Below are 115,343 nucleotides of genomic sequence, written 5' to 3'. Positions count from 1 at the left end.
TCGACCTGGGCCGAAACCGCCTTGGGCATACCCATGCCACCGAATTGCGGGTCACCGCCCACGCCCACCCAGCCGCCCTCGGCATAGGTGTTGTAGGCCTCGATAAAGCCGGCGGGCGTGCGCACTGCACCGTTGTCCCAGTGGCAGCCTTCTTCGTCGGCGGCGCGGCTGAGCGGGGCGATGCTCTTGCTGGTGACCTTGCCGGCTTCTTCCAGCACAGCCATGGCGGTGTCCGCGTCGACTGCCTCGGCCAGCGCGGGCAATTGTGCCCACTGCTCGGCCACGTTGAAGACTTCATTCAGTACGAAGCGCATGTCGCGCAGGGGCGCTTTATAGTCAGCCATGACAACCTCTCGCTGGTCGGGTCGGGTGGCCACACGGGCCGCGGCCGGGGCTCGTAAAAAAGGGACCCGGGGTTGATTCCAGTGTAACCGAACAACTTTTGCGAGACATAGGGTCATCACGCGACCAGTCAGTCTATTCTGGTCACGCCATCCGCACCGCTCCGCGCTGGGATTGTTGCCCATAGACCATGACGCAATTACGCCCGGCACCCTTGGCGCTGTAAAGCGCCTGGTCGGCGGACTTGAGCACTTCTTCCGGGTTGCGATGGTCGACCAGGCGCTCGGCCACACCGATGCTGATGGTCACCGACACTGTACCGCTGCCGTTACCACTGCGGCGCTGGCGCCCGGCGGAGTCGTCCTGCGGGCGGCTGTTCTGGTCACGCAGGTGCATGGTGTAGTTGGCGATCATCTCGCGCACCGCTTCGACGTGTGGCACGCACTCTTCGGCGGTCTTGCCCGCAAACACCAGGGCAAACTCCTCACCACCGTAGCGATAGGCGCGGCCACCGCCGGTGACCTTGGACAACCGGCTGGCGACCAGGCGCAGCACCTGGTCACCCACATCATGGCCGTGGGTGTCGTTGAATTTCTTGAAGTGGTCGACGTCGGTCATGGCGATCACGTAGTTGCGACCCAGGCGTTGCATGCGCTCGTTCAACGCGCGGCGCCCCGGCAGACCGGTGAGCTCGTCACGGAAGGCCATCTGGTAGGCCTCGTGCGATACCGCTGCGGCAATCATCAGCATCACCTGGCTGCACATGATGTTCAGGGTGAAAGGCAGGATGAACGTCTTGGGCAGCATCCAGAAAATGCCCACCAGGCCGATCAGCTGCGCCGCATGCAAAGGCCGGGGTTCGCGCAGGTACTGCACCACCAGCAGGGCGAACACCACGAAGAAAACCGGGTAGACCATCTGGATCAGGCTCATCCACTGGCCGTGCAGCGATGGCCAGCGGATCTCCGCCAGCCAGCCCAGCAGCGCCTCGGGGAAGCTCTGTTCCAGTGCCACCGCCACGCTGCCGACGGCAAACAGCACGGCGAAGCGGGCCAGCAGGTCCTGTGCCAGGTGCGTGCGTTCCTGCCATGCACCGAACAGGCCGTACAACGCGGGCAGCAACAGGCACACCAGGTGGAAGATCACCGCCGCGTCCTCGCGCACGCGGCCGTTGTCGCGATAGTAGTCGGTCTGTGTGTCGAGCAGAAAATAGGCGATATACACCGTGACCATCAGGAACAGCTCACGCTGGCGGCGATACACGGCGCAGTAGGCGCCGCCCAGCAGCAGCACCAGGGTGGGGAGCACGTTGAACAGTGACGTGAAGAAGACGCTGAGGTCTCTTACGTAAGCCGCCGCGAGCCCAGCCACCAACAGAAACAACGAAGGCAGGAAATGGCTCGCGCGAACAGCATTTAGACGAAACAAGGGCAATCTCCGACCCGGCAGATCAATAATAGCATTGTGCCTTCACTTCATCGGCAGCACACGTGAATAGATGAGGACACGGGTGGGTTAACGGCAGCGAGGGTGGCGGGCTTGAGCTTTTCTTGTATCAACAAGCCACGGCGATCGCTGTAGGAGCGGCCTTGTGTCGCGAAAGGGCCGCACAGCGGCCCCAACGATCCATGCATTGACGCTGAGACCGAGGGGCCGCTTTGCGGCCCTTTCGCGACACGAGGCCGCTCCTACAGGGAGATAGCGTTACAGGTCGTTGTTGAATGGCAGCAGCGGCCCCTGCGCGGTGGAGCGACCTGATGCACCCACAGCATTGAGCTGGAATTCGGCATCCAGCGCCTGTCGTGAGGTGCTGCCCGGCTTTTGCGTCACCGCGTTTTCATCGCCCTTCTCACCCTGCGGCAGTATCAACGACGGGTGATCGAACGGTGCCCGTTCCCAGGCGACGCGCGGGTCGGTCAGGCCGACCTCCATGAACTTGACCAGTGCATCCAGTTCATCCGGGGTCAGGTTCAGCGCGGTCATGTCCGGATCAAGGTTCGAGCCGTTGTGCTGGTTGACTGCCGGGTGTTCGAAGCCACTGGTATTGCTGGCGTCTTCACCCCGCCGGTCGCCGCCGCGGTTGTAGAACTCCATCACCTGTTGCAGCGTTGCCCGGCTGCCGTTGTGGAAGTACGGCCCGGTCAACGCGATGTTGCGCAGGGTCGGGGTCTTGAAGGCACCATCGACCGAATCGCGGAAGCCGACATCAGGCTTGAGTGTCGGGTCGCAGGGGACCGCTGCACTCAGCGGTGCCTCGAAGGTGCACACATCGACATCCAGTGAGTCAGGGATATTCCCGCCTTGCAGCTGGGTGTTGTACTGACGGGTGAACGACAGCGGGTTGCCCCAGGCGTCCGCGCCACCCAGCGCCAGGTCTTCGGAAGTCGGGCGCACACCGGTGTTGTAGAAACCGTTGTCATAGAGCGTGGTCAGGCCGTCGGCCATGACCATGCGCTCGATGCGCTCACGCGGCTCGAACAGCAGCCGGCTGCCGGCGTTGGTCAACTCCGCGCCACCATGACAGGCGACACACTTGCCCTTGCCCAGAAACAGCTCCATCCCTTGCACCTGCTGAGCGTTCATGGCGGTGTGATCGCCCAGCAGATAGGCGTCCAGGGGTGCCTGGTCGGAGATCAGCGTGGCTTCGTACATCTGGATCGCCAGCCCGAAGAACAGCGGGAAGTTGGCTTCCATCTGGGAATAGGGTTCACCCCCCAGCGAAACCTGTTGTGTGGCATTCCACAGGCGTGGCTGGAAGGCGTTTCTGATCAGCTCGCGATAGGTCGGCCGCCGGGCACTGGAGACTGGCCCGAGTACCGAATCGGTGGGCGAGATCTTCTGCCCCTTGAGCATCATGCTGTCGAGCATGCGCCGGCCGATGTCGGCGAAGGTACGCCCACCGCAGGACATTTCCACCGCGCTGCCGGGAGGCCCGACGGCTTGCGAGGCCGCCGAGGCATCCTTGAGGGCCAGGCGCACCTTGACCGCCACGCCACTGGCATCCTTGGTCACAAAGATCCCCGCGTCAGGGTCACGATTACCGAACGGCGAGAAGCCGTTGAATACATTGTTGGCCCGCCCATCCCAGAAGTTGCGTACGTTGAAAGCCGCGTTGATCACCGACGGCGCATTGCGCCCGGTGCTGCGGCGCACATTGATGCCGCCCACCTGGAAAACGCCGTCCGGTTGCTGGGTGCATTTGTCGAAGCGCGATTGGCGAGGCTTGACGAAGTTGGCATCGAACACGCCTTGCGAGCCGATCACGTCATCACTCGAATAGACAATGGCCGAGTTGCGGTCCAGAGGGTTGGCCAGCACATGGGTCGGGAAGTCGCCCTTTTTCAACGTGTAGTTCGGGCCGCCCTTGCCAGCGGAGCGCATCGCGTAGCTCGGCACGTCGCCGGGAATGTCTGCGGCCGTGAACGGTTTGTTGAAGATCGACGCGACGTTGGCATTGGTAGTGGCCTGGCCGGGGTTGATCTGGTTGGTGATGCGGTGGTCGACACCCGCGTGGTAGTGGCAGGAAGCGCAGGCAGTAGCGCCATCACTGCCGATCGCCATGTCCCAAAACAGGGCCTTGCCCAACAGCACCACAGCCCCGCGATTAATCACATAATCGGACATCAGGTCGACTTTGCGCCCCCCCTCGGTACCTGAGGGGTCCGGCGGCGTCATGCCACGCAGTGGCTGCAGGCTGGCCACTTCCGGCACGGGCGGATCTGTCTCGGCCGGGTCTGCGGCCCGTACGCTCGTCAAAGGCAGGGTGGCGGCAAGCGACATCGCTATCGCACACGCCAGGCGGGGAACTCGCAAAACTCTCGGATACTCGACCATGATGCACATCCCGACGGCTCAGGTTTATCAGGCTGATCGTTCACGCCACGAAGTGCGCTTAATGCCACCATAGCTGTAACAAACTATTTCAGCTTGAAGCATTCAATGATTTTTTATACCGCTTTACTTAGGCGGCCATATCAATAAATGCTGAAACACGAAGTGACTCAACTTCGGTGACCATTCGCCCCCACTAGTGGGTCGCATTCCCCATGATCGGTTCACGCAGGCGCCATGAAAAGCCCCGAAGCTGCTGGCGTGCGAGACATGGCAATGTATTTGCTAACTCACAATAAACGAGCAATCAACAATCAAAAAGTTTGAAAAACCGCTCAACCGGCACGCGCCAGAAAGTTGCGCAGCGGCAGCTATTGCAATTAAAAAACCCAAGCAAGAAAGTTTGCAATAAGAAATCCAAGTCAAAAAAAAGCCGCTCACTGGGAGCGGCTCTTATTTTGAATACTTCAGCAGGCCTTAGTAGCCCAGCGAGAAGTCTTCTTCCTTCATGTCCATCAGGTTGTTGGCACCCGAGAGCATGGTGGCCACGTGCGTGCGGGTACGTGGCAGGATGCGCTGGAAGTAGAAGCGCGCGGTCTGCAGCTTGGCGGTGTAGAAGGCTTCTTCGCTGGTGCCGGCAGCCAGTTTTTCCGCTGCCAGGCGTGCGATGTCGGCCCAGAAGTAGGCCAGGCACGCGTAACCGGAATACATCAGGTAATCCACCGACGCGGCACCGACTTCCTCGCGGTCCTTCATCGCGGCCATGCCGACCTTCATGGTCAGCTCGCCCCACTCCTTGTTCAGCGCACCCAGTGGTTCGACGAATTCCTTGAGCGCGTCGTTGCCTTCTTGCGCCTGGCAGAACTTGTGCACGATCTTGGTGAAGCCCTTGAGCGCTTCGCCTTGGGTCATCAGCACCTTGCGGCCGAGCAGGTCGAGTGCCTGGATGCCAGTGGTGCCTTCGTACAGCATGGAGATACGGCTGTCGCGCACGTTCTGCTCCATGCCCCACTCGGCAATGAAGCCGTGACCGCCGTAGATCTGCACGCCGTGGTTGGCGGCCTCGAAGCCGACTTCGGTCATGAAGGCCTTGGCGATCGGGGTCAGGAAGGCCAGCAGCGCGTCGGCTTTCTTGCGCTCTTCCTCGTCCTGGCTGTACTTGACGATGTCGACCTGCTTGGCGGTGAAGTACACCATCGCGCGGTTGCCTTCGGCGAAGGCCTTCATGGTCAGCAGCATGCGACGCACGTCCGGGTGGACGATGATCGGGTCAGCGGCTTTGTCCGGTTCCTTCGGGCCGGTCAGCGAACGCATCTGCAGGCGGTCACGGGCGTACTTCAGGCCACCCTGGAACGCCACTTCGGCGTGGGCCAGGCCTTGCAACGCGGTGCCCAGGCGTGCGGTGTTCATGAAGGTGAACATGCAGTTCAGGCCTTTGTTGGCCGGGCCGATCAGGTAACCGGTGGCAGCGTCGAAGTTCATCACGCAGGTGGCGTTGCCGTGGATGCCCATCTTGTGCTCGAGCGAGCCGCAGCTCACGCCGTTGCGCTCACCCACACCGCCTTCGGCGTTGGGCAGGAACTTCGGCACGATGAACAGCGAAATGCCTTTGGTACCCGCCGGAGCGTCCGGCAGACGAGCCAGCACGATGTGGACGATGTTGTCGGCCATGTCGTGTTCGCCGGCCGAGATGAAGATCTTGGTGCCGGACACCTTGTAGCTGCCGTCGGCCTGGGGCTCGGCCTTGGTGCGCAGCATGCCCAGGTCGGTACCGCAATGAGGCTCGGTCAGGCACATGGTGCCGGTCCACTCGCCGGACACCAGCTTGGTCAGGTAAGTGTGCTGCTGCTCGGCGGTACCGTGCGCGGAGATGGTGTTCATCGCGCCATGGGACAGACCCGGGTACATGCCCCACGACCAGTTCGAACCACCGACCATTTCGCTCAGGGCCAGGCCCAGCGACTCCGGCAGGCCCTGGCCGCCGTGCTCGACATCATGCGCCAGGCTCGGCCAGCCGCCTTCGACGAACTGCTCGTAGGCGGCTTTGAAACCGGTCGGAGTCTTCACCCCCGACTCGCTCCAGGTGCAGCCTTCCAGGTCACCGACACGGTTCAGCGGCGACAGCACCTGCTCACAGAACTTCGCGCCTTCTTCCAGGATCGCGTCGACCATGTCGGGAGTGGCGTCCTGGCAACCCGGCAGGCTCTGATAGTGCGCCTCGTAGCCGAGCAGCTCGTCGCGAACGAAACGAATATCACGCAAGGGGGCTTTGTAATCAGGCATTGCGATGAACCTCTGTGATGAGTTCGGTAGGGGACCGCTGATACCGACCAGCTCTTGTCGGCTTTCGGTCAAACAGTTGTTTGAAACTTACGTTTAGGACCGCCCGATGTCAAGAAGGGACTATAGTGCCATTTACGCCGCGAAAGATGGCATTTATGCCATTGCATGAAATCGAATGCATAAACGACTGTGGGAGCGGGTTTACCCGCGAAAGGGCCAGCCCAGACAACACAAATGTCTGGGCGAACGCATTCGCGGGTAAACCCGCTCCCACAGGGTTCGCCGGGGAGGCAGGATTCAGGCGTACGTGTCGATGAACCGCCCGAGCATTTCGTCGGAAGCCTTGGCCACCTTTGCACCGAGTTCGACCTCGGTCTTGCCCACGGCAAGTTGTACGGTGCTGGTTGCCAGGTCCATCTGCTGGCTGCGGTCGACCCCGCGCAGGCGCTCGGCCTGGAAGTCGCTGGATTGACTGGTGGCGGCGCGCTCGACCGAGGCGTTGGCGATCTGGCCGGCGGCCTGGTCGACACGGTCCTGGCCGTTGTAGATGGCGTTGAGGCCCGCGTAGTACGCGGTGCTGCCGGTGATTTCCATGTCAAAACTCCAATGACGCTGGATATGAACAGGGCCAATTAAAGCAGGCCAGGCACGAAAAGGCCCGTTTAAATCGCTAATGGCCCGGTGCTACTTGATAGCTCAAAGGCATATCTGCCAGCGTTCAATCCAGCAGGTCGAGTTGCAAATACTCGGCAACCACATCCGCAGTGGGCAACTTGAGCTTAGGCACCCGCCCCAGGCAGGGCGCTGGCAAACGCTCGGCCAGACTGGCCAGATTTTCCTCCAGCCGCGAGGTTTTCGGCTCGATGATGTTCGCCACCCAGCCGGCCAGCTGCAGCCCGTCCCGGGCAATCGCCTCGGCGCTGAGCAAGGCGTGGTTGATGCAACCCAGGCGAACCCCGACCACCAGAATCACCGGCAGCTTCAGGGCAATCGCCAGGTCCGACAGGTTGGCATGGTCGGACAAAGGTACGCGCCAGCCACCGGCACCTTCGATCAGGGTGAAATCCGCTGCCTGGTCCAGCACATGGCGCATGGCCCTCGCCAGCACGGGCACCTCCAGCGCGACCCCTGCCTCCCGTGCAGCCACATGCGGCGCAATTGCCGGCTCGAAGGCGAACGGATTGACCTCTTCATAGGCCAGCTTGAACGAGCTCTGGTCGATCAGCGCCTGCGCATCACTGTTGCGCAGGCCCTTGGTCGTCGTCGTGCAGCCCGACGCTACCGGTTTTGCCCCCAAGGTAGTCAGCCCTTGCAATTGGGCAGCACGCAGCAGCCCTGCCGCGATGGTGGTCTTGCCGACATCGGTATCGGTGCCGGCGATGAAATAGGCCTGGCTCATTTCGCTCCTCTCATGCCTGTGGCTTGCGCAACACACCATAGACCACCTGATAGGTGGCGGGCAGCCCCTGGGGTTGGCGGAACGCTTCATAAGCCTGCAGAAGGCCTTGCATGCGTGCACGCCCGGTCAGGCCAGAAGGCCTTCCAGGGTTGAGATTGTGGGCGCCCAGGGCTTTGAGTTCATGGGTCAGGCTGCGCACGTCCGGGTAGTGCAACACCTGGGCCTGGCGTTGCAGGCAGACCTGCTCCAGGCCGCTGGCCGCGCACAGGCGCTGGTAGTCCTCGAAACGACGGAAGCGGTTGACATGCACCATGCCATCCACGGCCTGCCAGCTGGTGCGCAGTTCATCGAGGGTGCCGACGCACAGGCTGCTGAACGCCAGCACACCGCCCGGGCGCAGCACGCGGCGGGCTTCGTCCAGCACACTGGCGAACTGGCCACACCACTGCACCGCCAGGCTGCTGAACACCAGGTCGACGCACGCCTCGCCCAGCGGCAGCCGTTCGGCATCGCCGGCAACGTGGTAGTGCGCCCCGCCACGCTCATCGCGGGCATGGCGCAGCATGCCTTCGGCGATATCCACCGCCACGCCGGTGGCCTGCACGAAACGCTCGCCCAGTACCCGGCTGAAATGCCCGGTGCCACTGCCCAGGTCCAGCCAGCGGCTCGGCGCCAGGCCATCCGGCAGCTGGTCGAGCAGGCTCACGCCCACTGCACGCTGCAGGGCCGCGACGCTGTCATAGCTGGCCGCCGCCCGGGAGAACGAGGCAGCCACCTGGCGCTTGTCCGGCAACGTGCTGGGCAGGGTTGGACGGGATAGGTCAGTCATCGCCACTCTCATGCAGGAAACTCTTGATGCCCGCCGCCAGCTCCTGCGGATATTCCAGCAGGAAGGCGTGGGAACTGTCTTCGACCAGCCCAACCTCCACGTCGGGCAGCAGCTCGCTCAGCGCTTTGGCCGCCTCGGCCGGCACCAGCGCATCGCTGCCGGCGAACAGGTGCAACTGCGGGCCGGCAAAGGCCTGCAGCGCCTCACGGGTATCGAGCTGCGCCAGCACTTCAAGGCCGGTGGCCAGGTACAGCGGGTCGGTGTCCGGCACGCCGATACCCAGTTGGCGCAGCAACGTTCGGGGTTGCTGGGCACCCTCGCTGCACAGCGTGCGGAAGCGCTTGAGGGTCACCGAGGTGTGGCTGCGGCAACCGTCAAGGAAGGTGCCGAAAGTGTCTTCGGCCATGGCTTGAGGCCAGTCGCCGCGCGCCACGAAACTGGGGTTGCTGCCCAGGGTCAGCAAGCCGCAGCAATGGTCGCCGCGTTTGCGCGCCAGCTCGCTGGCGAGCATGCCGCCGAGCGACCAGCCACCCAGCCAGGTATCGCCGGGCAATTTGCGGTCAAGGTAGTCCACCCACGCCTGCACATCGGCCTCAGGCAGTTCCGGCAGCGGCATCAGCTCGACCTGCAAGCGTGCATCCTGGGCCCGCAGGCTGGCGGCGAGGGGCTCGAGGGCGGCGGTGCCCAGCCCCCAGCCGGGAAGAAGGATCAAACGGTTACGCATCGGCGGCCTCCAGCTGTGGATAACACTCGGCCAATGCATTCAACAATAGCTGCACCTGCGCCTCGCTGTGCGCCGCGCTCAGGGTGACCCGCAGGCGGGCGCTGCCGGCAGGCACGGTCGGCGGGCGAATGGCGGTCACCAACAGGCCGCGGTCACGCAGCATGCGCGACAGCTTGAGTGCCTGGGCACTGTCGCCGATCAGGATCGGCTGGATCGGTGTCGGGCTGTCCATCAGCTGCAGGCCGATTTGCGAGGCGCCCTTGCGGAACTGGCGAATCAACGCCGCGAGGTGCTCGCGGCGCCAGGCTTCGCGGCGCAGCAGTTCCAGGCTCTTGAGCGTGGCGCAGGCCAGTGCCGGAGGCTGGCTGGTGGTGTAGATGTAGGGCCGGGCGAACTGCACCAGCGCTTCGATCAACTCTTCGCTGCCAGCAACAAAGGCACCCGCGGTGCCGCAGGCCTTGCCCAACGTGCCGATCAGCACCGGCACATCTTCGATGCCCAGGCCGAAGTGCTCGACGATGCCCCCACCTTGCGCACCCAAGGTGCCCAGGCCATGGGCATCGTCGACCATCAGCCAGGCGCCACGGGCACGGGCCACAGCGGCCAGAGCCGGCAGGTCGGCGAGGTCGCCGTCCATGCTGAACACGCCATCAGTGACCACCAACGTATTGCCAGTTGCCTTGTCCAGACGGCCGGCCAGACTGGCAGCGTCGTTGTGCAGGTAGCGGCTGAAACGGGCACCACTGAGCAGCCCGCCGTCGAGCAGCGATGCGTGGTTCAGGCGGTCCTGCAGCACAGTGTCGCCCTGCCCCACCAGCGCGGTGATGGCGCCAAGGTTGGCCATGTAGCCGGTGGAAAACAGCAGCGCGCGCGGGCGGCCGGTGAGTTCGGCCAGCGCCTCTTCGACGGCATGGTGCGGCGAACTGTGGCCGATCACCAGGTGCGAGGCGCCGCCACCGACACCCCAGCGCTCGGCGCCAGCCTGCCAGGCAGCAATCACTTCAGGGTGGTTGGCCAGGCCCAGGTAGTCATTGCTGCAGAAGGCCAGCAGGCGCTGGCCATCGACCACGACCTCCGGCCCCTGCGGGCTTTCCAGCAATGGACGCTGCCGATACAGGTCCGCGGCGCGCCGTTCGGCCAGGCGCGCCGCCAGGTCGAAGGCCATCTCAGGCCGACGCGGCGTTATAGAACAGCTCGCTGCTGCGTTGCTCGACCAGGGCCTGCTCGATGGCGGCCTGGTGCACTTCGTCGGCATGCTCTTCGCGTGCTTCGGGCTTGATGCCCAGGCGTGCGAACAGCTGCATGTCCTTGTCGGCCTGCGGGTTGGCGGTGGTCAGGAGTTTCTCGCCGTAGAAGATCGAATTGGCGCCAGCCATGAAAGCCAGCGCCTGCATCTGCTCGTTCATCTGCTCACGGCCGGCGGACAGGCGCACATGCGACCTGGGCATGAGGATACGGGCGACCGCCAGCATGCGGATGAAGTCGAACGGATCGACGTCTTCTTCCTCGGCCAGCGGGGTACCGGCAACCTTGACCAGCATGTTGATCGGCACCGACTCCGGGTGCTCGGGCAGGTTGGCCAGCTGGATCAGCAGGCCGGCGCGGTCGTCCAGCGACTCGCCCATGCCGAGAATGCCACCGGAGCAGATCTTCATCCCGGCATCGCGCACGTAGGCCAGGGTCTGCAGGCGCTCGCTGTAGGTACGGGTGGTGATGATACTGCCGTAGAACTCCGGCGAGGTATCGAGGTTGTGGTTGTAATAGTCCAGGCCGGCCTGGGCCAAGGCAGCAGTCTGCTCCTGGTCGAGCTTGCCGAGGGTCATGCAGGTTTCCAGGCCCATGGCCTTCACGCCTTTGACCATCTCCAGCACGTAGGGCATGTCCTTGGCCGAAGGGTGCTTCCAGGCAGCACCCATGCAGAAGCGGGTCGAGCCGATGGCTTTGGCGCGCGCGGCCTCCTCAAGCACCTTCTGCACTTCCATCAGCTTCTGTTTTTCCAGCCCGGTGTTGTAGTGGCCGGACTGTGGACAATATTTGCAATCTTCCGGACAGGCGCCGGTCTTGATCGACAGCAATGTCGAAACCTGCACGCGGTTAGGGTCGAAGTGCGCGCGGTGCATGGTCTGCGCCTGGAACAGCAGGTCATTGAACGGCTGCTGGAACAGTGCCTTGACCTCAGCCAAGGACCAGTCGTGACGTGTTGTTGCAGTTGTGCTGGCGCTCATCGGCGTTTCCTTGTTTAGGCTGTAGCTAGCGCCGAGGCAGGACTGCCCGCCAGCGCATCACGGATAGCTCGCATAGTCATGGAAGGCCTATGAACTGTCAACCTTGGTTAAAAACACTGGTTTACAAGTGTACAAATATTAACCATAGCTGTTTGCTGTGCAGCGAATCCGCCGAACAGCACTACCCGCTGTGTGTTGCCTGCGAGCAGGAACTGCCCTGGCTCGATGAGCAGTGCCTGCGGTGCGCCCTGCCCTTGCCGATGGACGGTCTGACTTGCGCCCAGTGCAGCCGCCGTCCACCGGCCTTCGATCAGGTTGTCGCGCCTTGGCACTATGGCTTCCCGCTGGACACGCTGATCAGTCGTTTCAAGCACAACAGCCAATGGCCGCTGGGCCGGCTGATGGCCGAAATGCTCGGCCAGAACCTGCACCATCGCTACCTGGAGGGCCTGACCAGGCCAGACCTGCTGTTGCCTGTGCCATTGGCCAGGCGTCGACTGCGCGAGCGTGGCTTCAACCAGGCCAGCATGCTCGCGCGTTGGCTGTCGAAGGCCTTGGCTATCCCGTGCGCTGAACGGCTGTTGCTGCGCACGCGCGATACCCCCGCACAACAGCATCTCGATGCCCGGGCACGCCGCCGCAATCTGCGCCACGCATTCGCGCTCGCTGGCGAGGCATCGCTCGAGGGCAGGCACGTCGCCGTGGTCGATGACGTACTGACCACCGGGGCCACTGCGCAAGCCGTCGCCCAACGGCTGCGCCAAGCCGGCGCACGCAGGGTCGATGTGTATTGCCTGGCACGCACGGCAAAACCGGGGCAAGCTTGACGGGTCAGTTCCAGATAGGCGCCACCATGTCCCTGCCCGCTCTCCTCACCCAGCACATCGCCCGCCGTCCGCAGCGCATCGCCTTGCTCCAGCACATTGCCGAGCAAGGCTCGATCACTCGCGCCGCCAAGGCTGCCGGCATCAGCTACAAGGCTGCCTGGGATGCGATCGACGAACTCAATAACCTGGCCAGCCAGCCCCTGGTCGAACGCAGCACGGGTGGGCGTGGCGGCGGTGGCGCCAGGCTTTCGGCAGAGGGTGAGCGGGTGCTGCGCCTGTATCAGAAGGTGCAGGCACTGCAGGCGCAGATTCTCGAAGCGGCGGAAGAGTCCAGCGACCTGGATCTGCTTGGCCGCCTGATGTTGCGTACCAGCGCACGCAACCAGCTGCAGGGCCAGGTCAGCGGGCTGCGCAGGGAGGGCCGGCATGATCGGGTCAGCCTGGCGTTGGGCGGCGGGCTGGAGATTGACGCGTTGATCACCCAGGACAGTACGGCGCGGCTGGAGCTGACACTAGGCACTACCGTGATGGCGCTGCTCAAGGCCGGGTGGGTGCAGTTGCTGGGTGCGCAGGATGAAGCCGAGGCAGGCAGCAATGTGCTGAACGCCACCGTGGAAGAGGTGCTGGCTGATGCACGGGGCGACAGCGAGGTGCGCTTGGCGCTTGGTAACGGGCAGACGTTGTGTGCATTTGCCGAGGCGGGTTGGCTGGTCGGGCAGTCGGTAGACGAAGGGAGCAAGATACGGGTGCAGTTTCATCCGTCCTTTGTATTGCTTGGGGTACCGGTTTAGCCTGCACCGGCCCTTTCGCGGGCAAGCCCGCTCCCAGGACTTGTACAAGGTTTGAACAGTGTGCAGTACCTGTGGGAGCGGGCTTGCCCGCGAAGAAGCAGACTCAGGATCAATGCTGGAATGGGGTAACATGCCATCACGCCGCCCACCCCCGGAGCCCCCATGTCCCACCCCTTCGACACCCTCACCCCCGACCTGGTCCTGGATGCCGTGGAAAGCCTGGGCTTTCTCAGCGATGCCCGGATCCTGGCGCTGAACAGCTACGAGAACCGCGTCTATCAGGTGGGCATCGAAGATTCGCAACCCTTGATTGCCAAGTTCTACCGCCCGGGCCGCTGGAGCGATGCGGCGATTCTGGAAGAGCACCAGTTCACCGCCGAACTGGCCGACTGCGAAGTACCCGTGGTCGCGCCGCTGCAACACGGCGGCCAGACCCTGTTCGAGCACAAGGGCTTCCGCTTCACACTGTTCCCGCGCCGTGGCGGCCATGCGCCAGAGCCGGGCAACCTCGACCAGCTCTACCGCCTGGGCCAACTGCTGGGCCGCCTGCATGCGGTTGCCGCAACCCGCCCGTTCGAACATCGCGAAGCATTGGCTGTGGACAACTTCGGCCACGCTTCGCTGCAAACCCTGCTGGAAGGCGATTTTGTCCCGCGAGAGTTGCTGCCTGCTTTCGAGTCCGTGGCCCGTGAGCTGCTGAAACGGGTCGAGGACATCTACGCACGTACCCCGCACCAGGTCATGCGTCTGCACGGCGACCTGCACCCCGGCAACCTGATGCATCGCGACGACGTCTATCACGTCGTCGACCTGGACGACTGCCGCATGGGCCCAGCCGTGCAGGACCTGTGGATGATGCTTGCCGGCAGCCGCGAAGAGCGCCTTGGCCAATTGGCCGAACTGATCGACGGTTACAACGAGTTCCACGACTTCGACCCACGCGAACTGCCATTGATCGAACCCCTGCGCGCCCTGCGCCAGCTGCACCACAGCGCCTGGCTGGCGCGGCGCTGGGATGACCCGGCGTTCCCGCGCAGCTTCCCCTGGTTTGGCCAGCCCCGTTACTGGGGCGACCAGATCCTTGCCCTGCGTGAGCAGACCGCAGCACTGGACGAACAACCGCTGAAATTGTTCTAGATAGCCACAAGCGTCTGTCTACAATAGGCGTCGCTGTATTTAGCTACCTAAGCAAGGATTCTGCATGCACGCCGCAAACCCGCGTCGCGGGTACATTCTGGGCCTGTCGGCCTACATCATCTGGGGTCTGTTCCCCCTGTATTTCAAAGCCATCCAAAGCGTCCCGGCTGTGGAGATCATCGTCCACCGGGTGCTTTGGTCCGCCTTGTTCGGCTCCCTGCTGCTGCTGGTGTGGAAACACCCAGGCTGGTGGCGCGAGCTGCGCGACAACCCCCGCCGCCTGGCGATCCTGGCCCTGAGCGGGACACTGATCGCGGCCAACTGGCTGACCTACGTGTGGTCGGTGAACAGCGGCCGCATGCTCGAAGCCAGCCTGGGGTACTACATCAACCCGCTGGTCAACGTGCTGCTGGGCATGCTCCTGCTTGGGGAACGCCTGCGCCGCCTGCAATGGCTGGCCGTGGGCATGGCCGCCGTGGGCGTGGCACAGCAGGTGTGGCAAGTGGGTAGCCTGCCGTGGGTGTCGCTGGTGCTGGCATTGACCTTCGGCTTTTATGGGTTGATCCGCAAAAAGGCCCCGGTGGCTGCACTTCCGGGGCTGGTAGTGGAAACCTGGATGCTGGTACCACTGGCGCTGGGCTGGCTGCTGCTGAACCCCACGGCGGTGAGCGCGCAGGGTGCGTTCTATACCAGCAGCGAAGCACTGTGGCTGATGGCAGCAGGCCCGGTGACGCTAGTGCCGTTGGTCTGCTTCAACGCCGCCGCCCGACACTTGCCCTACACCACCCTGGGCTTCCTGCAGTACCTGGCGCCAACGCTGGTGCTGCTGCAGGCAGTGCTGCTTTTCGATGAGCATCTGTCTTCAAGCAGCCTGGTGGCCTTCATCTGTATCTGGGCGGGCCTGGCGCTGTACAGCGTCGATGCCTGGCTGAATCTCCGCAAGCGTGCCTGATCAAAAAACGACCAAACCTGCACAGGCCACGTAATTCGTGGCCTGGAGCAACCTCTCCAGAGGTTATCCACACCCTCTTCCCCGTGGTTTGTGCACAAGCGACTGATTTCTGTATATTTTTTGCTCAAAACCCTGAAAGGTACGCCATTCTTGGCCTGGCGAGGTGCGCCCCCAGGTTATCCACAGGGCCGTCCCCGTGAAATCGGGATAACCGCGAAGCGGTCCAGGCAATCTGGGATCATTCCTCCGGCCGCAACTTCAACTCCACCATCAAGTCGTCCGCCAGGCTCTCCAGCTTCTGCTGCAGGTCATCCAGCGACAAGGTCAAGGGCAGCGCCAGCAACGCATCGGCATGGAACAGCGGCTCACTGCTCATGGGCGCCGGCCGCACTTCGGTGGTGAAGCGCTCCAGGTTCACCCCCTGATCTGCCAGCAAGCGCGTGATGTCGCGCACGATGCCCGGCCGGTCATTGCCCACCAGTTCCATGGCTATCGGTTTCCAGGTGCATGACGGCTCGATGCCACTCTCGGCGATGAGCACGCGAATGTCGTATTGCCCCAGCGCCTGCAGCGACTTCACCAGCTCGTCGTAGTTTTCCGCCGGCACCGCCACTCGCAGGATCCCGGCGAACTGCCCGGCCATGCGCGACATGCGGCTCTCCAGCCAGTTGCCGTTATGATCGGCGATGCACTGGGCAATGCGTTCGACCTGGCCGGCCTTGTCCGGGGCAATCACGGTCAATACAAGATGATCCACAGGCCCTTCCTCTGCGTCGGGCCGCTCAAGGCGGCGAAAATACGGGGGATCGAGTCAGTATAGGCAAGGCGCGGCAACCTGCCGCAGGGCAGTTTGCAGAACTAATCGTGTACTGTTTCAAGATTTATCTGGAACAATCCATTGGTTTTTTGCGAACATAGCCACTCCCAGCGTGACCCGACGCGACCGACCGGTCGCAGAGCGACGCTTTTAGTCTGATGTTTACGGGCCTGCTGCTTCATGTAGTATGCCTCGGCGCGGACTACAAAACGTCGTTACGATGTCTGCCAAGGCGCCTGTGAAAATACGCCAACCGCCCGCCAGCCAGCCTGGCGAGCCGCACCCAGCCGCTCTCGTGAGTGGCGAGAGCATGTACTGGTGCCGTGTTTAGAGAAGCGCTACAGGCTTAATACAGAAGAGCGAAAGCGAAATAGCTGAGCAGAGGTGAGGCAAGCAATGACTGGATACGTTCAAGTCGGTGGCCTTCAGGTCGCCAAGGCACTGTACGACTTCGTCAACGACGAAGCGATCCCTGGAACTGGCGTCGAAGCCACTGCGTTCTGGGCCGGTGCAGAAAAGATCATCAACGACCTCGCCCCAAAGAACAAAGCCCTGCTCGCCAAGCGCGACGAGCTGCAAGCCAAGATCGACGCCTGGCACCAGGCACATAAAGGCCAGGCACACGACGCCGTAGCCTACAAGGCATTCCTCCAGGAAATCGGCTACCTGCTGCCACAAGCCGACGATTTCCAGGCCACCACCCAGAACGTGGACGAAGAAATCGCCCACATGGCCGGCCCGCAGCTGGTCGTGCCGGTGATGAACGCCCGTTTCGCCCTGAACGCTGCCAACGCCCGCTGGGGTTCGCTGTACGACGCGCTGTACGGCACCGATGCCATCAGCGATGAAGGCGGCGCCGAAAAAGGCCAGGGTTACAACAAGCTGCGTGGCGACAAGGTCATTGCCTTCGCCCGCGCCTTCCTCGACCAGGCCGCGCCCCTGGCGGCCGGCTCGCACGTCGACTCCACCGGCTACCGCATCGAAGGCGGCAAGCTGGTCGTCGCCCTCAAAGGCGGCAGCAACAGCGGCCTGCGTGATGACGCCCAGCTGATCGGCTTCCATGGCGACGCCAAGGCACCGACCGCCGTACTGCTCAAGCACAACGGTCTGCACTTCGAGATCCAGGTCGACGCCAGCACGCCTGTCGGCAGCACCGATGCCGCCGGCGTCAAAGACATCCTGATGGAATCGGCACTGACCACCATCATGGACTGCGAAGACTCGGTCGCCGCCGTCGATGCCGATGACAAGGTCATCGTCTACCGCAACTGGCTGGGCCTGATGAAAGGCGACCTGGCCGAAAGCGTCAGCAAGGGTGGCAAGACCTTCACCCGGACCATGAACCCGGACCGCGAGTACGCCGCGCCCAATGGTGGCAGCGTAACCCTGCACGGCCGTTCGCTGCTGTTCGTGCGCAACGTCGGTCACCTGATGACCAACCCGGCGATTCTCGATGGCGCGGGCAACGAAATCCCGGAAGGTATCCAGGACGGCCTGTTCACCAACCTGATCGCCCTGCACAACCTCAACGGCAACACCAGCCGCAAGAACACCCGCAGCGGCAGCGTGTACATCGTCAAGCCGAAGATGCACGGCCCGGAAGAAGTCGCCTTCGCCGCCGAGATCTTCAGCCGCGTCGAAGATTTGCTGGGCATGAAACGCAACACCGTCAAGGTCGGCATCATGGACGAGGAGCGCCGGACCACGGTCAACCTCAAGTCCTGCATCAAGGCGGCCGCCGAGCGCGTGGTGTTCATCAACACCGGCTTCCTCGACCGCACTGGTGACGAAATCCACACCTCGATGGAAGCCGGCGCCGTGGTGCGCAAGGGCGCCATGAAGAACGAGAAGTGGATCGGTGCCTACGAGAACAACAACGTCGACGTCGGCCTTGCTACCGGCCTGCAAGGCCGCGCGCAGATCGGCAAGGGCATGTGGGCCATGCCTGACCTGATGGCCGCGATGCTCGAGCAGAAGATCGCTCACCCGCTGGCCGGCGCCAACACCGCCTGGGTACCGTCGCCGACCGCCGCCACCCTGCACGCCCTGCACTACCACAAGGTCGACGTGCAGGCGCGTCAGCGCGAGCTGGCTGCGCGCGCGCCGGCTTCGGTCGACGATATCCTGACCATCCCGCTGGCGGCCGATACCAACTGGTCTGCAGACGAGATCCGCAACGAGCTGGACAACAACGCCCAGGGCATCCTCGGCTATGTCGTGCGCTGGATCGACCAGGGCGTGGGTTGCTCGAAGGTGCCGGACATCAACGATGTCGGCCTGATGGAAGACCGCGCCACCCTGCGCATCTCGGCCCAGCTGCTGGCCAACTGGCTGCGCCATGGCGTGGTCAGCCAGGAGCAGGTACTGGAAAGCCTCAAGCGCATGGCTGCGGTTGTCGACAAGCAGAACGCCGGTGATGCCCTGTACCGCCCGATGGCGCCGGACTTCGACGACAACGTCGCGTTCCAGGCGGCGATCGAGCTGGTGATCGACGGTGCCAAGCAGCCGAACGGTTACACCGAGCCGGTGCTGCACCGCCGTCGCCGCGAGTTCAAGGCGCGTAACGGGTTGTAAACCGCAGGGGGCCGCTTTGCGGCCCTTTCGCGACACAAGGCCGCTCCCACAGGAAGTTCGCAATCCCCTGTAGGAGCGGCCTTGTGTCGCGAAAGGGCAGCAAAGCAGCCCCAATCCCGCCCTACTCGATCTTCAGCTCCTTCTTCACCAACCCCAGCAATTTCCCCAAATCCACCGGCTTCAGCAGAAAATCCACCACCCCCAGGTGCATCACGTCCACCGCCTCCTTCACATCGGTGTCGCCCGACACCACGATGATCGACAACGCCGCCCGCTCCGACTCTCGAATCTGCCGGATCAACTCCAGGCCATTGTCGGGCTGCATGCGCAGATCAGTGATCATCAAGGCAATGCGTGGTTCATAATGCAGCTTGAACATCGCCTCTCCTGCCCCATCGGCAGTCATGCACTCGATACCCCTGCTTTTCAGGTACAGCCTCAGCGCCTCGCTGTTCACCGAATTGTCATCGACAATCAGCACCACCGGGCTGGGTGCGACAGGCGCACTCACCCCGGCCAAAGCCTCGCGTTCGGCGTCAGTCAGGATGTCGTCATGCTCAGCCATGATCATCTCGTCAAAAAAATCCCGCTCGGTGGTTAGGACCGCAGAACCTACGCAACCCGGTTCGCCTTTCGTCGGGTCTTTGACAGCATGGCTCATAGACTTACGTCCAATGGGCACCACCCCGCTGCCAGCCGACCATGGGTGCCGAGAACAACAAGGCCGGCACCTATATATAGATATATATAGTTCGGCGTAGCGATACGGTCAGTGTCATGAGCAAAAAGGACGCCTACAGTCAGGCGGGAAGAACGGCAGTACTGCAGAACATCCAAGGCACCTTGCAGTTCCTGCAGCGCTTTCCGCCGTTCAACCAGATGGAGCAGAGCCACCTGGCCTTCCTGGTGGAACAATGCCAGCTGCGCTTCTATGCCAGTGGCGAAAGCATCATCAAACCCACGGACGGGCCCGTCGAGCACTTCTACATCGTCAAGCAGGGCCGGGTGGTCGGCGAGCGCCAGCACTTGGTCAAACCCGGCGTGGAAACCACCTTCGAGATCACCGGCGGCGAATGCTTCCCGCTGGCGGCGCTGCTGGGCGAGCGGGCAACGCGCACCGAACACCTGGCCGGCGAAGACACGTTCTGCCTGCAACTGAACAAGGTTGCATTCATCCGCGTCTTCTCGATGTCGGATGTGTTTCGAGATTTTGCACTGCGTGGGGTCAGCAGCCTGCTCGACCAGGTCAACCAGCAGGTGCGCCAACGGGCAGTGGAAACCCTCGGCACCCAGTACTCGCTCAATGCACCGCTCGGTGAGCTGGCCATGCGTCACCCAGTGGTCTGCACGCCGGATACGCCGCTGCGCGAGGCCGTGCGGCGGATGCATGAACAGCAGGTCGGCAGCATCGTGGTGATCGACCCGCAGCGCTATCCGGTGGGCATCTTCACCCTGCGCGACCTGCGCCAGGTGGTGGCCGCCGCCGACGCCGACCTCGGCGCACCGATCGAGCAGCACATGACCGCCAGGCCGTTCTACCTCAGCCCCAAGGCAAGCGCCTTCGATGCGGCCCTGGCGATGACCGAACGGCACATCGCCCACGTCTGCCTGGTGGACAACCGGCGCCTGTGTGGCGTGGTGTCCGAACGCGACCTATTTTCCCTGCAGCGGGTCGACCTGGTGCACCTGGCGCGGACCATCCGCCATGCGCCACGCCTCGATTCGCTGGTGCAACTGCGCGGCGAGATCGGCCAGCTGGTCGAGCGCATGCTCGCCCACGGCGCGTCCTCCACGCAGATCACCCAGATCATTACCCTGCTCAACGACCACACGGTGTGCCGGGTGATCGAGCTGGCCATTGCCGAACGGGGCGATCCAGGTGTGCCGTTCAGCTGGCTGTGCTTTGGCAGTGAAGGGCGCCGCGAGCAGACGCTGCACACCGACCAGGACAACGGCATCCTCTTCGAAGCCGCCGACGACGCCGAAGCCGAGGCCATTCGCGCGCGCCTGCTGCCCCTGGCGCAGTACATCAACCAGTGCCTGGCCCAGTGCGGTTTCACCTTGTGCACGGGCAACGTCATGGCCGGCAACCCCGAGCTGTGCCTGTCGCGTGCACAGTGGGCGCGGCGCTTTGCCGGTTTCGTGCGCGAAGCCAGCCCGCAGAACCTGCTGGGTTCGAGCATCTACTTCGACCTGCGCGTGGTCTGGGGCGCTGAGCACGGCTGTGAACAACTGCGCCGGCAGCTGCTGGAGCAGGTGGCGGACAACCGCATCTTCCAGCGCATGCTGGCCGAAAACGCCCTTCGCCAGCGCCCCCCGGTGGGCCGTCTGCGCGAATTCGTGCTGACCCGCCAGGGCAACGACAAGGCCGCCACCCTCGACCTCAAGGTCCAGGGCCTGACGCCCTTCGTCGATGGCGCCCGCCTGCTGGCCCTGGCCAATGGCATTGGCGCCTGCAATACACTCGAGCGCCTGCGCCAACTGGTCGACAAAGGGGTCATCGAAGCGCTGGACGGTGCCGCGTATGAAGAGGCCTACCACTTCATCCAGCAAACCCGCATGCAGCAGCACCAGCGCCAGACCCGCGACAACCTGCCCTACTCCAACCGCCTCGATCCGGACAGCCTCAACCATCTGGACCGGCGCATCCTGCGCGAATCGCTGCGCCAGGCCCAGCGCCTGCAGAGCAGCCTGGCCCTGCGGTATCAGCTATGAGCCTGTTCGCCTGGCTGCGCCCTGCTGCCCCGCTGCTGGACGATGCCTTGCGCCGGCGCCTGGCCCGGCTGCCCAAGGTAAAACCGCCGGGCGTGTGCTCATTGCGCGAGCAGCGCTGGGTGGTGCTCGACCTGGAAACCAGCGGCCTGAACCCCAACCGCGACCAGGTACTGTCGATCGGTGCTGTGGCCATCGAGGACGGGGCCATCGATTTCGCTCAACAGTTCGAACGCACCCTGCACCGCCCGGAACAGAAAACCAATGCCAGCGTACTGATCCACGGCCTGGGGCCGAGTGCCCTGGCCGCAGGCTGCGACCCGGCCGAGGCGTTGCTCGACCTGCTCGAATTCATCGGCGACAGCCCAGTGCTGGCGTTCCATGCACCGTTCGACCAGCGCATGCTGGCCCGGGCCTTGAAAGAGAGCCTGGGCCATCGCCTGCAAGTGCCCTGGCTCGACGTGGCTGAGCTGGCACCGATGCTCAACCCCGACACCGTCCTGCGCGAAGCCGGGCTGGATGACTGGGTGGCGCGCTTCGGCCTGCAGGTGGAGGAGCGCCACCATGCCAGCGCCGATGCGCAGGTCACGGCGGAGCTGGTGTTGATCCTGTTCAGCCAGGCCCGGCGCCAGCAGCTCGACAGCCCGTTGCAGCTGGAGCAGCGGCTGCGCGGTTGGCGGCGGCGCGCAGTGCATAACCACGGCCTGTAGATGAACATTGGCCTGTGCCGGCCTTTCGCGGGTAAACCCGCACACAAGGACTGCACAGGTCTGAAACTGGTGCGATCGCTGTGGGAGCGGGTTTACCCGCGAAAGGGCCGGTACAGACAACACAGCTTTGATGATGGCAATCCGATAAGCGTCCATTGCACGCCACCCCCGGCTCTGTAACAATCGCGAATAATTATCGTTAGTTAATGCATACGTTCGGGGGGACGCTGCATGTCTTCTGCCCACAGCCCACACGCCAACCTGGTCGGCTCGCTGTACCGCGACCATCGCGGCTGGCTGCTTGCCTGGTTGCAACGCAGCTTGGCCTGCCGCCAGCGCGCCGAAGACCTGAGCCAGGACACCTTCGTGCGCCTGCTCGGCCGTGAGCAGCTGGACACCCCGCGCGAACCGCGGGCCTTCCTCGCCGCCGTGGCCAAGGGCCTGATGTTCGACCACTTCCGCCGCGCCGCGCTGGAACAGGCCTACCTGGCCGAGCTGGCGTCGATCCCCGAAGCCGAACATCCCTCCCCGGAAACCCAGCACCTGATCCTCGAAGACCTCAAGGCCATCGACCGCTTGCTCGGCAAGCTGTCGAGCAAGGCCCGCGCGGCCTTCCTGCACAACCGCCTGGATGGCATGGGCCACGCCGAGATCGCCGAACGCCTGGGCGTTTCGGTGTCACGCGTGCGCCAGTACATCGCCCAGGGCATGCGACAGTGCTACGTGGCCCTGTACGGGGAACCGACGTGAACAGCGCACCGGTTTCGTCGCAGGTGCTGGAAGCCGCCATCGCCTGGAAATTGAGCCTGGACGATGGCAGCGGCACGCCTGACGAGCGCAACGAATTCATCCGCTGGCATGCCGCCAGCGAAGAGCATGCCCGTGCCTGGCACCAGCTCGGCGCCCTCGACCAGCGCGTCAGCGCCGCTGCCGGCCCGGGTCGCCAGGCCCTGCTGCAATCACGCGCCGGCCTGCGCCGGCGCATCGGCAAAGTCGGTGGCGGGCTGGCCGGCATGTTCCTGCTCGGTTCCCTGCTTTCCTGGGTCGGCGCCCCGTCGCTGGCACCCAGCTACTGGCTGGCCGATGAGCGCACCGCCACGGGCGAATTGCGCACCCTGCGCCTGGAAGACGGCACGCTGTTGAGCCTGAACACCCATACCGCCGTCGATATCGACTACCAGGGCGAGCAGCGCCTGATCGTGTTGCACCAGGGTGAAATCTCGGTCGAGACCGGCCATGACGACCCGCGCCCACTGCTGGTGCGCACCGACGATGGCCGCCTGCGGCCACTGGGCACGCGCTTCCTGGTGCGCCGTGAAGACCAGGGCACGCGCCTGGAAGTGCTGCAGTCGTCGGTTGCCGCCATGCCGCATGACAGCGGTGACGAACAGGTGCTGCGCGAGGGCCAGCAGGTGTTGATGAGCAGCAACGGCCTGGGCCGCATAGGCCCGGTGCAAGCCGGGGCCGACGCCTGGACCCGCGGCATGCTGGTGGTCGACAACGTGCGCCTGGCCGACCTGCTGAAACAGCTGGGCCATTACCGCAACGGCCACCTGGGCGTGGCTGATGAAGTGGCCGACCTGCGCGTGACCGGCAGCTTCCCGCTGACCGATACCGACCTGGCCCTGGCCTCGCTGGTGCCGGCGCTGCCGGTGAAGATCGAGCGGCATACGCCGTGGTGGGTGACCGTAATCCCCAAGTAAACCTGTTTCGACCTCTTCGCGGGCAAGCCCGCTCCCACAGGATTTCGCAGCCCTTGAGCACCGTGCACTACCTGTGGGAGCGGGTTTACCCGCGAAAGGGCCGGTGCAGGCAGAAGCCATTTTGAAATAATTCTTACTTTTTTTCCGATTCCCCCTGTCACTTCTGGAATCTCGCTCGGCAAGGAAGCAGTCAGTACCTATCCGTCGAGGAACCGCTGCATGTCCCGTGCCGTTGATCGTATCCTGCGTCCCAGCCTGATGGCCTTGGCCGTCGCCCTGGCCACACCATTGACCAGCCCCGCCCTGTTCGCCGCCGAGCAGTCTGCGCCGCGCGCGTACAACCTGCCCGCCGCACCACTGGCCACCACCCTGAACCAGATCGCCAGCCAGTCGGGCATCGCCCTGGCCATCGACCCGGCGCTGGTCAGCGGCCGCACCTCGGCCCCGGTCAACGGCCAGTACAGTGGCCTCGGTGCCTTGCAGGCAGCCCTGCAGGGCACCGGGCTGCAACTGCAGCAGAGCAGTGTCGGCAGCTACAGCCTGATTGCCGTGCCGGATGGCGCCCTGGCGTTGCCGGAAACCACGGTGAACGCCTCCAGTGCATCGGAAAGCGCCTGGGGCCCGGTAGACGGTTACCTGGCCAAGCGCACCGCTGCGGGCACCAAGACCGACACCGCGCTGGTCGAAGTACCGCGCTCGATCTCCGTGGCCACCCGCCAGCAGATGAGCGACCGCGGCGTGCACAGCCTCGACGACGCCGTGAAATACATGCCGGGCATCGTTTCCGCCAGCTTCGGCAGCGACACCCGCTACGACTGGATGCGCGTGCGTGGTTTCGAGCCGACCCAGTTCCTCGACGGCCTGCCGCTGCCACGCGGTGTGTACGCCAACCCGAAAGCCGAAACCTGGAACCTCGACCGCCTGGCGCTGCTGCGGGGCCCGGCTTCCTCGCTGTATGGCCAGACCCCGCCTGGCGGCCTGCTGGACATGGTCAGCCGCCGCCCCCAGGCCGAAAGCGCCCACGAGATCGAGCTGCAATACGGCAGTGACAACCACCGCCAGATCAACTTTGCCAGCACCGGCAAGATCGATGACCAGGGCCAGTTCCTGTACAGCGTCAGCGGCGTGATTCGCGATGGCGGCACGCAGATCGACCATATTGACGACAAGCGCTACAACATCGCGCCGAGCCTTACCTGGAACATCGACGACGATACCTCGCTGACCCTGCTTACCCAGTTCACCCGCGACGATACTGGCGCCACCAGCCAGTTCCGGCCGATCCAGGGCACCAAGATCGACATGCCGTTCGGCAAGATCAGCCACCACAAGAACCTGGGTGACCCGGACTACGAGTTCTACGACCGCACTTACTATGCGCTGGGTTATGCCTTCGAACACCGCATCAACGATGTCTGGCAGTTCCGTCAGAACTTGCGCTACACCAAGACGGACCTGGCGTTCCAGACCATCACGCCCGGCAGCTACAACGCGACCACACCGCCAGTGCAGGACGATGGCACCGTCAGCCGCATGTCCACCAACACCGATGAAGACATCAGCCAGTTCGCGCTGGACAACAACTTCCAGGCCGACTTCGCCACCGGCGACATCACCCACACCCTGCTGCTTGGCCTGGACCACCAGCGCGTCAACACCAACTACCTGTCGATCTTCGGCTTCAACGTGCCGAACAGCAACGTGATCAACCCGGTTTACGGCGTGCCCATCACCCGCCCGGACCGTTCCACGGCGTTCTACGACTACGACCAGAAAACCTACCAGACTGGCGTGTATGTCCAGGACCAGATGGCCCTCGGCAACTGGCGCCTGACCCTGGGTGGTCGCGAGGACTGGGTGCACACCAGCACCAAGTTCCTCAACCAGGGCGATGCCACCAATACCCAGCGCGACAAGAAGTTCAGCGGCAACGCGGCCATCAGCTACGTGTTTGACTCGGGCTTCGTACCGTACCTGTCGTATGCCGAGTCGTTCCAGCCATCCGCCAACGCCGCCGTGTCCGCCAGCGAATCGTTCAAGCCCACCGAAGGCAAACAGTGGGAACTGGGCGTCAAGTACCAGCCACCAGGCTCCAACACCCTGCTGTCGGCAGCCGTGTATGACCTGACGCAGAAAAACGTCTCGGTTACCAATAACGAGGGCGGCATCACCGTCACCAGCCAGACCGGCGAAGTGAAGGTCCACGGCCTGGAGCTGGAAGCGGTTTCCGACGTCACCGAAAACCTCAAGCTGACCGCGGCCTACACCCTGGCCAAATCGGAAGTTCAGGACGGCCAGTACAAAGGCAACCGCCTGCAGCTGATGCCCAACCAGCAAGCCTCGCTGTGGGCCGATTACACCTGGCACAGTGGCGTGCTCGACGGCTTCGGCATCGGCGCTGGCGCGCGTTACACCGGCAACACCTATGGCGACCAGGCCAACACTTACCTGGGCAAGGCCAACGCCTACACCGTGTACGACGCCTCGGTGCACTACGACCTCGGCCGCCTGAGCAACAGCCTCAAGGGCGCGTCGGTGGCGGTCAACGCGACCAACCTGTTCAACAAGGACTACATTTCGACCTGCGATTCGTTCTATTGCTACTACGGCGACGAGCGTAGCGTCGTGGCCAGTGCTTCCTACAAGTTCTGAGTGAGCTGGGGGCGCTTTGCGCCCCTTTCGCGACACAAGGCCGCTCCTACAAGGGATCGCATTCTCCTGTAGGAGCGGCCTTGTGTCGCGAAAGGGCTGCAACGCAGCCCCACGATTCAACAGACAAAAATCGGTACCGTGATGAAAAGCCCAACCATTCGCCGGTGGTCGGTGATCCACACGTGGAGCAGCCTGGTCTGCACCCTGTTCCTGCTGTTGCTGGCACTCACCGGCCTGCCGCTGATCTTCCACCATGAACTCGAACACCTGCTCGGCGACGCACCCGAACTGCGCGAAATGCCGGCAGGCACCCCGCACCTGGACCTTCAGCAACTCGTGCTCAAGGCCGAACAGCACCGCCCCGGCGAAGTCATGCAGTACTTCGGCTACGACAAGGACGAACCCAATGGCGTGGTGGCCATCACCGCAGCCACCGCCGGCACCGATCCGAATCTGTCCCACACCTTCATGCTCGACGCCCGCACCGGCGAAGCCGTGGCCATGCCCGCTGCCAACGGCGGTTTCATGATGCTCATGCTGCGCCTGCACGTGGACATGTTCGCAGGGCTCCCCGGCAAGCTGCTGCTGGCCTTCATGGGCGTGCTGTTCGTCGTCGCGATCGTCTCCGGCACAGTCCTTTATGCTCCGTTCATGCGCCGCCTGGACTTCGGCACCGTGCGCAACGACAAGTCCCGTCGCCTGCGCTGGCTCGACCTGCACAACCTGATCGGCGTGGTCACCCTGGCCTGGGCCCTGACCGTCGGTGTCACCGGCGTGATCAGCGCCCTCTCCGACCTGGTCATCGCCGCCTGGCGCAACGACAGCCTGGCAGCAATGGTCGCACCCTACCGGGATGCCCCGCCGCTCACCGAGCGTGCACCCGCTACCCGTTTGCTGACCATCGCCGAACAGGCCGCACCCGGCATGCGCCCCGACTTCATTGCCTTCCCCGGCACGCGGTTCTCCAGCGAGCACCACTATGCGGTGTTCATGAACGGCGCCACGCATCTGACCTCGCACCTGTTCACGCCGGTGCTGATCGATGCGCACACCCTCGAGGTGACCGCAGTCGGCGAACGGCCCTGGTACATGGACGCCCTGGGGCTGTCGCAACCTCTGCATTTCGGCGACTACGGCGGCCGCCCGATGCAGGTCCTGTGGGCGCTGCTGGATGTGCTGACCATCATCGTGCTCGGCAGCGGCGTGTACCTGTGGTGGGGCAAGCAACGCCGGACACGGGAGGGCAAAGCATGAACCATCGTTCGCGATCAACCGCCAGGGTGTTCGCCTGGCCGGCCGCCGTCGCCCTGGTTGGCGCCCTGGGGCTGTTCGCCGCCCTGCTCGGTGACGGGGCCTGGGACATGCTTGCCTGGCTCGGCCTTGGTATCCCCGCATGGCTTAGCCTGCGAGGCCTGTGCCGGTGAGGTAAGCGGATAGCGCCCGGGTACCACCCGCTCACCCCAGCATGCCCGCTCCCTGTCACGCGGAGCGGAACATGCTACCCCTACAACGTATCGAACGCCTGCAACAACAGATGCTGGCCATGCTCGAAGCGATGCCAGTCGCCAGCCTGCCACTGCCATCGCGCCAGCACCTGCACGGCGAACTGGCCGGTTACTGGGCCGCCGCCGACAGCCAAGGCCGCTCGCGAGCCCGCCAACTAGCTGACCTGCGCCGGGCAATGATGCATGCCGAAGCTGACCTGCGCCTGGCCGACCAGACCATGAGCGCGGACCTGGCCGCCATTATCGCCACCGTCCTCGATCTCCCCTATGCCTGGCAACGCCGGCATCTGCCACCTGCACAGCGCGCCCAGGCCTACCGCCCGGTGCTGCTGCGCAGCCGTCCGGCATGGCGGGCGGCACTGCCCGGGATGTTCGTGATCGCCACCGCAGGGGAGGAAGGACAAAACCTCGACCCCGACCACACAACTGGCCCGGTACTGCTATTGGGCCTGGCGCAGGGCATGGAGGCCTACGCCACGCTTGGCGAGCTGCATCAGGAGCTGTGCGAGCGCCTGGACGACCCGCTGCAGAGCATGCCGTTGCTACGCTTGCTGGTGAACGACAGGCAGATCGAAAACGCTCTCCAGGCCGATCGCCTGCGTTACGAATGGTACGCCGACGACCCCTTGCAGGCGCAGGCTGACTGCCTGCTGGAAGCCCAGCGCCTGCGCCTTAATCATGCCTGGCCGGCACTGCCGGCAAACGAGCCAGAGCGCGCAGCCGAAAAGTTGCGCCAGGCCATGGCACTGCGCGAGGAGGCCGGCAGCAAGGCACTGCTCGATACCCGCTATGCGGCATTGCTGGAAAGCAACCTGCCCGGCTGGCTGCGCTCGGCATCACCCCAAGCGCTTGCGCATATCATGCAAGGCATGCAGGAGCTGATTGCTACCGGCCAGCAGGTCGCCGCTCCCGGCATTCTCACGCTCAAGCAATTCCGCCAGCACGAAACGCTGCAGGATTGGGCCGGAAGCCGCGTGCGTGACCGCCTGCGCCATGACCTGGGCTTGACCGTGTCGGCTTCGGACATCCTGGTCAATGTCGTGTACACACGTCAGACCGGCCCTTGGCTCAACCCGTTGCAACCTTCGCCCCATGTGACCTGGCGGGGCTTCGAACGGGTGGGCGGTGCATTGGTCGAGGTTATCCATGCAAGCTACCCACTGGATGAGCTTGCCATCCGCAATCTGGCCTGGTTCGACTATGACTACTGGCTGACTGCCAGGGTGACCTCGCGCGATGGCAGCGCTCTGCCAAACAACCTGAATCCGAACTACATCAAGGCGCTGGTCAGAAGCCTCAATGTCGGTGGCAACTATGCCAGTTACTTGCGCACGCAGTTGATCGACTCATCGACCGCCAAGTGGCGGTTGTATGCACACAGCAAGCTCAACCGTGCTCGCATGCGCGCCGAAGCGGCCAAGGCACGCTATGCCGGCCACCTCTCCCGTGATTGGTCGGAGCGGCATTATCGCTGGGTGGAGCACGTGCTGGCGCAACCGCACAATGCCCTTCGTCCTCGTGTGGACGGGCACAGCGTGATTGCCCGCCAGCTGTTGATCCAAGGCAATACGGTACAGGGCGTGCTCTTGCTCGCCAGCAACTCCCGTAATACCCATGACTTCGTGCTCTACACACCGGACGCACCGGACCGGCGCACCTGGCGGTCATTCGCCGGCCCCCGCGCACTGCTGCGGTTGCTGCGCCAAAAGCCGGCGCTGCGCGCCTACCTCGCCCAGCGCCTGCCGCTCCTGCCAGCTATGCAGGTCGAGAAGCTGCTGCTCAAGGGGCGCCTTGGCAAGGTGTTGCGAACACCCGCCATCGACGACGACCTGTTCCTGGCCTGCTACATGGCCGAAGTCCGCGGCATGCTGGCAGCAGCAGACAACAACAGCCACAGCACCGCAGAAGTGAATGCCGAGCAGGCACTTAAACTGGGCTGGACCTTGCTGGACTTGATCAGCCTCTTCCTGCCGATCAAAGTCATGATTCCGCTGGCACTGGGGCGAATGGCACTGGAACTATGGAACGGCATCGAAGGCTACCGCCAGGAGGACCTCAATGGGGTACTCAACCATGCCTACAATGCCCTGAGCCACCTCAACGATGCTGGCACCAGCCTGGCCAGCACTGGGCTCATGCGCCGCATGCTGCGTGGGATGCCCAAGCAACCGCCGCTACCTCTGCCTCCTCGCTTCAGTGTCACCCCCGAAACCAGCAACCTGCGCTATCGCATCGACGGTGTGTACGGCGAGGAAGTCCATGAAAAAACCTCTGCCTTCGACGGCTTGTCCGAATACTTCATCCAGGATGCCCAGGGGCGTTACTTCAAGGTTTCGTTCGATGGCAGCCGCTGGCGGGCCATCGACCCTGACCGGCCGGATGCCTACCTCACGCAGCCGATCAAGCGCCTGGCAGACGGCAACTGGGTCATTGATTCGCCGCTGCTGTGGTACGACGGCCTGCCAGACCTGGCGCGGCTGTTCGACGATTGTCGCCTGCAATTACCGCTGGCCGGCGTATCGACCAACGGGGCCGAGGGCCTGTTCACGCATGATGAACAGCTTTACCTGCAGACACGCAGCGGCCAGCTGCCACTGCGTCGCCACTTGCTGGCCGAGCACTACCACTTGGAGATTCCCGAGGCCAGCAACGCGGGTGTCGTACCTTGGGCCATCCTGCGCTGGCAGGACGGCCAATGGCGCATTCGCGTGCGCCAGGCCGGGCGCAGCAGCGCCTGGCTGGCCCTGCCAGAGGCTTACTCGGTGAGCTTGGGCAACAGGCGATCGAGCCGCTGATGCAGGGCGCTGCCGGTCGGCCAGTTGCGCAGCAGTCGTGCCCGGTCACGGGCATAGGCCGGAGCGAAGCTGAGCTGGGTGGCGTGCTGGCACATGGCGTCGAGGTCGATAAGCGACCACTGGCCCTTGTCCCAGAACAGGTTGTGCCCTTTGAAGTCGCCATGGCTGATGCGCTCGCGTATCAGCCGTTGCATCACCTGCACCAGGGCATCGACCTGCTCCTCAGGGGCATCGCCGTTGTCCACGTAGGGGGCGAAGCACGCAGCAAGGTCCGGGCCGTCGACATATTCGGTGACCAGATAGGCACGACTGCGCAGGCCCATCACACGCTGTTCGAGCACCGCCAACGGGCGCGGCGTGGCGATATCCAGAAACTCCAGGCGATGCCCTTCGATCCAGGAATGCCAGGCGCGGCTCGGTCGCCAGAAACGCTTGAACCAGTGTGCGGTGTTCTTGATGTTGTAGCGTTTGAGCACCAGCTTGCGGCCGTTCACCTCGATGCGAGCCACGCTGGCCGCACCACCGGTCTTGTACAGGTGACCCTTGTCGATCAGCGCGTCGGCCTGCTCCAGAACCGGCAGCATGGCCTCCACCTCGCTGCGGCGGATCGCCCGCAGGCCTGAAAGGCTGCGCTCGACACTGAACAGGCTGCATTCGCGGCCGGCCTTTTCCAGGTAATCCTTCTGCCGCCAGTTGCGCACCTTGTCGACCTGCTTCTGCAGCGCTTCCAGCGGCAGCGCGTGCTCGGCGTTGGCCAGCAGGTAGTGCACCAGCAGCTCTTCGATGAACGGCTCCAGGCGCTTGGGCAACTGGGCGAAGAACACCCCGAGGTTCTCCAGCACGCGCGGGCGTGAGAGCTGCTGGCCGGGCGTCTCGGCCTTGATACCGGCACCGTCGATCAGGTACAGCTTGCCGCCGTGGCGCAGCAAGTTATCCAGGTGCAGGTCTTCCTGCCACAGGCCTTGTGCATGCATCTGTGCCACAGCCGTGAGGGCTTCGCCCAGCACCTGGTGCTGCTCGTCTGCCAGCACTGGCAGGTTTTCCACTGCGGCCCAGGCGTCGGCCAGGCTCTGGGCGCCATCGAGAAATTCGAACAACAGCCAGCCACCCTCGCCTTCGTCGAGGCCGTCAGCGAGCAGTTGCGGCGTGGTCAGGCCCTCTTTGGCGAGCAACTTCACGCCATCGAGTTCGCGCTGGAAATGCCGTGCGGCATTGCCGCCGACCAGCAACTTGGCCAGCACCGGCGTGCCACGCCAGATGCCGGCGCCAACGTAGCGCTGGCCAGGCAACACCCGCAGCAGGCTGAGCAGTTGCAGGTCAGCCGTGCCGGCGGCATCGGCCAGGGTAATGTTCAGCGGTAGCGACGGGCTGCGCCCGGCCGCCTTGAGTTCAGACAAACGCATCAGCGGGCCTCTTTTTCACGACGGCGTTGCGTCAGGCGTTGCAGCCAGGTACCGACCAGGGCGCTGTCGGCAGGCTGCTGCAGATAGGCGGCCAGCAACTGTCGCACGTCTGCCTCGCTCCAGGGGCGGGCGCGGCGCAGCAGCGGCTCCAGGTCCCGCAGGCGGTCGCGCATGCCGAACAGCAGCGGCCGGGTCTTTTCCAGGTCGATCAGTTGCGCTTCCCAGCCTTCGCGGCGTTGGCGAAGGAAGATGTGCTTGGGATAGAAGCAGCCGTGCACCTGGCCGGCACCGTGCAGGGTGCGCGCCAACTGGCCACAGGCCTTGAGGATGCCCGCCCGGGCCTCATCAGCCAGCTGCGGCCACTGCGCCAGCAGGCTCTCCAGGTCGCTCCACTCGTCCAGTGCACGGGTCATCAGGATCGCCCGATGCTGGCCGCTGTGCTTGCGCTCGCCGTAGAACACGGCCTGCAAGGCCGGGATGCGCAGCTTCTGGTAGCGGCTGATGTTGCGGAACTCGCGGGCGAAGGTCGGCTCGCCAAACGGCCGGTGCAAGGTGCGGGTCAGGTAGTCGCTCTGGCGCTTGAGGTAATAGCCTTTGCCTTCGAGCTCCAGGCGGTACACGCTGCTCCAGCCGCCGCGACCGGTGTTGGGTTCGTCCACGGCGTCGAGCTGCAGCGCCCACAGCGCTTCGAAGTCGTTCAAGCCATGGCGCTTGAGCAGCGCGAGGTCCGCGCTGGCCAGGTAATCGGTCATTCCCTTCCCTCGAAGAAACTCAGCACCTGGCGAATACGCTGCTTGTCGCGCACATTCAGGCGCTGGCGCCCACGGTACTGCAGGTAGAAGCGCAGGCGCTGGGTCGCCGACAGGTGATACTTGGCCACCTTGTCCAGGCAGGCCAGGTCTTTGATCATGCGGTGGCGCCACATGAAGCCACGCCAGAAGTCGCCGGTCGGGCAGTCGATGAAGAATAGCGTGCCCATATCATCGACCAGCAGGTTGCGCCACTTCAGGTCGTTGTGGGCGAAACGGTGCTCGTGCATCACCCGGGTGTGACGCGCCAGCTGGCGGCTCACCTTGTCGACCCAGACACGGTCGGCCAGGCGTGGGTCGTTGCGCTCGGCCAGGGCCGAAAGGTCTTCGGTACGCGGCAGTTCGCGGGTGATCATGGCACCACGGCCAAAGGCCAGGCCTTTGCGTTCCAGGCCCCAGGCCACCACTTCGGCAGTAGGGATTTCCCACTTGGCGAACTGCTTGAGGTTCTGCCATTCGGCCTTGATGCGCGGGCGGCCCAGGTAGCGGCGCATGTGCTTGCCGGCACCGGTGTAGCGTTTGACGTAGTAATTGACCCCGTCACGCTCGATGCGGATGACCTCGCTGAGCGGGTCGCGGGTGAGCCGTTCACCCTTCAGGGCAAACACCGCCTCGAGGCTGCCGAAGTCCGACGCCAGATGTGCGTAGCCTGGCGCCAGTGTCCAACCCGCCATCAGAGTGCATCCCCATAGCGTTGCTTGCGATCGTAAAGCTTCTGCGCCTTGCGTTCGAGCCAGGCGAGCAGCGCGGCCTCTTCAGCCAGTATCTGCCGCAGCGGCCGCTGGAAGTAACCGCGCAGGAAACGCAGCTTGTCGCGCCGGGTAAGGCCGATGTCCAGTGCCGAGAAATACAGGGCGGCCAGGTCCTTGTCGCGCCAGCGCCGGCTGATTTTCGCTCGGGTCTGCGCACGGTGCAGGTCGATCACCGACAGTTTGAAGCCTTCCGGCGTCACCGGCCGGTCCGTGTGCAGCAGGAAGTGACAGATGTAGCAGTCGCGGTGGTTGACCCCGGCGCGGTGCATGCCGCCGGTCATCTTCGCCACTTCAGCGATCAGCGCGCGCTTGAGCCGCGGCTCGGGCGGGTTCCTGACCCAGTCGATGCTGAAGTCTTCCAGGCTGATGGTTGGCGCCAGTTCTTCGGTGACGATGAACGAGTGCTGGCTGGCCGGGTTGCTGCCACGCTCGCCGTACGCCACGGCAGTCATGGTCGGCACGCCGACTTCATGCAGGCGCTGGATGGCCTGCCATTCCTGGCCGGCACCGAGCACCGGCAGCTTGGCGGTAAACAGGTTCTTGAAGATCTCGCCCCAGCCGATGCCGCGGTGGATCTTGACGAAGAAGCCTTCGCCATCGACCTCGGTGCGCAGCGTACGGCGGCCTTCCAGCTCGCGATAGACCTCGCCTTGCAGGGCTTCCACGGCATCGAAGGGGTCTCGCCCGGCCCACAGGTGCTTGAAAGGTTCGGCCACTATCAGCTTCATGCGGTCTCCTGCCCCAGGATCACATCGGCAGCATGCTGCGGCATGCTGTACAGGTCGGCGCTGTCGGCAAAGGCCAGGCCGTTGCGAGCCCAGTTGGCGCGGGCCTGACCGTCTTCCAGCATGCGCTGCAGATAGTCATTGAGCTGTTCCTGTTCGAACGGCTCGTCCAGTACCAGGCCGCTGTCGGCCTCGGCGATGTAGTGGGCGTAACCGCAGACCTTGGACACCAGCACCGGCAGGCCGGCCACCAGGGCTTCGAGCAGTACCGTGCCGGTGTTCTCGTTGTAGGCCGGGTGGATCAGCAGGTCGGCGCCCAGCAGGAAACGCGGGATGTCGCTGCGGCCCTTGAGGAACTGCACCTGCTCGCCAAGGCCCAGGGCAGCGCTCTGCAGCTGGAATACCTTGGGGTCGTCCTGGCCGATGACCATCAGCCTGGTCCGCTTGCGCAGCGCCGAGGGCAGCGCGGCCAGGGCCTTGAGGCTGCGGTCGACGCCCTTGGTCTTGAAGCCCGAGCCAATCTGTACCAGCAGCAGGTCATCATCGCCCAGGTTGAATTCCTTGCGGAATTCGGCGCGGATCTCGGCGGCATTGGCCGGCGCGCGGCGGTCCTGGGAGATGCCGGGTGGCAGCAGGTGAAAACGCTCCACCGGGGTGCCGTAGTGCTTGATGAACAGCGGCTGCTGCACTTCGGAAATCATCAGTACTTCGGTGCGCGCGGCCTTGTCGAACACCGCACGCTCGTACTCGGCGAAATGCCGGTAGCGGCCCCAGCGCCGGTACAGGCCGCCGCGCAAGGTCTGCGCCTTGTCTTCGAAGCAGCCGTCGGCAGCGTAGTAGACGTCCAGCCCCGGCATCTTGTTGAAGCCGATCAGGCGGTCGACCGGGCGCTTGGCCAGGTCCGCTTCCATCCAGGCGCTGAGCTTCTCGTTGCGCCGATGGTTGAAGATCGCCTTGACCGGCGCCACCAGCACCTCGAAACCTGGCGGGATGTCGCCTTCCCAGATCAGCGTGTACACGCGGATCTGGTGGCCCCGCTTCTGGCATTCCAGGGCAATGCGCATGAAGTCGCGCTGCAACCCACCGAAGGGGAAATATTTGTAAAGCACGAAAGCCAGTTGCATCAACGAACATCCTCAGCCAGCAGCAGCGCGCTCAGGCGGCTCGCTACATGCTCGGGATTCAGGCGAGTGAAGCACAGCGGCCACTCGCGTTTCAGATCGAACCGGCGCAGGTCATCGGCGCTCGGTTTGTAAGTGCATTTCTTCTGCAGGCACGGCGCACAAGGGAAATCGCTGGCCTGGTGAACCTGCACGCGGCCGTAGGCGCCGGTCAGCCCCGGGTTGGTCGGGCCGAACAGCGAAATGGTCGGCACATCCAGCGCTGCGGCCAGGTGGCCGAGGCCGGTATCCACCGCCACGCAGGCCTTGGCCGCCGCCAGCACACGGGCGACACCGGCAAGGTTCAATTTGGGGAGCACCTGGCAGTTGTTCAAGCCCTGAGCGATGCGCTCGGCGCGGGCCTTCTCGGCCGGGTTGCCCCACGGCAGGCGCACCTGCAGCTTGCGCCGGCCCAGGCGTTCGGCCAGTTCGCGCCAGTAGGCTTCTGGCCAGTGCTTGGTCGCCCAGGTAGTGCCATGCAGGAACACCACGTAGGGCGCCGCCGGTGGCAGCTGCAGGCGGTCGAGGTCGAGGCCGTAATTACCGATGCCTTCTGGCAGGTCGTAGGCCAGGGCCATGGCGAACAGCTGGCGCACCCGCTCCACGGCATGCTGGCCGACGGCAACCGACAACGGCCGGTCGTAGAAGCGGCTGGCCCAGCCTTCACGGGCCGAGAAGCGATCCAGGCCGGCGACCGGCGCCTTGACGTAGCGGGTCAGCCAGGCCGACTTGACCAAGCCCTGGGCATCGATCACCAGGTCATATTCGTGCTGGCGAATGCGCTGTTTGAACGCCTTCCACTCGCCACTCTTGATCGTCTGCCAGATGTTCTTGCGCCAGCGGCGGATCGCCACCGGGATGACCTGGTCGACTGCCGGGTGCCAGCTGGGGATCTCGGCGAAGCCTTCTTCCACCACCCAGTCGAAGCGGATACCCGGGATCGCCTGGGCCGCGTCGGTAAGCGCCGGCAGGGTGTGGATCACATCACCCAGCGACGAAGTCTTGATGATCAGTACCCGCACTTAGTCGACCTCGGCCACGGTATCGATCAGGTTCGGCCCACCCAGGCTGTAGAGGGCGGCGATGACCTGGCCAGGTTCCAGCAGGCGCAGGCAGTTGTAATGGCCGAAGCGGCAGGTGCGGTCGAAGCACGGGCTGCACTCGATGCCGGTGCGTACCACTTCCACCTTTTCCGCTAACGGCGGCGTGAAGCCTGGCGAGGTGGAGCCGTACACCGCGACCAGCGGGCGGTTCAACGCAGCAGCCACGTGCATCAGGCCGGAATCGTTGGAGACCACGGCATCGGCGCAGGACATCAGGTCGATGGCCTCGGCCAACGAGGTTTCACCCGCCAGGTTGTACGACTCTTCACGCAGGCCCGGGATCAGGCGATCGCGGATCTGCTCGCCGACCGGGTGGTCGTTCTTCGAGCCGAACAGCCACACCTGCCAGCCCTGGCGGACCATCGCGTCGGCCACGGCGGCGTAGTGCTCGGACGGCCAGCGCTTGGCCTCGCCGAACTCGGCGCCAGGGCACAGCGCCAGCACCGGGCGGTCAAGCGCCAGGCCGAACTTGGCCAGCGCCGCTTCGCGGCTCTGCGCTTCGATCCTCAGGCTTGGCCGCGGATATGGCTGCGGCAATTCGGCGCCGGGCGCGAAGGCCAGCGCCATGAAGCGCTCGATCATCAGCGGGTAGCGGGCCTTGTCCAGCTTGCGCACATCGTTGAGCAGGCCGAAACGCATTTCGCCACGCCAACCGGTGCGCTTGGGGATGCCGGCAAAGAACGGCACCAGCGCCGATTTCAGCGAGTTGGGCAGCAGGATGGCCTGGTCGTACTGGCCGGCCAGGGACTTGCCGATGCGCCGCCGCGTGGCCAGCTCCAGCGCGCCGTGGCCGAGCGGGAAGCTCAAGGCCTGGCGCACTTCGGGCATGCGTTCGAGGATCGGCCGGCTCCACTCGGGGGCCAGCACGTCGATCACGCAGTCGGGGTGCTGCATTTTCAGGCACTGGAACAGGGTCTGCGCCATCACCATGTCGCCGACCCAGCTGGGGCCAATGATCAGTATTCTCATGCTTAGTCCAGAAACGCTCGGGGAGGCTACAGGCTGCTTACAGCCTGGCCTCCCCTCTTTATATTCAGGCTATGTGGCGGACAGTGTACCACCGGGGCACCGCTGGGGCCGCTTCGCGGCCCTTTCGCGACACGAGGCCGCTCCTACAAGGGAATGCGACCTCCTGTAGGAGCGGCCTTGCGTCGCGAAAGGGCCGCAAAGCGGCCCCAACATTATCAAGTCAAGCCCAGTTCACCCCAGATCCGCCGCACTTCGCGGCGCTCATCGGCAAACTGCGCCGCATCGATCACCCCGGCCTGCTTCTGCAGGGCCTGGCGGTGCGATGCCGAGCGGAACGCCTTGTACACCTCACGCAACAGTACCGCGTCACTGGCCGGCATCAACCCGGCCTGCTCCAGCTCTTCCAGAATGCGGATGTTATCGGTCCATCGGAGTATCGCCGGGTGCTCGTGAGACCAGGCCAAAGCGGCGTATTGCACCATAAATTCGATATCGACGATACCGCCGGCATCCTGCTTGATATCGAACGCCACACCGGCATCGAAAGCATTGGCCGCAGTACCGGCAAGCGTGGCCTTGGTGCCGAGGTTGTCGCGCATCTTGGCGCGCATCTCGCTCACTTCGCCGCGCAACTTGCCCAGGTCGCGGGCCTGGCCCAGGACCTTGGCGCGCACGCCCTCGAACGCCGTCGCCACCTGTTTGCAGCCCACCAGCACACGGGCGCGCACCAGGGCCTGATGCTCCCAGGTCCAGGCCTCGTTCTGCTGATAACGCTCGAACGCCCCCAGCGAGCTGACCAGCAACCCCGCCGCGCCAGACGGGCGCAGGCGCATGTCGACGTCGTACAGCTGGCCAGAGTTGGTCTGGGTGGTCAGCAGGTGGATGATGCGCTGGCCCAGACGGGTGAAGAACTGCGCACTGTCGATCGGCTTGGCGCCGTCGGTTTCCGCTTGCGGGTCGCCGTCGTGGATGAACACCAGGTCCAGGTCCGAGCCATGGCCCAGCTCCAGGCCGCCGACCTTGCCATAACCAATGATGATGAAGCCCGGGTCGCACAGGCTGCCGTCGCTGCGCCTGGGCTGGCCATGGCGGGCGACGGTCTGGCGCCAGGCCAGGGCCAACACCTGGTCGAGAATGGCTTCGGCCAGCCAGGTCAGGTAATCGCTGACTTTCATCAGCGGCAGGTTGCCACTGATCTCGGACGCCGCCACACGCAGGCTGTGGGCCAGCTTGAAGTGGCGCAGCGCTTCCATCTGCTGCTCGAGGTCGTCCTCGGGGATGCGCGTCAGCCGCTCGCGCAGCTCGGCAGCCAGCTCCGGCGCCAGTGGTGGGCTGAACAGGCGGCCTTCATTGAGCAGTTCGTCGAGCAGCAACGGGTAGCGGGCGATCTGCTCGGCGATCCACGGGCTGGCCGCGCACAGGGTCAGCAAGCGCCGCAGGGCACCGGGGTTTTCGGTCAGCAGCACCAGGTAGGCCGAACGCCGTGCCACGGCTTCCACCAGCGGCAGCACGCGCTCCAGCACCAAATCCGGGTTGTCGTGTTCCACGGCCTGGGCCAGCAGGCGTGGGATGAAGGCATCCAGGCGCTCACGGCCGATGCGCTGCATCGACCTAAGCTGCGGGCTGGCACGCAAGCCGGCCAGGCGGCGCAGGGCTTCGGCCGGCTGCTTGAAACCGGCCTCTTCCAGCTGGCGGCAAGCCGCCTCTTCATCCTGGGCCTGTTCCCACAATGGCGACCACTCGCCACCCACCACCAGCTCGCCTTCGCCTTCGTCCTCATCCGGGTCGGCGATGACCTGACGGAAGTGCCAGTCGATTCGGCCGCGCCAGTGCATCAACTGGTCGTGGAAGCTCTGCCAGTCGGCAAAACCGAGAATATAGGCGACCCGCTCACGGTCCAGTTCGCTGTCCGGCAGCATCTGTGTCTGGCGGTCGGCGATGGCCTGAATCGCGTGCTCGGTGTAACGCAGGAATTCATACCCTTCGCGCAGCTCCGCCACCACTGCCGGGGGCAGGTAACCCTGGCCTTCCAGGGTGGCCAGCACCTTGAGCAGCGGCCGCTGCTGCAGGCTCAGGTCGCGCCCGCCGTGGATCAGCTGGAAGGCCTGGGCGATGAACTCGACTTCGCGAATCCCCCCCGCGCCAAGCTTGATGTTCTCGGCCATGCCCTTGCGCCGCACTTCCTGCTGAATCAGCTGCTTCATGGTGCGCAGTGCTTCGATCGCCGAGAAGTCCAGGTAACGCCGGTACACGAACGGCCGCAGCATTTCCTGCAGTTGCGCGCCCGCAGCCTGATCGCCGGCCACCACCCGCGCCTTGATCATCGCGTAGCGTTCCCAGTCCCGCCCCTGGTCCTGGTAGTACTGCTCCAGCGCATTGAAGCTGAGCACCAGCGCGCCAGCCGAGCCGTAAGGGCGCAGGCGCATGTCGACGCGGAACACGAAGCCGTCGACGGTGACCGGGTCGAGTGCCTTGATCAGGCGCTGGCCCAGGCGGGTGAAGAACTCCTGGTTCTCCAGCGAGCGCTTGACCCCTTGGGTTTCGCCTCCTTCGGGAAAACCGAAGATCAGGTCGATGTCCGATGACAGGTTCAGTTCCACCGCACCCAGCTTGCCCATGCCCAGCACTACCATGTGCTGCGGCTGGCCGCTGCGGTTGCCGATCGGCGTGCCGAACTGCTGGCAGTGGCGCGGGTACAGCCACTGATAGGCTTCGTCGATGGCCGCATCGGCGAGGTCGGACAGGTCGCGGCAGGTCTCGCCCAGCTCGGCCTGGCGGGTGATGTCGCGCCAGATGATCCGCAACTGCTGGCGGTTGCGCTCGCGGCGCAGGTTGCGCGCCAGTTCGTCTTCACTCTGCGCGGCCTGGGCAGCGGCGGCAATTTGCCCGCGCAGCTCGCCAGGGGCGTAACGGCGGCCCAGTTCACCGCTGGCGATCAGGGCGAACAACATGGCCGGTTCGCGCTGGGCCAGGCCGAGGACGAAGTCGCTGGCGGCGGCAACCTGATCGAACTGTTGGCGGTGCAGCGGGGTCCAGGACTGCAGGTCGAGTTCAGCGTGGCCGGCCACGGCATCGCTCAGAAACTGCTGGTTGCGAACGACCAGCGGTTGCAGGGAAGCAGGCAGTTCGAGCGGCAAAGGCAGGCGCATGGGCTATCCTTGATCGGCGTGAAATGGAGGGGTAAAAGCGGTCAAACGGAAGCCGGACCACGGTTGGACTGTCGTACAAAAGTTGGAAATAGCTGAAAAAAACGAATCATTGGCAAGAAACATCAAGATTCACCTGTTCGTGGCACACCGCCAACCAACATGAACGTTTTTCCTCACAAGCAGAGGTGCGACCAAACGTCGCATTTGTGTAGTTTTACTACTACCCATGGCGTGCAAAAGCATGAAATGCCAGAGCAAATGTAGTAAAACTACACGGCGCCGGGAGACACCCCGGTAATCCAAGAATTCACGACGTCTGCCCATAAGGCCAGTCGCAAACTCAGGCCCCCGATTCTGGTGGCCTTTCCGCCCTGGAGCAAGCCATGCAAGACCTCGATCCAATCGAAACCCAGGAATGGCTGGATGCCCTGGAGTCGGTCCTCGACAAAGAAGGCGAAGACCGCGCTCATTACCTGATGACCCGCATGGGCGAGCTGGCCACCCGCAGTGGCTCCCAGCTGCCGTACGCCATCACCACGCCATACCGCAACACCATCCCTGTCACCCACGAAGCACGCATGCCTGGCGACCTGTTCATGGAACGCCGCATTCGCTCGATGGTGCGTTGGAACGCGCTGGCCATGGTGATGCGCACCAACCTGAAGGATTCGGACCTGGGCGGCCACATCTCCAGCTTCGCCTCCAGTGCCACCCTGTACGACATCGGTTTCAACTACTTCTTCCAGGCCCCGACCGACGAACACGGCGGCGACCTGGTGTTCTTCCAGGGCCACGCCTCGCCAGGCGTCTACGCCCGTGCCTTCATGGAAGGCCGCATCAACGAAGAGCAGATGAACAACTTCCGTCAGGAAGTGGACGGCAACGGCCTGTCTTCGTACCCGCACCCATGGCTGATGCCTGACTTCTGGCAGTTCCCGACCGTTTCGATGGGTCTGGGCCCGATCCAGGCCATCTACCAGGCACGCTTCATGAAGTACCTGGAAGCGCGCGGCTTCATCCCGGCCGGCAAGCAGAAGGTCTGGTGCTTCATGGGCGACGGCGAGTGCGACGAGCCGGAATCCCTGGGCGCAATCGCCCTGGCCGGCCGCGAGAAGCTGGACAACCTGATCTTCGTCATCAACTGCAACCTGCAGCGCCTCGACGGCCCGGTTCGCGGCAACGGCAAGATCATCCAGGAACTCGAAGGCGTGTTCCGTGGCGGTGGCTGGAACGTCAACAAAGTCGTCTGGGGCCGCTTCTGGGACCCACTGCTGGCCAAGGACACCAACGGTGCCCTGCAGCGCCGCATGGACGAAGTCATCGACGGCGAGTACCAGAACTACAAAGCCAAAGACGGCGCGTACGTGCGTGAGAACTTCTTCAACACCCCAGAGCTCAAGGCCATGGTCGAAGACCTGTCCGACGACGAGATCTGGAAGCTCAACCGTGGCGGCCACGACCCGTACAAGGTCTACGCGGCGTATCACCAGGCTGTTAACCACAAAGAGCAGCCGACCGTCATCCTGGCCAAGACCATCAAGGGTTATGGCACCGGTGCTGGCGAAGCCAAGAACACCGCGCACAACACCAAGAAGGTCGACGTCGACAGCCTGCGTCACTTCCGTGACCGCTTCGACATCCCGGTCAAGGATGCCGACCTCGAGAACCTGCCGTTCTTCAAACCAGAAGAAGGTTCTGCCGAAGCCAAGTATCTGGCCGAGCGCCGTGCAGCCCTGGGCGGTTTCGTGCCACAGCGCCGCGCCAAGAGCTTCAGCGTGCCGACCCCGCCACTGGAGACGCTGAAAGCGATCCTCGACGGCTCGGGCGACCGCGAAATCTCCACCACCATGGCCTTCGTGCGTATCCTGGCGCAGCTGGTCAAGGACAAGGACATCGGCCAGCGCATCGTCCCGATCATCCCGGACGAAGCCCGTACCTTCGGTATGGAAGGCATGTTCCGCCAGCTGGGCATCTACTCGTCGGTCGGCCAGCTCTACGAGCCAGTCGATAAAGACCAGGTGATGTTCTACCGCGAAGACAAGAAGGGCCAGATCCTCGAGGAAGGCATCAACGAAGCCGGCGCCATGTCGTCGTTCATCGCTGCCGGTACCTCGTACAGCTGCCACAACCAGCCGATGCTGCCGTTCTACATCTTCTATTCGATGTTCGGCTTCCAGCGCATTGGCGACCTGGCCTGGGCCGCTGGCGACAGCCGCACCCGTGGCTTCCTGATCGGCGGTACCGCCGGCCGTACCACCCTCAACGGTGAAGGCCTGCAGCACGAAGACGGTCACAGCCACATGATGGCGGGCACCATCCCGAACTGCCGCACCTACGATCCGACCTACGGCTACGAGCTGGCGGTGATCATCCAGGACGGCATGAAGAAGATGACCGAAGAGCAACAGGACATCTTCTACTACATCACCGTGATGAACGAATCCTACCAGCAGCCAGCCATGCCGGCCGGTGTCGAGGACGGCATCATCAAGGGCATGTACCTGCTCGAGGAAGACACCCGCGAAGCCGCGCACCACGTACAGCTGATGGGCTCCGGCACCATCCTGCGCGAAGTCCGCGAAGCGGCGAAGATCCTGCGTGAAGAGTTCAACGTCGGTGCCGACGTGTGGAGCGTCACCAGCTTCAACGAACTGCGTCGCGACGGCCTGGCCGTGGAACGCGCCAACCGCCTGAAGCCTGGCCAGAAGCCACAGCAGACCTACGTCGAGCAGTGCCTGAACGGTCGCAAAGGTCCGGTCATCGCCTCCACCGACTACATGAAGCTGTTCGCCGAGCAGATTCGCCAGTGGGTACCGAGCAAAGAGTTCAAGGTCCTGGGTACCGACGGTTACGGTCGCAGCGACAGCCGCAAGAAGCTGCGTCACTTCTTCGAAGTCGACCGCCACTTCGTGGTGCTGGCTGCCCTGGAAGCCCTGGCTGACCGCGGCGAGATCGAACCCAAGGTTGTGGCTGACGCCATCGTCAAGTTCGGCATCGACCCGGACAAGCGCAACCCACTGGACTGCTGAGGAGTATTTTTAAGTGAGCGAACTCATTCGCGTACCTGACATCGGCAGCGGTGAAGGTGAAATCATCGAGCTGTTCGTCAAGGTCGGTGACCGTATCGAGGCTGACCAGAGCCTGCTGACCCTGGAGTCCGACAAGGCCTCCATGGAGATCCCGGCGCCAAAGGCCGGCGTGATCAAGGAACTGAAGGTCAAGCTGGGCGATCGTCTGAAAGAAGGCGACGAGCTGCTGGTGCTGGAAGCCGAGGGCGCCGCTGCTGCGGCCCCTGAGGCTCCGGCTGCAGCCGCAGCGCCTGCTGCTGCACCGGCTCCGGCCGCTGAAGCCGCCCCTGCTCCTGCTCCGGCCGCAGCCCCGGCTGCCGCCAGCGTGCAGGACATCCACGTGCCGGACATCGGCTCGTCGGGCAAGGCCAAGATCATCGAAGTGCTGGTCAAGGTCGGCGACACCGTCGAAGCCGACCAGTCGCTGATTACCCTGGAGTCCGACAAGGCCTCCATGGAAATCCCGTCGCCGGCTGCCGGCGTGGTCGAAGAAGTACTGTGCAAGCTGGAAGACGAAGTCGGCACTGGCGACCTGATCTTCAAGCTGAAAGTCGCGGGCGCTGCACCGGCTGCCGCTCCGGCACCTGCTGCCGCTGCTGCTCCGGCCAAGGCTGAGGCTGCACCTGCGGCCGCACCTGCCGCTGCCGCCCCGGCTGCTGCCCCTGCTCCGGTCGCTACCGCACCGGCTGCCGGCAGCAATGCCAAGGTTCACGCAGGCCCGGCGGTTCGCCAGCTGGCCCGCGAGTTCGGTGTCGACCTGGGCGCAGTTGCCGCCACTGGCCCGCACGGCCGCATTCTGAAAGAAGACGTGCAGGTTTACGTCAAGGCGATGATGCAGAAGGCGAAGGAAGCACCGGCTGCCGGCGCAACCGGTGGCGCCGGCATCCCGCCGATCCCTGCCGTGGACTTCAGCAAGTTCGGTGAAGTGGAAGAAGTCGCCCTGACCCGCCTGATGCAGGTCGGTGCTGCCAACCTGCACCGCAGCTGGCTGAACGTGCCGCACGTGACCCAGTTCGACTCCGCCGACATCACCGAGCTGGAAGCCTTCCGCGTTGCGCAGAAGGCCGTGGCCGAGAAGGCTGGCGTCAAGCTGACCGTGCTGCCCCTGCTGCTCAAGGCCTGCGCCTTCCTGCTCAAGGAACTGCCGGACTTCAACAGCTCGCTGGCGCCAAGCGGCAAGGCCGTCATCCGCAAGAAGTACGTGCACATCGGCTTCGCCGTGGACACCCCGGACGGCCTGCTGGTCCCTGTGATCAAGAACGTCGACCAGAAGAGCTTGCTGCAACTGGCTGCCGAAGCCGCTGCACTGGCCGAGAAGGCGCGCACCAAGAAGCTGTCGGCCGACGACATGCAAGGTGCCTGCTTCACCATCTCCAGCCTCGGCCACATTGGCGGCACCGGCTTCACGCCGATCGTCAACGCGCCGGAAGTGGCGATCCTGGGCGTCTCCAAGGCGACCATGCAGCCGGTCTGGGATGGCAAGGCCTTCCAGCCGAAGCTGATGCTGCCACTGTCGCTGTCCTACGATCACCGTGTGATCAACGGCGCTGCCGCCGCGCGCTTCACCAAGCGCCTGGGCGACGTGCTGGGCGACATCCGCACCATGCTGCTGTAAGGCGGCACACTGCCCCTCCTTGCGAGGGGCAGCACCCTTTTCGAGCTGCCACGCTCGTACCTCAACCCCGCCAGATGGCGGGGCTTTTTTTGCCTTGAGAATGCTGGGGAGGGCTTTGCCCTCCTTTCGCGACACAAGGCCGCTCCTACAAGGACCGCGATCCCCTGTAGGAGCGGCCTCGCGTCGCGAAAGGGCCGCAAAGCGGCCCCAAAATCTCAAGGCGAATTAAGGATTTCAGCCCAACGGCCGAAAACATGTACATGACAGCCCTCATGGCCGCTTGCCAGCCTCAGGGACATGATGCAACCTTGCCAGATGCGCCGCCGCCCAGGCCGTGTCCCCCTTCAAGCGAGTCTTCGATGAAAAGCCAACCCGATGCCGCCAGCCGTGTGGCGGCCGAGGTCGTCACGCAGCTTCCCGTGCCCTCGCGGCTCGGCATGCTGCGTTTCGAAAGGCTGAACGAAGCCAGCTGGGCGATGCTCTACCTGGACCCGGCCTGCGATCGCCAGTTCGGCCTGCCCGCTTCCGAGCTGTGTGCGCTCATCGATTCGCCCTATGCCAGCCTGATGGAACCCGAGGCACGCTACCGGCTGCACGATGAGATCCAGCTGCAACTGAGCAACCGTGGCTACTACCGCGTGCGCTACACCCTGCATACCCAGGCACGCGCGCTGCGCCTGCTGGAAGCCGGCGAAGCGTTCAAGCAGCACAACCGCCAGCTGCTGCGCGGCTTCCTCACGGTGCTCGACGACGAAGACGACAGCGACGACACCAACGACCTGGAATCGCGCAACAACCGCCTGCAACTGGCCCTGCAGATCAACCAGCGCGCTCAGCAAGAGCAACTTGAGCATCTGGAACGCGTGCGCGCCCAGCAGGACCTGATCCTGCGCCTCGCCCGCCAGCGCTACAGTGCAGAGAACTCGCTGCTCGAAGCCGCCCAGCTGATCACCCGTAGCGCCTGCGAAATCTACAAGGTGGACAGCGCCAGCATCTGGCACCTGGAAGAGCAGCGCCTGGAGCCGATCAGTGCCTGGCTGCGTCACGAACAGGTGCACCGCCTGCCCGAGCCGATCGACGCCAGCCGCTTCCCCGACTACCTGGAAGCCCTGCACGCCAGCCGAGCCATCGACGCGCACAATGCCAACCACGACCCGCGTACCCGTGAGCTGGCCGAAAGCCTGTATGCCGACAACAACGCCATGCTCGACGCCAGCATCCGCGTCGATGGCCAGGTGGTCGGCGTGCTGTGCCTGGAGCAGACCGGCCAGCCGCGCGCCTGGCAATCCGATGAAATCGCCTTTGCCGGTGAGCTGGCCGACCAGTTCGCCCAGGTCATCACCAACCACAACCGGCGCACCGCTGCCAGCGCCCTGCACCTGTTCCAGCGGGCCGTGGAACAGAGCGCCAGCGCGTTCCTGCTGGTCAACCGCGACGGCATCGTGGAGTACGTCAACCCAAGCTTCACGGCCATCACCCAGTACAGCACCGAGGAAGTCCAGGGCCGCCACCTGGCCGAGCTGCCCGCCCTGGAAAACTTAAGCGAGCTGTTGTTCGACTCACCGTCGAGCCTGGCCATGGGCAACAGTTGGCAGGGCGAGTTCAAGAGCCGGCGCAAGAGCCTCGAACCCTACTGGGGCCAGCTGTCGATTTCCAAGGTGTACGGTGACAACCGCGAGCTGACCCACTACATCGGCATCTACGAAGACGTCACCCAGACCAAGCTGGCCCAGCAACGCATCGAGCGCTTGGCCTACACCGACAACCTGACCAACCTCGGCAACCGCCCGGCGTTCATCCGCAAGCTCGACGAGCGCTTCGCCCGTGACAGCGAGAACCCGATCAGCCTGCTGCTGGTGGACATCGACAACTTCAAGCGGATCAACGACAGCCTCGGCCACCAGACCGGCGACAAGCTGCTGATCAGCCTGGCCCGGCGCCTGCGCAACAGCCTCAGCGCCAACGGCGTGCTGGCCCGCTTTGCCAGCAACGAGTTCGCCGTGCTGCTCGACGACACCAGCCTGGAAGACGGCCAGGGTGTTGCCTTGCAGCTGTTGCGCACCCTCGACAAGCCGATGTTCGTCGACAACCAGCTGATCAACGTCACCGCCTCCGTGGGCCTGGCGTGCGCGCCGTTGCACGGCAGCGACCCGACCACCCTGATGAAGAACGCAGGCCTGGCGCTGCACAAGGCCAAGGCCAACGGCAAGCACCAGGTGCAGGTGTTCACCGAAGTGCTGAACGCCGAAGCCAGCTACAAGCTGTTCGTCGAGAACAACCTGCGCCGCGCCCTGACCCAGAACGAGCTGGAGGTGTTCTACCAGCCCAAGCTGTGCCTGCGCAGTGGCCGCCTGCTGGGCCTGGAAGCGCTGCTGCGCTGGAACCACCCCGAGCGCGGCATGATCCGCCCGGACCAGTTCATCAGCGTGGCCGAAGAAACCGGCCTGATCATTCCCATCGGCAAGTGGGTGGTGCGCCAGTCGTGCCGCATGAGCCAGCAGTTGCAGCAAGCCGGCATGGGCTGCCTGCACGTGGCCATCAACCTGTCGCCCAAGCAGTTCTCCGACCCCGACCTGGTGGCCTCGATCGCCTCCATCCTCAAGGAAGAAGGCCTGCCTGCGCACCTGCTGGAGCTGGAGCTGACTGAAGGCCTGCTGCTGGAAGCCTCCGAAGACACCCACCGCCAGCTCGACGAGCTGAAGGCGCTGGGCCTGACCCTGGCCATGGACGACTTCGGCACCGGTTATTCGTCGTTGAGCTACCTGAAGAAGTTTCCGATCGACATCATCAAGATCGACCGCAGCTTCATCAACGAGATCCCCGACAACCAGGACGACATGGAAATCACCTCGGCGGTGGTGGCCATGGCCCACAACCTCAAGCTCAAGGTGGTGGCCGAGGGCATCGAGACGCCCGAGCAGCTGGCGTTCCTGCGTCGGCACCGCTGTGACGTCGGCCAGGGCTACCTGTTCGACCGGCCGATTCCGGGGCGGGAGCTTGAAGAAAAACTCAAGCGCTACCCTCGCGGTCCAATGGCCTGACAGCAGCGCCAAGCTCGGGCACACTAGATCCCATTCGGGCCCTTTCGCGGGCAAGCCCGCTCCTACAGTGACCGCGCAATACCTGTAGGAGCGGGCTTGCCCGCGAAGGCCCCAGCACCCATACAACAGACATACAGAGGAACGGCCATGGTCCTGCGTTCGGAAATCCTGGTGAACAAAAACGTCATGCCCACTGCGGAGCAGGCCTTGCCTGGCCGCGAAACGCCCATGCAGCTGCCCGAATTCCACTACGTGTTCGAGGGCACCCCGCTGCTCGGTCCGTTCTTCGAAGGTGCCATCGACTTCGCGATCTTCGCCCTGGGCTGCTTCTGGGGCGCCGAGCGCCGCTTCTGGCAGCGTGAAGGCGTGGTCAGCACCGTGGTCGGCTACGCCGGCGGCTTCACCCCCAACCCGACCTACGAAGAAGTCTGCTCGGGCCTGACCGGCCACACCGAAGTGGTGCTGGTGGTGTTCGACAAGGACAAGGTCAGCTATCAGGAGCTGCTGACGATGTTCTGGGAACTGCACAACCCCACCCAGGGCATGCGCCAGGGCAACGACGTCGGCACCCAGTACCGTTCGGCCATCTACTGCACCAGCCCGGAACAGCTGGAACAAGCCAAGGCCAGCCGCGACGCCTTCCAGGCCGAGCTGAACAAAGCCGGCTTCGGCGAAATCACCACCGAAATCGACCAGGCACCGACGGTGTACTTCGCCGAGGCCTACCACCAGCAGTACCTGGCCAAGAACCCGAACGGCTACTGCGGCATCGGCGGCACCGGCGTATGCCTGCCACCTAGCCTGCAGGGCAACTGAACCATGAGCACGATGACCCTGTTCCACTCGCCGCTGTCGCCCTTCGTGCGCAAGGTCATGGTGGTGCTGCACGAGACCGGCCAGCTGCAGCGTGTGAGCCTGCAGCCGGTGAACATCAGCCCGGTGAGCGGCGACGAGCAGCTCAACCAGGGCAACCCGATCGGCAAGATCCCGGCCCTGCGCCTGGATGACGGCACCGTGCTGCACGACAGCCGGGTGATCTGCGAGTACCTCGACCTGCAGCACGTCGGCCTGCCACTGCTGCCACGCGAGGGCTCGGCACGCTGGCGGCGCATGACCTTGGCGTCGCAGGCGGATGCGATCATGGATGCGGCGGTGTCGAGCCGCTACGAGAGCTTCCTGCGGCCTGAAGAGAAGCGCTGGGATGGCTGGCTCGAAGCGCAGGGCGAGAAAATTCGCCGCAGCCTGGCGAACCTTGAGCAGGAGCATCTGGCCGAGTTGATCTCGGGCTTCGATCTCGCAGCGATCGGCGTGGCCTGTGCGCTAGGCTATCTGGACTTGCGTCAGCCCGAGTTCGGCTGGCGGGAGCGCCAACCTGGGTTGGCAGCGTGGTACGCCGAGGTGGCCAAGCGGCCGTCGATGGTGGCGACTGCCCCGGTGGCCTGAAGGGCCTGTTCGCTTTTTGTGGGAGCGGCCTTGCGTCGCGAAAGGGCCGCGAAGCGGCCCCGGCAATTTCTGCTGCGAAGCTGAATAGCTGGGGCCGCTTCGCGCCCCTTTCGCGACACAAGGCCGCTCCCACAAAAAAACCAGGCCAGTCTGGTTTCGGGATCAGCAGTCAGGCTTGCCCGCCGTAAACTTCTTGGCCGGGTTAACCGCCGCCTTGAACTCGCGCAGCGCCTTGGAACCAATCAACAGCGGGTAGTTGAAGCTGCTGCGGTCAACCAGGTTGACCTCCACGGTCCGCTTCACATCACCCAGGCACAGCTCAAGGTCCACCACCGGCCGCTTGGAGATCTCCGGCGCATCGCCCTCCTCCTCTTCATCGGCCCTGCCCTTGATCTTGCTGATGCGCGAGACCTTGTGTTCATAGACCTTGCCGTCCGAATCCTTGGTCGCCAGGCGGAAGCGCACCCACTCATCGCCATCGCGGGTGAACAGTTCGATGTCCTTGGCCGACAACGACGCGGTGAAGGCACCGGTGTCCATCTTTGCTTTCAGGGTCTCGCCCAGTTCGGGCAACTGGATGTTCTCGTAGCGGCCATACAGCGTGGGTTCGGCAGCCATGACCGGCAGCGCCAACAGCGATAACAGGGCAAGCAGAGATTTCACAGGCAGGCTTCCTTGAAAAGGGTCAGTGCTTAGACTGCACTGGCAGGATAGGTTCGCTGTCACTAGCCTAACCAACATGTTGTGAAACATTTGTCCCCGTCATCGGGCATTGGACGTTTGGCGTAGGACCCGGCGCTGCTTATCATTGCGCCCTGCTAATTTCCCACAACAAGAGTTTCCTTATGCGTCGCCTGTTTACCGGCATTCTCACAACCACCCTGCTGCTGCTCAACACCGTGGTGATGATTTGCCCGCTGTTGATCTTTGCCCTGCTCAAGCTAGTGCTGCCGGGCCGTGGTCGTGACTACGCCTCTGCGGCGGTGATGTGGGTGGCCGAGGCCTGGTCGGAAATCGACAAGGCCATCTTCGCCCTGTGCATCCCGACCCAATGGGACATTCGCGGCGTCGAGAACCTGCGCAAGGACACCTCGTACCTGGCCGTCAGCAACCACCAGACCTGGGTCGACATCCCGGCGCTGATCGAAAGCCTCAACCGCCGCACGCCGTTCTTCAAGTTCTTCCTCAAGAAAGAGCTGATCTGGGTACCGCTGCTGGGCCTGGCCTGGTGGGGCCTGGACTACCCGTTCATGAAACGCTACAGCAAGGCGTTCCTGGAGAAGCACCCAGAGCTCAAGGGCAAGGATCTCGAGATCACCAAGGCCGCCTGCGAGCTGTTCAAGCGCCAGCCGGTGACCGTGGTCAACTACCTCGAAGGCACCCGTTTCACCGAAGCCAAACACCGCGAGCAGCAATCGCCCTATCGCTACCTGCTCAAGCCCAAGGCCGGCGGCGTGGCGTTCGTGCTGGCGGCACTGGGCGAGCAACTGGACGCATTGCTGGACGTGACCATCGTCTATCCCGGCAACCAGGCGCCAGGGTTCTGGGATTTGCTCAACGGCAGCATTAGTCGGGTGATTATCGACATCAAGGTACGGGAGCTGGACCCGGCGTTGTGGGATGGGGATTACGAGAATGACCCCGCCTTCCGTCAGACCGTGCAGGCCTGGGTGAACCAGCTGTGGCTGGAAAAGGACCAGCGGATCGAGCAGCTGCGCGCTGAAATGAACTGAGTTTAATGCCTGTACTGGCCTCTTCGCGGGTAAACCCGCTCCCACAGGTACTACGTACAGCTCAAGACCTGTGCAATCCCTGTGGGAGCGGGCTTGCCCGCGAAGAGGCCGGCACAGGAATGCGCACAACCCCGATTAAAACCCAAGCTAATAATCAGAATAAGGATTACTTTTTTGTCATCACCCACCTAAGTGGATAAAAATCGACCAAAGCACAACTACAAAAATGCCTGGATCGATCGATGGCCAACCCACCCAGCTCCAACTCCGCCCAACTGCGCCGTGTCCTCGGCCTCCCTGCCCTGGTGTTTTTCGGCCTGGTATACATGGTCCCGCTGACCATCTTCACCACCTATGGCATCGTCACCGAACTCACCGGTGGCCGCACCGCCAGCGCCTACATGGTTACCCTGGTGGCCATGCTGTTCACCGCCGCGTCCTACAGTTTCATGGTCAAGCGCTTCCCGGTCGCCGGGTCCGCGTACTCCTATACCAACATGGCCTTCGGCCCCAATGTCGGCTTCCTCGCTGGCTGGTCGCTGCTGCTCGATTACCTGTTCCTGCCGATGATCAACTACCTGCTGATCGGGTTGTTCCTCAACATCGCCTTCCCGGCCATCCCGGCGTGGTCCATCGCCCTGGCGTCGATCGTGCTGGTGACGCTGCTGAACGTGGTCGGCATTAACTCGGTGGCCAAGACCAGCAACCTGATCGTCGGCGCACAGATCGTATTCATCGTGGTGTTCGTCGCACTGTCGTGCCTATCGCTGGCCGGCCAGCCGCTGGACCTGCTGTCGCCGCTGATGGGCGATGGTTCCAAGCCAGGTTTCGGCGCGATCATGGCTGGCGCGGCGGTGCTGTGCCTGTCGTTTCTCGGTTTCGACGCCGTTTCGACCCTGGCCGAAGAATGCCGCGATGCCCGCCGTGACGTACCGCGGGCGATCATTCTCACGACCCTGTTTGCCGGTGTGCTGTTTACCGTGCTGGCCTATGTCAGCCAGCTGGTCATGCCAGGCACCACCTTCGCCAATGCCGACGCAGCGGCCAACGAGGTGATGTTCAAGGCAGGTGGGCAGTTCCTGGCGAACTTCTTCACTGCCGCGTATGTGGCTGGCAGCCTGGGCTCGGCGCTGGCCTCGCAGGCAGCGGTGTCGCGCATCCTGTTCACCATGGGGCGCGACAACGTGCTGCCGCGGCGCAGTTTCGGTTACCTGTCGCCACGCTTTGGTACGCCGGTATTCGCCATTGCGCTGGTGTCGGCGTTTTCGCTGCTGGCGTTGGTGATCGACCTGGCTACCCTCGCCTCGCTGATCAGCTTCGGTGCGTTGGTAGCGTTCTCGGCGGTGAACCTGGCGGTGGTGAAGACGCACCTGATGGGCGACGGTGCTCAGCGTAACCTCAAGGGGCTGCTGTGCTATGGCCTGGTGCCGCTGGTGGGGTTGGGGCTGACCTTGTGGTTGTGGACCAGCCTGTCGGCGCTGACTTTGGTGATAGGCCTGTGCTGGTTTGCCCTCGGCCTCGCCTATCTGGCAGTGCTGACCGCCGGCTTCCGCCGACCGGTGCGCTTGGTGGACTTCACCGAAGCTGCCTGACCAAACACAGTTCTGCTTTTCTTGTGGGAGCGGCCTTGTGTCGCGAAAGGGCCGCGCAGCGGCCCCGGCAATTTCTGCTGCGAAGCTGAAACCCCGGGGCCGCTTCGCGCCCCTTTCGCGACACAAGGCCGCTCCCACAGGTACAGCGTCAGCCTGCGGAATCTGTGACCCTGACGAACCTCAGACCGACGGCTGAGTCAACGGCGCCGGCGTAGTCCACAAACTCCCCAGATTCTGCAACAACGACCCGGCAATCCCCTGCTGCCCCAGGTACTGCAGGATCAACGGCGCAAACTGCCCGATCATCCCGGTATCCATCCCCAGCGCCTTGAACGCATTGTCCAGGTCGCCACGATTCTCCACGTCATTGCCCAGCGCCTTGCTCAGGGCCGACTGGCTGTCCTTGTTCTCGCCCAGCAACTCTCCCAATCCACTCAGCCCGCCCAGGGCATTGGCGCCTGACAACAGGTCCAAACCCGGGACGGCCTTGGTCAGCTGGCCATAGTCGTCGCTGCTCAGGTTGTTGCGCGCTAGGCCCAGCATGGCACCTGCCCCGCCTACGGCCTGTTCGGGGGTGATGTTCAACTGGCTGCCCAGGGTGTTGAGCAGGTTGGCCTGCGCTTCGGGGGCTTGCACCTGGCCTTGCTGCTGGTTCTGCATGGAGGAGACAGCGTTGGCGGCGTCGCTGAGGTTGAAGGCGAATACCGGGCTTGCAGCCAGGGTCATCAGGGTTGCCAGGGTGAGTGCTTTCATTGGGAGGGACCTCGTAGGCCGGAATGGCCTGGGAAACGAGTTATGAGACTGGTGGTCATTGGAATTGTTCCGAGCCGCCCGTCAACACGGTTTCAACATCAATTACAAAGAATAAACCTCGGCTTTCGCTGGCTGAGCATTGAAGCAGAAGCCATTGACCTATTATTTTTGCCAGTAGACGTTTATACACTCGGCATTAATACTCGATGAGACACGCCGCCCCATCATCTATTGCCATAACCGGAGATAACCCGATGAGTAATCGTGCCGACTCGCTCAACATATTTTACCAAGGTGACAGCGTCACTATTGTCCTGACCGAAGCAACCCATCGCCGAATTTTTCAGTCAGCGGATTTCGCACTTGCAGAACTTCAGGTTGAGCCCTATGCGACATATTTGTTAGGGGAAGATGCTTCGGGCTCTATCTACAGGGTCGTAGGCGACACAAAAACCGAAACGCACACCTACTCTGCGTACGGATTCGATCAGAAACTTCCCTCTGCGCACAGTTTACTCGGGTATAATAGCGAGCCAGCTATCCTTCACTCTGGCAGTTACCTATTGGGATCGTATCGGGCATACTCTTCAGTACTAATGCGTTTCGGTTCGCCTGACGATGCGAGCCCCTTTCGACGTGGCGGCATAAATGCCTACTGTTACGTAGCAGGCGACCCGATAAATTATACTGACCCGACGGGGCACTATTCATTTCAGGGTTTTTTCAAAAGCGCATCAAAAGGTTATAAAAATATATTTGGCAGAAGAGAGTTCAAGAAAACAACCATCCACACCTACTCTCAAAAAGTCCAGACCGCCAACAACATAAACAACGAAATAGCAAATCTCAAAAATCCTTTTATAGCAGAAAATAAACTTAGCAGATCCATTACTAGAGAAAACCAAAACGTACTTAGTCGTACACCTGTAACTTCCGCACCCGCCCCTTTGGCGCCATCAGACCGAAATTACGCTAAAAAGCACCGTATAAAGATAGAAACATTCAATTTTGCTAACTATGAGGCCGCATTAAACAATCAGACTCTATCGACAAAGGCTAATAACATTCTAGCCGCTGCAACAAAAGCTCAGGAAGTCCGGAAAACTGCCTCACCAGCCCCCGTTAAAACTGGGAATCCAATCGATAGTAGAAGGCACTTCTATGAATGGCATCCTAGTTCTAAATTTGACGACCTTCGCAACTGAGAGATGTCAATTGCTCCGCTGTTTCCAGTGAAAGAGGGGCAGATGGCGCTAGTCATGGAATTGCAAGACTCACCGCCTCTCGGCAGGGCGCTAGTACCACAGACTGCCTGACATGCAAAGAGCCTGTCATTCAATGGATCTCGTACTGCCATTCCTAACCCCGTGCAGCAGGACTGAAGTTATCGCCGAGGCATCGCCTGCACTAAGGGTTCGAGCCTCGTGTTGCCCGAGCCGCGATAGGGCTGGGCGTGGCTGTAGAGAAATTTCAGGGAGCTTGAAAGATGACCAGCGACGACACCAAGACCACCGTAGGCAAGCCCTTTTTCTACCAAGGCGAAGGCCACACCCACCCGCTGTTCTGCATTGCCCCAGGCATTCCCTGCCAGAGTGCGCGCGAGCAGGCTTCGGAACTGATGGGGTATGTGCGGGATTTGACCATTGATGGCCTGAAGGAGGACAAGCCGCAGTTGATCTGCGCTTCACATTATCTGAGCGCGCCGGCCAAGGCGCTGATGGATAATACTGAGTTGGGGATGACGGGCTAACCCCTATGTTGGCAGGGCCGGCCTCATCGTCGGCAAGCCGGATCTCGCCGAGTCAGTGGGCACTTCTCACACTGTTATTTCTGCCAGTATCAAAATCCTGGCGGTTGTTCAAAATGGTTTGACTTCCCGTAATAAGTTGAACTGGACATGGCCCCCCACTTGAGCGAAAACCATCCAGAAAGGCATAGCTATTCAGCCTACGGATACAATCCGAAATTGCCATCAGAAAAGACACTTTCTGGTTTCAACGGCGAACACTGGCAACCGGTCACCGCTAGCTACCATCTCGGCAGCGGATATCGGGCCTACAGCCCTGCATTGATACGATTTTGCTCACCTGACAGCTGGAGCCCTTTCGGACAGGGCGGGATTAATGCCTATACGTACTGCAGCGGCGACCCTGTGAATCGGAGTGATCCGAGCGGCCACATGATAAAGGCCGTGACCGTTCGTAATCAGCGATTCAAAATCACCAATAACTCCGCGGTTGCGATAGACCCCAAGCCGGTCATAAGGCACGGAATGGTCAATGGTTCTTCAGGAGCAGGGGCTGTCATCTCAACACGCCCGACCCTCGGAAAAAGTGTAGGCCAATTGGTCAGCCAGTTCGAACAGTCAGCGGATAAGGGCGGACTGCTTACGGCGGACAGAACGCAGCGGGCACCGATATCCAGAGCACAATCGGCACCGCCTCAGCTTGCATCACAGCCCACGAGAGCACCGATTACGCCCGTACAGTCTTCAGGCGAGAGTACCCCAACCTCACGCTCTCCATCGCCAGAGCCCTTAGCCACTGAGCCCTATCACGTCAGAACTGGACTTAGAAGAAGACAACTAGGTTTATCCAATATACCAATTGATAATAGGGATCATTATGAGTTTTATCCAAAGGCACCAAAGCCCAACCCACGGTGATTAAATCAGTCGATGGGTAAAGAAGACTCTCGTCCTGGTTTTTTTCTCGCCAGTCAAGCCGTACCACGTAGTGGGTTGCCAGGCTGACCACTGTGCGCTGTAAGCTCCACAGATCCGCAGAACTGTTATTTCTGCCAGTATCAAAATTCCAAGGGCTGTTGAGAATAGGACTTAGGCAGACCCCATTCATCCAGCACAGCAGGGACCTCAATCATGAGCAGGACACCGACCCGTTCACTTTTCTTTTACCAGGGCAACAAACTCATCACCGTGATGGGCGATGAGATTCGTGCAATTCTGCGCCATGCAGATATGCCACTGGCTGAGCTGAGCATAGGCGGTAGGCCGGGTGGCGGTTTGTTGGCCACTGATGACAAGGGATCGGTGCTTGTCGTTCAAAGCACTGGCGAAGAGCCTTGAATCAAACAACTAACAATAGCCCCTCAATAGAGGGGCTATTGTTACATCACACGATTACGCCGCGCCCCACATCTTGTGCGGGTCAATCACGAATTTCTTCGGCACACCCGCATCGAACTCGCCATACCCTTCCGGTGCCTGATCCAGGTTGATCACCTGCACACCTACCACTTCAGCAATGTTGATGCGGTCCCACATGATCGCCTGCATCAGCTGGCGGTTGTACTTCATGGTCGGGGTCTGACCGGTGTGGAAGCTGTGCGACTTGGCCCAGCCCAGGCCGAAGCGGATGCTCAACGCACCGATCTTGGCGGCGGCGTCGACCGCACCCGGGTCTTCGGTCACGTACAGGCCCGGAATACCGATGTTGCCGGCCACACGGGTGACCTGCATCAGCGAGTTCAGCACGGTGGCCGGAGCTTCATGCTTGGCACCTTCGTGGCCATGGCCACGGGCCTCGAAGCCGACGGCATCGACGGCGCAGTCCACTTCCGGCTCGCCGAGGATATCGACGATCTGCTCGTGCAGCGGGGTGTCCTTGGACAGGTCGACCACTTCGAAGCCCTGGGACTTGGCGTGGGCCAGGCGAGCAGGGTTCAGGTCACCAACGATCACGCAGGCGGCACCGAGTAGGCGCGCCGAGGCAGCGGCGGCCAGGCCGACAGGGCCGGCACCGGCGACGTAGACGGTACTGCCTGGGCCTACGCCGGCAGTGACGGCGCCGTGGTAGCCGGTCGGCAGGATGTCGGAAAGGCAGGTCAGGTCGCGGATCTTCTCCATGGCCTTGTCGCGATCCGGCAGTTTCAGCAGGTTGAAGTCGGCGTACGGCACCAGCACGTACTCGGCCTGGCCGCCGGTCCAGTCACCCATGTCGACGTAGCCGTAGGCACCGCCAGCGCGGGCCGGGTTGACGGTGAGGCAGACACCGGTGTGCATCTCTTTGCACGAGCGGCAGCGGCCGCACGCGACGTTGAACGGGACCGACACCAGATCGCCGATCTTCAGGCGCTCTACATCACGCCCCAGCTCGACGATTTCACCGGTGATTTCATGGCCCAGGACCAGGCCGACCTGGGCAGTGGTGCGGCCGCGGACCATGTGCTGGTCGGAGCCGCAGATGTTGGTGGAAACCACCTTGAGGATCACGCCGTGCTCGATCTTCTTGCCGCGTGGGTCTTGCATTTTCGGGTAGTCGATCTTCTGCACCTCGACCTTGCCCGCGCCGAGATACACCACTCCACGATTGCCAGACATGCTCTTACCTCGCTTGATTTTTATGTTTGCAGCGGTGGTGGAACGCGCCGCCATCCATGGGCGGCATGTGTTACTGGAATGCTGGAATTGTGGGCCTGATACGGCGGTCTGCACTGACTGGAAACGACAGGGAGATGCCTTTTAGCGGCAGGAGAAAAGCTGGGGCCGCTGTGCGGCCCTTTCGCGACACAAGGCCGCTCCTACAGGCGAATGCGATACCTGTAGGAGCGGCCTTGTGTCGCGAAAGGGCTGCAAAGCAGCCCCAAAAATGTTCAGAGAACGACAGTCCGGTTGGCGTTGAGGAACACCCGCCGTTCAATGTGGTAACCCACCGCCCGCGCCAGGGTCAGGCACTCGATGTCACGCCCCTTGGCAATCAAATCTTCCGGGTAATGGCTGTGATCCACCACCTCGACGCCCTGGGCAATGATCGGCCCTTCATCGAGGTCGTTGTTGATGTAGTGCGCCGTGGCACCGACCATCTTCACGCCTTTGTTGTATGCCTGGTGATAAGGCTTGGCACCCTTGAACCCCGGCAACAGCGAGTGGTGAATGTTGATCGCCCAGCCATCCAGGCGCCGGCACAGCTCCGGCGACAGCACCTGCATGTAGCGCGCAAGAATCACCAGCTCGGCACCGGTTTCCTCGATCACCTGCAGCACCTTGCGCTCTTGCCCGGGCTTGTCGTTGGGGTCGAGTGCAAAGTGGTAGTAAGGAATCTTGTGCCAGTGCGCCAGCGGCTCGAGGTCCGGGTGGTTGGACACCACCGCGACCACGTCCATGCCCAGCTGGCCGATGCGCTGGCGGTACAGCAGGTCGTTCAGGCAATGGTCGGCCTTGGACACCATGATCACCACCTTGGGGCGGTGATTGGGCGCGGTCAGTTCGAAGGCCATGCCGAACGCTTCACCGCGCTCGGCGAGGCCGGCCCTGAAGCCGACCTCGTAGAAATCATCCGGCTGGCGGAATTCGACGCGAATGAAAAAGCGCCCCGACTGCCGGTCATCGAAGGAGTGGTGCTCCGTCACGTAGCAGCGCTGCTCGAAGAGGAAACGCGTCACCACGTCGACGGTGCCGAGCATGCTCGGGCAGTCGGCGGTGAGAATCCAGGTATCCGGTGCCCGACTCATGTTCTGCTCCCCCTTATGCCTCGATGCTCAGGCCGTACTCGGCCGAAGCGTCCTGCAGCCACAGCCACCAGTAGTCGGAGAAGCTGCGGCGGATTACCAGCTCCCAGGTGTCTTCGGCGGTGCGGCGGATCACCAGTTGCGACTTGGCGAACACGGTGCCGACAGCCTTGCCCACCGGGAAGTTGTTTGGGTGAACATCATAGCTGGTGGATTTCATCAGCACTTCACGCACGTTCGGGCCGCGCAGTTCCAGCAGGCTCTGCCCGCCGCTGACGTTGACCACCTGAATGTGCTGGCCTTCGAGGGCCGCACGCAGCTTTTGCTCCACCTCCAGTTCCTGGCCGCCCGGGACGATCAGCAACCACTCGTCGGGACCGACCCATTGCAGCGAGGTATCACCACGGGCAACAACGGTCAGGGCCACGGGCAGTTCCAGGCCCAGGGCCTTGTGCACGCCTGCAGCGAACTCGGGGTTGTGGCCATCACCACGCAGGGTCAGGTGACCGAGGAATTTCTTCTCGCGCAGGGTGACGCCTGCGTTCTTGCGGCCTTTGCCAACCAGGCTGGCCAGGTCGGCATGGTGCAGTGGCGACTGGGCCTTGGCCTCGGCGCCGGGGTTTTGCTGGAAGACGTTGATAGCGCTCATTTCTTACCTGCCTTGAATTCTGTAGGTCGCATGCGGTGCTGCGGCTGGTGGTACACCCTGTGGGAGCGGGTTTACCCGCGAATGCGATGGTGGATTCACCGCCCTCTTCGCGGGTAAACCCGCTCCCACAGGAACCTCATTACCAGCCCGGCACCGTGTGCCATCCGGGGGCCTTAGAGGTTCTGCCGCTCACCCTTCGGATCGAAGAACACCGAAGACACGATTTCCGCTTCGATCACGCTGCCGTCAGCCTGTGGCGAGTAGACACGCTCACCCATGCGCTTGAGGCCGCCCTTGACCACACCCATGGCGAACGAATAGCCCAGGGAGTTGTGCGCGTAGCTGGAGGTGACGTGGCCAACCATGTCCATCGGGATCGGCTGCTTCGGGTCGAACACCAGTTGGGCGCCTTCCGGCAGCCACTTGGTCGGGTCGACCGGCTTCAGGCCCACCAGCTGCTTGCGGTTCTCGCGCACGCAGTCTTCGCGGTTCATGCCACGCAGGCCGATCCACGAATACGGCTTGTTGCGGCCCACGCACCAGCTCATGTTGAGGTCGTCCGGGTTCATCGAGCCGTCAGTGTCCTGACCGACGATGATGAAGCCCTTCTCGGCACGCAGTACGTGCATGGTCTCGGTGCCGTACGGAGTCAGGTTGTACTTCTTGCCTGCCTCGATGATCTGTTCCAGCACGCCCATGGCGTAGTTGGCTTGCACGTTGACTTCGTACGACAGCTCACCGGTGAACGAGATACGGAACACACGGGCCGGCACGCCGCCCACGTTGCCTTCCTTCCAGGTCATGAACGGGAAGGCTTCCTTGTCCATGTCGATGTCGGTCAGCTCGCTGAGCAGCTTGCGGCTGTTGGGGCCGGACAGGGTCATGGTGGCCCAGTGGTCGGTGACCGAGGTGAAGTACACCTTCAGCTCTGGCCATTCGGTCTGCAGGTACAGCTCCATCCATTGCAGTACGCGGGCCGCGCCGCCGGTGGTGGTGGTCATGATGAAGTGGTTGTCGCCGACGCAGGCGGTCACGCCGTCGTCGAAGACCATCCCGTCTTCCTTGCACATCAGGCCGTAGCGGGCCTTGCCCACATCGAGCTTGGTCCAGGCGTTGGTGTAGATGCGGTTGAGGAACTCGCGGGCATCCGGGCCCTGGATGTCGATCTTGCCCAGGGTCGAAGCGTCCAGCAGGCCCACGCTGTCGCGCACAGCCTTGCACTCGCGGGCAACGGCGGTGTTGATGTCTTCACCGGCTTTCGGGAAGTACCACGGGCGTTTCCACTGGCCAACGTCTTCGAACTCGGCGCCGTTCTTCACGTGCCAGGCATGCAGGGCAGTGAAGCGCACAGGTTCGAACAGGTGACCACAGTGACGACCGGCTACTGCACCGAACGTTACCGGCGTGTAGTTCGGGCGGAACATGGTGGTGCCCATTTCCGGGATGGTGATGCCGATCGAACGGGCGGCGATGGCCAGGCCGTTGATGTTGCCCAGCTTGCCCTGGTCGGTACCGAAGCCCAGTGCGGTGTAGCGTTTTACGTGCTCGACCGACTCGAAGCCCTCACGGGTAGCCAGTTCGATACCGGCAGCGGTCACGTCGTTCTGCTGGTCGACGAACTGCTTGGGCCCCTTGGTGCCCTTGTCGTGCGGCACCTGGAACAGCGCCACGGTGGCCTCTTCCTTGCGTGCAACGGTTTTTGGCAGGGTGCCAACGGTCGCCTTGAAACCTGCTTCGGTGGCCGCGCGGGCGCCGCCTTCGAAGCCATCGGCAATCACATCGCCCAGGGCGTAGACGCCGTTGATGCCGCCCACGCATTCGCGCTTCTGTGGGGCGTCGCCCGGCACGAAGCCGAGGATATCGTCACGCCACACCGGGCGACCGCCCAGGTGCGAGGCCAGGTGAACGATCGGGCTATAGCCGCCCGAAGTGGCGATCAGGTCGCACTCGAGGGTTTCGCCAGGGCTGGTGACCTTGTGCGCCTGCACATCGATGGCCGCCACGCGGGCGCCGGTAACGTGCTTGCTGCCCTTGGCCTCGATCACGGCGCTGGAGGTGAGGATGCGGATACCCTTGGCACGCGCTTCTTCAACCAGCGAGCCACGCGGGTTGTGGCGAGCGTCGGCGATGGCGACCACTTGCAGGCCAGCATCGTGCCAGTCCAGCGCGGCGCGGTAGGCGTGGTCGTTGTTGGTCGACAGCACCAGCTTGCGGCCCGGGGCCACGCCGTAACGGCGTACATAGGTGGAAACTGCGCCAGCCAGCATGTTGCCCGGCACGTCGTTGTTGCCGTACACCAGCGGACGCTCGTGAGCGCCAGCCGCCAGGACAACGCGCTTGGCGCGCACGCGGTGCACGCGGTGGCGAACCTGGCCGATCGGGGCGCGGTCGCCGAGGTGGTCGGTGAGGCGCTCGTGGATGGTCAGGAAGTTATGGTCGTGGTAGCCGTTGACCGTGGCACGTGGCAGCAGGGTCACTTCCGGCAGGCTTTGCAGCTCCTGGACCACAGCGTTGACCCAGTCGGCGGCAGGTTTGCCGTCGAGGGTTTCGCGGCTGTCAAGCAGGCTGCCGCCGAACTCTTCCTGCTCATCAGCCAGGATCACCCGGGCACCGCTGCGGGCAGCGGCCAGCGCGGCGGCCAGGCCGGCAGGGCCGGCGCCGACGATCAGCACGTCGCAGTGCTGGTTCATGTAGTCGTAGCTGTCCGGGTCGTTCTGCAACGGCGCGCGGCCAAGGCCGGCTGCCTTGCGGATGTACTTCTCGTAAGTCATCCAGAACGATTTCGGGTACATGAAGGTTTTGTAGTAGAAGCCCGGCGGCATCATGCTGCCGCCCACTTTGCCAAGGATGCCCATGACGTCATTGTTGACGTTCGGCCAGCCGTTGGTGCTGGTGGCTACAAGACCTGCGTAAAGCGCCTGCTGGGTGGCCCGCACGTTGGGGATCTGGGTGGCTTCGCTGGAGCCGATCTGCAGGATGGCGTTCGGCTCTTCGGTGCCGGCGGCGATGATGCCGCGTGGGCGCGAGTACTTGAAGCTGCGGCCAACGATGTCGACGCCGTTGGCCAGCAGTGCGGCGGCCAGGCTGTCACCGGCATAACCCTGGTAGGTCTTGCCGTTGAAGGTGAAGTTCAGGACCTTGCTGCGGTCGATACGGCCGCCGCTGGCGAGGCGATAGGTCTGGCTCATACTTTTTCCCCTTGGCCTTTGACGGCGGACGGTGCGATCGCAGCTTTGCCATCAGCAGTCACTTGCGGCTTCTGGCCAATCTTGTAGGTTTCCAGAATCTCGTACGTCACGGTGTTGCGGGTGACGTTGAAGTACTGGCGGCAGCCGGCAACGTGGTCCCACAGTTCGTGGTGAATACCGCGTGGGTTGTCACGGTAGAACATGTAGGTACCCCACTCCTCGTCGGAGCAGGCGGCAGGGTCCAGCGGGCGGGCAATGTGCGCCTGCCCAGAGGCGTGGAACTCTTCTTCGGAGCGCAGCTCGCCACAATGGGGACAGAAAATATGCAACATGACGGTGGCTCCGGTTAGTGGGCGACGGCGGCAGCGCCGTGTTCGTCGATCAGTGCGCCGTTGTAGAAGCGGTCCATGGAGAACGGCGCAGCCAGTGGGTGCATTTCGCCCTTGGCCAGGCTCGCGGCGAAGACGTTGCCCGAACCTGGGGTCGCCTTGAAGCCGCCAGTCCCCCAACCGCAGTTGAAGAACATGTTCTTGACCGGGGTCTTGGTGATGATCGGGCAGGCGTCTGGCGAGGTGTCGACGATGCCGCCCCACTGGCGGTTCATGCGAACGCGCGACAGGTTGGGGAACATCTCGACGATGGCCTGCAGGGTATGCTCGATCACCGGGTACGAACCGCGCTGGCCGTAGCCGACCCAGCCGTCGATACCGGCGCCGATCACCAGGTCGCCCTTGTCGGACTGGCTGATGTAGCCGTGTACGGCGTTGGACATGATCACGCTATCGATGATCGGCTTGATCGGCTCGGAGACCAACGCTTGCAGCGGGTGCGATTCCAGCGGCAGGCGGAAGCCGGCCAGCTTGGCCATGTGCCCGGAGTTACCGGCGGTGACCACGCCGACGCGCTTGGCGCCGATGAAGCCTTTGTTGGTTTCCACACCGATGACCGCGCCGTTTTCCTTGCGGAAGCCGATCACTTCGGTCTGCTGGATCAGGTCCACGCCCAAGGCGTCGGCAGCACGTGCGTAGCCCCAGGCCACGGCGTCGTGACGGGCCACGCCACCACGGCGCTGCACGGTTGCACCGAGGATCGGGTAGCGGGTGTTCTTCGAGCAGTCCAGGTACGGGATTTCGGCCGCGACCTGGGCGGTGTCGAGCAGCTCGCCATCGACGCCATTGAGGCGGTTGGCGCTGACGCGGCGCTCGGAGTCGCGAATGTCCTGCAGGGTGTGGCACAGGTTGTAGACGCCGCGCTGGGAGAACATCACGTTGTAGTTGATGTCCTGCGACAGGCCTTCCCACAGTTTCATGGCGTGCTCGTACAGCTGAGCCGACTCGTCCCACAGGTAGTTGGAACGCACAATGGTGGTGTTACGGGCGGTGTTGCCGCCGCCCAGGTAACCCTTCTCGATCACCGCGACGTTGGTGATGCCGTGTTCCTTGGCCAGGTAGTAGGCCGTGGCCAGGCCATGGCCGCCACCGCCGACGATGACCACGTCGTAGACCTTTTTAGGGGTCGGCGTGCGCCACATGCGCTGCCAGTTCTCGTGGTGGCTGAGGGAGTGTTTGAAAAGGCCGAAGCCCGAGTAGCGTTGCATGGTCGTTTACTCCACTCAGCGGTAAACAGGGAAGTCGGCGCACAGGGCCGCGACGTTCTTCGCCACATCGGCTTCGACGTCGGCGTCACCGAGGTTGTCGAGGATGTCGCAGATCCAGCCGGCCAGGGCCACGCACTGCGCGACCTTGAAGCCGCGGGTGGTGACGGCCGGGGTGCCGATGCGCAGGCCCGAGGTGACGAACGGCGACTGCGGGTCGTTCGGCACGGCGTTCTTGTTGACGGTGATGTGCGCGCGTCCCAGGGCGGCGTCGGCATCTTTGCCGGTCAGGCCCTGACGGATCAGGCTGACCAGGAACAGGTGGTTGTCGGTACCACCGGAAACCACGTCGTAGCCACGGTCGACGAACACCTGGGCCATGGCCTGGGCGTTTTCGATCACTTGCTTCTGGTAGCTCTTGAACTCAGGCTCCAGCGCCTCTTTGAAGCACACGGCCTTGGCGGCGATAACGTGCATCAGCGGGCCGCCCTGGGCACCCGGGAATACGGCAGCGTTGAGCTTCTTCTCGATCTCTTCGTTGGACTTGGCCAGGATCAGGCCGCCCCGTGGACCGCGCAGGGTCTTGTGGGTGGTGGTGGTGACCACATCGGCGAACGGGATCGGGTTCGGGTACAGACCAGCGGCAACCAGGCCGGCGACGTGGGCCATGTCGACGAACAGCAGCGCACCCACCTTGTCGGCGATGGCGCGGAAGCGTGGGAAGTCGAGGGTCTTGGAGTAGGCCGAGAAGCCGGCAACGATCATCTTCGGCTTGTGCTCGACGGCCAGGCGCTCGACTTCGTCGTAGTCGATCAGGCCAGTGTCGGTGTTGATGCCATATTGAACGGCGTTGTACAGCTTGCCCGAGGACGACACCTTGGCGCCGTGGGTCAGGTGGCCGCCGTGGGCCAGGCTCATGCCGAGGATGGTGTCACCGGCCTGCAGCAGGGCCAGGTAGACGGCGCCGTTGGCCGAGGAGCCGGAGTGCGGCTGGACGTTGGCATAGTCGGCGCCGAACAGCTGCTTGGCGCGTTCGATGGCCAGTGCCTCTACCTTGTCGACGTGCTCGCAGCCACCGTAATAGCGCTTGCCCGGGTAGCCTTCGGCGTACTTGTTGGTCAGGCCGCTGCCCTGGGCCTGCATGACGCGCTTGGAGGTGTAGTTTTCCGAAGCGATCAGTTCGATGTGGTCTTCCTGACGCTGTTCTTCGGCATTCATCGCCGCCAGCAGTGCATCGTCATAACCCTGGATCTGGTCTTGCTTGCTGAACATCGTGTATCTCCCGGCAGCGATCGTTTTTTGTCGTAGGGCACTGTGGCCCTTTGTGGCGATGTTATGACTGGCCGGGGCGGGTCAGATGCCTGCGCACGCCTTGCAATGGCGCGTTTACGACATTCGCTTTGTGTTGCTCATGCCGGCCTCTTCGCGGGCACGCCCGCTCCCACAGTGATTGGCGTGCGCAGGCCCCTTGTGGGAGCGGGCGCGCCCGCGAAGAGGCCAGTACAGACGACACAGCAAGAGCTTGTATAGGCAACCGCCGAATCGATGGTTTAGAGTGCTGTTCTGCGTCGTTCACAGGACAGTAGTGTCATGACAGACAAGAGCCAGCAATTCGCCAGCGACAACTATTCCGGTATCTGCCCCGAAGCCTGGGCGGCCATGGAAAAAGCCAACCACGGCCACGACCGCGCCTACGGCGACGACCAGTGGACCGAGCGTGCCTCGGAATACTTCCGCAAGCTGTTCGAAACCGACTGCGAAGTGTTCTTCGCCTTCAACGGCACTGCCGCCAACTCCCTGGCCCTGGCCTCGTTGTGCCAGAGCTACCACAGCGTGATCTGCTCCGAGACCGCCCACGTCGAAACCGACGAATGCGGCGCGCCTGAGTTTTTCTCCAACGGCTCAAAACTGCTGACCGCGCCCAGCGTCAACGGCAAGCTGACGCCTGAGTCGATCCGCGAAGTGGCGCTCAAGCGCCAGGACATCCACTACCCCAAACCACGGGTGGTCACCCTCACCCAGGCGACCGAGGTCGGCACCGTCTATCGCCCCGATGAGCTCAAGGCCATCAGCGCCACCTGCAAGGAGCTGGGCCTGAACCTGCACATGGACGGCGCGCGCTTCACCAATGCCTGCGCATTCCTTGGCTGCAGCCCCGCCGAACTGACCTGGAAGGCCGGTGTCGACGTGCTGTGCTTTGGCGGCACCAAGAACGGCATGGCGGTAGGCGAGGCGATTCTGTTCTTCAACCGCCAGCTGGCCGAAGACTTCGACTACCGCTGCAAGCAGGCCGGGCAGCTGGCGTCGAAGATGCGCTTCCTGTCTGCGCCGTGGGTCGGGTTGCTTGAAGATGGCGCCTGGCTGCGCCATGGCAACCACGCCAACCATTGCGCGCAATTGCTGGCGTCGCTGGTGAGTGATTTGCCGGGGGTTGAGCTGATGTTCCCGGTGGAGGCCAACGGGGTGTTCCTGCAGATGCCGGAGCACGCGATTGAAGCGCTGCGTGGCAGGGGGTGGCGCTTCTATACCTTTATTGGCAGCGGCGGTGCGCGGTTCATGTGCTCGTGGGATACCGAGGAAGAGCGGGTGCGTGAACTGGCGGCGGATATCCGCAGCATCATCGCCGCCTGACAGGACGCATTCGCGGGCACGCCCGCTCCCACAGTGTTACCGCCGCCTTCGAGCGCTGTGCAGTACCTGTGGGACCGGGCAAGCCCGCGAAGAAGCCAACACCGATCTAAAGCTTGAACCCACCCATCTGCCGCGCCAAATCATCGGCCAAGCCACGCAAGGCCTGGCATTCCTCGCGACACCCCTGCACCTCGGCCGCCGTCTCCCGCGCCAAATCGGAAATCCCCTGCACCGTGCGGTTGATCTCCTCGGTCACCGCCGACTGTTCCTCGGTCGCCGTAGCCACCTGGTGGTTCATGTCGCTGATGTGCTCGACCTGATCGGTAATTGCGCTCAACGACGCGCCAGTACGCTGGCTGGACTGCACACCACTGCCAGTCGCCTGCTGCCCCGCCTGCATCGAACTCACGGCGGAACCCGCCCCCTGCTTTAGGCGCTGGATCATCTGCTGCACTTCATCGGTGGACAGCTGAGTACGCCGGGCCAACGTACGCACTTCGTCGGCCACTACCGCAAAGCCACGGCCCATTTCCCCTGCCCTGGCCGCTTCGATGGCAGCATTCAGTGCCAGCAAGTTGGTCTGTTCGGAAATACTGCGGATCACAGCAAGAACCTCGTCGATCGAGGCAACTTCGTCAGCCAGCTGGCCGACCGCATCGGCCGCCTTGCCGATATCGTCCGACATGCCCTCAATACCTCGGATCGAACGCTGCACCACTTCGCGTGCCTGCAACGCCTCTTCCCGCGCCGACTGTGATGCCTGGGCCGCATCGCCGGCATTGCGTGCGATGTCCTGCACGGTCAGGCCCATTTCATGGACGGCCGTGGCAACCATTTCGGTCATTTCCTGCTGCCGCCCGGAACGCACGGCCGTGTTATCCACAACCTGCGTCACTTGCTCCACGGCCCGGAGCAGGCGCTCGCTGGTACGCAGCACCTCGCCGATCAAACCACGCTGGCTGTCGAGGAAGCGGTTGAAACCACGGGCCAGGTCGCCCAGTTCATCCTGGCGGGCATCATCCAGGCGGTGGCTGAGGTCGCCGCCACCACTGCCAATCTGCACCAGCGCGCTGGTAACGCGACGAATCGGCCGCACCAGGCCACGCGCCAGCAGGACTACCAGCAGCAGCGAAATCAACGCAACCGCGCCGCCGATCAGGCTGGTCAACCACACCGCCTGGCGCATCTGGGCGTAGATCTCCGACTCTGGCACCTCGGCCACCAAGGTCCAGTTGAGATCGCGCAGCGGCAACCCCAAGGCTACATAGGTTTCGCCATTGCGACTGAAGCGGCTGCTTTGCAACTTGCCCGCCGGGGTCAACACCGCCTTGGCAGCTTCGGCACCCACCTGCTCGGCAAGCTGGCGCTTGCCGCTGGAGGCGTTGTCCGGATGAACCTGGATCAGGCCATCGTTGCGCACGAGGAAGACTTTGCCGTGCTCGCCGAAGCTGAAGTCGTGGATCAGTTTCGACAGCTCGCTCATGCGCAGGCCCATGCCGGCTACACCCACAAGCTGGCCGGCCTTTTCCACGCGGTAGTCGATGAACAGCGCCAGCTCGCCGGTAGAGCCGTCGATATCGATATTGACCAGGCGCTCGGCCCCGCTGTCGATGTACCCGTAGAACCAGGCGTCCTTGGGATTGGAGCGGCTCAGGGTGCGGTCGAGGCCTTTCTCGTTGTAGTAATGGCCGCTACCGGTGGCGGCGAACATGGTGGTGAACGCGTGGTTGCGTAGCCGCGCGGCTTCCAGGTATTCGATGAAGCGAGGTGCCTCGGCGGGGTCTTCACCCGCCGCCAGCCAGTCGCGCAGCAGGGTATTGCCGGCGATGTCGGCTGCAGCCACCAAGGGCTGGCCAAGCATGCGCTCGATGTCGTTGCGGATGGCTTCGATGCTGGCCGGCAAAGCGGTATCGACCAGGTAACGTTCGGTCAGGCGGTTGAGCGCCACCGTGAAGATGACCACCACCACCAGGATGCTCGCCAGCAGGGCAGCGCCCATGCTCGCAATCAATTGCCACTGGATGCTTTTACGCCAGATACGCATGCCCCTGCTCCCCGCTAATTATTGTTTTGCGAGGAGTGTATACACTTGCGTATTCAGTTAATCCAGTGATCTGGAACAATGGGGCTGCTTCGCAGCCCCAGGGATCTATCAGGACTCAGCAATGGTCCGGACGATAGCGTCCACCGTGGCATCGATCTGCGCCTGGGTACGCTCGAGGGTCTGCTGGTGTTCTTTCTGCAGCTCGACCTGCTTGGAACACAAATTCAGCGCGGCCAGCACCAGCAGCTTGTCGCCGATCAGGGTCGGGTACTGGCGCTTGGTCTCGTTCAGCGCGGTATTGAGCATCCGCACTGCCTGGGCCAAGGTCTCTTCCTGGCCTTCGGGCGCCTTGATCGAATAGTCGATGCCGAGGATCGACACGACATTGATCGGCTGCGCTTGCAGTCTCATGCGCCAACGACGCCTGCGTTGGCGCGGTCAACCAGAGCCTGCAGGCGTGCAGCGGTACTGCCGTTCTTCTCCTCCTGCTCCATCAGCGACAGCTGCAGGGTCTCGTTTTCTTCCTTGGCCTGGGCCAGTTCCTGGCCCAGGGCGGAGTTCTGCTCGGTGAGTTGAGCGTTTTTCTGCATCAGGTCGCTGACCAGTTGCTCGATTTGATTCAGGGAGGCTTCCAGCATGGGGCTATCTCGGGTTGTTGCAAAGGGCGCACACGATAAAGAAAAGTCTGAGCCCCCGCCATTAAATATCGGATTCTTAAGGTTTCTACCCCGCAGATTGACAGGGTATCGCCCTCCTTGTTCCGACTTGAGTCAACCGTCGGTCAGGTAAATAGTTAGCTGGCTCACATTTTCTTCCAGTCAGGCTCAAGACTGCCAAGTCACGACCGATAGACAGGCAGGTCATATTTCGTCGCACGGACCGCGCCTCCATCCCCTGCCTGGACTCTTTCCCATGTCATTACGCAACATGAACATCGCCCCGCGCGCGTTGCTCGGGTTCGCCCTGATCGGCGTGCTCATGCTCGGCCTTGGTATTTTCTCGCTCATCCAGATGGGCAACATCCGACAGGCCGGTGTGGTCATCGAAAATGTCAGCGTGCCCAGCATCAAGACGCTGGACGAGCTGACGGCGCTCAACCTGCGCATGCGCACCCTGTCCTATCGCCTGCTGCTCAACCGCGACCCGGAGACCCAGCGCGATACCTTCAACCTGCTGGACCAGCGCAACGCCCAGATCGACCGCGCCCGCCAGGCCTACCTGCCGTTGATCGGTGCCGCCGACGAACAAGCCGCCTTCGACCAGTACACCCAGCTGCTCAACCAGTACCGCCAGCTCGAATCGCGCATGCGCAGCCTGAGCCAGGCCGACCGCCTGGACGATCTGCGCGACCTGCTCAACCGCGACCTGCTGGCCAACTCCGACCAGATCAACAAGGTCATGGATACCTTGGTGCAGATCAACACCGACCAGACCCGCGCCACCAATCAGACCGCCGCCAGCCAGTACGGCTCTGCCTTCGCTTTGGTGATCGGCCTGCTGATCGCCGCCACCGTACTGACCTTCCTCTGCGCCTTCCTGCTGACCCGCAGCATCGTCAAGCCGATCGAGGAAGCGCTGCAGGCTGCCGAGCAGGTAGCCGATGGTGACCTGACCAAGGTCATCCGCGCCGAGGGCACCGACGAAGCCGCCCGCCTGCAGCGTGCCATGGCCCGCATGCAGGACAAGCTGCGCGACACCTTGCAACTGATTGCCGGCTCCGCCACCCAGCTTGCGTCCGCAGCGGAAGAGCTGAACTGCGTCACCGACGAAAGCGCCCGCGGCCTGCAACAGCAGAACAACGAAATCGAACAGGCGGCTACCGCCGTCACCGAGATGACCAGCGCCGTGGAAGAAGTGGCGCGCAATGCGGTCAGCACGTCGGAGGCTTCAAGCGAAGCCAGCCGCTCTGCCGGCGACGGTCGTGACCTGGTCATAGAAACCGTCGGTGCCATCGAGCGCATGAGCGGTGACGTGCAGGCCACCGCCAAGCTGATCACTCACCTGGCCGAGCAATCGCGCGACATCGGCAAGGTGCTCGACGTGATCCGCGGCCTGGCTGACCAGACCAACCTGCTGGCGCTGAATGCGGCGATCGAAGCAGCACGTGCTGGTGAGGCCGGCCGTGGTTTTGCCGTAGTGGCGGATGAAGTGCGGGCACTGGCCCACCGTACCCAGCAGTCGACCAGCGAGATCGAGCGCATGATCGGCAGCATCCAGGGCGGCACCGAAGAGGCAGTGGAATCGATGCGTACCAGCACCGAGCGCGCCGAGTCGACGCTGAACATCGCCAAGGGAGCGGGCATGGCGCTGGACACCATTGCTGGGGCTGTGGCACAGATCAACGAGCGTAACCTGGTGATCGCCAGTGCGGCGGAGGAGCAGGCTCAGGTGGCGCGGGAGGTGGACCGCAACCTGGTGAACATCAATGATCTGTCGGTGCAGAGCGCTACAGGGGCGCATCAGACCAGCGCGGCGAGTGCCGAGCTGTCGCGCCTGGCAGTGGATTTGAACGGGTTGGTGGCGCGCTTCCGTACCTGACTTCAGAAAGCCGGGGCCGCTTTGCGGCCCTTTCGCGACACAAGGCCGCTCCTACAGGGGGTGCGTTCCCTTGTAGAAGCGGCCTTGTGTCGCGAAAGGGCTGCGAAGCAACCCCTGCAATTCCGAATCAATAATCGATCCGCACATCCCCTTTCGGCACACTGCAGCACGACAGGATGTAGCCCTCGGCTTCGTCCTCTTCGGTAATCCCGCCGTTGTGCTCCATTTCCACCTCGCCACCCAGCTTGAGCACCTTGCACGTCCCGCAAATACCCATGCCGCAGGCTTTCGGGATCATCAGCCCGACCTTCGCCGCCGCCGCATGCACGGTCTCGCCCGGGGCTACGCGGATGCTCTTCTCGCTGCCGATGAACTCCACCAGGTTAAGGTCGGAAACATCCAGCTCCGGCGCATCGGCGGCCTGTTCGGCATGCTCCACCGCATCGGCCTTGGCCTCTGCCGGCGTCGCCCCGAACGATTCCTCGTGGTAGTTCTTCATGTCGAAGCCGACCGCTTCGAGCATGCGCTTGACCGCCGTCATGTAGGGCGTCGGGCCGCAGCAGAACACCGTGCGCTCCATGTAGTCCGGCGCGATCAGCTCCATCAGGCGCTGGTTGAGGTAGCCGCGATAACCCGCCCATGGCTCACCCAGCCCGTGCTTCTCACAGATGATATGCAGGCTGAAGTTGGGGATGCGCGACGCCATCTGCTCCAGCTCGCGGTGGTAGATGATGTCTTTCGGCGAGCGGGCGCTGTGCACGAAGACCATGTCGACGTTGGCGTTGGTGTCGTAGAACCAGCGCGCCATCGACATCACCGGGGTGATGCCCACGCCACCGGACAGGTACAGCACCTTGCCCGCCGGGAAGTCGATGGCGTTGAACAACCCCACCGGCCCGTGCACCGGCAGCTCGGCGCCCTCATGCATGGTGTCGTGCAGGTAGTTGGACACATGCCCGCCCGGCACCCGCTTGACCGTGATCGAGAAGCTGTAAGGCACCGATGGCGAACTGGAGATGGTGTACGAGCGCATCACCGGCTTGCCGTCGATCTCCAGCTCCAGGGTGACGAACTGCCCGGGCTTGAAGAAGAACATGATCGGCTGGTCGGCCATGAAGCAGAAGGTGCGCACGTCCCAGGTCTCCTGGATGACCTTGACGCAGCGCACGATGTGGCGGCCGTTGGCCCAGGTCTGTGTGCTGACCGGATTGAGGAAGGTATCGGACATGTTCATCTCCAGCGGCCGACTATTGGCCTTTTTATGGCTTGGATAATGCGCAGTCTGAAGGCGACGTACATTCCTGCCAGCGACATCGGCGTGCTTATCGCGACCAGCCCCATGCTACAAGGGCTGGCGCGTCGTAATTCAAATCGGCCATGTCGCCCATGGATACGGTTCACGGCGTCTTCGGACGCACACTCCACGGCAAAACAACACGCTGCTTTGTCATGCAGCCCTGCGGCACCACAACAACGATTAGCCACCTTTTGCCGGCCGCGCACGGCCCCGAGGAATACACGATGGACGTCACCGCAACCCTGAGCCTGGGCGATCCACTGGAACCTGCACGCAAGGCAACCGCCGAGATGCTGCAGACCCGCGAGCGCACCTACTCGCTGCCCCAGCCTTTCTACACCGACGAGCGTCTGTTCCAGATCGACATGCAGGAAATCTTCCACAAGGAGTGGCTGATCGCCGGCATGACTTGCGAGATTCCGGCCAAGGGCAACTACATCACCCTGCAGATCGGCAAGAACCCGATCCTGGTGGTGCGTGGCGCCGAAGGCAAGGTGCATGCCTTCCACAACGTCTGCCGCCACCGCGGCTCGCGCCTGTGCGTCAGCGACAAAGGCAAGGTGGCCAAGCTGGTCTGCCACTACCACCAGTGGACCTACGAGCTGGACGGCCGCCTGCTGTTCGCCGGCACCGAAATGGGTGCCGACTTCGACATGAAAGAGTATGGCCTCAAGCCCGTGCACGTGAAGGTCGCTGGTGGCTACATCTTCATCAGCCTGGCGGAAAACCCGCCAGCCATCGACGAGTTCCTGGCCACGCTCGAGCATTACATGGAACCGTACGACATGGAGAACACCAAGGTGGCGGTGCAGACCACCTTGATGGAAAAGGCCAACTGGAAGCTGGTGCTGGAAAACAACCGCGAGTGCTACCACTGCTCCGGGTCGCACCCAGAACTGCTGCAAACCCTGCTGGAGTGGGACGACACCAACGACCCCCGCGCCGACCAGGCCTTCAAGGACCACGTGGCCGCCTCTGCCGCCGCCTGGGAAGCCGAAAAGATCCCGTACCTGCACAAGAGCCACGGCCTGCGTAACCGCATCGTGCGCATGCCGCTGCTCAAGGGCACCGTGTCGATGACCATGGACGGCAAGCAGGCCTGCCAGAAACTGATGGGCCGCATCAAGAACCCGGACCTCGGCTCGATGCGCATCCTGCATCTGCCGCACTCGTGGAACCACTGCATGGGCGACCACATCATCGTGTTCACCGTGTGGCCGATCAGCGCGCAGGAGACCATGGTCACGACCAAGTGGCTGGTGCACAAGGATGCCGTGGAAGGCGTGGACTACGACCCTGAGCGCATGCGCAAGGTGTGGGATGCCACCAACGACCAGGACCGTCGCCTGGCGGAAGAGAACCAGCGTGGGATCAACTCCACGGCGTACCAGCCAGGGCCGTATTCGAAGACTTACGAGTTTGGTGTGGTCAATTTCATCGACTGGTACAGCCAGCGGGTGTTGGAGAACCTGGGGGCGGAGCCAGCGCCGTATTTGAAGGAAGTGCTGGCGCAGTAAGCAATACCGGAGCTTAAAGCGAAACTGTGTAGGGTGCAGGGCGGGTAGACCTTATCCGCCTTGCAGCCCCCTCAAAACCCCTGCCTACTGCGGACAGCATCTCGTCCACCATCGTCAGATCCAATAGCGTTTCCCAGGCCACCGACGGAATTTCACCTGGATTGCCGCGCAAGTAAACGAACACTTCGTGCGCTGCAGCAAAACTCCCTGTCGAACCACCGCTCAGGTTGGTGACCGTATTACCTGCAGCAAACACATCCGTAAGCGTTTGCAGGTTTGGGCTCACCCCGTATGCCGCAGCCGTTACCTGCCCGGCTACGCCGAAAGCGCCCGTCATGGCGAACTGCTGATTTGAAACCCTTGCCAGATGGGACAATTCCTCATGAGAAGAGGGACTGGTGGTCGTTTCGATGCCGGTCGAGAGGGCACTCATGCTGGCCTGCGTAGCTGACCTGCGACCCACTATATTCTTCATCGTACGCACTGTTGCGCCGAACAACGTGGCGCTACTGGAAACCACGCCAACAGCTCTGAGCAAAACACTCAACCAGAAAGCGCCGCTTGGATCATGTCGATTTACCGGGTCAGCGCCACAATAAACGTACGCATTGATGCCTCCCTTGGAGAACGGGCTTAGCGAGTCAGGCGTCATGAAGCGCATCAAGGTTGGGCTGTAGAAACGTCGACCCTTTCCCAGCGGATAACTACCCGTCAACAAGTCGCGATACTGGCCACAGAAGGCCAGCCCTGGTGCAGGGGGAGCCCTTAGGGCACCAAAGGGCGAATAGGCACGTGGACCAAAAGACGTTCCACCCAGAACAGACTGTTGCCAATCAACCATAAACAAGAATGTCGCCATGACTTATCCACAAACGGAAAGACCTATGGATACGTTAACTGCAGCTTGAAAGCTTGAGTACTAGCAAAAATATCAGGCAAGCTTCTGATCATAATTTGATCAATCCTGCCAATGCAGCGTAGTTATTGAGCTACAGCGGACTTCTTACACCTTGTCCACAGAGACACCAACAGAGTTTGTGAGCAAATGAGCTACTATGGAAATCGTGCTGTGGATAAGCGACTCAACTCCCTGATTATTCGAGCTCCAAGAGCCTATTAATCAATTTGAGTACTTATTGATCAATTTGTCCGAGCCCTTTGTCTACGGGGCTTACAACCAATGCCAAACAGATTATCCACAGACCGGCTAACAGCGATTGTGGGCAAATTCAGTCCCTGACGCCACACGCCTTATTCAACTCACTCAAAAGAAGCTGATCATTTTTCGTCCATATCGCCGTAGGCCAAGCTAGCTAGGGCCTGCAGCTATGCACCAACACTTTATCCACACCTTGGCAAACAGATTCCGTGGGCAAAATCGCAAGGCACCTGGCATTTTTACCAGTATCGCCAGTTTGCCCTTTGTGCTTCAGTAGTGGCCACTACTTTGGCATTATTCAGGAGTGACTTATGCACAGGCGCCTGAGCGGGACCGTGAGATGGTTCGATGAAGGCCGCGGGATGGGGGTAATCAGCACCGAGAGACAAGGGTGGGATTACCTGGTTTTGCGCTGTGCAGCAAGGGATGGGGAACTGACGACGGGGGCGCGGGTGTCGTTTCAGCCAGTGACGGAAGGATTGGCGAACTGGGCATTCAACGTATCACCACTCTTTGTAGGAGCGGCCTTGTGTCGCGAAAGGGCTGCGAAGCAGCCCCAGGATATCAGCGCGGTTGCACATATTGCCGGGGCTGCTTTGCAGCCCATTCGCGACACAAGGCCGCTCCTACAAGAAAGCGCAGCCAGGCTCAGCGCAGTACGCCCTCCTCCACCAACAGCTTGAGGATGGCTTCGGCGCCTTCCTGTGGAGAAACATCCTTCAACACCTTGCCGCCGCCTCCGCTGGCCTTGGCCGTTGCGGCCTTCATCCGGTCGGCACCGCTCTTGGCCTTGATCACCTTGAGCCGCTTGGGCCGTGGCCGCGCCGGCTGCAGTTCGCCTTCAGCCAGCAATTGGTCCTCGACGATTGCCACATTGCGCGCCGCCAGCACACCTCGACGGGCTGGGCCGAAAGCGCTCTGGCGCGGCTTGGGCGCGGCGTTATCCACAGTCGCCAACAACGGCAGACGCACCTTCAGCCGACGCCGTTGGCCGCGTGGCAGCGCTTGCAGCACCAGGGCAGTACCGTTGTCGATCGACTCCACTTCGGCCAGCCCCACCACCAGCGGCCAACCGAGTTTCTCGGCGAGCAGGAACGGCAGCATCCCCGACCCTTCACCCGTCTCGGCCTGGCTGCCGGTCAGCACCAGCTGGGCGCCAGCATCGCGCAGATAATCACCCAGCACGCCCAGCACATCGGCGCCGGCCGGTTGTTCCAGCACATCGAGATGGTCCAGGCCCATGCCCAGGTAGCCGCGCAGTGCCTCTTCCCTGGGGTCGCCGGCATGCACCACCTGCAAGTTATCCCCAGCCAGTTGCAAACCCAGTTCCACGGCGCGGGCATCCTGCTCGGCGCGGCGGGCGCGGCCGGAGCTGGGGTGGGCACCGATGGAAACCAGGCTGATCACTTTCGTACTCATGCTCGTGCCCTTATGCCGCGTCGCGCTGGCCGCCGCTGCGGAAGTTGTCCACAGCCTCGATCAACGCCTGGAGGATTGCCGAACTGTCGCCAATCACTGACAGGTCGGCCCGTTTGATCATGTCGCAGCCCGGGTCCATGTTGATCGCCACCACCTTGTCGCAGGCGCCGATGCCTTGCAGGTGCTGGATCGCGCCGGAGATACCCACAGCCACGTAGACCCGTGCGGTCACCCAGGTGCCGGTAGCACCCACCTGGCGGTTGCGCGGCATGAAGCCGTCGTCCACCGCCACCCGCGAGGCGCCTTCGGTGGCGCCGAGGGCCGCAGTGGCCTTGTGGTACAGGTCCCAGTCCTTGACGCCGTTGCCGCCCGAAACGATGAACTCGGCCTCGGCCATGGCGATGGTCGCAGGATCCACAGCCACCGAGCCTAGATCCTCGATACGCGACAGGCTGCGCGCCACGTTTGTGGGCAACTCGACCGGCAGCGCTTCGTGACGGGTTTCGCTGACCGGCTCGGCACACTCCGCCGCGCCCAGGATCAGGCGGGGCACGGTGCGTTGCAGGTCTTGCAGGCCGGCACCGGCACGGCCGATGCACTGGCCGTCCTTGACCTGCCACACCCGCGTTGCCGGGCGCTCGCCCAATGCCGCGCCGAAACGCCGGCCCAGTTCGCCGCCACCGGTGCGGCTGTCTGGCAGCAGCCAGTGGCGCGGGGTGAACTGGTTATCCACAGCACGCAGGCCCTGCACCAGCTGCTCCGGTGCATAACCTTCGAATTCTTCGCCTTCGAGCACCAGCAGGCGGTCGACACCGGCTGTGGAAAAGTTGCTTTCCTTATGTTCGCCAAACACCACCGCAAGCACTGCGCCGTCGCTGCCAGCCAAACTATGGGCCAGGCCCAGAAGGTCGCGGTCGTGGCTGCTCAGCCGGCCGCCGACCATGTCTGGCACGACGGCGATGTAGAACGCCGGTGCCGGTACCTGATGCAGCGGCAGCTGCACCTCGGCGGCCGCCGTACGCCGCCCACCGACGCCCGTGCCCTGCTGGGCACCGGTTCGGTCGATACGCTTGATACCGGCCGGACCCACGAAACCTGCCGCGATGGCATGGGGGTTCTTGCGGATGATGCCGTTTGGCCCCATCCAGCTCGTCTGTTGCGTCTGCATCGCCGCATGCAGCGGATGCAGACGGTTACGGGCGATCCACTCGGCGCGAGGGTCGCGGCGGATGATGTCGCTCATCAATGCACCTCCGCAGGTTCACGTTTGACCGTTGGCGACTTTGGGGCCGCGGGAGTTTCCTCTTCGATCAGCACATCGGCTACCAGCTCGGCGAGGTCCTTGATCTGTGGGCGCGGTTCGACCACGCCTTCGAGCATTGCGGTGCACTGTGGGCACCCCACGGCCACAAGCTCCGCCTGGGTCTCGCGGATATCGTCCATGCGCATGTCCGGGATCCGCTGCTTGCCCGGGATGTCGGTGATCGGCGCACCACCGCCACCGCCACAGCAGCGGGAACGGAAGCCCGAACGCTCCATCTCGCGCACTTCGATCCCAAGCGCCTTGAGCACTTCACGCGGGGCTTCGTACTCGCCGTTGTAACGGCCCAGGTAGCACGGGTCGTGGTAGGTGACGCTGCCGCCCTTGTGCTGGCCGAGGTTGAGCTTCTTGGCCGCGATCAGTTCGGCGATGTAGGTGCTGTGGTGCTGCACCGCGTATTCGCCGCCCAACGCGCCGTACTCGTTCTTCAGCACATGGAAGCTGTGAGGGTCGCAGGTGACGATGCGCTTGAACTTGTACTTGGCCAGGGTCTGGATATTGCGTTTGGCCAGTTGCTGGAAGGTTGCCTCATCGCCCAGCCGGCGTGCCACATCACCGCTGTCGCGCTCTTCCAGGCCAAGCACGGCGAAGTCCACGCCTGAAGCCTTGAGCACCTTGACGAACGAACGCAGGGTGCGCTGGTTGCGCATGTCGAAGGCACCGTCGCCGACCCAGAACAGCACTTCGGTGGTTTTCACCTCCGACAGCAGTTGCAGGTTGAGGTCGGCCGCCCAGTTCATCCGCCCGCCCGGGGCGAAGCCACCAGGATTGTCGGTGGCGATGAGGTTTTCCAGCACCTCGGCACCCTTGTTCGGGGTCGCGCCCTTTTCCAGGGTGAGGTGGCGGCGCATGTCGACAATGGCATCGACGTGCTCGATCATCATCGGGCATTCCTCGACGCAGGCGCGGCAGGTGGTGCATGACCACAGCGTCTCGGCGTCGACCAGGCCGTTGACGATCGGCTGGTGCGGGTTGCCGCTGTGCTCGCCGATCGGCTTGCCCGGGTACGGGCTGCCGGCAAAGTTGGCATCGCTGCCACCGGCCAGGCCGATGACCATGTCCTGGATGAGTTTTTTCGGGTTCAGTGGCTGGCCGGCGGCGAATGCCGGGCACATGGCTTCACATTTGCCGCACTGCACGCAGGCATCGAAGCCGAGCAGCTGGTTCCAGGTGAAGTCCACCGGTTTTTCCACGCCCAAGGGTGAGTTTGGGTCTTCCAGGTCCAGCGGCTTCAGGCCGGTGGAGCGGCCGCCGCCGAAGCGTTCGGCGCGGCGGTGCCACGCCAGGTGCAGGGCACCGGCGAAGGCGTGCTTCATCGGGCCGCCCCAGGTCATGCCGAAGAACAGCTCCGACACGCCCCACAGTACGCCCAGGCCAAGGATGCCGACCATCACCCAGCCGCCGGTATTGGCCGGCAGGATGCCGGCGACGGGCAAGGTGGCGATGAAGAAGCTGGCCGCGAACACCAGCAGGCTTTTCGGCAAGCGCATCCACGGGCCCTTGGACAGGCGCGAAGGCGGGTTCAGGCGACGTTTGAAGACGAAGATGGCGCCCGTGAACATGATGACCGTGGCCACCAGCAACGCGTAGCCGAGGATCTTGCTCTGCAGGCCGAAGCCGTGTACCAGGATCGCCAGCGCGGCCGACAGCACGAAGCCGCCAGCGGTGGCCACGTGGGTTTTGGACATGTACTTGTCGCGCTCGACCACGTGGTGCAGATCGACCAGATAGCGCCGCGGCATGGCCAGCAGGCCGCCGATCAGGTTGACCTGGCTCGGCCGGCCACGCCGCCACATACGCACCCGGCGCAGGGCGCCGAGCACGGCCAGGCCCAGGGCCGCGAACAGCAGGATGGGTAGAAGGGTGTTCAACATGGGAGGCTCCCACAACAGCTGGATTCTTGCGCCACCTCAGGGGCGGCGCGGACCCCTGTAGGAGCGGCCTTGTGTCGCGAAAGGGTCGCGGAGCGGCCCCAGCATTCTCAGCGCTGATGAATAGCTGGGGCCGCTTCGCAGCCCTTTCGCGACACAAGGCCGCTCCTACAGGGGGGCCAGTCCCGCCTCTAGAGAGGCGGTGCGATCAGAAGTCCTTGCACAGGCGCAAGGCGTCGTAGATCGCCGCATGCACGTTGCGCTGGGCCACGCAGTCGCCGATGCGATACAACAGGTAACCCTCGCCCGGCTGGCTGAGGATCGGCTGTGGCTTGATGGCGAACAGCGCCTCCACGTCGATCTGGCCCTTGTTGCGCGAACCTTCCTTCAGCGCGTAATACAGCTGCTCGTCCGGACGCACGCCGTTTTCCACCACCACCTGATCGACCACGCGTTCTTCCTTGGCGCCGGTGTATTCGTTCTCGAGTACGGCCACCAGCTTGTCACCCTCGCGGTAGACCTTTTCCAGCATCATGTCGCCGGTCATGATCACTTCTTTGGGATACATGCTGCGGTAGTAGGTCGGGAAGGTGGTACCGCCCATGGCCACGCCCGGCTTGATGTCGTCGGTGACGATCTCGACCTGGCTGCCCTTGTCGGCGATGAAGTCGGCCACCGACATGCCAGTGAATTCGCAGATGGTGTCGTACACCAGCACGTTCTTGCCCGGCGCGACCTTGCCGTCGAGCACGTCCCAGCTGCTGACCACCAGCCCTTCAGCGGCGCCCCAGTGCTCGTTCTGCTCGAGGAACGAATGGCCACCTACCGCCAGCACGATCACGTCCGGGCGCAGGTCCTGAATGGTCGCCACGTCAGCGGCGGTACCCAGGCGCAGGTCGACCTTCAGGCGCGCCAGCTCCAGCTGGTACCAACGGGTGATACCGGCAATCTGGTCACGCTGGGGTGCCTTGGCAGCAATGGTGATCTGCCCGCCGATCTGGTCTTTCTTCTCGAACAGGGTCACATCATGGCCGCGTTCGGCAGCCACGCGGGCCGCTTCCATGCCGGCGGGGCCTGCACCAACCACCACCACCTTGCGCTTGACCCCGGTGGTCTTCTCGATGATGTGCGGCACGCCCAGGTATTCACGGGAGGTCGCGGCGTTCTGGATGCACAGCACATCCAGGCCCTGGTACTGGCGGTCGATGCAGTAGTTGGCACCGACGCACTGCTTGATCTGGTCGATCTGGCCCATCTTGATCTTGGCGATCAGGTGCGGGTCGGCCATGTGCGCACGGGTCATGCCGACCATGTCCACGTAACCGCCTTCCAGAATACGCGTGGCCTGGTTCGGGTCCTTGATGTTCTGCGCATGCAGCACCGGGACCTTGACCACTTCCTTGATGCCGGCCGCCAGGTGCAGGAACGGCTCCGGCGGGTAGCTCATGTTGGGGATGACGTTGGCCAGGGTGTTGTGGGTGTCGCAGCCCGAGCCGACGACGCCGATGAAGTCGAGCATGCCGGTGGCGTCGTAGTAGGCGGCGATCTGCTTCATGTCCTCATGGCTGAGGCCATCGGGGTGGAACTCGTCGCCGCAGATCCGCATGCCCACGCAGAAGTCGTCGCCGACTTCGGCACGCACGGCCTTGAGCACTTCCATGCCGAACTTCATGCGGCCTTCGAAGGTGCCGCCCCATTCGTCGGTACGCTTGTTGACCCGCGGGCTCCAGAACTGGTCGATCATGTGCTGATGCACGGCCGACAGTTCCACGCCGTCCAGGCCACCCTCTTTGGCACGCCGCGCAGCCTGCGCGTAGTTGCCGATCACCCGCCAGATCTCTTCCACCTCGATGGTCTTGCAGGTGGCGCGGTGCACGGGTTCACGGATGCCCGACGGCGACATCAGGGTCGGCCAGTTGAAGCCGTCCCAGCGCGAGCGGCGGCCCATGTGGGTAATCTGGATCATGATCTTGGCGCCATGCTTGTGCATGGCGTCAGCGAGGTTCTGGAAGTGCGGAATGATGCGGTCGGTCGACAGGTTGACCGAGGCCCACCACTCCTGCGGGCTGTCGATGGCGACCACCGACGAGCCGCCGCAGATCGCCAGGCCGATGCCGCCCTTGGCCTTCTCTTCGTAGTACTTCACATAGCGGTCGGTGGTCATCCCGCCGTCGGTGGCATACACCTCGGCGTGCGCGGTGCTGAGCACACGGTTGCGGATGGTCAGTTTGCCGATCTGGATCGGCTGGAACATTGCTTCGAAGGCCATGACGCTATCTCCGGCTTACAACGGCTTTGTAACGAACAGGCCATCTTCGTGGCCTTCTTCCGACCCGCCGTAGACCTGTTCGGCCACGGTGCGGATCTTGCTGCCGCGGGCAGCGAGAATCTGGTCCATGGCACCGGCGAACCAGCCGGTGAACATGTAGTCGACCTTGCGGCCGCATTTGCCATAGACGTACACGAATGCAGAGTGCTTGAGCTTGACGCTGCAGGTGCCTTTATCCAGGTCGATGTCCTGGATCTCGAACAGGCCCCAGCCACGCTGGCTCAGGCGCTTCATGTAGTGCTCGAACACCGCCACACCTTCCAGGCCATGGCATTCGGCTTCCTTTTCGCACCAGTGCCAGGCGGACTTGTAGCCGGCCTTGTAGAGGATCTCGGCGTAGGCGTCGGCGCCCAGCACTTCCTCGATGCCAATGTGGTTGTTGACGAAGAAATGACGTGGCACATACAGCATCGGCAGGGCGTCGCTGGTCCAGACACCGGTTTCGCTGTCGACTTCGATTGGCAATTGCGGGGCGATCTTGGCCATGGAAACTCAACTCCATAAAAATTTTGTTTGATCAAAAGCCGATCTGGCTTTTGCTTTTATAAACAGCCGCAGTGAGTGCTGTTGGGGCCGTAGCGAGCGCGTCGAGCGCAAGGAAGGGCCGAAGCGAAAAGCGAGACAGTGCCGAGGCACGGCGAGCTTTTCGTGAGGGCCTGACGCAGCGATCGGCGTGCGCAGTAGGCCCCAGCAGTGCTCACTCGCCCCAGACGTCCTTGAGGACATTCACCCAGTTCTCGCCCATGATCTTGCGTACCACGCGCTCGGAATGGCCGCGCTTGAGCAGGGTCTCGGTGAGGTTGGGGAATTCACCGACCGTGCGGATGCCCAGCGGGTTGATGATCTTGCCGAAGTTGGTCAGGCGACGGGCGTAGCCCTTGTCGTGGGTCAGGTACTCGAAGAAGTCCTGGCCGTGGCCCTGGGTGAAGTCGGTACCGATACCGATGGCGTCTTCACCGACGATGTTCATGGTGTACTCGATGGCTTCGGCGTAGTCGTCGATGGTCGAGTCGATGCCTTTGGCCAGGAACGGGGCGAACATGGTCACGCCGACGAAGCCGCCGTGGTCGGCGATGAACTTGAGCTCCGCGTCCGACTTGTTGCGCGGGTGTTCCTTCAGGCCAGAAGGCAGGCAGTGGGAGTAGCAGACCGGCTTCTTCGATTCGAGGATGACTTCCTCACTGGTCTTGGAGCCGACGTGGGACAGGTCGCACATGATGCCGACGCGGTTCATTTCGGCGACGATCTCGCGGCCGAAACCCGACAGGCCGCCGTCACGCTCGTAGCAGCCGGTGCCGACCAGGTTCTGGGTGTTGTAGCACATCTGCACGATGCCCACGCCCAGCTGCTTGAACACATCGACGTAGGCGATCTGGTCTTCGAACGCATGGGCGTTCTGGAAGCCGAAGAGGATGCCGGTCTTGCCCAGCTCCTTGGCCTTGCGGATGTCGGCGGTGGTACGCACCGGCATCACCAGGTCGCCGTTGTCGCGGATCAGCTTCTGGCTGGCGGCGATCTGGTCGACGGTCGCCTTGAAGCCTTCCCAGACCGACACCGTGCAATTGGCCGCAGTCAGCCCGCCTTTGCGCATGTCCTCGAACAGCTCGCGGTTCCATTTGGCAATGATCAGGCCGTCGATGACGATGCTGTCGGCGTGAAGTTCGGCTGGGCTCATCAGGCTGTCCCCTTTTGTTGATTTGGGCCGCGCCGAATCTTCTGCCGGCGCTTTGGGGCCAGCATATGCCTGTGCCCAAAGGCGCCCCGATGCAAAAACGACAGGGGGTTTGCCGAAAGCGTCAATGCGCGACATCGCGGCCTCTGGCACGGGGTCTGGCGATGAGAGACAGTCTCGATAGCGACATTTCCCGCCGTTTCATGAACATTTCGTCAGAGAGCTATCGTCTTCTCTGCGGCTGAGCGAGAATCCAGCCGATGGGTCAGCCGTGTTGAGGAGAAAACGGATGAAATCAATGGCATGGCTGGTACTGCTGGCTGTGGTGTCGGGCGCACAGGCCGGCGAAGAAGAAAGCACGCCGTGCGACAACGTCGAGAGCGACCAGCAGACCTTCGCCTGCGCTGCGTTCAACAAGCAGACCGCCGAGCGCGAGCTCAAATCGGCATACGATGACCTGATCCAGCGCATTCGCGACCAGTATGCCGATGAAGGCGACAAGGCCACGGCCTTGGCCGGGCGCATGGAGGCCGCCGAGAAGCTGTGGACGCAGCTGCGCGATGCCGACTGCAAGGTCGAGACCTATGCCGAGAAGCCCGGCAGCAAGGCGTTCCAGGCAGCCTGGGATACTTGCGTGGCGCAGCGCAGTGATGACCGATCGGAATATCTGCAGTCCATCGGCCAGCAGTAAACCTGCACCGTGGCGCCATTCTTTGTAGGAGCGGCCTTGTGTCGCGAAAGGGGTGCGAAGCGCCCCCAGGATTTTTGCTCAGGCAGATATTGATGGGGCCGCTTGGCGGCCCTTTCGCGACACAAGGCCGCTCCTACAAAAGCCCGTCATACAGCTCTGGCCAACCGGTCCTCCCGCGGACACCGCTCGAACCGCACCCGGTAGCAGCGGGTAAAGTATGAAGCCGACTCGAACCCGCACGCCACCGCCACCTCCAGCACGCTCATGTCGGTCTGGCGCAACAACTGCCGCGCCTTGTCCAGCCGCAAGCGCAGATAGAAGCCACTGGGCGTGTCGTCCAGATGCAAACGGAACAGCCGCTCCAGCTGCCGCCGCGTCACCTGCACCGCATCGGCCAGCACTTGGGTATTGAGCGGCTGCTCGATATTGCGCTCCATCTCGCCGATCACCTTCACCAGCTTCTTGTTGCTGATGCTGTAACGGCTGGCGATCTGCATGCGCTGGTGATCCTGGCGCGGCCGAATGCGCCCGAGCACGAACTGCTCGGACACCTGCACCGCCAGTTCGCTGCCATGGGCCTGGGCAATCAGGTCGAGCATCAGATCGATCGAAGCGGTACCGCCCGCGCAGGTGATGCGCCGCCGGTCGATCTCGAACAGCTCCTGGGTCACCTGCGAACGCGGGTAGCGTTCCTTGAACGCGTCCAGCGCCTCCCAGTGCAAGGTCGCCCGATAGCCATCGAGCAATCCGGCCTCGGCCAGCACCATGGGACCTGTGTCGATGCCACCGAGGATCACCCCTTGGTGATCGAGCCGGCGCAAAGCCTGCTGCAGCGGCGGGCCATAGCAGGCCAGCGGATCGAAGCCGGCAACGATCAGCAGGATCCCGCCCGGCTCGCCCTCCCCCAGCGCACCATCGGCGTTCACCGACATGCCATTGCTCGCCAGCACCGCCCCGCCGTCCAGGCTCAGCACCCGCCAGCGGTATGACGGCCCCTTGAAACGGTTTGCCACACGAAGGGGCTCCAGGGCGCTGATGAACCCCATGGCCGAGAACCCCGGCAGCAGCAGGAAGTGGATCAGTTGCGGCATTGCGTGCTCCACGGCAAAGGTAGTCGCCTCCGTGCAAATCTTGGTCGCCAGGGTGCGATTTTCCACCCTGGCGCCAGCGTAGCTTATTCACACGGTCCGCAGAGGCCGCCCTCAATAACAATATGCACTGCCGATGGAGAGCCACCATGCACAGCTTGATCCGCCGCAGCCTGTTGACCCTTGCCCTGAGCAGCATCGCTTCCACCCCGCTTTTCGCCGCCGAGCCCGCAGCCTGCAAGAACGTGCGCCTGGGCGTGGTGAACTGGACCGACGTCATCGCCACCAGCGCCATGGCCCAGGTGCTGCTCGATGGCCTGGGTTACCAGACCAAGCAGACCAGTGCTTCGCAGCAGATCATCTTCGCCGGTATCCGCGACAAGCGCCTGGACATGTTCCTGGGTTACTGGAACCCGATCATGACCCAGACCATCACCCCATTCGTCGACGCCAGCCAGGTCAAGGTCCTCGAAAAACCCAGCCTGGAAGATGCCCGCGCCACCCTCGCCGTGCCGAAGTATCTGTATGACAAAGGCCTGAAGACCTTCGCCGACATTCACAAATTCGAGAAGGAGCTGGGCGGCAAGATCTACGGCATCGAGCCGGGCTCCGGTGCCAACACCCAGATCAAGGCCATGATCACCAAGAACCAGTTCGACCTGGGCAAGTTCCAGCTCGTCGAGTCCAGCGAGGCTGGCATGCTCGCCGCCGTCGACCGCGCCGTGCGGCGCAAGGAAGCGGTGGTGTTCTTCGGCTGGGCGCCGCACCCGATGAACGTGAACATCGACATGGCCTACCTGGGCGACAGCCAGGATGCCCTGGGCCCGGACGAAGGCCGCGCCACGGTGTGGACGGTGACCGCGCCGGACTACGCCGAACGCTGCCCCAACGCCCACCGCCTGCTGGCCAACCTGAAGTTCAGCGCCGAAGACGAGAGCCGCATGATGCAGCCGCTGCTCGACCACAAGGATGCGCTGGCGTCGGCCCGCCAGTGGCTCAAGGACCACCCCGAGGACAAGGCCCGCTGGCTTGAAGGTGTGACCACCTTCGATGGCAAGCCTGCCGCCGACAACCTCAAGCTCACCGCCAACTGACAGGGCCCTTTCGCGGGCACGCCCGCTCCCACAGGTTACGCACATGTCAGGGGCACAACGGCCCCTGTGGGAGCGGGCATGCCCGCGAAAAGGCCAACACCGACACCACAAGGAACCGCCATGAACCACGACGTCATCATCACCTGCGCCCTCACTGGCGCTGGCGACACGGTCGCCAAAAGCCACCTGGTCCCGGTCACCCCGAAACAGATCGCCGAAGCCGCCGTGGAAGCCGCCAAGGCCGGCGCCACCGTGGTCCACTGCCATGTCCGCGACCCGCAGACCGGTCGCTTCAGCCGCGACGTGAACCTCTACCGCGAGGTCATGGAGCGCATCCGCGAGGCCGACGTGGACGTCATCGTCAACCTCACTGCCGGCATGGGCGGCGACCTGGAAATCGGCCCGGGCGAATCGCCGATGGAATTCGGCCCCGGCACCGACCTGATCGGCCCGCTGGAACGCCTGGCCCATGTCGAAGCGCTGCTGCCGGAAATCTGCACGCTCGACTGCGGCACCCTCAACTTCGGCGACGGCAACGCCATCTACGTCTCCACCCCCGCGCAACTGCGCGCCGGTGCCAAGCGCATTACTGAACTGGGTGTGAAAGCCGAGCTGGAAATCTTCGACACCGGCCACCTGTGGTTCGCCAAACAGATGATGAAAGAAGGCCTGCTCGAAGACCCGCTGTTCCAGCTGTGCCTGGGCATCCCATGGGGCGCGCCGGCCGACACCACCACCATGAAAGCGATGGTCGACAACCTGCCGGCCAACGTCACCTGGGCCGGTTTCGGCATCGGCCGCATGCAGATGCCGATGGCAGCGCAAGCCGTGCTGCTCGGCGGCAACGTGCGGGTCGGCCTGGAAGACAACCTGTACCTGGACAAAGGCGTGCTGGCCAGCAACGGCCAGCTGGTGGAACGCGCCGCAGAAATCATCACCCGCATGGGTGGCCGCGTGCTCAGCCCGGCCGAAGGCCGGGAAAAAATGAACCTCAAGCGCCGCTGATTCGCCTCAGGAGACCGATATGCCCTTCATCACCGAGATCAAGACCTTCGCCGCCCTGGGTAGCGGCGTGATCGGCAGCGGCTGGGTCGCCCGCGCCCTGGCCCACGGCCTGGACGTGATCGCCTGGGACCCGGCGCCCGGTGCCGAGCAGGCCCTGCGCAAGCGCATCGCCAATGCCTGGCCTGCCCTTGAGAAACAAGGCCTGGCATCCGGTGCCGCACAGGACCGGCTGAAGTTCGTAACCACCATCGAGGAATGTGTGCGCGACGCCGACTTCATCCAGGAAAGCGCGCCAGAGCGCCTGGACCTCAAGCTCGACCTGCATGCGAAGATCAGCGCCGCCGCCAAGCCCGATGCAATCATCGGGTCCAGCACCTCGGGCCTTTTGCCGAGCGAATTCTACGAGTCATCCACCCACCCCGAGCGCTGCGTGGTCGGCCACCCGTTCAACCCCGTGTACCTGCTGCCCCTGGTCGAGATCGTCGGGGGTAGCCGCACCGCGCCTGAAGCCGTCGAAGCGGCCAAGACCGTCTACACCGCCCTCGGCATGCGCCCGCTGCACGTGCGCAAGGAAGTCCCTGGTTTCATTGCCGACCGCCTGCTCGAAGCGCTGTGGCGCGAGGCCCTGCACCTGGTCAACGACGGCGTGGCGACAACCGGGGAAATCGACGACGCGATCCGCTTCGGCGCCGGCCTGCGCTGGTCGTTCATGGGCACCTTCCTCACCTACACCCTGGCCGGTGGTGATGCTGGCATGCGCCACTTCATGTCGCAGTTCGGCCCGGCGCTGAAACTGCCCTGGACCTACCTGCCAGCCCCAGAGCTGACTGACAAGCTGATCGACGATGTGGTGGACGGCACCTCCGATCAGCTGGGCGAGCACAGCATCGCCGCACTGGAGCGCTATCGCGATGACACGCTGCTGGCTGTGCTGGAAGCCGTAAAAACCAGCAAGGCCAAGCACGGCATGGCTTTCGGCGATTGAGGAGCCCACGATGCCCGCACTGATCACCTACCGCACCCCAGTCCAGGAGGACTGGGTCGACTACAACGGGCATCTGCGTGATGCCTTCTACCTGCTGATCTTCAGCTACGCCACCGATGCGCTGATGGAGCGCATCGGCCTGGACGCCGACAGCCGTGGGCAGAGTGGCAACTCGCTGTTCACTCTGGAAGCGCACGTCAATTACCTGCATGAGGTGAAACTGGGTACCGAGGTGTGGGTGCAGACACAGATCATCGGCTTCGATCACAAGCGCCTGCACGTGTATCACAGCCTGCATCGGGCCGGGTTCGACAAGGTGCTGGCTGCCAGCGAGCAGATGTTGCTGCATGTGGACCTGGCCGGCCCGAAGTCGGCGCCTTTCAGTGAACGGAGTACGGCACTGTTACATAGCCTGGTAGATGACCAGCGCGACCTGCCGACAGCGGAATTCGTCGGCCGAGTCCTGCAACTACCGCGCTGAAAGCGCAAAAAAATAACCCCGGAAAGCCGTGAGCGTCCGGGGCCAAGAGCGAGCAACATCCACTGTGCATGAGTGAGGGTGACCAAACCCTCGGGAACCGTGAATGGCTGCAGTGTGCTGGGTTCCCGGCACCCGCAATTAGCCGGGAGCGACCTGTTCTTAGCCAAACCAGCCATGGCGACATTCTGCCCTTGCGAGCTTGTCGCTGCGGACACAGAATCGGTCGTAAATCACAGCAGCACTCTCTTCGCGATAAAAGGGACAACAGCCATGATGCATGCGGATTTGATTGACCAGGACGACCTGGCAGGCCACCTGCGCGCGCGCGGGTTCGATATTCCCGCCGGGGCAAGCGCCGAGCAGGCCTGCGAGGCGGTAGTGCGTGGGCTGACCGAGCCCAATGCGCGGGCGCTCAAGGGCATGGTCGAGCAGATGTATACCGGCAGTGCGACGATTTTGCCGGCGGTGCGCCAGGCCATCGACAAGCAGCTGTTGCCGGCGCTGGCCCAGTTCAGCCGTCGCGCCTGATTTCTCCTGTTCCGGCCCTTTCGCGGGTGAACCCGCTCCCACAGGTGCATCACAGATTCAAGCCTTGTGCTGACCTGTGGGAGCGGGTTTACCCGCGAAGAGGCCGGCACTGGCTTACGCAGGCTCGGCCAGTCTCTTTAGTTCAAAGGTCCGGTCAAACAACCTGTTCAGCCCTTCCTGGTGAGTGACGCCAACTACCGTACACCCCGGTAACTCCTGCTTGAGCATTTCCAGCAACGACCGTGCACTCTCCCTATCCAGCTGGCTGGTAGCCTCATCCAGGTACAAGGTATCTGGCCGATACACCAGCGCCCGCGCCAAGCTCAGCCGCTGCTGCTCACCCCCGGAAAACACCCGCTCCCACTCCTGCTCGTCATCCAGCCGGCCACCAAGTCCGACCTTGCCAAGCGCTTCCAGCAACAGCCGATCATCTTCCACCTCCACCTGTGGGTAGGCCAGCAAGCCACGCAAACTCATGCGCGGCAGGTAAGGCTTCTGCGGCAGCAGCAGGCTGCGCCCCGGCGGCAACTGCCACTCGCCCAGGCAATACGGCCAAAGCCCCTGCAAGGTACGCAGCAAGGTCGACTTGCCCAAGCCGCTGCGCCCGCCAAGGCGCACCCATTCACCTTGCCCCACACGCAGGTCGAGTGCTTCCACCAGCACCGCGCCGTCGGGTTTGCACAGTGTGAGGCCCCGGGTGCACAAGCATGACCCCTGGGGCGCTTCGAGCACCTGCCGGCGACTGGCGGCAATGGCCTGCTCGAACTGCTCAAGCCGCTGAAGCGCCGCGCTCCAGCGCACCAGCTTGTGGTAGAGCTTGATGAACCAGCTGAGCGAGCCATGAACGGCATTGAAGGCGCTGCGAATCTGCATCAACCCACCCAGGGTAATGGCCTTGGCCATGAACGCAGGCAGCGCGGCGAACACCGGGATGATCAGGCTCAGGCGCTCGTAGGAGACGGTGAACAGGCTGAGATTTCGCTCGCGCCCCATCAGGTGCCGCCAGTTGTCGGCGATGGCCCGAAAGCGTTGCGCCAGATGCTCACGCTCGACGGCCTCGCCCCGGTACAGCGCGATCTGTTCGGCATGGTCGCGCTTGCGCAGCAGGCTGGCGCGAAAGTCCGCCTCACGGTGTTCGCGCTCATAGTTCAACGCATGCAGCGGCCTGCCGATCAGGTGGGTCAGCAGGCTGCCGATCAGGGTGTAGGCCAGCACGATCCACACCAGATAACCCTGCACCGTGAAGGTCTCGCCAAACAGGCTGAAGGTCTGCACACCCGACAGGTTCCACAGGATCAGCATGAACGCGCCGACCTGAGCCAGGTTGATGACCAACGACGCCACCAGTTCGATGCTCAGGCCGACCATCAGGTCGATGTCCTGGGCGATGCGCTGGTCCGGGTTGTCCGGTTCGCCGGTCAGCCCCAGGCGGTAAAACGTCTGGTCCGCCAGCCAGGCGTCGGTCAGGCGCCCGGTCATCGCCTGACGCCAGCGCAGCTCCAGGCCTTTGCGGATGTAGTCCATGGCCACGACGATCAGCACATAGCTGCCCAGGTACAGCGCGTACTCGCCGACCAGGCCGTACAACCCCGTCGTGTCGAACGCTGCCAAGGTGTCGTAGAAGGTCTTGCTCCAGCTGTTGATCAACACGTTGATCTGCACCACCAGCAAACCCAGGCCGATCACTGCCGCCAGCATCAGCCAGGCCGGCCACTGCTGGCGGCTGGCCCAGAACGGGCGGCTGAGCCGGTAGAAGGTGCGTAAGGTCTTCACAAGGCCTGCTCCAGTGCTGCTGCCGAAGGTAGCAGGCGCAGCTGCACCTGGTTGGCCCGTGGGAACAGCTGCTTCGCTTGCTGTTGCAGCGCTGGCAGGTTCAACGCATCAGGCAGTTGCGCCTGGGTCTGTAAATAGCGCGGGTCGTGCCAGCGGCGATCACTCAGGATCAGGCGCTTGAACTGGGTTTGCGGGTCGTCGCGGCGTTTGCTTTCCTGGCGCTGGAACTCGGCGCGCTCACTGCGCAACCATTGGGCATCCGGTTGCAGGCCGGCCAACGTCTGCTGGGCCATGGCCCACAGCTCGTCGACCCGCGCCGGGTCACAGGTGAAGCTCAGGCTGCTTTCGATGCGCTGGGTGTCGGCATTCAGTTCGCTGTCGAACCGCAGGCGATACACACCGCCAGCCTCGCCCCGCAGTTGTGCTTTCAGCCGCTGGTTGGCCAGGTCGCGCAGCACCGCGACCCGCGCCGCGGCTTCCGGGCTCCAGGCCTGGGGCTGGTAGCTGCTGGCTTGCACAACGGCGCGCGGCTCCAGTGCAATCGCCAGGTCAGCGCGACGTTGGCCAGGCTGCTGCAGGGCCTGTTGACTGGCCAGCGGTGCCGTGCGCGGAACGGTCGCGAGCAGTTCACCGACCATTTTTTCAAGCGCCTCGGGCGTTGCATCCGCCATCAGGTAGTAGGTCACAGGCGCACCGGCCAGCCGCTTCCAGTCGGCATTCAATTGTTCGGCAGTCAGTCGTTCGAGGGCGCCGATATCCGGCGACTGCCAATGGTCGACACCGTACTTGAGCACACGCTGCCGGCTCTCCTGCTGCCCGCGCACGTCATCCGGGCGGCTGCGCAGGCGTTGCAGCAATGCATCGCGCGTGGTGCTGAACAGTTCCGGGTCGATACTGGCCAGCTGGCTCACCCGGTAGCTCTGCATCAGCGCCAGCAACTGCTCCGGAGCAGCGCCAAGGTTGAGCTGCAGGCGCTGGGGCTGATGGTCGAAACCGAGCGTTGCGCGCTGCTCTTGGCGCCAGGTTGCCAGGGCCTGCTGATCCATCCCAGGCAGGCCGCTGTGCATGGCCAGCTGCGCGGCCATTTGCAGGCGCCAGGCCGGGGTGCCTGCAAGGTGATAGCCAGCGGAAGATTCGGCCTGCAGCAGCCACTTGCCTTCCGGGCCATTGCGCTTGAGCCAGACCAGCCGATCGCCGTTGGCCAGGCGCCAGTGTTCTACCTGTTGCTCCGCGAAGCGCTTGCGCTCGACGATAGCGGCCGCTGGCGGCGCAGCAGGCATTTTCAACGGGTGTTTGGGGGCCTTTGGCGCTGCTGTCAGCGCGGGGCCAGGCAGTGCGGTTGCGGCCAGCTTCGCCTGCAGTGCCTCGACCTGTACCACGCTCGGCAGGGCGACCGTGGAGGAGCCCGCCGCACTCACCTGCAATACCCGGTCAGGGCTTGCGAGCCAGTGCCGCAAGCGGCCATTGAGGTCATCCAGCGAGATGTCGCCCAACACTTCCAGATAGCGCGCAGCGGTAGCGTGCCGCTCGGTGACGGCATTGCCCTGCACGGCGGCATTGTTGAGTTGTTCCACCCATTGCTCGAAGGTACGCGGCGCCTGCCTCGCCAAGGTCTTGTCACCCAGCGCACGGATATGTTCGCGCTCACGTTGCAGGTCCGTTTCGTTGAAAGCGTGCTGGCGCAGCCGCTCGATCTCGGTCAGCAACTGCTCCAGCGCCTGGTTGTGGGCCTGGCCTTCGACCCCTGCAGCGATGCCGAGTACGGTGGAGTGTGCGCCGATCAGTGTTTTCTGCACGATCAGGCTACGGACACCCGGTTGCAGCGGTTGGCGGCGCAGGGTGTCGAGCATCGCGGCCAGGGTCATGCGGTCGATCAGCCGCTCCCGCAGGGCGGCGCGGGTGGTGCCGCGGCTGCCTGGCTCGTGGGAACGCAGCAGCATCGCCACCTGGTTGCTGCCCGATTGCGGGTCCTGCACGCGGAATATCTTCAGTTTGTCGTCCAGCGGCAGCTCACGCTGCTCACGGCTGGACAGTGCGCAGGCCTTGGCCGAACCGAAGGCCTGTTCGATCTGCGCCTGCATCACTTGCGGGTCGAAGTCGCCCACCGCCGACAGCACCATGTTGTTGGGCAGGTACCAGCGGCTCTGGAAGGCCTGGAGGCTGGCCAGGCTGGCCGAGCGGATCGCTGCCTCGTTGCCGATGGTGCGGTGCTCGGGGTAACGCGAGCCGGTGCGCTGGGACGCGGTGCGCTGCTCGTTCATGCGCTGAGCCACGCCGAGGCCGCCACGCCACTCCTCGATCACGATCGGCCGCTCGCGCTCCAGGTCCTGGGCGTTGTAGTCGCGGGCGAAGGCCAGATCGGCCAGCGCCTGCAATGCCTGCGGGGCCTGGCGCACGCCAGCGGGCGGGCCGATCAGGTATTGGGTGCGCTCGTAGTTGGTCACCGCGTTGAAATGGCGGCCCTGCACCCAACCCAGGTCGGTCATGCGCTGGCGCAGGTTCTGTTCGCCGCCGGCGCGGCTGTGGAAGTTCAGGTGTTCGACCAGGTGGGCCACGCCGACCTGGTCGTCGGCCTCGTCCACCGAGCCGGCCTTGACCGTCAGGCGCAGGTCCAGGCGACCCGGTTGCGACGTTTCCCGTACCAGTCGATAGGCCAGGCCGTTGGCCAATTGGCCATGCACCACCTGGGTATCCCAGGGCAGCGGCGCGTCGGGTTCTATCACTGTGGCGCAGGCGCCGAGCAGCAGCGGGCCAAGCAGGCCCGCGATGAGCTTGTTCATCAGGTTATCCACGGTGTTGTTATGGGGTCAGAAGCGGTAGCCGACTTCCAGCCAGTACTGGCGGCCGACTTCGTAGCTCACCAGGCTCACCGACTCGCGACTGGTGATCTTGTTGACCTTGTCGGTGACGTTGGTGATATCGACGTTGACGAAGAACGCCTGGTCCTTGCCGGTGGGGATGTCCCAGGCCAGCTTCATGTCCCAGGTCGGGGCCGCCGGCGTGGCGACGGTCTCGTAGCGGCTGAGCACCTCGCCGTCGACCTCGATGTCCTCATCCAGGTTGACGACCTGGTCGTACGCACCGCGATAGCGCAGGAAGTTGCTGATCGACAGGTTCCACTGGGGGATGTCGGTGATGGTGGTCAGCCGCGCGGTCCAGGGCCGGTTGTAATCGCTGCCCGGCAGTTCGTTGTAGGGGATGCGCTTGCCGTCGAGCACCACGTCGTTGCCGGCCAGCTCGTCACCATCCAGGCCGGCCTCGTAGGTGGAGCCGTAACCACTTTTGGTCCGCGACCAGTCCAGGGCCAGCTGCACGCTGGTGCTGGTGCCCCGGAAACGCAGCGGCTGCATCGGCGTGACGGTCAGGCTGATATTCTCGGTCTCGCTGGTGCCGGCGTTGAGGTAGGCGTAGTAGTCCTTGCTGTAGCCTTCGGGAATGTCCTTGGCATCCAGGTTGTAGTAGGGTCGGGTGCGGTAGATCTGGCCCTTGCCCTTGCGGTTGACGTACTTGAGCTGGAACTCGGTATCGAACCAGCGCTGGTTGAGCCCCAGCATCAATTCATCGTCATAGGGGATGTCCATGCTGGAGAACTTGCTCATGTTCTTGTTCTGGCTGGACAGTACCCAATCGCTGGTCTGGGTGGCGCGGGTGTAGCGCGAGGTGAACTGCTGGCGGCCGTCGGCCAGGCGATACTTGAACAGGTTGCGGCCGTAATAGCGGTTGGCACCGAATACCAGGACCGTGCTGCGGTCGCCGAAGAAGTCGTAATCGCCGGCAAAGCGTGGCGCCAGGCTTTTCTTCTCCATGTAGTCGTCGCCCTCGTAGCGCAGGCCGGGGCGCAGGGTGAGGTTGCCGTAGCCGATCTCGTCCTGCACGAACAGCGCGTACTTCTTCTGCGTCATGTCGATCTTGCCAGCGCCGTAGACCATCATCGCCGAGCCCCACTGGCGATTGTCACCGTTGAGCAACTGGCCATTCGAGCACCAGGGGTCGCCGCCGCTGCACACGCCGTTGTCACGCTTCAAGGTGGTGATCGACAGGGCGTCGTCCTCACGTTCCCAGCTTGCCCGCTGGTAGCCCAGTTCCAGGCCGGTGGTCAGGCTGTGCGCAGCCGCGCCGAGGCTGAAGGTCTGCCAATCGGCCTTGAGCTTGTAGTCGATGCTGCGCTGGGTCTGGTACAGGCTGCCGAACCCGCCCTCGGCACTGCGCGCGTTGCTGTCGTCAGGGTTGCCCCAGTCCTTGGTGTCGGACCAGTACCACTTGATTTCCTGGTCACGGTCGGAGTCGCGCGAGGCGTACAGGTTGCTCACCGCCAGCTGCTGCGTCCAGCGGGCGGTGTCGCCTTCGTAGATGGCCTTGAACGAGCCCTGCCAGCCACCGTTGATGTTGGTGTAGCCCGAGTCGCGGTAGTCCTCGCGGTAATAGGTGTTTTCCTGCGGGGCGTAAACGATCGAGGTGTCCAGGGTCAGGCGATCATTGACGTTCCAGTAGGTCTTGAGCAGAAAGTTGTCCAGTGCCCGGGTCTGCTCCTGTTCGTTGTCGTTGTCAGGGCTGTTGTAGCCGTTGGCATAGGTGCGCAGCGGCAGGTACGAGCGCTTCTGCGAGAAGTTGAACAAGGCACCGAAATCGTCGGTGAAGTGCCCTTCGAGTGTGCCGCGCAAAGTGGTCTTGGTGAACTCGGGCTGGTTCTTCTCGTTCGACGAGGTGTCGAAGGTTTCCTTGTTTTCGCGGGTGATGTGGTAGCTGGTCCACTCCGAGCGGGTCATGGCGTAGGACAGCTTGCCATGCAGGTCATGGCTGGGGCGTCGGGTGATCGCATCGACCACGCCTCCATTGAAGCCACCGTACTCGACCGGCACGTTGCTGTCGTAGACCTTGATCTCTTCGAGCAGGTCAGCGTCCAGGGCGATGCCGTGCGAGCGGCTGGGCGCCGAGTCGAACTGGCGGGTTTCGTTGTAGCCGTGGGCGCCGGGGTCGAGGTCGTTGTTGATCGAGATGCCATCGATCATGAAGTTGTTCTGGTAGAACTTGGCGCCGTTGATGCTGATGTCGGCAGGGTCGATTTCACCTGGCGTGTTGGAGCTCTTCTGCTCGGTGCTGAACTGCACGTTGGGGTGCATCTGCAGCAGGGTGGTGATATCGCCATTGGCACCGGGGAAGGCCTGGATCGCCTTGCGGTCGATGACCTTGGCGCCCATGTAGCTGTTTTCTTCGGTGTCGCCGAGGATCACCGTGTTGTGCAGCTCGACGGCACCATTGTCGGCGTGCAGCAGGCGAAACATCAGGGTGCTGTATTCATAGTCCCAGGTGATGCCGGTGCCCAGCAACAGCTGGGCCAGTGCAGCCTCGCTGCTCAGATGGCCGCTGACGGCGGTGGACTGCTGGCCTTCGAGCAGGTCCGGGTCGACCGACACCTGCAGGCCGCTCTGCTGGCCGAAGGTGATCAGGGCGATGGCCAGCCTTTGTGCCGGAATGTCGAACGTGTGGACCTGGGCCAGCTCCGAGCGTGGCGGGTTCACCTGTTCAGCCAGCGCAGGCAGCGTCGCCACGGCACTGAACATGCCGAGCACGCCGGCCCCTGCCACTTTTTTCAGGCGCAACGACCAACCCCGCGCACTACACGGCTTCCGGCTTGTTGTTTGAGTCATCCCACATCCCCGCCCCGGACCATCGCCGGGCAGCAAAATTGAATACGAATCGCTATCAGTTGTTGCGCGCGGGGAAGAAGACGGGGGAGCTCGGGGAATTTTCAGAAAATTGTGAAATTATTTTGCAGGGGGGGGGTTGCTGGGGCTGCTTTGCAGCCCTTTCGCGACACGACGCCGCTGCTACAAGAGACCGCGTTGCCTGTGTAGGAGCGGCCTTGTGTCGCGAAAGGGCCGCACAGCGGCCCCGGCAATCTCAAAGCGTACCGAGTACAGCCAGAGGCAGTGAAATCGTTCGTCGATACACGCAGCGTTTATAGCCACAGACGGCATCATTACGGCTTGGCACTCCGAGGAGGGGATACCCAGCGGACTTGATCCAACTGGAGGATCTGCAGCTCGTAGAGAGCAGATGGTGAGCCAAGCTGCCAACCAATTGGCAAGAGGGCAAGCGCAGCTAATCCAGCTTCTACTAACCGCTATAGCCGCATACCTGTTGCGCGGCCCCATCAACTCCGGCATTTCCAGCAGTATGGAAAGCGTTGCATCCAGGAGCATCAATTTCAAAGCTGAAGTCACAAACAGAGCATTAGCCTCTTGGCTAGGTAGAAATCAGGGTGCAATATTGGCACACCCGGGGCTGCAGCCGCCTTCAGGGCAAACAATCACCAGAGCCAAGCCATCAAACGAACTAGAAACGCCAAAATGGGACAACGTTCGATTTAGAGCTGATGGTGATTTCGGAAACCTTCCAGCACTCAGACAGCTGTACGTTCGTGAAGTGTTCGATCTCCAGCAGCGCGTAAACGCAATGAGAGCCTCAAGCACGAGCCTAGAGGAAATTGCGAAGTTCGCCTACTCTTCCCGAACAACAATAAAGCTTAAATATAGAGAATTCACGCCGCCGGACATTCTAAAAACAATTGACGAACGCAACATAGGTAAATACGGCGATAAACTCGGACCTACATTTGAATGGCTTGTTGAAAAAGGCAAGTCTTATGAGCAAATCATTGAGAGCGCAACCCGCTCTGGCGGTAGAGACCTATTTTAATGAACAGCCTTAAGCTAGATGCCCTCAACATAGAGACCATGTACTCTGGGGGATCCTGCCTGAATTTAACCTCTAGCATAAACTGGGAGGACTTTCCGGCCTATGCGAAATCAGTAATTGACCTACTTAATGGTAGTATCGAGAAAAAAACCGACTCTATTGACATAAGAGTGTGGGAGGTAACCCTTGAGCAAGAAAAATTCTATCTTACTTATGATGACTTCCCGGTAATGGTTTCCCTGGAGTCTTTGACTCCGAAAGGAGATGCGCTATTAGCTGAGTTCAAGATCAAAATAGCAACATCGGATAGCTAAACAATCCATGTGCTAAATGATCTGCTTGAGAGCCCTCTCTGTACCGAGGCTCTCTACCAACCCATTTGGCAGCACTGTCCCGGTATTTTCAAAATTTCCCTATCAGCAGCAACCAAGGCCCATAACTACGCACCTCACCCCCATGGGGCCGAACCACCGCCCGCAGGGCCGCTTCGGGCTTATGCAGGTCATACACGCCAGTCACACGCTTGTTGCCCAACGCCTCATCGCGCAACACCACCTGGCCCGGCAGGTACTGCGCCAGCTCCTGCACCAGCTCGGCCACGCGCTGGTCATCGGCGATCAACTGCCCCTGGCGCCAGGCGGCTGCCTGCGAAGGCACGAACGTCTTCACCTGGACGATGCCATCGACATAGCGCAGCCGCTCGCCGGCCGTCAGGGCATTGGAGAGCACATGCCCATCGGCCGCATCCTCGACCCGCACCGAACCATGCTGCACATCCACCCCCGCCCTGCCCGGGCGCAGCGCGACATTGAAGGCGGTACCGGTCACCGTCACCTTGATCGCCTCGGCGCGTACATGGAACGGCTTGGACTTGTCAGGCTTGACCTCGAAGAACGCCTGGCCCGTCAGCAGCTTCACGTCGCGATGATCGCCGGAATAATCCACGACGATGGCGGTGTCGCTGTCCATCTGCACCACACTGCCGTCAGCCAGGGTGATATCCCGGGTCTCCCCCTGGGCGGTGCGGTAGTCGGCCTGCAGGCGCAGGCTCAGAGATGGCGCGACAGCGACCAGCAGGCAGGCCGCCACTGCAGCGCCCAGCCACCAGCGACGCCGCCGCGCAGGCAGTTGCACCACCGGCGCCTTGGGCCATTGCTCAATGGTGGTCGGCGCCAATTGCCCAGTCAGCTGCCAGACCTGCTCGGCCTTGCGGTAGGCCTCGGCGTTGGCGGCATCACCCGCGCACCACTGCTCGAACGCGCTGCGCAATTGCGCGTCGTCGGGGGCCTGCTGCAGGCGCAGGAACCAGTCCAGGGCCTGCTCGCGGCGGCTGGCGGTGAGGTCTGCTGACGTCATGTCGGGCAAGGCTCCGGGTGCTCGGAAGGTACGAAGGCCGCGAAGGGTCGCACAGAGTCGACCCGTTGGGCAAAAGACGCGGCAGCCTGGCGTTTTTTCACAGGTCATCCTCCAGCCGCGCCATGCAGTGGCTCAAAGCGTCGCGTACCAGTTGATGCACCAGGCTGACCGAGACGTTCAGGTGGCTGGCCACCTCCTGCAGGGTATGGCCGCCCAGGCGGTGCATCTCGAAGGCAACACGTGTGCGCAGGGGCAGCTCTTCGAGTGCCCGGCTGATGGCGCTGAGTTCGTTCTGCTGGGTAACGGCCTGTTCGGGCGAGGCGCTGGTGGAAGGCAGCTCGGCGAGGATCTCGTCTCCGCCGGGCTGGGCCTTTTCGGTGGCGCTGCGGCGGGTCTGATCGAGGGCCAGATTGCGCACGATGCGGTAGAGGTAACTGGCCGGGTGGCGGATGTCGGCATCGTCCTGCTGGCGGCTGAAACGCAGCCAGGCTTCCTGCACCACATCCTCGGCACGCGCACGGCAGCCGACGATCGGTGCGGCATAGTCGAGCAATGCCGCCCGATGGGCGAGGTAGAGCTGGAGTTTGTCGTCCGCCACGGGGTGGTATGCCAGAGTGCTTCGGGGGCGGCGATGTTACCTGTAGTCGAGAATCATTATCAACAGGTGGATTTGTGTTGCCTACTCTGGCCTCTTCGCGGGCAAGCCCGCTCCCACAGGGACCGCACAAATCTCGAGGATTGCGCCCTACCTGTGGGAGCGGGCTTGCCCGCGAAGCAGGCGGCGCGGTGTCAGAGCCTTACGCTGGCAAAGGTCGACTCGTTGCGCGCCTGGCTCAATGCCCCCAGCGGCCCGCCGTGCGGTGACAAGGCCATGGCCTGTGGAATCGGCATCATCGCCACCTGCTGCGCGGTGTTGGAACCCACGCGCTCGTCACGCGGCGGAATGCCGAAGTACTCGCGGTAGCACTTGGAGAAGTGCGGGGTCGAGACAAAACCGCACACCGAAGCCACTTCGATGATCGACATCGGCGTCTGCTTCAGCAACTGCCGCGCACGGATCAGGCGCAGCTTCAGGTAATAGCGCGACGGCGAGCAGTGCAGGTATTTCTGGAACAACCGCTCGAGCTGGCGACGCGATACCGACACATACACGGCCAGTTCGTCGAGGTCGATCGGCTCTTCGAGGTTGGCCTCCATCAACGCGACGATCTCCTGCAGCTTCGGCTGATTGGTGCCGAGCATGTGCTTGAGCGGCACGCGCTGATGGTCCTGTTCGTTGCGGATACGCTCGTAGACGAACATCTCGGAAATCGCCGCCGACAGCTCGCGGCCGTGATCGCGGCTGATCAGGTGCAGCATCATGTCCAATGGCGCGGTGCCACCGGAACTGGTGAAGCGGTTGCGGTCGAGGGTGAACAGGCGGGTACTCATGTTGACCCGTGGGAAGGCCTCCTGCATGGCTGCCAGGCATTCCCAGTGCACGCTGCAATCGAAGCCGTCGAGCAGGCCGGCGCAGGCCAGCGCCCAGCTGCCGGTGCACACCGCGCCAAGGCGGCGCGACTGGCGGGCCTGGGCCTGCAGCCAGGTGACATGCTCACGGGTGACAGTGCGCTGGATACCGACGCCGCCGCAGACGATCACGGTATCGATTGGCGGTGCACTGTGCATGGCCGCATCGGGGGTGATCTGCAGGCCGTCGCTGGCCCACACCTGGCCGCCATCGACGGTCAGCGTGTGCCAGCGGTACAGCTCGCGGCCGGACAGCTGGTTGGCCATGCGCAGCGGCTCGACGGCCGATGCCAGGGAAATCAGGGTGAAATTGTCCAATAGAAGAAACCCGATGGACTGGGGTGCTGTGCGGTTCTGGGTTGGGGTCCCGGAGGTGTACGACGTCATCGCGATTTCTCCTCACACAAATGCAGGGTGTGCCTCAGGCGGGCACTGATTTCTTGTTATGGCCCCGGTTTCGTGTGCAGGGGCTTGTTGCCAATCACGACGCAAAGGCCGTGCCTGAAATTGAACGGCCATTCGAAAAAACCTGAAAACGACGCCTTCATTCGGCAAATCAGGCACTTCGATCGGATTGGTCAGTCTCCTGGAACCGCCGTACTAGCGCCTTTCGGGTAACGGCTGAGCAATTTGGTGACATGCGCAGTGTAGGTTGCCCAGAAACGACACTCTTGAGTGTCACCGACAATGCCCATGCTGATTACGACACCCGACGATTGGTAGGGCCCCTACGCACCAAGGAAGAGCATTCAAGCGCAATGCGGTCATTGTGGGAGCGGCCTTGTGTCGCGAAAGGGCCGCAACGCGGCCCCAGGATTCATGCTGTGGATGCACAAATCGCCGGGGCCGCGTTGCGGCCCTTTCGCGACACAAGGCCGCTCCCACAGAGATCTAGATCAGGCAGGGATTATCAGCATTCGATGGCGCTGACCGCCAGGCCACCGCGCGAAGTCTCTTTGTATTTGTCGTGCATGTCGGCCCCGGTGTCGCGCATGGTGCGGATCACCTGGTCGAGGGAGATGAAGTGCTCGCCATCGCCGCGCAGGGCCATCTGCACGGCATTGATCGCCTTCACCGCGGCAATCGCGTTGCGCTCGATGCACGGCACCTGCACCAGGCCGCCGACCGGGTCGCAGGTGAGGCCAAGGTTGTGTTCAAGGGCGATTTCGGCAGCGTTCTCCACCTGCGGCGGCGTTGCCCCCAGCACTTCGGCAAGGCCGGCCGCAGCCATGGCGCAGGCCGAGCCGACCTCCCCCTGGCAACCGACTTCGGCGCCGGAGATCGACGCGTTCTTCTTGCACAGAATGCCCACAGCCGCCGCAGCCAGGAAATAGTCGACCACGCTGGACTCGGTCACCGCATCGCTGAAACGCATGTAGTAGTGCAGGACCGCCGGGATGATGCCCGCCGCGCCGTTGGTGGGCGCGGTGACCATGCGCCCGCCTGCGGCGTTCTCTTCATTGACCGCCAGGGCGAACAGGTTGACCCACTCCATGGCGCTCATGGTCGAGCCGATCACGTTGGGCTTGCCGATCTCCTGCAGGCTGCGGTGCAGCTTGGCGGCGCGGCGACGCACATTGAGCCCGCCGGGCAGCGTGCCTTCGTACTTGAGGCCGTTGTTGACGCACTCCTGCATGGCTTCCCAGAGCTTGTACAGCCCGGCGCGGATTTCTTCCTCGCTGCGCCAGACCTTCTCGTTGGCCATCATCAATTGCGACACGCTGAGGTCGTTTTGCTTGCACAGGCGCAGCAGTTCGGCGGCGCTGTTGAAGTCGTACGGCAGCACCGTCTGGTCGGCATCCAGCACGCCGCTGGCGGCCTGGGCCGCATCGACCACGAAGCCGCCACCCACCGAGTAGTAGGTATCGCGGTGCAGCTCACCCTGGGCGCCTTCGGCGATCAGGGTCATGGCATTGGGATGGTACGGCAGGTTCTCGTCCAGCAGCAGCATGTCGCGGGCCCAGACGAACTCGATGGGTAGGCGGTTATCCAGTTTCAGGGTGTTGGTTTCACGCAGGTCGGCGATACGCGGGACGATCTGGGTCGGGTCGATGGCGTCCGGCCATTCGCCCATCAGGCCCATGATGGTGGCGTTGTCGGTGCCATGGCCGATACCGGTGGCCGACAGCGAGCCATACAGGCGCACTTCGATCCGTTGCACCTGCTCAAGCTCACCGCGCTCACGCAGGCCCTGGACGAACAGCGCGCCAGCACGCATGGGGCCGACGGTGTGGGAGCTGGAGGGCCCGACACCGATCTTGAACAGGTCAAACACGCTGATGGCCATTGTCGAATCACCTCTTGCTGGGCTTGTCTCTGCGCGCCATGCGCAGGGCGGGGCAACTGCTAGGCTGAAGCTGCGAGCCGCCACGAATGCAAGCATCATCGGGCTTTTGCCTACCCCCTCGCCGTCTGCAACCGACGTACTTTTGTCCAACAGCGCCGCAGCCTTTTCGGCCACCTGCGCGCCGCTTTCGAGCGGCCTGGTGACGCAAAAATGCGGCTACAGGCGAGGAAAACCCCATAAACGACATCGCCCGTACTGGAAGCGACCCGTTCCGTACTGGATACGACCCCACCAGTAGGCGATTGCCCGGCGCTGGAGGATTATCAAAAGCGACTCGTAAAGCACGGCCACGCAACCTGCCCTCTGCAGGCCTGGTCGACCGGACCCTGAGAAAGCCCGGCGACCCATGCGAACCCGAAGACAAAATCACAGGAGTCCATCCATGAAAGGTTCACCCTCGCTGTTGCTGGTCGCGATGCTGTCGGCACCGCTGCTGGCCCAGGCCGCCGAACCCGAGCAGTGCCAGACGGTACGCTTCTCCGATGTCGGCTGGACCGACATCACCGTCACCACGGCGACCACCAGCGTTGTGCTCGAAGCACTGGGTTACAAGACCCACACCACCATGATCTCGGTACCGGTGACCTACAAGTCGCTGGCCACCGGCAAGGACCTGGACGTGTTTCTCGGCAACTGGATGCCGACCATGGAGAACGACATCAAGCAGTACCGCGATGCCGGCACGGTAGAAACCGTGCGCGCCAACCTAGAAAACGCCAAGTACACCCTGGCCGTACCCCAGGCGCTGTATGACAAGGGGCTGAAGGATTTCAGCGACATCCCCAAGTTCAAGAAGGAACTGGACGGCAAGATCTACGGCATCGAGCCCGGCAACGATGGCAACCGCACCATCCAGAGCATGATCGACAAGAACGCCTTCGGCCTGAAGGACGCCGGTTTCAAGATCGTGCAGTCGAGCGAGGCCGGCATGCTGTCGCAGGTCGAGCGCGCGCAGAAGCGTGGCGAGGCCGTGGTGTTCCTGGGCTGGGAACCGCACCCGATGAACACCCGTTTCAAGATGCAGTACCTCACCGGTGGGGACGAGTTCTTCGGCCCCGATTTCGGCAAGGCTACCGTGCTGACCAACACCCGCAAGGGCTATGCACAGGAATGCAGCAACGTCGGCAAGCTGTTGAACAACCTGTCGTTCGAGCTCAAGGATGAAAGCACCATGATGGGCTATGTCCTGGACGACAAGATGAAGCCCGAAGCGGCCGCCAAAAAGTGGCTCAAGGACAACCCCGGCAAGCTGGACACCTGGCTGGCGGGCGTCACCACCGTGGATGGCAAACCCGGCCTTGAGGCGGCCAAAGCCAAACTCGCTCAATAACGCAGTACGTCGTAGCGCTACCTCGGGGCGGGACCGTGCCCGCCCCGGACTGATTTCAATCTTTGCAGGTGGAAGCTCGCTATCATGCTTATCGATCAGAAAATACCCCTGGGGCAGTACATCGCGTCGTTCGTCGAATGGCTGACCCAGAACGGCGCGAATTACTTCGACGCCATCGCACAAGGCCTGGAGTTCATGATCCATGGCGTCACCAGCGCCCTGACCTGGTTCAACCCGTTCGTCCTCATCGCTCTGTTCGCCGCCCTCGCGCACCTGATTCAGCGCAAGTGGGCGCTGACCGTATTCGTCGCCCTGTCCTTCCTGCTGATCCTCAACCTGGGTTACTGGCAGGAAACCATGGAGACCCTGGCCCAGGTGACCTTCGCCACCGTGGTCTGCGTGGCCATCGGCGTGCCGCTGGGCATCATCGCCGCGCACAAGCCGCTGTTCTACACCGCCATGCGCCCGGTACTCGACCTGATGCAGACGGTGCCGACCTTCGTCTACCTGATCCCGACGCTGACCCTGTTCGGCCTGGGCGTGGTGCCGGGGCTGATCTCGACGGTGGTGTTCGCCATCGCCGCCCCCATCCGCCTTACCTACCTGGGCATCTGCGACGTGCCGCAGGAGCTGATGGACGCCGGCAAGGCCTTTGGCTGCTCGCGCCGCCAACTGCTCACCCGTATCGAACTGCCGCACGCGATGCCGAGCATCGCCGCCGGTGTCACCCAGTGCATCATGCTGTCGCTGTCGATGGTGGTGATCGCCGCCCTGGTGGGCGCCGATGGCCTGGGCAAACCCGTGGTCAACGCACTGAACACCGCCGATATCTCCCTGGGCTTCGAAGCGGGCCTGGCGATCGTGCTGCTGGCGATCATGCTCGACCGTATCTGCAAGCAACCGGAACTGCCGGTAAGGGGTGAGGCATGAGCATCATTCGATTCGAAGACGTCGACGTCATCTTCTCCAACAAGCCGCGCGAAGCACTGGCGCTGCTGGACAAGGGCCAGACCCGCGAGCAGATCCTCAAGCAGACCGGCCTGGTGGTCGGTGTGGAAAAGGCCAACTTGGATATCAACAAAGGCGAGATCTGCGTGCTGATGGGCCTGTCCGGCTCGGGCAAGTCAAGCCTGCTGCGCTGCATCAACGGCCTCAACACCGTGAGCCGCGGAAAGCTGTTCGTCGAGCACGAAGGCAAGCACATCGACATTGCCCACTGCACCCCGGCCGAACTGAAGATGATGCGCACCAAGCGCATTGCCATGGTGTTCCAGAAGTTCGCCCTGATGCCGTGGCTGACGGTGCGCGAGAACATCAGCTTCGGCCTCGAGATGCAGGGCCGCCCGGAAAAGGAACGGCGCAAGCTGGTCGACGAGAAGCTTGAACTGGTTGGCCTGACTCAATGGCGCAACAAGAAACCGGACGAACTCTCCGGTGGCATGCAGCAGCGCGTTGGCCTGGCCCGGGCGCTGGCGATGGATGCCGACATCCTGCTGATGGACGAACCCTTCTCGGCCCTCGACCCGCTGATCCGCCAGGGCCTGCAAGACGAGCTGCTGGGCCTGCAGGCCAAGTTGGCGAAGACCATCGTGTTCGTCAGCCACGACCTCGACGAGGCGCTGAAGCTGGGCAGCCGCATCGCCATCATGAAGGACGGGCGGATCATCCAGTACAGCAAGCCGGAAGAGATCGTGCTGAACCCGGCCGACGAGTACGTGCGTACCTTCGTCGCCCATACCAACCCGCTGAACGTGTTGTGTGGGCGCAGCCTGATGCGCAGCCTGGACAACTGCAAACGAGTGAATGGTTCGGTGTGCCTGGACCCGGGTGGCGATTCGTGGCTGGACCTGGGCGAAGGGAATTCGATCAAGCGTGCGCGCCAGGGGCAGAACGGGCTGGAGATGCAGAACTGGGCGCCGGGGCAGTCTGTGGAAGGGCTTGGGCGCAGGCCGACGCTGGTGCATGCGGATATCGGCATGCGTGAGGCACTGCAGATTCGTTACCAGACGGGCAACAAGCTGGTGCTGCAGGAGAATGACAAGATGGTGGGGATTCTTGGGGATACCGAGCTTTATCACGCCTTGCTCGGCAAGAACCACGGCTGATGCAATTGGGGCCGCTTTGCGGCCCTTTCGCGACACAAGGCCGCTCCCACAAGTACAGCGCAGAGCCTGAGGCTTGCGCAGTATCTGTGGGAGCGGCCTTGTGTCGCGAAAGGAGGGCAAAGCCCTCCCAGCATGCTGTCAGCGAACGACGATCCCGCGCGAAGCCATGTAGGCCTTGGCCTCCGGCACCGTGTACTCGCCAAAGTGGAAGATGCTGGCCGCCAGCACCGCGCTGGCATGCCCTTCCAGAATCCCGTCAGCCAAGTGCTGCAAGTTACCCACACCCCCCGACGCAATCACCGGAATCCCCAACGCATCGCTGATGGCACGGGTGACGCCCAGATCGAAGCCGTTCTTCATGCCGTCCTGGTCCATGCTGGTGAGCAGGATCTCGCCAGCCCCCAGGCCTTCCATCTTCTTCGCCCATTCAACGGCATCAAGCCCGGTCGGCTTGCGCCCGCCGTGGGTGAAGATCTCCCAGCGCGGCGCCTCACCTGGCGCGGATACCTTCTTGGCGTCGATGGCGACGACGATGCACTGCGAACCGAAACGGTCCGCCGCCTCGCCAACGAACTCCGGGTTGAACACTGCGGCAGTGTTGATCGAAACCTTGTCGGCACCGGCGTTGAGCAGGTTGCGGATGTCCTGCACGGTGCGCACGCCACCGCCCACGGTCAGCGGGATGAACACCTGGCTGGCCATGCGCTCGACGGTATGCAGGGTGGTGTCGCGGCCGTCGACGCTGGCCGTGATGTCGAGGAAGGTGATTTCGTCGGCACCCTGCTCGTTGTAGCGACGGGCGATTTCCACCGGGTCGCCGGCATCACGGATGTTCTCGAACTTGACGCCCTTGACCACTCGGCCGTTGTCCACGTCCAGGCAAGGGATGATGCGCTTGGCCAGTGCCATGGTTCAGTCCTCAGCCTTGATAGTTGTCGCAGAAGGCCTGGGCCTCGGCGACATCGAGGGTGCCTTCGTAGATGGCACGGCCGGTGATGGCGCCGATGATGCCGGGGGCCTTGGCATCCAGCAGGGCCTTGATGTCGCCCAGGTTGTGGATGCCGCCCGAGGCGATCACCGGGATCGAGGTGGCTTCGGCCAGGGCCTTGGTGAACGGCACGTTGCAGCCCTGCATCATGCCGTCCTTGGCGATGTCGGTGTAGACGATCGCCGAGACGCCATCGGCCTCGAAACGCTTGGCCAGGTCGATGACCTGCACCGAGCTCACCTCGGCCCAACCGTCGGTGGCGACAAAGCCGTCCTTGGCGTCCAGGCCGACGATGACCTTGCCCGGGAACGCCTTGCACGCTTCGGCGACGAACTCCGGCTGCTTGACCGCCTTGGTGCCAATGATCACGTAGCTGACGCCGGCCTTGACGTAGTGCTCGATGGTTTCCAGCGAACGGATGCCGCCGCCGATCTGGATCGGCAGGTTCGGGTAGCGCTTGGCGATGGCGGTGACCACCTCACCGTTGACCGGCTGGCCTTCGAAGGCACCGTTGAGGTCGACCAGGTGCAGGCGGCGGCAGCCACCCTCGACCCACTTGGCGGCCATGCTCACCGGGTCGTCGGAAAATACCGTGGAGTCTTCCATGCGGCCCTGGCGCAGGCGCACGCAGGCACCGTCCTTCAGATCGATAGCGGGGATAATCAGCATCTTGGGAACCTGTCTGTTCTTGGGGTTTCAGGGCTTTTCGAGGGCCCACAGATCGCTCTCGATGCTCTCGAACCGCTCCTTGAGGTGCAGCTGAACATCGGCAATCGCCCTGTTGTAGTAATGGGGTGCAATTTCTTTGCTGAACAGCTCGAGGACCTCGGCCACCTCGAACGACCCGAGCTGCAGCTCGAAACGGTCTTCGAGAAAGCGCTTGAGCGTGTCGAGCGCCTGGCGTTCCTCTTCGGGGGCCAGAGTCATGACCGGTGCCTTGGTCTTCGAACGGCTCATTTACCAGCGCCCGTCCCAGGCGACGAAGTTCTGCAGCAGCTGCAGGCCATGGGTATGGCTCTTCTCCGGGTGGAACTGCACGGCAAAGCGCGAGCCATCGGCCAGCGCGGCGGCGAAGTCGACGCCGTAGTGGCCACGGCCGACCACCTGGCCTGGCTTACCGGCATTGATGTAGTAGCTGTGCACGAAATAGAAGCGCGCACGGTCAGAAATGTCGTGCCACAGCGGGTGGTCGATGGTCTGGCTGACTTCGTTCCAGCCCATGTGCGGCACCTTCAGGTGCTCGCCGTCTTCTTTCAGGTCTTTGCCGAAGAAGCGCACCTGGCCAGGGAACAGGCCGATGCAGTCGACACCGTCGTTCTCTTCGCTGTGCTCGAGCAGTGCCTGCATGCCGACGCAGATGCCGAGGAACGGGCGGTCCTGGCTCACTTCACGCACCAGGCTGTCGAAGCCCAGGCGGCGGATTTCGGCCATGCAGTCGCGGATCGCGCCCACGCCCGGGAACACCACGCGGTCAGCCTCGCGGATCACCGCGGCGTCGCTGGTGACCAGCACCTTGCCGGCGCCGACGTGCTCGAGCGCCTTGGCCACCGAGTGCAGGTTGCCCATGCCATAGTCGATTACGGCTACCGTCTGCATTTACAGGCACCCTTTGGTCGACGGCATCTGCCCGGCCATGCGCTCGTCGAGGGTCACGGCCATGCGCAGCGCGCGGCCGAACGCCTTGAACACGGTTTCGATCTGGTGGTGGGTGTTGTGGCCACGCAGGTTGTCGATGTGCAGGGTCACCAGGGCGTGGTTGACGAAGCCCTGGAAGAACTCCTGGAACAGGTCGACATCGAAGCCACCCACACTGGCGCGGGTGTAGGGCACATGCATCTGCAGGCCTGGGCGGCCGGAGAAGTCGATGACCACGCGCGACAGCGCTTCGTCGAGCGGCACGTAGGCATGGCCGTAGCGGAAGATGCCTTTCTTGTCGCCGATGGCCTGGGCGAATGCCATGCCCAGGGTGATACCGACGTCTTCGACGGTATGGTGATCGTCGATATGCAGGTCACCCTTGCACTCGATATCCAGATCGATCAGCCCATGGCGGGCGATCTGGTCCAGCATGTGTTCAAGGAAAGGCACACCGATATCGAATCGGGCCTTGCCGCTGCCATCGAGGTTGATCGAGCACTTGACCTGGGTTTCCAGGGTGTTGCGCTCGACGGAAGCCTTACGTTCGACCATCACCAGCTCCGCAAAATCATAGGGCGAAAAGGGCTCCATTATAGGCCCAGAACGCGCCGGCTTGAAACGCGGATGACATATGGCATGGCAAGGAATTGCGGGGGCGGACAGGTCTACAGGTCTATACAACTGGGGAATTGGGCTGCTTTGCAGCCCATCGCGACACAAGGCCGCTCCTACAGGAATCGCGCAAACCTTGCGATTACGCGTTCCCTGTAGGAGCGGCCTTGCGTCGCGAAAGGGGCGCAAAGCGCCCCCTGGCAGCTACCTCAATGGAACAGCACTGCCGTCTTCTGCAAGGTAATCCACACACCCCAAGCCAGCGGAATCACCACCACAGCCCAGGCCAGCAGCACCAGCGGCAGGCTCCCCGGCGCGGCATGCCACTCCAGCGAACGCGCACCATCGGCACCTTTGTCATGGCTCAGTGCCCGCTCGGCAGCCAGTTCGGCATCGCTCATGAAGTACTTGTCGGCCACCGGGCGGATCAGCAGGTTGCAGACGAAGCCCAGCACCAGCAGGCCGGCGAGGATGTACAAGGTCATGTCATAAGCCGCCGCACGCTCTACACCCGCCGCCAACTGGTACTCGCGCAGGTAGGTGATCAGCACCGGGCCCAGCACGCCGGCTGCGGCCCAGGCGGTCAGCAGGCGACCGTGAATGGCACCGACCATCTGCGTGCCGAACAGGTCGGCCAGGTAGGCCGGCACGGTGGAGAAGCCACCGCCGTACATCGACAGGATGATGCAGAACGCCGCCACGAACAGCGCCACATTGCCCAGGTGGCCCATGTTCGGCACCAGGCTGTAGAGGCCGACGCCCAAGGCAAAGAAGGCGAAGTAGGTGTTCTTGCGGCCGATGTAGTCGGAGAACGACGCCCAGAAGAAGCGCCCACCGATGTTGAACAGGCTCAGCAGGCCGGTGAAACCGGCGGCAATGGCGGCAATCTGTGCCAATTGCGCGGGGTTCAGTTCGCTGAAGGTCAGCTCGTTGCCCAGCAGCTTGCCGGCGAACACTTCCTGCAGCAGCGGCGAGGCCATGCCGAGGATACCGATACCCGCCGAGACGTTCAGGCACAGCACCAGCCATACCAGGATGAACTGCGGGGTCTTCCAGGCAACGCTGACATGCACGTGGCGGTCGGTGACCATGCCGTTGCCGGCTTTCTTCGCCGGAGCAGTCCAGCCTTCTGGCTTCCAGCCGGTAGGCGGCACGCGGTAAGCCAGGGCGCCAGCGGTCATGAACACGAAGTAGATCGCGGCCATGGCGACGAAGCTCTGCCATACACCCACCTCATGCTCGTTGCCAAAGTGGCCCATCAGCGCCGTGGCCAGCGGTGCGCCGACCATGGCGCCACCACCGAAGCCCATGATCGCCATGCCGGTGGCCATGCCGCGCTTGTCCGGGAACCACTTGATCAGGGTCGAGACCGGCGAAATGTAGCCCAGGCCCAGGCCGATGCCGCCGATGACGCCGGAACCCAGCCACATCAGCCACAGCTGATGGGTCTTCACACCGATCGCCGAGATCAGCATGCCGCCACACCAGCACAGTGCCGATACCAGGCCGGCCTTGCGCGGGCCGGCGTGTTCCAGCCAGCCGCCCAGCACGGCTGCCGAGCAACCGAGGAAGACGAAGAACAGGGTGTAGATCCAGCTCAGCATCGAGATCGGCCAGTCGCATTCGGCGCTGAACATACGGGCGATGAAGCCCATGTCCGCCGAACAGGCAACCGGCGCGGTGATGCCGATGGCTTGGGACAGTGGCAGCCAGAATACCGAGAAGCCGTAGGCCATGCCGATGCACAGGTGGATGGCCAGGGCAGCTGGCGGGACCAGCCAGCGGTTGAAGCCCGGACGGGCGATGATGCGCTCCTTCGACAGGAAGCCCGGCGCGCCGGCCAGCCCCCCGGCCGTGATGGTACTGCTCATGGATTCGATCCTTTTGTAGGTAGACAGTGCTGGCGGATGGGTCCCGGGCTCTTGTGTCTGCACGCATGGCAACTGGCCTTGTCCATGGGTAAGGGCCGCGACAATGGGTCGCGGCCGCTCCGCAAAGCGGCACAAGGGTACCAGTTCGAAGATGACATGGAAGCAATCTGATATCGTTATTTTTCGCTTGGCTGAATCGGTATTTCTGCAGAATCCAGCAGCGAAGGAACTGACAAAACCACCGCTGTCGAATCCCGCAATCATCGGAAATACCCTGCATCGCTAGTCGAATACGCAGGGCCCACCCCTGCGGCGCTATACTCAGCCGTTCGGAATTCACATCACGGACTACAAGGACTCGCCCATGAAAGCGTTCGGCAAAATCCTGGGACTGGGGCTTCTCGGGTTGCTGCTGATCATTGTGGCGCTGGGCTTCGCCCTGACCCACCTCTTCGATCCCAACGACTACAAAGACGAGATCCGCCAACTGGCGCGCGACAAGGCCCACGTCGAGCTGACCCTCAACGGCGACATCGGCTGGAGCCTGTTCCCCTGGCTGGGCCTGGAGCTGCACGAAGCCAGCATCGCCACTTTGGCCAAACCAAAGGAACCATTCGCCGACCTGCAGATGCTCGGCCTATCGGTACGCGTACTGCCATTGCTGCGCCGCGAAGTGCAGATGAGCGATGTACGCGTCGAAGGCCTCAACCTGACGCTTGCGCGTGACGAAAACGGCCACGGCAACTGGGAAGACATCGGCAAGCCGCTGCCGGCTGCAACCGGCGGCAGCGCCAATGCGCCCGCCCAGGCACCTGCCGAACAACCCGCAAAACCTGCTGAAAGCAGCAGTGAGCGCGCGGTGAAGCTCGATATCGACAGCCTGACCGTGAACAACGCCCGGGTTTACTACACCGATGCCAAAAGCGGCCAGAGCTACAGTGCAGAGAGCATCCAGCTGAGCACCGGCCCGGTCCACGAAGGCACCAACATCGCCCTCAAGGCCAGCGCCTTCCTCAGCGCCAGCCAACCGGCGATCAAGGCCCGCACCGAGCTGGCCGGCGAGCTGCGTTTCGATCGCAAGCTCAAGCGCTACAACTTCGAAGACCTGCGCCTGACCGGCGAAACCTCGGGCGAACCCACCGCTGGCAAGACCGTCACCTTCGGTGCCCAGGGCCAGCTGCTGGTCGACATGGGCGCCAACGTTGCCTCGTGGAACGGCCTGAAGGTCTCGGCCAACCAGCTGCGCGCCCTCGGCGAGCTGAACGTGCGTGACCTGGACAAGACCCCGCAGCTCAGCGGCGGCCTGTCCATCGCCCAGTTCAACCTGCGCACGTTCCTCGACGGCATCGGCCACCCGCTGCCGGCCACCAACGATGCAGCCGCATTCGGCAAACTGGAGCTGGTGACCCGCCTGCAGGGCTCGCCGACCAGTCTGACCCTGGCCGACCTGGCCGTGAAACTGGACGACAGCACCTTCACCGGCCGCGTGGCCATCGAAGACTTCGCCAAGCAGGCCCTGCGGCTGCAGCTCAAAGGCGACAAATTCGATGCTGATCGCTACATGCCGGCCAAGAGCGAAGAAGCCAAGGGCGCCACTGCCGCACGCCAGGCCGAGGTCCAGCAACAGGAGGCCACTGCAGTGGCCAGCCCGGCCAGCTCGCCACTGCCAAACGCCCCGACCCAGCAGGCCTGGAGCGACGACAAGCTGCTACCGGTCGACCGCCTGCGTGTGCTCGACCTGCAGGCCGACCTGGCCTTCGGCTCGCTGACCCTGGACAAACTGCCGATCAGCGACGCACAGCTGCAGGCCACCGGCCAAGGCGGCCTGCTGACCTTGCAGGCCCTGCGTGGCGGCCTCTACAACGGCACCTTCGAGGCCAAGGGCAACGTCGATGTGCGCCCTGCCGTGCCGCAGGTCGGTATCAACACCAAGATCACCCGGGTACCGGTCGAGCACTTCATCAAGGTCGAAGGCAAGGAGCAGACGCCCCCGGTCAAGGGCCTGCTGACCCTGACCAGTGATCTGACCGCCACCGGTAACAGCCAGAAGGCACTGGTCGACACCCTCAATGGCAGCGCAAACTTCACCATCAACGACGGCGTGCTGGTCAACGCCAACCTGGAACAGCAACTCTGCCAGGCCATTGCCACCCTGAACCGCAAGACCCTGAGCGGCGAGCCACGCGGCAAGGACACCCCATTCGAAGAACTGCGCGGCAGCCTTGTGATTCGCAATGGCGTGGCCAGCAATCCGGACCTCAAGGCACGCATCCCGGGCCTGACCGTCAACGGCCATGGCGACCTCGACCTGCGCGTACTGGGCATGGACTACAACGTCGGCGTGATTGTCGAGGGTGACCAGCGCGCGATGCCCGACCCGGCCTGCCAGGTGGGCGAGCGCTTCGTCGGCGTGGAATTGCCGTTG

At 63.1% G+C, this 115,343-nt stretch carries 93 protein-coding genes and 2 pseudogenes (2 of these 95 only partly in view); 40 read left to right on the top strand and 55 right to left on the bottom strand.

Annotated elements, in window-relative coordinates; genetic code table 11:
* The 10 genes from ACIPW4_RS02625 to bioB all read right to left on the bottom strand — a co-directional run.
* Positions 1–344, bottom strand: the 5' portion of a protein-coding gene (locus ACIPW4_RS02625; protein ID WP_400654498.1) for an acyl-CoA dehydrogenase C-terminal domain-containing protein. 1,435 nt of this gene lie to the left of the window's left edge; the window shows 344 of its 1,779 coding nt (coding positions 1–344); the start codon lies at positions 342–344; its stop codon lies off the left edge, out of view.
* Between the two features lie 142 nt (positions 345–486).
* Entirely contained in the window at positions 487–1,770 is a 1,284-nt protein-coding gene (locus ACIPW4_RS02620; protein ID WP_400654497.1) for a diguanylate cyclase, read from the bottom strand.
* A 276-nt stretch (positions 1,771–2,046) separates the two neighbouring features.
* Positions 2,047–4,122, bottom strand: coding sequence for a cytochrome-c peroxidase (locus ACIPW4_RS02615; RefSeq protein ID WP_400654496.1), 2,076 nt, complete (start codon positions 4,120–4,122; stop codon positions 2,047–2,049).
* 528 nt (positions 4,123–4,650) lie between these two features.
* The gene (locus ACIPW4_RS02610; protein WP_400654495.1) at positions 4,651–6,456 is read right to left on the bottom strand and encodes a phenylacyl-CoA dehydrogenase; all 1,806 of its coding nucleotides are present in this window, start codon (positions 6,454–6,456) and stop codon (positions 4,651–4,653) included.
* A gap of 297 nt (positions 6,457–6,753) precedes the next feature.
* The gene (locus tag ACIPW4_RS02605) at positions 6,754–7,050 is read right to left on the bottom strand and encodes a pyrroloquinoline quinone biosynthesis protein PqqE (RefSeq protein ID WP_400654493.1); all 297 of its coding nucleotides are present in this window, start codon (positions 7,048–7,050) and stop codon (positions 6,754–6,756) included.
* Between the two features lie 124 nt (positions 7,051–7,174).
* Positions 7,175–7,855, bottom strand: a complete 681-nt coding sequence (gene bioD / locus ACIPW4_RS02600; protein ID WP_400654492.1) for a dethiobiotin synthase — start codon at positions 7,853–7,855, stop codon at positions 7,175–7,177.
* Between the two features lie 10 nt (positions 7,856–7,865).
* Positions 7,866–8,684 (bottom strand): malonyl-ACP O-methyltransferase BioC, encoded by an 819-nt coding sequence (gene bioC, locus ACIPW4_RS02595; protein WP_400654490.1) that lies wholly within the window; start codon positions 8,682–8,684, stop codon positions 7,866–7,868.
* On the bottom strand, positions 8,677–9,408 hold the full coding sequence (locus tag ACIPW4_RS02590) for an alpha/beta fold hydrolase (protein WP_400654488.1): 732 nt from the start codon (positions 9,406–9,408) through the stop codon (positions 8,677–8,679). Before ACIPW4_RS02590 ends, bioC begins: the two co-directional genes overlap by 8 nt.
* Entirely contained in the window at positions 9,401–10,573 is a 1,173-nt protein-coding gene (gene bioF, locus ACIPW4_RS02585; RefSeq protein WP_400654487.1) for an 8-amino-7-oxononanoate synthase, read from the bottom strand. The genes ACIPW4_RS02590 and bioF overlap by 8 nt, the downstream gene beginning before the upstream one ends.
* Position 10,574: 1 nt before the next feature.
* Positions 10,575–11,633 (bottom strand): biotin synthase BioB, encoded by a 1,059-nt coding sequence (gene bioB / locus ACIPW4_RS02580; RefSeq protein ID WP_400654486.1) that lies wholly within the window; start codon positions 11,631–11,633, stop codon positions 10,575–10,577.
* 89 nt (positions 11,634–11,722) lie between these two features.
* Here bioB and ACIPW4_RS02575 point away from each other — a divergent pair, with 89 nt between their 5' ends.
* From ACIPW4_RS02575 to rarD, 4 genes are all read left to right on the top strand, one after another.
* A complete protein-coding gene (locus ACIPW4_RS02575) occupies positions 11,723–12,460 on the top strand; it encodes a ComF family protein (protein ID WP_400654484.1) in 738 nt (245 codons plus the stop codon).
* A 26-nt stretch (positions 12,461–12,486) separates the two neighbouring features.
* Complete coding sequence (locus ACIPW4_RS02570; protein WP_400654483.1) at positions 12,487–13,251, top strand: TOBE domain-containing protein; 765 nt, start codon at positions 12,487–12,489, stop codon at positions 13,249–13,251.
* Between the two features lie 162 nt (positions 13,252–13,413).
* Positions 13,414–14,388, top strand: a complete 975-nt coding sequence (locus ACIPW4_RS02565; protein WP_400654481.1) for a serine/threonine protein kinase — start codon at positions 13,414–13,416, stop codon at positions 14,386–14,388.
* 64 nt (positions 14,389–14,452) lie between these two features.
* The gene (gene rarD / locus ACIPW4_RS02560; protein ID WP_400654480.1) at positions 14,453–15,340 is read left to right on the top strand and encodes an EamA family transporter RarD; all 888 of its coding nucleotides are present in this window, start codon (positions 14,453–14,455) and stop codon (positions 15,338–15,340) included.
* 238 nt (positions 15,341–15,578) lie between these two features.
* On the opposite strand, the gene ACIPW4_RS02555 is transcribed toward rarD, so the two are convergent.
* Positions 15,579–16,097: a glycine cleavage system protein R gene (locus tag ACIPW4_RS02555; protein ID WP_110640003.1), complete on the bottom strand. Its 519-nt coding sequence runs from the start codon at positions 16,095–16,097 to the stop codon at positions 15,579–15,581.
* Between the two features lie 456 nt (positions 16,098–16,553).
* On the opposite strand from ACIPW4_RS02555, the gene ACIPW4_RS02550 reads away from it, so the two are divergent.
* Positions 16,554–18,731, top strand: coding sequence for a malate synthase G (locus ACIPW4_RS02550; protein WP_400654478.1), 2,178 nt, complete (start codon positions 16,554–16,556; stop codon positions 18,729–18,731).
* Between the two features lie 121 nt (positions 18,732–18,852).
* On the opposite strand, the gene ACIPW4_RS02545 is transcribed toward ACIPW4_RS02550, so the two are convergent.
* Positions 18,853–19,392, bottom strand: coding sequence for a response regulator (locus tag ACIPW4_RS02545; protein WP_400654476.1), 540 nt, complete (start codon positions 19,390–19,392; stop codon positions 18,853–18,855).
* 116 nt (positions 19,393–19,508) lie between these two features.
* Here ACIPW4_RS02545 and ACIPW4_RS02540 point away from each other — a divergent pair, with 116 nt between their 5' ends.
* From ACIPW4_RS02540 to ACIPW4_RS02505, 8 genes are all read left to right on the top strand, one after another.
* The gene (locus ACIPW4_RS02540) at positions 19,509–21,446 is read left to right on the top strand and encodes a DUF294 nucleotidyltransferase-like domain-containing protein (RefSeq protein ID WP_400654474.1); all 1,938 of its coding nucleotides are present in this window, start codon (positions 19,509–19,511) and stop codon (positions 21,444–21,446) included.
* A complete protein-coding gene (locus tag ACIPW4_RS02535; protein WP_400654472.1) occupies positions 21,443–22,153 on the top strand; it encodes a PolC-type DNA polymerase III in 711 nt (236 codons plus the stop codon). Before ACIPW4_RS02540 ends, ACIPW4_RS02535 begins: the two co-directional genes overlap by 4 nt.
* 231 nt (positions 22,154–22,384) lie before the next feature.
* On the top strand, positions 22,385–22,903 hold the full coding sequence (locus ACIPW4_RS02530) for an RNA polymerase sigma factor (RefSeq protein ID WP_400654470.1): 519 nt from the start codon (positions 22,385–22,387) through the stop codon (positions 22,901–22,903).
* Positions 22,900–23,856, top strand: a complete 957-nt coding sequence (locus ACIPW4_RS02525) for a FecR domain-containing protein (protein WP_400654468.1) — start codon at positions 22,900–22,902, stop codon at positions 23,854–23,856. Before ACIPW4_RS02530 ends, ACIPW4_RS02525 begins: the two co-directional genes overlap by 4 nt.
* Before the next feature lie 219 nt (positions 23,857–24,075).
* Complete coding sequence (locus ACIPW4_RS02520; protein ID WP_400654467.1) at positions 24,076–26,508, top strand: TonB-dependent siderophore receptor; 2,433 nt, start codon at positions 24,076–24,078, stop codon at positions 26,506–26,508.
* A 141-nt stretch (positions 26,509–26,649) separates the two neighbouring features.
* Positions 26,650–27,762, top strand: coding sequence for a PepSY-associated TM helix domain-containing protein (locus ACIPW4_RS02515; protein ID WP_400654465.1), 1,113 nt, complete (start codon positions 26,650–26,652; stop codon positions 27,760–27,762).
* Positions 27,759–27,932, top strand: coding sequence for a hypothetical protein (locus tag ACIPW4_RS02510; protein ID WP_400654463.1), 174 nt, complete (start codon positions 27,759–27,761; stop codon positions 27,930–27,932). Before ACIPW4_RS02515 ends, ACIPW4_RS02510 begins: the two co-directional genes overlap by 4 nt.
* Before the next feature lie 71 nt (positions 27,933–28,003).
* The gene (locus ACIPW4_RS02505) at positions 28,004–30,808 is read left to right on the top strand and encodes a dermonecrotic toxin domain-containing protein (RefSeq protein WP_400654462.1); all 2,805 of its coding nucleotides are present in this window, start codon (positions 28,004–28,006) and stop codon (positions 30,806–30,808) included.
* On the opposite strand, the gene ACIPW4_RS02500 is transcribed toward ACIPW4_RS02505, so the two are convergent.
* The 8 genes from ACIPW4_RS02500 to glnE form a co-directional block, all read right to left on the bottom strand.
* On the bottom strand, positions 30,769–32,211 hold the full coding sequence (locus ACIPW4_RS02500) for a lipopolysaccharide kinase InaA family protein (protein WP_400654460.1): 1,443 nt from the start codon (positions 32,209–32,211) through the stop codon (positions 30,769–30,771). The genes ACIPW4_RS02505 and ACIPW4_RS02500 overlap by 40 nt on opposite strands.
* Complete coding sequence (locus tag ACIPW4_RS02495) at positions 32,211–32,963, bottom strand: lipopolysaccharide kinase InaA family protein (protein ID WP_400654458.1); 753 nt, start codon at positions 32,961–32,963, stop codon at positions 32,211–32,213. Before ACIPW4_RS02495 ends, ACIPW4_RS02500 begins: the two co-directional genes overlap by 1 nt.
* Positions 32,960–33,694 (bottom strand): lipopolysaccharide kinase InaA family protein, encoded by a 735-nt coding sequence (locus tag ACIPW4_RS02490; protein WP_400654456.1) that lies wholly within the window; start codon positions 33,692–33,694, stop codon positions 32,960–32,962. The genes ACIPW4_RS02495 and ACIPW4_RS02490 overlap by 4 nt, the downstream gene beginning before the upstream one ends.
* Entirely contained in the window at positions 33,694–34,500 is an 807-nt protein-coding gene (gene rfaP / locus ACIPW4_RS02485; protein WP_400654454.1) for a lipopolysaccharide core heptose(I) kinase RfaP, read from the bottom strand. The genes ACIPW4_RS02490 and rfaP overlap by 1 nt, the downstream gene beginning before the upstream one ends.
* The gene (locus tag ACIPW4_RS02480; protein WP_400654452.1) at positions 34,497–35,621 is read right to left on the bottom strand and encodes a glycosyltransferase family 4 protein; all 1,125 of its coding nucleotides are present in this window, start codon (positions 35,619–35,621) and stop codon (positions 34,497–34,499) included. Before ACIPW4_RS02480 ends, rfaP begins: the two co-directional genes overlap by 4 nt.
* Entirely contained in the window at positions 35,621–36,679 is a 1,059-nt protein-coding gene (gene waaC / locus ACIPW4_RS02475) for a lipopolysaccharide heptosyltransferase I (protein ID WP_400654450.1), read from the bottom strand. Before waaC ends, ACIPW4_RS02480 begins: the two co-directional genes overlap by 1 nt.
* On the bottom strand, positions 36,680–37,729 hold the full coding sequence (waaF, locus tag ACIPW4_RS02470) for a lipopolysaccharide heptosyltransferase II (protein WP_400654449.1): 1,050 nt from the start codon (positions 37,727–37,729) through the stop codon (positions 36,680–36,682).
* A gap of 215 nt (positions 37,730–37,944) precedes the next feature.
* A complete protein-coding gene (gene glnE, locus ACIPW4_RS02465; RefSeq protein WP_400654447.1) occupies positions 37,945–40,878 on the bottom strand; it encodes a bifunctional [glutamate--ammonia ligase]-adenylyl-L-tyrosine phosphorylase/[glutamate--ammonia-ligase] adenylyltransferase in 2,934 nt (977 codons plus the stop codon).
* A 383-nt stretch (positions 40,879–41,261) separates the two neighbouring features.
* Here glnE and aceE point away from each other — a divergent pair, with 383 nt between their 5' ends.
* The 5 genes from aceE (at position 41,262) to ACIPW4_RS02440 (ending at position 50,045) form a co-directional block, all read left to right on the top strand.
* Positions 41,262–43,907 carry a pyruvate dehydrogenase (acetyl-transferring), homodimeric type gene (gene aceE / locus ACIPW4_RS02460; RefSeq protein WP_400654445.1) on the top strand — a complete coding sequence of 882 codons (2,646 nt, stop codon included), beginning with the start codon at positions 41,262–41,264 and terminating at the stop codon, positions 43,905–43,907.
* A gap of 13 nt (positions 43,908–43,920) precedes the next feature.
* Positions 43,921–45,561 carry a dihydrolipoyllysine-residue acetyltransferase gene (aceF, locus tag ACIPW4_RS02455; protein ID WP_400654443.1) on the top strand — a complete coding sequence of 547 codons (1,641 nt, stop codon included), beginning with the start codon at positions 43,921–43,923 and terminating at the stop codon, positions 45,559–45,561.
* Positions 45,562–45,920: 359 nt separating this feature from the next.
* On the top strand, positions 45,921–48,602 hold the full coding sequence (locus ACIPW4_RS02450) for a putative bifunctional diguanylate cyclase/phosphodiesterase (protein WP_400654441.1): 2,682 nt from the start codon (positions 45,921–45,923) through the stop codon (positions 48,600–48,602).
* 147 nt (positions 48,603–48,749) lie between these two features.
* Complete coding sequence (msrA, locus tag ACIPW4_RS02445; protein WP_400654440.1) at positions 48,750–49,418, top strand: peptide-methionine (S)-S-oxide reductase MsrA; 669 nt, start codon at positions 48,750–48,752, stop codon at positions 49,416–49,418.
* Positions 49,419–49,421: 3 nt separating this feature from the next.
* Complete coding sequence (locus ACIPW4_RS02440) at positions 49,422–50,045, top strand: glutathione S-transferase (protein ID WP_400654438.1); 624 nt, start codon at positions 49,422–49,424, stop codon at positions 50,043–50,045.
* Between the two features lie 162 nt (positions 50,046–50,207).
* Here ACIPW4_RS02440 and ACIPW4_RS02435 read toward each other — a convergent pair whose 3' ends face one another.
* Positions 50,208–50,708, bottom strand: coding sequence for an ATP-dependent zinc protease (locus ACIPW4_RS02435; RefSeq protein ID WP_400654437.1), 501 nt, complete (start codon positions 50,706–50,708; stop codon positions 50,208–50,210).
* A 182-nt stretch (positions 50,709–50,890) separates the two neighbouring features.
* Between ACIPW4_RS02435 and ACIPW4_RS02430 the strand changes: the two genes are divergently transcribed.
* Together ACIPW4_RS02430 and ACIPW4_RS02425 are read left to right on the top strand one after the other, a co-directional pair.
* Positions 50,891–51,778: an acyltransferase gene (locus ACIPW4_RS02430; protein WP_400654435.1), complete on the top strand. Its 888-nt coding sequence runs from the start codon at positions 50,891–50,893 to the stop codon at positions 51,776–51,778.
* A 242-nt stretch (positions 51,779–52,020) separates the two neighbouring features.
* On the top strand, positions 52,021–53,370 hold the full coding sequence (locus tag ACIPW4_RS02425; RefSeq protein WP_400654433.1) for an APC family permease: 1,350 nt from the start codon (positions 52,021–52,023) through the stop codon (positions 53,368–53,370).
* Positions 53,371–53,550: 180 nt separating this feature from the next.
* Here ACIPW4_RS02425 and ACIPW4_RS02420 read toward each other — a convergent pair whose 3' ends face one another.
* Positions 53,551–54,123, bottom strand: a complete 573-nt coding sequence (locus ACIPW4_RS02420; RefSeq protein WP_400654432.1) for a DUF2780 domain-containing protein — start codon at positions 54,121–54,123, stop codon at positions 53,551–53,553.
* Positions 54,124–54,377: 254 nt separating this feature from the next.
* Here ACIPW4_RS02420 and ACIPW4_RS02415 point away from each other — a divergent pair, with 254 nt between their 5' ends.
* The 4 genes from ACIPW4_RS02415 to ACIPW4_RS02400 all read left to right on the top strand — a co-directional run bounded on the left by ACIPW4_RS02415 (position 54,378) and on the right by ACIPW4_RS02400 (position 57,208).
* Positions 54,378–55,328 (top strand): RHS repeat-associated core domain-containing protein, encoded by a 951-nt coding sequence (locus ACIPW4_RS02415; protein WP_400654430.1) that lies wholly within the window; start codon positions 54,378–54,380, stop codon positions 55,326–55,328.
* A 281-nt stretch (positions 55,329–55,609) separates the two neighbouring features.
* Positions 55,610–55,873 (top strand): DUF3077 domain-containing protein, encoded by a 264-nt coding sequence (locus tag ACIPW4_RS02410; protein ID WP_400654429.1) that lies wholly within the window; start codon positions 55,610–55,612, stop codon positions 55,871–55,873.
* Between the two features lie 147 nt (positions 55,874–56,020).
* Positions 56,021–56,788, top strand: a complete 768-nt coding sequence (locus ACIPW4_RS02405; protein ID WP_400654427.1) for an RHS repeat-associated core domain-containing protein — start codon at positions 56,021–56,023, stop codon at positions 56,786–56,788.
* 213 nt (positions 56,789–57,001) lie between these two features.
* On the top strand, positions 57,002–57,208 hold the full coding sequence (locus ACIPW4_RS02400; RefSeq protein ID WP_400654426.1) for a hypothetical protein: 207 nt from the start codon (positions 57,002–57,004) through the stop codon (positions 57,206–57,208).
* Between the two features lie 54 nt (positions 57,209–57,262).
* Here ACIPW4_RS02400 and fdhA read toward each other — a convergent pair whose 3' ends face one another.
* From fdhA to ACIPW4_RS02365, 7 genes are all read right to left on the bottom strand, one after another.
* Complete coding sequence (gene fdhA / locus ACIPW4_RS02395) at positions 57,263–58,462, bottom strand: formaldehyde dehydrogenase, glutathione-independent (RefSeq protein ID WP_027917538.1); 1,200 nt, start codon at positions 58,460–58,462, stop codon at positions 57,263–57,265.
* A gap of 272 nt (positions 58,463–58,734) precedes the next feature.
* Positions 58,735–59,592 carry a formyltetrahydrofolate deformylase gene (gene purU, locus ACIPW4_RS02390; protein WP_400654424.1) on the bottom strand — a complete coding sequence of 286 codons (858 nt, stop codon included), beginning with the start codon at positions 59,590–59,592 and terminating at the stop codon, positions 58,735–58,737.
* 13 nt (positions 59,593–59,605) lie between these two features.
* A complete protein-coding gene (locus ACIPW4_RS02385) occupies positions 59,606–60,238 on the bottom strand; it encodes a sarcosine oxidase subunit gamma (RefSeq protein ID WP_400654422.1) in 633 nt (210 codons plus the stop codon).
* A gap of 173 nt (positions 60,239–60,411) precedes the next feature.
* Positions 60,412–63,426: a sarcosine oxidase subunit alpha gene (locus tag ACIPW4_RS02380; RefSeq protein ID WP_400654421.1), complete on the bottom strand. Its 3,015-nt coding sequence runs from the start codon at positions 63,424–63,426 to the stop codon at positions 60,412–60,414.
* Positions 63,423–63,758 (bottom strand): sarcosine oxidase subunit delta, encoded by a 336-nt coding sequence (locus ACIPW4_RS02375; protein WP_400654420.1) that lies wholly within the window; start codon positions 63,756–63,758, stop codon positions 63,423–63,425. Before ACIPW4_RS02375 ends, ACIPW4_RS02380 begins: the two co-directional genes overlap by 4 nt.
* Before the next feature lie 14 nt (positions 63,759–63,772).
* A complete protein-coding gene (locus tag ACIPW4_RS02370) occupies positions 63,773–65,023 on the bottom strand; it encodes a sarcosine oxidase subunit beta family protein (protein WP_400654418.1) in 1,251 nt (416 codons plus the stop codon).
* Between the two features lie 15 nt (positions 65,024–65,038).
* Positions 65,039–66,292, bottom strand: coding sequence for a serine hydroxymethyltransferase (locus tag ACIPW4_RS02365; RefSeq protein ID WP_060512215.1), 1,254 nt, complete (start codon positions 66,290–66,292; stop codon positions 65,039–65,041).
* 318 nt (positions 66,293–66,610) lie between these two features.
* On the opposite strand from ACIPW4_RS02365, the gene ACIPW4_RS02360 reads away from it, so the two are divergent.
* Positions 66,611–67,651, top strand: coding sequence for a low specificity L-threonine aldolase (locus ACIPW4_RS02360; protein ID WP_400654416.1), 1,041 nt, complete (start codon positions 66,611–66,613; stop codon positions 67,649–67,651).
* Positions 67,652–67,757: 106 nt separating this feature from the next.
* Here the strand turns inward: ACIPW4_RS02360 and ACIPW4_RS02355 are convergent, their stop codons facing one another.
* The 4 genes and pseudogenes from ACIPW4_RS02355 to ACIPW4_RS02340 form a co-directional block, all read right to left on the bottom strand.
* Positions 67,758–68,486, bottom strand: coding sequence for a methyl-accepting chemotaxis protein (locus ACIPW4_RS02355; RefSeq protein WP_400654617.1), 729 nt, complete (start codon positions 68,484–68,486; stop codon positions 67,758–67,760).
* Positions 68,487–68,621: 135 nt separating this feature from the next.
* A pseudogene (locus ACIPW4_RS02350) lies at positions 68,622–69,650 on the bottom strand (cache domain-containing protein); the annotation flags it as partial.
* A 153-nt stretch (positions 69,651–69,803) separates the two neighbouring features.
* Entirely contained in the window at positions 69,804–70,106 is a 303-nt protein-coding gene (locus tag ACIPW4_RS02345; protein WP_400654415.1) for a cell division protein ZapA, read from the bottom strand.
* Positions 70,103–70,333 carry a hypothetical protein gene (locus ACIPW4_RS02340; RefSeq protein ID WP_400654413.1) on the bottom strand — a complete coding sequence of 77 codons (231 nt, stop codon included), beginning with the start codon at positions 70,331–70,333 and terminating at the stop codon, positions 70,103–70,105. Before ACIPW4_RS02340 ends, ACIPW4_RS02345 begins: the two co-directional genes overlap by 4 nt.
* 274 nt (positions 70,334–70,607) lie before the next feature.
* Here ACIPW4_RS02340 and ACIPW4_RS02335 point away from each other — a divergent pair.
* Both ACIPW4_RS02335 and ACIPW4_RS02330 read left to right on the top strand, forming a co-directional pair.
* A pseudogene (locus tag ACIPW4_RS02335) lies at positions 70,608–71,378 on the top strand (MCP four helix bundle domain-containing protein); the annotation flags it as partial.
* Entirely contained in the window at positions 71,361–72,233 is an 873-nt protein-coding gene (locus ACIPW4_RS02330) for a methyl-accepting chemotaxis protein (RefSeq protein ID WP_400654616.1), read from the top strand. The pseudogene ACIPW4_RS02335 and the gene ACIPW4_RS02330, both read left to right, overlap by 18 nt.
* 127 nt (positions 72,234–72,360) lie before the next feature.
* Here ACIPW4_RS02330 and gbcB read toward each other — a convergent pair whose 3' ends face one another.
* Positions 72,361–73,461, bottom strand: a complete 1,101-nt coding sequence (gene gbcB, locus ACIPW4_RS02325) for a glycine-betaine demethylase subunit GbcB (RefSeq protein WP_400654412.1) — start codon at positions 73,459–73,461, stop codon at positions 72,361–72,363.
* A 293-nt stretch (positions 73,462–73,754) separates the two neighbouring features.
* Here gbcB and gbcA point away from each other — a divergent pair, with 293 nt between their 5' ends.
* Positions 73,755–75,047 carry a glycine-betaine demethylase subunit GbcA gene (gbcA, locus tag ACIPW4_RS02320; RefSeq protein ID WP_400654410.1) on the top strand — a complete coding sequence of 431 codons (1,293 nt, stop codon included), beginning with the start codon at positions 73,755–73,757 and terminating at the stop codon, positions 75,045–75,047.
* A 13-nt stretch (positions 75,048–75,060) separates the two neighbouring features.
* On the opposite strand, the gene ACIPW4_RS02315 is transcribed toward gbcA, so the two are convergent.
* From ACIPW4_RS02315 to ACIPW4_RS02285, 7 genes are all read right to left on the bottom strand, one after another.
* Positions 75,061–75,906, bottom strand: coding sequence for an RHS repeat-associated core domain-containing protein (locus ACIPW4_RS02315; RefSeq protein ID WP_400654409.1), 846 nt, complete (start codon positions 75,904–75,906; stop codon positions 75,061–75,063).
* Positions 75,907–76,854: 948 nt separating this feature from the next.
* The gene (locus ACIPW4_RS02310; RefSeq protein ID WP_400654408.1) at positions 76,855–77,625 is read right to left on the bottom strand and encodes an electron transfer flavoprotein subunit beta; all 771 of its coding nucleotides are present in this window, start codon (positions 77,623–77,625) and stop codon (positions 76,855–76,857) included.
* A gap of 10 nt (positions 77,626–77,635) precedes the next feature.
* Positions 77,636–78,868 carry an electron transfer flavoprotein subunit alpha/FixB family protein gene (locus ACIPW4_RS02305; RefSeq protein WP_400654407.1) on the bottom strand — a complete coding sequence of 411 codons (1,233 nt, stop codon included), beginning with the start codon at positions 78,866–78,868 and terminating at the stop codon, positions 77,636–77,638.
* Positions 78,868–80,820, bottom strand: coding sequence for a dimethylglycine demethylation protein DgcB (gene dgcB / locus ACIPW4_RS02300; RefSeq protein ID WP_400654405.1), 1,953 nt, complete (start codon positions 80,818–80,820; stop codon positions 78,868–78,870). Before dgcB ends, ACIPW4_RS02305 begins: the two co-directional genes overlap by 1 nt.
* 205 nt (positions 80,821–81,025) lie before the next feature.
* Positions 81,026–83,086, bottom strand: a complete 2,061-nt coding sequence (gene dgcA, locus ACIPW4_RS02295) for a dimethylglycine demethylation protein DgcA (RefSeq protein WP_400654403.1) — start codon at positions 83,084–83,086, stop codon at positions 81,026–81,028.
* A 15-nt stretch (positions 83,087–83,101) separates the two neighbouring features.
* Complete coding sequence (locus ACIPW4_RS02290; protein WP_008091518.1) at positions 83,102–83,632, bottom strand: DUF5943 domain-containing protein; 531 nt, start codon at positions 83,630–83,632, stop codon at positions 83,102–83,104.
* Positions 83,633–83,843: 211 nt separating this feature from the next.
* Complete coding sequence (locus ACIPW4_RS02285) at positions 83,844–84,821, bottom strand: dipeptidase (RefSeq protein WP_400654401.1); 978 nt, start codon at positions 84,819–84,821, stop codon at positions 83,844–83,846.
* Between the two features lie 286 nt (positions 84,822–85,107).
* Here ACIPW4_RS02285 and ACIPW4_RS02280 point away from each other — a divergent pair, with 286 nt between their 5' ends.
* Positions 85,108–85,509, top strand: a complete 402-nt coding sequence (locus tag ACIPW4_RS02280) for a lysozyme inhibitor LprI family protein (RefSeq protein ID WP_400654400.1) — start codon at positions 85,108–85,110, stop codon at positions 85,507–85,509.
* 146 nt (positions 85,510–85,655) lie between these two features.
* Here ACIPW4_RS02280 and ACIPW4_RS02275 read toward each other — a convergent pair whose 3' ends face one another.
* Entirely contained in the window at positions 85,656–86,600 is a 945-nt protein-coding gene (locus tag ACIPW4_RS02275) for a GlxA family transcriptional regulator (RefSeq protein ID WP_400654398.1), read from the bottom strand.
* A 146-nt stretch (positions 86,601–86,746) separates the two neighbouring features.
* Between ACIPW4_RS02275 and choX the strand changes: the two genes are divergently transcribed.
* The 5 genes from choX (at position 86,747) to ACIPW4_RS02250 (ending at position 90,690) form a co-directional block, all read left to right on the top strand.
* Positions 86,747–87,691, top strand: coding sequence for a choline ABC transporter substrate-binding protein (gene choX / locus ACIPW4_RS02270; RefSeq protein WP_400654397.1), 945 nt, complete (start codon positions 86,747–86,749; stop codon positions 87,689–87,691).
* Positions 87,692–87,811: 120 nt separating this feature from the next.
* On the top strand, positions 87,812–88,696 hold the full coding sequence (locus ACIPW4_RS02265; protein ID WP_400654396.1) for a 3-keto-5-aminohexanoate cleavage protein: 885 nt from the start codon (positions 87,812–87,814) through the stop codon (positions 88,694–88,696).
* 19 nt (positions 88,697–88,715) lie between these two features.
* Positions 88,716–89,681 carry an L-carnitine dehydrogenase gene (locus ACIPW4_RS02260; RefSeq protein ID WP_400654395.1) on the top strand — a complete coding sequence of 322 codons (966 nt, stop codon included), beginning with the start codon at positions 88,716–88,718 and terminating at the stop codon, positions 89,679–89,681.
* A gap of 10 nt (positions 89,682–89,691) precedes the next feature.
* Positions 89,692–90,162 (top strand): thioesterase family protein, encoded by a 471-nt coding sequence (locus ACIPW4_RS02255; protein WP_400654394.1) that lies wholly within the window; start codon positions 89,692–89,694, stop codon positions 90,160–90,162.
* 270 nt (positions 90,163–90,432) lie between these two features.
* On the top strand, positions 90,433–90,690 hold the full coding sequence (locus ACIPW4_RS02250; RefSeq protein WP_159412923.1) for a hypothetical protein: 258 nt from the start codon (positions 90,433–90,435) through the stop codon (positions 90,688–90,690).
* 114 nt (positions 90,691–90,804) lie between these two features.
* Here the strand turns inward: ACIPW4_RS02250 and ACIPW4_RS02245 are convergent, their stop codons facing one another.
* The 3 genes from ACIPW4_RS02245 to ACIPW4_RS02235 are packed head-to-tail and all read right to left on the bottom strand — an operon-like array spanning position 90,805 to position 98,063.
* A complete protein-coding gene (locus ACIPW4_RS02245; protein ID WP_400654391.1) occupies positions 90,805–92,463 on the bottom strand; it encodes an ABC transporter ATP-binding protein/permease in 1,659 nt (552 codons plus the stop codon).
* Complete coding sequence (locus tag ACIPW4_RS02240; protein WP_400654390.1) at positions 92,460–95,243, bottom strand: insulinase family protein; 2,784 nt, start codon at positions 95,241–95,243, stop codon at positions 92,460–92,462. The genes ACIPW4_RS02245 and ACIPW4_RS02240 overlap by 4 nt, the downstream gene beginning before the upstream one ends.
* 27 nt (positions 95,244–95,270) lie before the next feature.
* The gene (locus ACIPW4_RS02235; protein ID WP_400654389.1) at positions 95,271–98,063 is read right to left on the bottom strand and encodes a TonB-dependent receptor plug domain-containing protein; all 2,793 of its coding nucleotides are present in this window, start codon (positions 98,061–98,063) and stop codon (positions 95,271–95,273) included.
* Positions 98,064–98,409: 346 nt separating this feature from the next.
* Here ACIPW4_RS02235 and ACIPW4_RS02230 point away from each other — a divergent pair, with 346 nt between their 5' ends.
* Together ACIPW4_RS02230 and ACIPW4_RS02225 are read left to right on the top strand one after the other, a co-directional pair.
* Complete coding sequence (locus ACIPW4_RS02230) at positions 98,410–99,162, top strand: DUF6861 domain-containing protein (protein ID WP_400654615.1); 753 nt, start codon at positions 98,410–98,412, stop codon at positions 99,160–99,162.
* A complete protein-coding gene (locus tag ACIPW4_RS02225) occupies positions 99,162–99,476 on the top strand; it encodes a DUF3630 family protein (RefSeq protein WP_400654388.1) in 315 nt (104 codons plus the stop codon). The genes ACIPW4_RS02230 and ACIPW4_RS02225 overlap by 1 nt, the downstream gene beginning before the upstream one ends.
* Before the next feature lie 88 nt (positions 99,477–99,564).
* Here the strand turns inward: ACIPW4_RS02225 and ACIPW4_RS02220 are convergent, their stop codons facing one another.
* The 4 genes from ACIPW4_RS02220 to ACIPW4_RS02205 form a co-directional block, all read right to left on the bottom strand.
* Complete coding sequence (locus ACIPW4_RS02220; RefSeq protein ID WP_400654387.1) at positions 99,565–100,518, bottom strand: FecR family protein; 954 nt, start codon at positions 100,516–100,518, stop codon at positions 99,565–99,567.
* A gap of 97 nt (positions 100,519–100,615) precedes the next feature.
* Positions 100,616–101,116, bottom strand: a complete 501-nt coding sequence (locus ACIPW4_RS02215) for a sigma-70 family RNA polymerase sigma factor (protein ID WP_400654386.1) — start codon at positions 101,114–101,116, stop codon at positions 100,616–100,618.
* 191 nt (positions 101,117–101,307) lie between these two features.
* The gene (locus ACIPW4_RS02210) at positions 101,308–102,414 is read right to left on the bottom strand and encodes a GlxA family transcriptional regulator (RefSeq protein ID WP_400654385.1); all 1,107 of its coding nucleotides are present in this window, start codon (positions 102,412–102,414) and stop codon (positions 101,308–101,310) included.
* A gap of 523 nt (positions 102,415–102,937) precedes the next feature.
* A complete protein-coding gene (locus ACIPW4_RS02205) occupies positions 102,938–104,314 on the bottom strand; it encodes an L-serine ammonia-lyase (protein ID WP_400654384.1) in 1,377 nt (458 codons plus the stop codon).
* A 442-nt stretch (positions 104,315–104,756) separates the two neighbouring features.
* On the opposite strand from ACIPW4_RS02205, the gene ACIPW4_RS02200 reads away from it, so the two are divergent.
* From ACIPW4_RS02200 to choV, 3 genes are all read left to right on the top strand, one after another.
* Complete coding sequence (locus tag ACIPW4_RS02200; protein WP_400654383.1) at positions 104,757–105,704, top strand: choline ABC transporter substrate-binding protein; 948 nt, start codon at positions 104,757–104,759, stop codon at positions 105,702–105,704.
* 81 nt (positions 105,705–105,785) lie between these two features.
* A complete protein-coding gene (gene choW / locus ACIPW4_RS02195; RefSeq protein WP_400654614.1) occupies positions 105,786–106,634 on the top strand; it encodes a choline ABC transporter permease subunit in 849 nt (282 codons plus the stop codon).
* Complete coding sequence (gene choV / locus ACIPW4_RS02190) at positions 106,631–107,809, top strand: choline ABC transporter ATP-binding protein (protein ID WP_400654382.1); 1,179 nt, start codon at positions 106,631–106,633, stop codon at positions 107,807–107,809. Before choW ends, choV begins: the two co-directional genes overlap by 4 nt.
* Positions 107,810–107,947: 138 nt before the next feature.
* Here choV and hisF read toward each other — a convergent pair whose 3' ends face one another.
* From hisF to ACIPW4_RS02160, 6 genes are all read right to left on the bottom strand, one after another.
* Positions 107,948–108,718: an imidazole glycerol phosphate synthase subunit HisF gene (gene hisF, locus ACIPW4_RS02185; RefSeq protein ID WP_176509087.1), complete on the bottom strand. Its 771-nt coding sequence runs from the start codon at positions 108,716–108,718 to the stop codon at positions 107,948–107,950.
* 10 nt (positions 108,719–108,728) lie between these two features.
* Positions 108,729–109,466, bottom strand: a complete 738-nt coding sequence (hisA, locus tag ACIPW4_RS02180) for a 1-(5-phosphoribosyl)-5-[(5-phosphoribosylamino)methylideneamino]imidazole-4-carboxamide isomerase (RefSeq protein WP_023382794.1) — start codon at positions 109,464–109,466, stop codon at positions 108,729–108,731.
* 27 nt (positions 109,467–109,493) lie between these two features.
* The gene (locus ACIPW4_RS02175) at positions 109,494–109,754 is read right to left on the bottom strand and encodes a DUF2164 domain-containing protein (protein ID WP_400654381.1); all 261 of its coding nucleotides are present in this window, start codon (positions 109,752–109,754) and stop codon (positions 109,494–109,496) included.
* Entirely contained in the window at positions 109,755–110,393 is a 639-nt protein-coding gene (gene hisH, locus ACIPW4_RS02170) for an imidazole glycerol phosphate synthase subunit HisH (RefSeq protein ID WP_400654380.1), read from the bottom strand.
* Complete coding sequence (gene hisB / locus ACIPW4_RS02165) at positions 110,394–110,987, bottom strand: imidazoleglycerol-phosphate dehydratase HisB (protein ID WP_023532883.1); 594 nt, start codon at positions 110,985–110,987, stop codon at positions 110,394–110,396. It abuts the gene before it with no gap.
* A 269-nt stretch (positions 110,988–111,256) separates the two neighbouring features.
* Positions 111,257–112,918, bottom strand: coding sequence for an OFA family MFS transporter (locus ACIPW4_RS02160; RefSeq protein WP_400654379.1), 1,662 nt, complete (start codon positions 112,916–112,918; stop codon positions 111,257–111,259).
* A 364-nt stretch (positions 112,919–113,282) separates the two neighbouring features.
* On the opposite strand from ACIPW4_RS02160, the gene ACIPW4_RS02155 reads away from it, so the two are divergent.
* Positions 113,283–115,343 carry the 5' portion of an AsmA family protein gene (locus tag ACIPW4_RS02155; protein WP_400654378.1) on the top strand. It continues 177 nt past the right edge of the window, so only the first 2,061 of its 2,238 coding nucleotides appear in the window; it begins with the start codon at positions 113,283–113,285; its stop codon lies off the right edge, out of view.

Origin of the sequence: Pseudomonas sp. NPDC089996 (assembly GCF_044748405.1) — a bacterium.
In the GTDB taxonomy this organism is placed as follows: domain Bacteria; phylum Pseudomonadota; class Gammaproteobacteria; order Pseudomonadales; family Pseudomonadaceae; genus Aquipseudomonas.
This window is presented reverse-complemented; position numbering and strand designations above follow the sequence as displayed.

Excerpts from the sequence above, each read along its gene's own strand:
- ACIPW4_RS02405 (WP_400654427.1), top strand. The coding sequence starts at position 56,021 with ATGGCCCCCCACTTGAGCGAAAACCATCCAGAAAGGCATAGCTATTCA.
- ACIPW4_RS02310 (WP_400654408.1), bottom strand. The coding sequence starts at position 77,625 with ATGAGTACGAAAGTGATCAGCCTGGTTTCCATCGGTGCCCACCCCAGC.
- ACIPW4_RS02495 (WP_400654458.1), bottom strand. The coding sequence starts at position 32,963 with ATGACCGATTACCTGGCCAGCGCGGACCTCGCGCTGCTCAAGCGCCAT.
- ACIPW4_RS02430 (WP_400654435.1), top strand. The coding sequence starts at position 50,891 with ATGCGTCGCCTGTTTACCGGCATTCTCACAACCACCCTGCTGCTGCTC.
- ACIPW4_RS02315 (WP_400654409.1), bottom strand. The coding sequence starts at position 75,906 with ATGGCGACATTCTTGTTTATGGTTGATTGGCAACAGTCTGTTCTGGGT.
- hisA (WP_023382794.1), bottom strand. The coding sequence starts at position 109,466 with ATGCTGATTATCCCCGCTATCGATCTGAAGGACGGTGCCTGCGTGCGC.
- ACIPW4_RS02370 (WP_400654418.1), bottom strand. The coding sequence starts at position 65,023 with ATGCAACGCTACTCGGGCTTCGGCCTTTTCAAACACTCCCTCAGCCAC.
- ACIPW4_RS02260 (WP_400654395.1), top strand. The coding sequence starts at position 88,716 with ATGCCCTTCATCACCGAGATCAAGACCTTCGCCGCCCTGGGTAGCGGC.
- purU (WP_400654424.1), bottom strand. The coding sequence starts at position 59,592 with ATGAGTCGGGCACCGGATACCTGGATTCTCACCGCCGACTGCCCGAGC.
- ACIPW4_RS02255 (WP_400654394.1), top strand. The coding sequence starts at position 89,692 with ATGCCCGCACTGATCACCTACCGCACCCCAGTCCAGGAGGACTGGGTC.
- ACIPW4_RS02490 (WP_400654456.1), bottom strand. The coding sequence starts at position 33,694 with ATGGCGGGTTGGACACTGGCGCCAGGCTACGCACATCTGGCGTCGGAC.
- glnE (WP_400654447.1), bottom strand. The coding sequence starts at position 40,878 with ATGCGCCTGCCTTTGCCGCTCGAACTGCCTGCTTCCCTGCAACCGCTG.
- bioD (WP_400654492.1), bottom strand. The coding sequence starts at position 7,855 with ATGAGCCAGGCCTATTTCATCGCCGGCACCGATACCGATGTCGGCAAG.
- dgcA (WP_400654403.1), bottom strand. The coding sequence starts at position 83,086 with ATGGCCTTCGAAGCAATGTTCCAGCCGATCCAGATCGGCAAACTGACC.
- ACIPW4_RS02280 (WP_400654400.1), top strand. The coding sequence starts at position 85,108 with ATGAAATCAATGGCATGGCTGGTACTGCTGGCTGTGGTGTCGGGCGCA.
- waaF (WP_400654449.1), bottom strand. The coding sequence starts at position 37,729 with ATGAGAATACTGATCATTGGCCCCAGCTGGGTCGGCGACATGGTGATG.
- ACIPW4_RS02210 (WP_400654385.1), bottom strand. The coding sequence starts at position 102,414 with ATGACGTCGTACACCTCCGGGACCCCAACCCAGAACCGCACAGCACCC.
- ACIPW4_RS02375 (WP_400654420.1), bottom strand. The coding sequence starts at position 63,758 with ATGTTGCATATTTTCTGTCCCCATTGTGGCGAGCTGCGCTCCGAAGAA.
- bioB (WP_400654486.1), bottom strand. The coding sequence starts at position 11,633 with ATGAGCGCCAGCACAACTGCAACAACACGTCACGACTGGTCCTTGGCT.
- bioF (WP_400654487.1), bottom strand. The coding sequence starts at position 10,573 with ATGGCCTTCGACCTGGCGGCGCGCCTGGCCGAACGGCGCGCCGCGGAC.
- ACIPW4_RS02550 (WP_400654478.1), top strand. The coding sequence starts at position 16,554 with ATGACTGGATACGTTCAAGTCGGTGGCCTTCAGGTCGCCAAGGCACTG.
- ACIPW4_RS02590 (WP_400654488.1), bottom strand. The coding sequence starts at position 9,408 with ATGCGTAACCGTTTGATCCTTCTTCCCGGCTGGGGGCTGGGCACCGCC.
- ACIPW4_RS02285 (WP_400654401.1), bottom strand. The coding sequence starts at position 84,821 with ATGAGCCCAGCCGAACTTCACGCCGACAGCATCGTCATCGACGGCCTG.
- ACIPW4_RS02545 (WP_400654476.1), bottom strand. The coding sequence starts at position 19,392 with ATGAGCCATGCTGTCAAAGACCCGACGAAAGGCGAACCGGGTTGCGTA.
- ACIPW4_RS02250 (WP_159412923.1), top strand. The coding sequence starts at position 90,433 with ATGATGCATGCGGATTTGATTGACCAGGACGACCTGGCAGGCCACCTG.
- ACIPW4_RS02520 (WP_400654467.1), top strand. The coding sequence starts at position 24,076 with ATGTCCCGTGCCGTTGATCGTATCCTGCGTCCCAGCCTGATGGCCTTG.
- ACIPW4_RS02200 (WP_400654383.1), top strand. The coding sequence starts at position 104,757 with ATGAAAGGTTCACCCTCGCTGTTGCTGGTCGCGATGCTGTCGGCACCG.
- ACIPW4_RS02605 (WP_400654493.1), bottom strand. The coding sequence starts at position 7,050 with ATGGAAATCACCGGCAGCACCGCGTACTACGCGGGCCTCAACGCCATC.
- ACIPW4_RS02175 (WP_400654381.1), bottom strand. The coding sequence starts at position 109,754 with ATGAGCCGTTCGAAGACCAAGGCACCGGTCATGACTCTGGCCCCCGAA.
- ACIPW4_RS02400 (WP_400654426.1), top strand. The coding sequence starts at position 57,002 with ATGAGCAGGACACCGACCCGTTCACTTTTCTTTTACCAGGGCAACAAA.
- fdhA (WP_027917538.1), bottom strand. The coding sequence starts at position 58,462 with ATGTCTGGCAATCGTGGAGTGGTGTATCTCGGCGCGGGCAAGGTCGAG.
- ACIPW4_RS02515 (WP_400654465.1), top strand. The coding sequence starts at position 26,650 with ATGAAAAGCCCAACCATTCGCCGGTGGTCGGTGATCCACACGTGGAGC.
- choV (WP_400654382.1), top strand. The coding sequence starts at position 106,631 with ATGAGCATCATTCGATTCGAAGACGTCGACGTCATCTTCTCCAACAAG.
- gbcB (WP_400654412.1), bottom strand. The coding sequence starts at position 73,461 with ATGTCCGATACCTTCCTCAATCCGGTCAGCACACAGACCTGGGCCAAC.
- ACIPW4_RS02535 (WP_400654472.1), top strand. The coding sequence starts at position 21,443 with ATGAGCCTGTTCGCCTGGCTGCGCCCTGCTGCCCCGCTGCTGGACGAT.
- hisF (WP_176509087.1), bottom strand. The coding sequence starts at position 108,718 with ATGGCACTGGCCAAGCGCATCATCCCTTGCCTGGACGTGGACAACGGC.
- ACIPW4_RS02290 (WP_008091518.1), bottom strand. The coding sequence starts at position 83,632 with ATGGCCAAGATCGCCCCGCAATTGCCAATCGAAGTCGACAGCGAAACC.
- ACIPW4_RS02330 (WP_400654616.1), top strand. The coding sequence starts at position 71,361 with ATGGCCCGCATGCAGGACAAGCTGCGCGACACCTTGCAACTGATTGCC.
- ACIPW4_RS02355 (WP_400654617.1), bottom strand. The coding sequence starts at position 68,486 with ATGGTTGCCACGGCCGTCCATGAAATGGGCCTGACCGTGCAGGACATC.
- ACIPW4_RS02410 (WP_400654429.1), top strand. The coding sequence starts at position 55,610 with ATGACCAGCGACGACACCAAGACCACCGTAGGCAAGCCCTTTTTCTAC.
- dgcB (WP_400654405.1), bottom strand. The coding sequence starts at position 80,820 with ATGTTGAACACCCTTCTACCCATCCTGCTGTTCGCGGCCCTGGGCCTG.
- ACIPW4_RS02365 (WP_060512215.1), bottom strand. The coding sequence starts at position 66,292 with ATGTTCAGCAAGCAAGACCAGATCCAGGGTTATGACGATGCACTGCTG.
- ACIPW4_RS02205 (WP_400654384.1), bottom strand. The coding sequence starts at position 104,314 with ATGGCCATCAGCGTGTTTGACCTGTTCAAGATCGGTGTCGGGCCCTCC.
- ACIPW4_RS02305 (WP_400654407.1), bottom strand. The coding sequence starts at position 78,868 with ATGAGCGACATCATCCGCCGCGACCCTCGCGCCGAGTGGATCGCCCGT.
- ACIPW4_RS02240 (WP_400654390.1), bottom strand. The coding sequence starts at position 95,243 with ATGAACAAGCTCATCGCGGGCCTGCTTGGCCCGCTGCTGCTCGGCGCC.
- ACIPW4_RS02450 (WP_400654441.1), top strand. The coding sequence starts at position 45,921 with ATGAAAAGCCAACCCGATGCCGCCAGCCGTGTGGCGGCCGAGGTCGTC.
- ACIPW4_RS02530 (WP_400654470.1), top strand. The coding sequence starts at position 22,385 with ATGTCTTCTGCCCACAGCCCACACGCCAACCTGGTCGGCTCGCTGTAC.
- gbcA (WP_400654410.1), top strand. The coding sequence starts at position 73,755 with ATGGACGTCACCGCAACCCTGAGCCTGGGCGATCCACTGGAACCTGCA.
- ACIPW4_RS02360 (WP_400654416.1), top strand. The coding sequence starts at position 66,611 with ATGACAGACAAGAGCCAGCAATTCGCCAGCGACAACTATTCCGGTATC.
- hisH (WP_400654380.1), bottom strand. The coding sequence starts at position 110,393 with ATGCAGACGGTAGCCGTAATCGACTATGGCATGGGCAACCTGCACTCG.
- ACIPW4_RS02500 (WP_400654460.1), bottom strand. The coding sequence starts at position 32,211 with ATGCGTTTGTCTGAACTCAAGGCGGCCGGGCGCAGCCCGTCGCTACCG.
- ACIPW4_RS02160 (WP_400654379.1), bottom strand. The coding sequence starts at position 112,918 with ATGAGCAGTACCATCACGGCCGGGGGGCTGGCCGGCGCGCCGGGCTTC.
- hisB (WP_023532883.1), bottom strand. The coding sequence starts at position 110,987 with ATGGTCGAACGTAAGGCTTCCGTCGAGCGCAACACCCTGGAAACCCAG.
- ACIPW4_RS02575 (WP_400654484.1), top strand. The coding sequence starts at position 11,723 with ATGAACTGTCAACCTTGGTTAAAAACACTGGTTTACAAGTGTACAAAT.
- ACIPW4_RS02420 (WP_400654432.1), bottom strand. The coding sequence starts at position 54,123 with ATGAAAGCACTCACCCTGGCAACCCTGATGACCCTGGCTGCAAGCCCG.
- ACIPW4_RS02610 (WP_400654495.1), bottom strand. The coding sequence starts at position 6,456 with ATGCCTGATTACAAAGCCCCCTTGCGTGATATTCGTTTCGTTCGCGAC.
- ACIPW4_RS02570 (WP_400654483.1), top strand. The coding sequence starts at position 12,487 with ATGTCCCTGCCCGCTCTCCTCACCCAGCACATCGCCCGCCGTCCGCAG.
- bioC (WP_400654490.1), bottom strand. The coding sequence starts at position 8,684 with ATGACTGACCTATCCCGTCCAACCCTGCCCAGCACGTTGCCGGACAAG.
- rfaP (WP_400654454.1), bottom strand. The coding sequence starts at position 34,500 with ATGAAGCTGATAGTGGCCGAACCTTTCAAGCACCTGTGGGCCGGGCGA.
- aceE (WP_400654445.1), top strand. The coding sequence starts at position 41,262 with ATGCAAGACCTCGATCCAATCGAAACCCAGGAATGGCTGGATGCCCTG.
- ACIPW4_RS02505 (WP_400654462.1), top strand. The coding sequence starts at position 28,004 with ATGCTACCCCTACAACGTATCGAACGCCTGCAACAACAGATGCTGGCC.
- ACIPW4_RS02425 (WP_400654433.1), top strand. The coding sequence starts at position 52,021 with ATGGCCAACCCACCCAGCTCCAACTCCGCCCAACTGCGCCGTGTCCTC.
- ACIPW4_RS02480 (WP_400654452.1), bottom strand. The coding sequence starts at position 35,621 with ATGCAACTGGCTTTCGTGCTTTACAAATATTTCCCCTTCGGTGGGTTG.
- ACIPW4_RS02440 (WP_400654438.1), top strand. The coding sequence starts at position 49,422 with ATGAGCACGATGACCCTGTTCCACTCGCCGCTGTCGCCCTTCGTGCGC.
- ACIPW4_RS02265 (WP_400654396.1), top strand. The coding sequence starts at position 87,812 with ATGAACCACGACGTCATCATCACCTGCGCCCTCACTGGCGCTGGCGAC.
- rarD (WP_400654480.1), top strand. The coding sequence starts at position 14,453 with ATGCACGCCGCAAACCCGCGTCGCGGGTACATTCTGGGCCTGTCGGCC.
- ACIPW4_RS02615 (WP_400654496.1), bottom strand. The coding sequence starts at position 4,122 with ATGTCGCTTGCCGCCACCCTGCCTTTGACGAGCGTACGGGCCGCAGAC.
- ACIPW4_RS02225 (WP_400654388.1), top strand. The coding sequence starts at position 99,162 with ATGAACAGCCTTAAGCTAGATGCCCTCAACATAGAGACCATGTACTCT.
- ACIPW4_RS02565 (WP_400654481.1), top strand. The coding sequence starts at position 13,414 with ATGTCCCACCCCTTCGACACCCTCACCCCCGACCTGGTCCTGGATGCC.
- ACIPW4_RS02415 (WP_400654430.1), top strand. The coding sequence starts at position 54,378 with ATGAGTAATCGTGCCGACTCGCTCAACATATTTTACCAAGGTGACAGC.
- ACIPW4_RS02510 (WP_400654463.1), top strand. The coding sequence starts at position 27,759 with ATGAACCATCGTTCGCGATCAACCGCCAGGGTGTTCGCCTGGCCGGCC.
- ACIPW4_RS02540 (WP_400654474.1), top strand. The coding sequence starts at position 19,509 with ATGAGCAAAAAGGACGCCTACAGTCAGGCGGGAAGAACGGCAGTACTG.
- ACIPW4_RS02385 (WP_400654422.1), bottom strand. The coding sequence starts at position 60,238 with ATGAGCGCTATCAACGTCTTCCAGCAAAACCCCGGCGCCGAGGCCAAG.
- ACIPW4_RS02275 (WP_400654398.1), bottom strand. The coding sequence starts at position 86,600 with ATGCCGCAACTGATCCACTTCCTGCTGCTGCCGGGGTTCTCGGCCATG.
- ACIPW4_RS02345 (WP_400654415.1), bottom strand. The coding sequence starts at position 70,106 with ATGAGACTGCAAGCGCAGCCGATCAATGTCGTGTCGATCCTCGGCATC.
- msrA (WP_400654440.1), top strand. The coding sequence starts at position 48,750 with ATGGTCCTGCGTTCGGAAATCCTGGTGAACAAAAACGTCATGCCCACT.
- ACIPW4_RS02340 (WP_400654413.1), bottom strand. The coding sequence starts at position 70,333 with ATGCTGGAAGCCTCCCTGAATCAAATCGAGCAACTGGTCAGCGACCTG.
- ACIPW4_RS02380 (WP_400654421.1), bottom strand. The coding sequence starts at position 63,426 with ATGAGCCAGACCTATCGCCTCGCCAGCGGCGGCCGTATCGACCGCAGC.
- choX (WP_400654397.1), top strand. The coding sequence starts at position 86,747 with ATGCACAGCTTGATCCGCCGCAGCCTGTTGACCCTTGCCCTGAGCAGC.
- ACIPW4_RS02220 (WP_400654387.1), bottom strand. The coding sequence starts at position 100,518 with ATGACGTCAGCAGACCTCACCGCCAGCCGCCGCGAGCAGGCCCTGGAC.